Source organism: Dokdonia pacifica (assembly GCF_900188275.1).
GTDB classification, from domain to species: Bacteria; Bacteroidota; Bacteroidia; order Flavobacteriales; family Flavobacteriaceae; genus Dokdonia; species Dokdonia pacifica.
Genome location: NZ_FZNY01000004.1, coordinates 1 through 115343 on the forward strand (window position 1 = coordinate 1; position 115343 = coordinate 115343).

Sequence of the window (115343 nt, forward strand, 5' to 3'; positions counted from 1 at the left end):
AGTGGACTTGCAGGTTTTCAAGTATCAGACAGTATGCTTATAGGTTTAGCCTATGATCGTGAGACAACAGATTTAGGAGATACCACATTTAATGATGGAAGTTTTGAAGTTTTCCTTAGATTTGAACTGTTTAACGAGTATGATAGGTTATTAACACCTAGATTCTTCTAATAAAAGAGAATAGCATATAATTATTATTTAAAACTAAAATTAATGAAACTTCACGTTTATATACTAACAGCTTTATTCTCACTAGTAGGAGTGACTAGCTTTGCTCAGGAAGGGAAAATATCTAGAGCAGATAAGAAATTTGATCAGTATGCTTTTGTAGATGCACGTAAAATATATCTTGACGTTGCAGAAAAAGGATATGAATCTGCCGATTTATTCCAAAAACTAGCAGACTCTTATTATTTCAATGCTGAATATACAAATGCAGAAGTATGGTATAAAAAGTTAATTGATACCTACCAAGAAGAAGTTCAACCGGAATACTATTTTAGATACTCACAAACATTAAGAGCTTTAAAAAATTATGAGTTAGCAGATGCTATGATGACTCGATTTAATGACCTTAATGGAACAGATACAAGAGCGACATTATTTAAAGAGTCTCCAGATTATTTACGTGAGATATCTGAATACAAGAAAAGTAAATATACGCTTGAAGATATAAGAAGTATTAATTCAAGATATTCAGACTTTGCACCTACCGAATTTGAAGGAAAATTGATTTTTGCATCAACAAGAGATTCTGGAGGAAGTGTTAGACGTATTCATAAATGGAATAACCAACCGTTTTTAGATCTATATCAAACTAGAATAGGTGAACAGTCAGGATCTTTCTCAAAACCATCAAAGTTTAATAAAAAACTAAATTCAAAATTTCACGAAAGTACAACTGCCTTTTCAAAAGATGGAAGTACAGTATATTTTACACGTAACAATTATACAAAAGGGAGTTATAAGAAAGATAAAAACGGAACAAACAAGCTAAAGATCTATAAATCTACTAGAGAAGAAGGAAAGGGATGGACAGAAGCCGTTGAGATGCCTTTTAATAGTGATGAATATTCTACAGCACACCCTGCATTAAATGCAGATAATACAAAATTATATTTTGCATCAGATATGGAAGGAACTATAGGTCTTTCTGATATTTGGGTAGTAGATATTAATGAAGATGGAACGTATGGTACGCCTGTTAATGTAGGCCGCCCAATTAATACAGAAGGAAGAGAGACATTTCCTTTTATGAGTAAAAATGGAAACCTATATTTTGCTTCAGATGGTCATCCTGGCTTAGGAGGATTAGATGTATATGTGACAAGTCCACAATTACAAAACGATGAACAAGAAATTATAAATGTTGGAAAACCTATTAATAGTTCTTATGACGATTTTACATTTATAGTAAACGATGAAACCAAATTAGGATACTTTGCTTCCAATCGTAAAACTGGAATGGGGAGTGATGATATTTATCGCTTTGTACAAGAAATAATACCATGTGATATTCTAGTAGATGGTAAAGTGATAGATAAAGACTCAGGAGATCCAATCTCAGGAGCAACTGTGCAATTAATAGATAGTTCTGGAGAAGTGGTTACTTCTATGCTTAGTGAGACCAATGGAGGTTATAATTTTGATACCGCAAACTGTGAAGAGCAATATATCGTAAGAGCTATAAAAGAAACTTATAATGGAGATGAAGTAGTATTCACTACACCAGATGAGTCTAAAACGATTACTAATAATTTGAGATTAGAACTTGCTCAAAAACCTATTGAAGTGGGTGATGATTTAACAGTACTATTAGAACTTAATCCTATTTACTTTGATTTTGATAGATTTAATATCCGTCCAGATGCAGCTTTAGAGTTAGAAAAAGTAATATCTGTAATGAAGCAATATCCAACTATGGTGATAGATGCTAGATCGCATACAGATAGTCGTGGAGTAGACAGCTACAACTTAAGCCTGTCTGATAAAAGAGCAAAATCTACAGTAGCATATATTATTAGTCAAGGAATAGAGAGTAGTAGAATTTCTGGAGCTGGATATGGAGAAACTCAATTAGTAAATGATTGTGGAAACGATGCTAACTGTTCAGAAGAAGATCATCAACTTAACAGAAGATCTGAGTTTATTGTGATCAAAAAATAATCAAATAAAGATACGTACACATAGAAAGCCTTTCAGAAATGAAGGGCTTTTTTTTGTATACGCTTTCGCGAAAGCGTATAAAGAAAACATATAGTATAGCAGTAACTTGATCTTATGACCAAACAAACAACGTGTCACTATATGCAAAAAGCTTATAGATAAACAAAACAAGGAATATAACGGTGACAATAAACTTCATAAAGGTAGAAGCTACAAAACCTAAGAAAGAGCCTACAGCGGCTTTAAAAGCTGTTTTAGAGTCACTCTGATTAAAGATAAGCTCCCCAATCAATGCACCTACAAATGGGCCTATTAAAATTCCAAATGGAATAGGAGAAAAAATACCTACAAATAATCCAATCATAGTTCCTATTGCACCAGCCCTACTTCCTCCAAAACGTTTGGTCCCTATAGAGGGGATGATATAATCTAAAATAAAAATGAGAATTGCTACAAATAAGGTAATCCCCAAAAAGGTATAATCCATAGGTACCCCTTTGGTAAAATGTAAGACCAAAAGCCCCAACCAACTCACTGGAGGGCCTGGCAATACAGGAATAAAACTACCAATAATGCCTAAAAGTACAAGCAATAAACTCAAAAATACAAGAAGTAAATCCATCTTAACGTGTGTAATTACAGACCATATGACGCTTTAAATGTTAATTTGTTACAATTTTTTAACTAAAAAATTAGTTTAAACTAAGAATTTAGTTATATTTGTAAGACAATCTTTAAAATACAACTTTTAAAAAGAATCATTTACAGATCACTAATAGATATATAACTAATGAAACAACTCACAAAAGCCGAAGAAGATATTATGCAAATCCTATGGGATCTTAAGGAAGCTAATGTTGCTGCTATTATAGAAAAGTTGCCAGAACCAAAACCAGCTTACAATACAGTATCTACTATTGTTAGAATTCTTGAGAATAAAGAATTTGTAGGATATCGTAAAGAGGGAAGGGGACATATTTATTTTCCTTTAGTTCAAAAGGCAGACTATAGTAATCAAACGCTTAATAAATTAATGAATGGCTATTTTCAAGGGTCATTTAAAAGTATGGTATCCTTCTTTATGAAGAAAAATGACATTAATATGTCTGAAATGGAAGAGATTATGAGAGAAATTAATAAAGAAGAAAACCAATGATACACTATATCCTCCAGATTGTTGCTTATCAATTGCTATTTTTAGTAGTTTATGATGTCTTTTTAAAAAAGGAAACCTTTTTTAATTGGAATAGGTGTTACTTACTTATCACACCTATACTCAGTTTTATACTTCCATTTATTCAAATAGATGCGATTCGAGAAACGGTTCCAGCTTCTTATACAATTACATTGCCAGAAGTATTACTGCAAACCAGTCTTACAGATACAACCTTAAATGGAGGAATGCTTGATGAAGTAGTACTTACAGGTACAAAACCTATTAATTTTATTACTTGGATACTTACTATATGGGTAGTTGGAATGATTCTGAGTTTAGGCTATTTTGCTTATAAGATTATAAAAATCCAGCTATTAAAAAATAAAGGAACTTTACAGCAAATAGGAGCATTACAAATTATCACACTACCTAATTCAGATACTGCTTTCTCTTTTTTTAATACTATTTTCTTAGGAGCAAACCTTTCAGAAATACAACGAGATAATATCATGCTTCATGAGACCATTCATATCAAGGAAGGACACTCATTAGATATGTTGTTTTTTGAAGTGCTTCGTATTGTGTGCTGGTTTAATCCATTGGTGTATATATATCAAAATAAAATGATGCTCCTCCAAGAGTACACAGCAGATGCTAAAGTAGTTTCTCAAAACGGGAAAAAAAGCTATTACCAAAGCTTGTTATCACAAGTGTTTAAAACAGAAAATATTTCATTTATCAATACATTTTTTAATCATTCACTCATCAAAAAACGAATTATTATGTTACAAAAAGCAAAATCAAATCAAGTATCTCAATTAAAATATTTGGTCCTCGTCCCTTTAATTTTTGGGATATTAATCTATACTTCCTGTAGTAATGACAATAGTCTTGAAACTCCTACAGAAGCAAATATTGAAAGTTTAAGTTATGAACTTGCAAAAGGAGAAGATCTAGAAGGTGAGAAACTAAAAACACATCAAGCCTATGAGGCATTTTTAATAGCAAACCCTGATTATGTAGGATGGACGTCAATAAACGAAGAGGGAACTAAACTTTCTTATAGTGTTCATAAGCTAAGCGAAGGGAAACCAGAAGGATATGCTGAACTTACATATAACAAAGGAGATGAAAGCTATACTGTCTATATGAATCTAGGAACTCCTAAAGCTCCTCCTACAGATGATATTACTATGATTAAAGAAACAGTCATCAATCCAGAAGCTGGAGATGACATTCCTTTTGCTATTATAGATCAAGTACCTGTTTTTCCAAATTGTACAGGAACAAATGAAGAGCGTAAAGAATGTATGAGTAATAGTATCTCTAAGCATGTAAACAGAGGATTTGATACTTCTTTAGCAACGACACTAGGTCTTACAGGTGTTAACAGAATTTTTGCTTCCTTTAAAATAGATAAAAACGGTAATGTTGTAAATATTAGAACTCGCGCTCCGCATCCTGCACTAGAAACAGAAACAAAAAGAGTGTTAGAAACACTTCCTCAAATGCAACCAGGAGAGCAAGATGGACAACCCGTAGGCGTATTATATAGTCTGCCTATTACATTTAAAATCCAATCGTAATATAAACACCACAGATTAGGAGTTATGACAAGATACATTATAGAAATACTATGCTTTCAAGCAATATTCTTGGTAGGCTATAAGGTCTTTTTAAAAAAAGAAACCTTTTTTACCTATAACAGAATGTATTTACTCATAACTCCTATACTATCCATCATATTACCTTTTTTAAAGATTGCCGCATTACAGGCGATGGTTCCTATCCAGGAAGTAGCTACGGTGCTACCTGAAGTAATATTAGAGAGCTATAATACACCCAATATAGATACTGTAAAACCGACTACTGTTTTGATATCAAATACACCTGGCTATAGGTTTAGTTGGATGCATGTATACTATTTAGGTATGGCTATTAGTGCACTTCTATTTAGTTATAAGCTGTTTCAATTTACACGCCTTTTTCGTTTTAAAGAAAAGCAAAAACGAGTCATTATATTACCAGACAGTACTCAGGCATTTACATTTTTTAATTATGTATTTCTGGGAGAGAAGTTAAGTTCGCTTTCGCGAAAGCATATATTGGCACATGAACGTATACATATCAAGCAAAAACATACATTGGATTTACTGCTTTTTGAAATGCTGCGTATTGTATTTTGGTTTAACCCATTAGTATACATCTTTCAAAAAGAAATCACACTTATACATGAGTATTTAGCCGATGGGTATGCCCTAGGAAACACCACAAAGAAGCAGTATTATGAAGAACTATTAAATACAGCTTTTGATACAAAACAATTTTCGTTCATCAATCCATTTTTTAATCATTCAATTATCAAAAAACGAATTATTATGTTACAGAAAACAAAATCAAAACAAATAGCAAAAGCAAAATATTTATTCTTAGTACCAGCACTTTTTGCCATATTAGTATACACCGCTTGTACAGATGCTACAGCAGGAGGAACAGGTTATAGTACTTCAGATAGTGAGATCATTAAAAATATTGAAGTACTTAAAAACTCAATAGCAAAACAAGGAAGCTTAACAGAAGAAGAAGAGAAAGCTCTTAAAGTATTAACCGCAGTAACTTCAAAGGATGAGAATATTCTAAAAGATAGTACCTATGACGATGTACTAAACGATTTAGATATTCCATTTGGAGTACTAGAACAAGTGCCAGCTTATCCGGGATGCTCGGGCTCTAAAGAAGAAATAAAAAAGTGTACTACTCAAAAAATTAAGGAGCATGCAACCAAAGAATTTAATGGGAAACTTCCAGAACAGTTAGGACTTACAGGAATAAAAAGAGTAGTAGCTGTTTTTAAAATAGATGTAGAAGGGAATATTGTAAATGTGCGTGCCCGCGGAGCACACCCAGAACTAGAAAAAGAAGCCATTAGAGTCATCAAAACATTACCAAAAATGATACCTGGTGAAAAAGATGGGAAAAAAGTAGGTGTATTATATGAACTTCCATTTACGTTCTCACTTTAACATACGGCAATAAATAACTGCCTAATAATGGGTATAAATCATTTTATGACAAGAGTACTAGTATGTATTGGGTTTATTTGTATAAACTTTTGTGCAATGGCACAGTTTTCTCAAAATAAAGACAATGAGTTAATTCTAGGAACTGTTGATTCACTCTTTTCAAAAACACTCAATGAGCAAAGAGAAATTTGGGTCCATCTTCCAGAAAAAATAGAAGACGGAAAAAAATATCCTGTCATTTATGTATTAGACGGGAGAGGGCATTTCCATACAGTTACAGGTATTTTAAAACTCCTTGAAAAATGGAACCTACCCAAATCTATTGTAGTTGGAATTTCCAATACGGATAGAACAAGAGATTTTACACCCACAAACGTTCCTTTCCAAAGGGGTCATAAGTCTGAAACCTCTGGAGGAGCAGCTAATTTTTTGACATTTATAGAAAAAGAATTGAAACCTTTTGTAGAGAGTAAGTATCCTATCGATACGATGAGTACTATCATAGGGCATTCTACAGGAGGTCTTTTTGTACTCTATACCTATACACATCATCCAGATGTATTTGATAATTACTTAGCAATTGACCCAAGTTTATGGTGGGATAAAGAAAAGTTAGTAAAACAATCAGAAAAGTTGCTTAGTACATCTACATATCAAAACAAACCATTGTATGTTGCAGTGGCTAATAGCGTAGGGGTAGATACAGTTAAGGTGCGAAAACTTAGATCAGAGCCAACAGAAATGTTAAGAGCAAACCTTAATTTTCATGATATTTTAGTAAAAAATAAAGGTCATATAGAATTTACTTGGGATTATCAAGGAAGTGAAGATCATGGAAGTGTAGTGGTACCAGGAATGTATAATGGATTACGATCATTGTTTTCATGGTATCCATTTCCAGAAAGATGGAGATTTAATACGCCAAAAGCATATACTGCAGAAGAATTAACAACGCCTTTTTATACTCATTTTGAAGAGTTAAGTAAACGTTTTAAGCGAGAAGTAAAACCCGATTGGCAGTTTATAAATGATGTTGGCTTTTTTATAGTAACATCACATAAATTACCTAAAAAAGCACAAGCCTATTTAGAAATGAATTTGAAGTATTATCCAGAAGAATCAAAGAGTTATGTTGCAATGGGAGATTATTATGTCATGATCAAAAAAAAGGATGAGGCTATAAGTCACTTCGAAAAAGCAATTGCCATTGATGGTAATAAAGAAGCTCAAGAAAAATTAAAAAAATTAAAAAAATAGACAGATAAAATAGTATTAAAAAATATAACAATACATGAAGAGATACCTCATACTTCTTTTTTTTACGAGTATTATTAGTAACGCCGAAGCACAGTCTTCGGCTTTAACTATTGCAGATAGTTTGTATGCAGTAGGAAGCTATACAAAAGCTATAGAGCAATATCAGTTAATACCAGATCAAAATGCAAAAACACTACTGCAAATTGCGCGATCGTATCGTGGTTTAGGAAATAAAAAAGCAGCAATAGAAGCCTATGTAGCATCACTTACTCAAAACAAGGAACAACCTATCGCAGCTACAGAATATGGAAGGCTTTTAATTTCTAGAGGAAAACATAGTACTGCCGATACTATTTTTATGGAGTTGTCACAAAAGTATCCTGATAATCCAGAATATTTTTATCAACGGGGGAGAGCATTAAAACTACTTGAAAAGAAAGGAGATTCTCTATGGAAGAAAACAGCAACTACAAAGAGTGAAGAAATATTTTCTAAAGCTGTACAACTAGATTCTACACATCAAAAAGCACTCTATCAATTAGGATTACATTATTTGGGAAAACGTGATTATCCTGTAGTAGATAAAATCTGTTATAAAGCTTTAGAGATAGATCCTGATAATGTAGAAATGGTGAATATTTTAGCACAAAATTACTACTTGAGAGGGTGGCATGATGAGTCCATCACTTGGTTTGAAAAACTAATAGCATTAGGACAAACATCACCTTTCATTCATAATAATTTGGGAGTGAGTTATCGTCAAACAAATAGATATCAGAAAGCAATAGAACAATATTTGATTTTATTAGGGATAGATGATGAAGATTACGGAGTTCATCATATACTAGCCGAATTATATGGAAAAATAAGAGATATAGAAAAAGCAGAGTATCATGCCAAACAGGCATTATATTTTAAAGACCTACCATTAGACGATATCTATTATACATTAGGAAACGCTTACCAGATCAATAAAAAATTTGAAAAGGCAATAGTTCAGTATAGAAAAGTCGTTAAAATAAATCCTTCCAATATACGAGCACAATATAACATTCCTGTGTGTGCCGATAATTATTATGAAAATAAAAAAGAAGTCGTAAAACTCTATGAACAGTTTTTAGAAAAACATAAAGAGTCCAAAGATAGAGCAGCCACATTTTATAAGACAATGACAGAAAGACGGCTTACTGTATTAAAAGAAGAGCTTTTTTTAAAAGAAGGAGAAGATAAAAAAGACTAAAAACACCTTTTAGGAGAACATCATATAATATTGTAAATTTCATCCAACAAATAAAATGGTATGAATATGCGTCTTTTGTCTTTAGCTCTTTGTATGCTTATAGCATCCTGCTCAAGATGGGAGACCAAAAAAATTACTACTGAAGATTTCTTAAGTCAAGAGCAATATATCATAGATATTACTAATGTAGATACCTATCCTATTTTTAATACCTGTGATGAACTCTCTGAGAGCGCAGCTCTAAAAAAATGCTTTGAAGACCAAGTAACAAGTACATTGTATCAAGAGCTTAGCAATCATACTATTGTAGTACAAGAATCTATAAACGATACTGTTTGGCTAGACTTAATTGTGAATGAAACAGGAAAATTCTGTTTGGATAGTATTCATCTTAAACCTATGATTCGCAAAGAAATTCCTGAATTGAATGCGTGGATTCATGATGCTATACAAGTAATGCCAAAACCTGAGCCAGCTATAAAACGAGGAATATTAGTAAAAACTCGATTTAAAGTACCTATTGTCTTAAAGGTAGATTAATACTATAGTACAAACTTATATCCAATAGTAAGATCAACAGGGAACTCCCCATTATCATCTATAATAAAAGAATACGCATCATTATAGTTAAGAGATAAATACCCTTTTCCTAGTTTAATATCAGCACCAAGGCCAAAAATAACAGGCCCCTGTAAATTTGAACCAGACGAATCATCTACAGCGATAAGCCCTAACGTATCATCATCTATTTCTTCAGATCTTTTTGCCGATGTAAAAGTAACGAGCTTTGTGTTGAGGTATATCTGATAGATAGGGGTTTTTATAAACTTAAAACGATGGTTGATAGAAAATTGAGCAGCACTATAGTCAAATTCATCACTTGATAAGGTCTGTTTGTATTGAAAAACAATAGCATGACTTGGAAGTGCGGTCGCATCATACAACTCAAAGTCAATTCCAAATTGCGTATTTGAAGTGTTGTCGGGATTATCTACAAAAACACTATTAGTGATTCCTACAAATCCACCCAGGCGATACTCCATATTTGTAAGAAAACTGTTCTCTTCATAAGAAGCATCTACTGCTTTATTATAGGCATTAAAAAAACGACGCAAACTCGCTAAGGTTAATTTCACCTTATCGGTATTCATCGTTACATCGCCTGTAAGTTCTTGTAGCTGTTTTTTATACTCTTCCTGATATTTTTTACCCTCTTTGGTATTGGTTAATTCTGTAATCGTTGTTCCCTTTTTGGCAAAGTAACGATACTCTTGATTAACGATATTCCAGAGTAGTGTAATAGGGCCTTCTACATCAGTTTTAAGCTCATAAGATTGATTGTTTACAGAGTAGGTATCTGTTTGCGCGGTAATCGTTGAAAGACCCAATAGGAGTCCACAACAAAGTAGTGTAAAGCGTTTCATTAAAAAAGATTTGGATTTTAAAGGTAACAAAAATTCTTATTAGTGAAACCCAATGTTGAGAAGTCTATAAGACGCGCTCCATATTGTGAGTTGAACTAATCCCGCTAAATGGCGGGATCTTCTTTATTTTTTAGAATAACCCAATGTTGAGAAGTCTATAAGACGCACTCCATATCGTGAGTTGAACTCCTCTGGTTTTTTCTAGCAATGTATACGATTTAATAGCTTTCATCTCTTAAAATACCTGCCTTTCCAAGTAAATCCTCCTTTTAAAGAAATCAGGGCAATGTAAGAACTTATAAAAGGGTACCATAACGCACAGAGAGGGTACCATAACAATAATTTTTGCTTATTAAAAAATCGTGAAGCTTGTATCAGTAAAATAAAATCAGCTACTATTTTTATGAAGAGTAATATTAAAAACGGTAATGAATGTGTATACGCTTTCGCGAAAGCAAAAACAACACCTACCACAAAGGTCAGATTAGACGCTAAAATAAGCACTCCGATGCCTTTTGTCAATGTTTTGGTATATCCCGTAGACTTGGCCGCCCAACGTTTTCGTTGCGTTATATAGGATGACCAACGCTCTTGAAATGTCGTTGTAACAATAGCTTGTGGCGACTTGAGATAATGAATCTGATTTGGAAATGTTTTTGTAAACTTTTCTAATAGAAAATGATCATCACCACTAGCAATATGAGTATTCCCTTGAAAACCGTTTACCTCTATAAAACTAGCTTTTTCATAAGCCAAATGCGCTCCATTACATAAAAATGCCTGCTGATTACCAAAACCACCTATCGTAGCCCCAGCAAGACTTAGTGTGTCCATCTGCTCAAAAACGTTCAAAAATGTAGAAGAATGTACCGGTAATGTAACAGGACCCGCCACTAGCTTTGCGTTAGTATGCTCTATAAAAGAATCTAACTCACGAAGCCATAAAGTTGGCACCATACAATCGGCATCTGTCGTTACAATCCAAGAATAATTTGTGACCGCTATAGCAGTTTGAATGGCATCTTTTTTAGGAGAATTAGAAGTACGTATACTGTTTAAAATCTTGATGTTTTTTTGAGAATGCTTTTTGATATACAACTCGATACAAGTAACCGACGCATCATCAGAATTATCATTAACCAATAAGATTTCATACAAAAATGCAGGGTAGTCTAATTGCCTAATACTATCAAGTAACCTAGGGAGATTCTTTTCCTCATTTCGAAAAGGGATAATTATGGAAAATCCTTGTTTAGGAATATTTGCTGAAGAAGTAAAAAGAGGCACTTTCTTATACCCATACGATAACCAAAGGATAAAAAACACATACCCAATAATGATAGCATACATGCAGATAAGTACCATCATATAGACATCGTTTTTTGAGTACTTAAAGAGGTGTCTGTAAGTATAAAATAACTCCCTGGAATTATAGGAAGTACCATGTTAAAAAACCACATGATACATGTGATGCTCACGATGGTAATTTCTGGTGCATCAATCCACGAAAATACCGCAACAGCTACGCCCGTTTTAAGGACCACGTCAAAGAGTTGAAGCATCGGTATGATAGAACTTAAAACGTACATAGTAGCAATAAGCCCCATCGCAAGGATATAAGAAACATCCACTTGAAATAGTACTAATAAAAAGTAAAACTGATGTGCAAATATGAGATAGCGAGCAAACGAAAAAAACAATGCTTTGTGCTTATTAGAAGAAGCAATGGTTTTCATAAAATCACGTATACGTTGCCAAGAATACCCTTTGATACTCCAATGGATATGATGTAAAAGTTTAGGAGTGCCATAAAACAAAACGATGAGTACGAGTACTAAGATGAGGTAATAACCTATAAATGCAGGAAATAAATAATAACTACAAATCCCAATGCCCAAAACTCCAAAAACAGTCGTAGCAAGCATTTGATACCCATTTCCTAATAAGGTCAAAAACAGCGTCTTTTTACGTAATGGAGCAGGAAAAAATAATGCTTTAGCTCCATATTCTCCAATTTTGGCAGGAGTAATCAGCGATACGATATGCGCTTTTAATGATTGTAAAAGACTTTCTTTTGTAGAAATAGGACTGCAATGTTTTGCTAATGTTTTCCATTTATAAACTTCGAACAGCCAATTGAGAATAGATAGTAATAGTAATATTGCTATATTGCTATATGTAAATAATGTATTAACATTGCTTTTAAAAACTTCTAAAATTGTAGTCGTATCACGTGTCACACGTTGCCACACAAAAAGGAGCACCATAGCCAAAATCAAAATTTTGATACTATAGCCTAGGAATTGTGTAGCTTTGTGGGAGTAGCCTCGCATAACAAACAAAGTAACGAATAAAACATATAATTCCTTTTGAAAGAAGAAAGAATCATATTAGGTATTGATCCAGGAACCACTATCATGGGATTTGGCTTGATCAAAGTAGTAGGTAAAAAAATGGAGTTTTTACAACTTAATGAACTCTTACTTTCAAAATACAAAGATCCTTATATAAAGTTAAAACTCATTTTTGAGCGCACGGTCGAACTTATAGACACCTATCATCCGGATGAAATTGCCATTGAAGCACCTTTCTTTGGAAAAAATGTACAGAGTATGCTTAAGTTAGGACGCGCGCAAGGAGTTGCGATGGCAGCAGGATTAAGCCGTGAAGTTCCCATTACAGAATATCTCCCTAAAAAAATTAAAATGGCCATTACAGGGAATGGAAATGCCAGTAAGGAACAGGTTGCAAAAATGCTACAATCCCTCTTAAAGATTAAAGAACTTCCCAAAAATCTAGATAGTACCGATGGACTTGCCGCCGCGGTATGTCATTTTTATAATTCTGGAAAAATAGAAACGGGAAAGCATTATACAGGATGGGAAGCCTTTGTAAAACAAAATGAGAAACGGGTGAAAAAGTAATCTTATGGAGAAAGATGCTCATAATACGGTATGTAAAAACTGTAACACAGCTGTTTTAGGAAATTTCTGTGCCCATTGCGGACAAAGTACAAGTGTCACTAAGATTACATTAAGAGATACTTTTCAGGATTTTTTAAATAGTATTTTTTCTGTTAATGCACCATTGCTGGTCACTTTAAAGTTATCTTTTCTTAATCCAGGAAAATTATACCGTGAGTTTTTAAGCGGAAAACGAAAAACATATTATAAACCAGTTCCCTTTTTTATACTCACGACCATTGTATTAATACTCATGCGTATTGTTGTAAACTATGATCCTTTTCAAGAAGTCGCAAATAATGGTCTTGATAATCCTAGTTTTGAACGTATGATTGCTACCGCAAAATTTATGTCAAAAAACATTAATAATTTCTTACTGTTTTTTGTGATTTCATTGAGTCTGTCATTAAAATTGTTTTTTTCAAAATCATATACGCTCGCAGAATATCTGGCTATTTCTTTTTACGCGGTAGGTATTTATACTTTGTTGGCAACACTAGGCCTTTTCTTAAATAAATTTATAGCGTACACGCTTCAATATGTTCCATTTCTTATAATGGGTATCTATTTGATATATGCATTGAATTCGCTTTTCCCTCAGAAGAAAATAAAAGTCACAATAAAAACATTGTTGCTATATCCAATGGCTCTTTTTATCTATATAGTGTTAGGATTTGGAGTATCATTTTTAATTATTTCATTTAAAAATTAAATGTCTAGCATCTACATCCATATTCCCTTTTGTAAACAAGCCTGTCACTATTGTGACTTTCACTTTTCTACCTCTATGGGAAAGAAGGAAGCGATGATTACTGCATTAATTCGAGAGCTAGAATTACGCAAAGAAGAGTTCCAGAATGAGACGGTAGATTGTATCTATTTTGGAGGGGGAACGCCTTCGGTATTAGAAACGGAAGAAATTAATCTCTTGATTCAAACGGTATATGAAAATTACCAAGTAACAGATGCGCCAGAGATCACATTAGAAGCAAACCCTGACGACCTTTCGGAAGAAAAGATTGAAGCTTTATATGCATCACCCATCAATCGGTTGAGTATTGGGGTACAATCTTTTTTTGAAGAAGATTTGAAACTCATGAATCGGGCGCATAATGCCACCGAGGCTATAGATTCTATTACGCTTTCGCGAAAGCGGTTTCAAAACATATCCCTAGATCTTATTTATGGTATTCCAGAAATGAGTAATGACCGATGGATCAAAAATATAGAACAAGCACTAGATCTAGGAGTTCCACATATTTCTGCATATGCACTCACTGTCGAACCAAAAACAGCACTAGAAAATTTTATTAAAAAAGGAATCATTCCCCCAGTAGAAGATGAGGTAGCACAAGAGCATCATGCTATTCTTGTAGAGCGATTGGAAGCAGAAGGATATCATAATTATGAGTTTAGCAATTTTGGGAAACCCAATTTTTTCTCCCGTAATAATACAGCCTATTGGGAAGGAAAAAGCTATATAGGTATTGGTCCCGGAGCGCATAGTTATAACGGAAAGCGCCGAGCTTGGAACATTAGTAATAATCCAAAGTATATCAAAGCGATTGAGAAAGATGAGTTGCCCCAAGATGTAGAAGCACTCACAACTACAGATCAGTATAATGAGTATGTGATGACACGATTACGGACGCAAGATGGTGTTTCATTAAAAGAAGTAGCGATGCTATTTGGATCAAAAATGCATGCCTACTTACTCCAACAAGCCCAAACACATATTGAAAATCATTTTCTATTTTTAGAAGAAGATCGCTTGTACGTTACTAAAAAAGGAAAGTTTCTGAGCGATGGCATTGCAAGTGATTTATTTATGCTGAACTTGAGTTCGTGATTTTTGTTACAGAAAGGTATTTTGCTTTCTAAATATATTGCAGAATGAGTACGTATTTAATTATATTTTAAAAACGTAATCCAATACCTTGTAACATTCTTTATCTTTAAAGACATATAGGTATACATATATAAAATCATCACGTGAAAGCTACCATCCATCACAAAAACCAAACACTTTCAATTGACTTATCACAACCTATAGATATTTCTATTCCGTTAAGTGATACAGAAAACCCATTAGCTTGGTATTTAGAAAAACCCGAAATCACACCTGTACGATCGGAAGATTGGGTAGGAAAAGTAAGTGAAGGAGGCGATGTCAATTTTAATACTATCACATTCAACCCACATGCACATGGTACACATACCGAATGTGTAGGGCATATTACAGAAAAAGTATACAGTATTAATAAGCATCTTACACAATTCTTTTTTACAGCCGAATTGATCACAGTAGCTGCAGAGCCAAGAGGTGAGGACTTTGTGATTTCAAAAAAACAATTGCAATACGACCTCAAAGGAAAAAACCCAGAAGCATTGGTGATTAGAACGATTCCGAATATAGACGAGAAAAAAACAAAAAACTGGTCACATACCAATTGGACCTATATTGAAGAAGAAGCCATGGTATTTTTACGAAGATTGGGAGTAAAACACCTTTTGGTAGATGTACCTAGTGTAGATCGTGAAAAAGATGAAGGCGAGTTGAAAGCGCATAAAGCCTTTTGGAATCTAGAGGGCAACATACGAATGGACGCCACCATTACAGAAATGATTTATGTACCCCATCAAATAGCCGATGGACGATATATCTTAAATCTGCAAATTGCTCCCTTTGAAAATGATGCAACACCCAGTAAACCTATTTTGTATAAAATAGAATGATTTATTAAATAGTAAACCCTCCAATCACTGAAGGGTTTACAATATCTACCAAGAGTAATTTCTAATTCCCTTGCTGATTAATACAAAAATTCATCTTGATTCTCTGAGTGAGAAATCAAATTTAATTGGCTGTTCTTAAACAATCAATACAAATTATTTAAGAACAGTTATATTTTTATAGTTATTTCTTCAATTGCCAGACATTCCCCTTTTTTTCTAAAAAAATTAGACTTCCAAATGTATTGTCCTTAAAAGCATAAGTTGTAGTCATAAAAATAACTCCCTGATTTCTTTTTTCATTAGTATATAAATCACTTAGTTTTATAATTACACTTGATGGGTCACGAAAAAAACTTCTGTATTTAATCCTATCATTTTTCAATTCTTGTACTTTGGAATTTGTAATATTTTTAAAATTGAAATCTCTACAATTTGATTTTAAAAATTGACCGCTAACAGGCATTCTCTTTTTATAAATTTTGTTCAAACTATCATAGTTATCTTTAAAAGAGAAAAAGCTATTGGGTTCAAAAGTTTCATCCAATAGGTATACTAATAAGGGAGACAAGCTATCAGGTCTCTTATTTAATCTGTAAGGTTCTTTTCCTAACTTAAATTCATCTGGTGTAGGTATAATATTTAATCTATGATCTATTTTATTTTTATTAAAAGTATTACAGATTAAATTATCTGAAAATAAAATTTCATTTGTTTGATTTTTACATCCAATAATCAGATTAATTAATGCTATTAAAAAAAGAACTTTGGTCACTATGCCATTCATTTGTTTATGATATCGCTACTACTTTAACCTTATCTAGATACCACACATTTAGTTTTTGCTTTAAAATACAGATATAAGATTGCCCACAAAGCTTTCCACAATTATATGTGGCTTTAAAAACTATCAATTTTTTACTTGGGGAATAAAATAAATTTTCAATATGTAATGATCCGCCTAGATAATATTGTTTTTTAGCTTCTTCTTCGTTAAAATTTTTAAAAGTCTCAATTTTTGTATTTGAAAGATTTTTGAAAACCATATTATCTATGTTCAAATTGCATGACTTTTTGACTCTTAAAGATGTTTCTTTTAGATAGATATTATCAATATTATTGATATCGATTTTTACATCAGATGGAACAGAAAAAATATTAATAGTATCATTAATTAAAAATAATATTGGTCGATCATCAATAATTAAATCTCTTTTTTTACTGTACCTTCTTTTAAATCTTTAGGGGAAGGGATCGTTAATTTTCTATCGTCTCTGGTCGTTTCTTTTATTAAATCTTCAATCGGGAAATTAAATTCATTGCAAAAAGAAGAAGGCTCACTTTTTTGCTCACAAGAACAAAAAAGTGAAGCTACTATTATTAAATAAACTGCCATTTTTTTAATCATCACAAGTGGTTTCATGGTTGTCATTATAGAGAGGTAGAGTTCATAAACTCTCTCATCACTGAAGTGTTTATCGTTTTTTACCTCTTATTTTTAGTATACAGTAATAGTCAGTTTCTTTTCTCAAATTTAAAACTGTTATTTCCATAAACTATTAGATTAACACCTCCGTTAATATTAAAAACTTCCTCTACAAAATTCTTATCATCAATTATGACATTTCCTTGCGCATCTTCTACATATAATGGATTTTTTTTAGGAAATGTCTCTAAAACAAGATTACCTATCAATTTTTTACTCTTTTCTGAGAACTTTAAAGGTATATTAAGATCAGAATAAATTAGAATAAGTTTAGTTTCTACATAGGTGTAAAAAAGAGGGAATAAATGATCTTTATCCAGATTATCGTATCTATGGTAATTATCAACTAATCGATAAATTGACATGATCTCGTCTGATTTTGCACTATTATTTTTATAGGTTAGGCGTAGTTGAATATAGCCATTCTCATTAAAGAATGTCTTTTTATTTTTAGTCTCATTTATAAATTGAATGATAGCTTTATGAAGTGTTGTTCCTTGAAGATTAACCTCATTAATGTCTATCTGTTGCGCATAACTAAACCCAGAATAAAGGAAGCAGATATATAAAAAAGTTATAGAAAGTCTTGTCATTAGTTTATATTATTACAAAGATCGTCAAGATCTCCAAGTTGTACATTAAACGTTTGATTAGAATTGCCGTCAAATTGAGCAATGGCATTACACCCAATAATATAGTGGTTTATTTCATCAAATATCCCAGCCATTTGTTGATCATCTTCAATAATATTATTGCTTACTCCATCTGTTCCATCTTGAATGCATGGTGTATGACTGTGAACTGTTGCAACTATAGGAATAAAATATTTATTTAATTGTTGGGCAAATATTTGTCCTTCGTAGGTCCTATTAGGTGATCCCTGTTCGGCATCATATTGATAATATGTAATACCATTATGTTCATACAAACCTTGCACAGCAACTCCATTATTATTACCTTCTTGAGTTATAAGAATAGCTCCATCAAGTGTAAGAACAGAAAACCACTCATTACCATTTTGGCTTAAACTCCATAACTCAATAATACCTTCACATTTATCATCATACTCGGCAAGAGGTTTATCGCCTTCATCATAGAAAACATTATTGAAGTCATATGCAAAACTATCTTCAAAACTAACATAACCTCCATTTGATAAAGTCTCTAATAGTATAATTTTTACTGGATTTATAAACAAATCCCATCCATAAATTCCATCTCCATGTTCTAAATCTCCTATAATGAACTGCATTGCATAAGGTGAAAATTTAATGGTAAATCCTCCTCCTGTATAATTAAAATCAAAAAGCTTGCCATAATCGATATTATTATTAGGCGCAAAACCAGGAACGTTTCGATCAAGAAAGTTAACGATACCTGCTCCATCTCTAAAATCGTTAGGGATATTAGAAAGTTCATCAAGCAATAACCCTGCATGTTGATAACCTGCAGTAATACCATCATTATCCCATTGCATATAGAAAATACGATCTGGTCTATCTAATGTTTGTCCACTCACATCTTCTCCATAACTAGCAAATGTAGGCACTAATTGATCTCCAGATTGAAAATTTCCTATAATATCCTGTACATTAAAAATACTATATGGCGAGAAGTCGCTATTAGCCATAAAGCTTGCGCTTCCAGGTATAGTATTGGGATTATCTGTTAAAAAATTATAGGTACTTGGACCTATGTTTTCAATTTCTGTCGAATATGTATACATCAACTCTTCTGGACTATTGTTTTCAAGATTTGGTATATATCCTTGTGCATGATCACCTATTAACTGATTAATGTGCTGATCTGCAAAGAAATAAAATTCATTGTAAGAATAATAGTCTAAACCATCAAAAAGCCCAGGAGTGTTTGCATAAGGACCTGGTTGATTTGTGTTAGCATAGTAAATTAAATACGCTGAAATCTGTTGTATTTCCTGATAATCAGAATAACTTTTGTGATGATTATACATTAAATCTGCTAGATAATCTGCTAGTAAATTGTTATTATTAATTATTCCTAAAGTAGTATGTCTTATCTGCATACTTGTTGCTTCGTTATATAAATCTACTTCTTGTTGAAAATAATGCTCATTATATAAATCAAAGGCTTGTGAAGGAGGCATATTTTCTAAAAGGATGCCATTGTAATTCAATCCACCAAAATCATATAGATTATTATTCCCATGTACCAATTGAAATAAACGAGATTTATCTCGTTGTATTTGACTTTGTGCGCTCAATTCCTCAATAATTGCTGGAAGGGGTGCTCTTAGGTTATTTACATAATCATTTTCAAATTCATAAATAGTCTCTCTTTTGAAAAGCTCTTTAACAGCTTGTTCATAGTTCGGAAAGTTCTCATTTAATCGTTGCTCAATTTCATTTTTTATCGCATTTCTTTGTGCTTGATAAAATGCTTGATATTGAGCTTCTACCAAATTGTTATAGGCATTTAGCCATGCATTGGGATCAGTAACAAACTCAAAACAAAAACATGTCTCAGAATCTCTTGTTGGTGGTGGATACGTTGGCCCTCCTTTAGAATTTCCTGTACTAGATAATTGTCCGTACCCTGTAAAAGATATGAGTACTATGAATATAAGTGTGTATATATGATTGTTTTTCATCTCCTAGTTAGTTTTAATGATTTGATTACTGAAAGTTGATCCATCTACAATGAGTACTGATAAGTAGACTCCTGTTTGTAGTTGGGGAGCGTTCACGTGAATAGCTCCATCGCCAGTAGAAAAATTTGAACTAGGAATTTCTAGTTTTTTTATTCCGTTTAAGTCATAAACCTCTAACCCTACTACAGAGGGTTTTTCCAATGTAAATGTAGTCTCAAAAGAAGTTTGAAAACTATTCGGATGTAAACTAATAGAAGATTGGATTTTACTCTCTAATAACTCTTGACTCATAAAATTACAAAAGACAGGTAATCCAGGTTCATTTAATTCAGAAATCCATGTATGGATTTTTGCAATAAATTGGTTTTGTTCTAAATCGTTGAAAAATTCAATTTCTTTAACTTTATAAGTATAATTCTCACATAATAAGTTATCTTGAATAAGCGCAGGGAACGACAGATCTAGATCATTAGGAATTATTTTATTTCCAGTAATTTGAAATGAACTCGATAAGCTTAAGTCGTCTTCTGTTAATGTTAAACTATTATTTTCAGAATCAAGATAAATTTGTATAGCGTGCTCAGAGATTACTTTCTGACCAGACCATTCCAATTCATATAAGCCTCCATAAAGTTCTGTATCCAAAATTTCATTTGTGTTATTTAAGGGTTCATTGGTATTAACTGAGAACCTTAATTCCTTCAAACCTTCTAGTTCATAACCCTCTGAATTTAATTTCTCTAAAAGAATTTGACTGTTACTCACATCATTTGAAGAGAGTAGATCAATTCCAGATGTTACATCTTGGTCACAACCCAATCCAAATAAATGATGTATTGCTAGCCAATGTTGAGCCATTGGATTATTACTTTGTGCAAAGAGATTTATTGCGTTTTGGTAATTCTGATTATTCTCGGTCAATCCTTTGAAATAAAAATATCCTAAAGCATATATTGCCGTTGGATCTTCCATTTCCACAGCTAATTCAAGATACGTTTGCGCTATATCAAAATCTTGATCTACACTCCAACCATTTTTGTAGAAGTATGCTAAATAGGTAGTAGCTTTTGGATGTCCTAAACCACTAGCTTGCTCAAACAAATCAAAAGCTTTTGAGTAATCCACTTCTACATTTTGGAGCATTTCTATTAGTCCTCTCAAATAAAGAGAATTTGGAGTATCAGTCAAACATGATGAAATGTTTAACTCAATAGAATTCAGAGTTTCTTGTTCTATCTCTATGACTGATGATAGCTTATCAGCAATTTTTTCTACTCTTCTATCGCAGAGATTACTGTCAATTTGAGCAAAAGTGGTTCCCCAAATAAAAAGGAGAGCTTTACATAATGTAATAGTTCTTTTCATTGATATTAGTTTAAAATATTAATAAAGTGTTCAAAGATGTTTATACAATCTTGTTTTACATAGTTAAATTGAGCAAAGTCATGAGATCAATGAGCAAACAAACCATATTCATGACAATACAATTTAATAGTCATGTTTTAGGTATATATGTGTTGATTACGACGATATCAATATGCACAGATATATCTACGATAAAATATAAGGGGTGGGAAGCTTAAATATCCTTGAAATAATGATTAGTTAAATAATTACTTCATTTATATTGTTTTAAAATTAAATAATAAATTTACGTAATTTATTATAAATTCAATTGTCGATTTTTCTTAAGTGTCTGTTATGTAATTGGTTAATAAGTAATAATGCTAAAGCTTTAATTAATTACCTTATGTAGCATTCAGAATATTTTTTTATGTTAGTTGAGGAAATACTAAACTTTCTTTTATGAAAACAACTTTAAAACTAGAAGAACTGGCACAATTTGGACTCGGCATTTACTTTTTTAGTGTACTTCCATTTGCATGGTGGTGGTTTTTAGTATTACTACTTGCCCCAGATATCGGGATGATTGGGTATGCATTTGGAAATAAAACAGGTGCTTTTTTATATAACTTGTTTCATCATAAAGGAGTTGCCATAGCTATATATTTGACAGGAATATATCTTCAAAATAATATCCTTATGCTTGTAGGCGCTATCCTATTTGCACATGCTGCTTTTGACAGAATACTAGGCTATGGTTTAAAGTATGAAAAAGGCTTTAAATTCACACACCTCGGAGATTTGTAAATTAAAACTTCGATATATTTGAAATAATACAAATCTATGAGCGCAGCGATCTATCATCTATAATCTATCAGCAAAGCGGTCTTTATAGTATCTTTACAACATGGAGTTTTTATTTTTAGGACTTGCTTTAGGCGCTATTGTAGCCTATTTTTTATATGGACGCTTTGCTAAACGAGGTAATAAAGCAAAAGTGCATTCGCAATCTATGGTGCTTATGGAACGTATCCGTTCTGTATGTAAATTCATTACGGTAGAAGGAGATTTTGCTGAAATTTACCACTATGAAAGCTTGCGCGAAAAGTGGATTCAAAAGCTATTAGGCACCAAGAAAGCATTAGTGCTAATAGATGCCAAAGCGCATATAGGTTTTGACCTTACGAAAGTTCGCATGGAAGCAGATGAAGAAACAAAAACGATTCGTCTGTACGATTTTCCTTCACCAGAATTACTTTCTATAGAAACCGATTTTAAGTTTTATGATAAAAAAGAAGGCTGGGCAAATCCGCTTACAAGCACAGATCTCACCGAAATTAATAAAGAAGCCAAACAACATATTGTAGATAAAATCCCAAATAGCGGACTCTATAAACAGGCTTCTCAACAGGCACTAGATACGATTATTCTTATTCAAAAATTAGTAGAAACTATAGGGTGGCAATTAGATTATGACGCCTTAAAAATTACAACTCCAGAAGAACCTCCAAAACTCAATCCCTAGTGATACATATGATTCTCGGAAATACAGGAGCTGGTAAAACCACCTATGCACTTTCGTTAAGAGACAAAGAGCAAGGGGTTATTTTTTCTATAGACCACTGGAATAAAACACTTTTTTTGGATGATAAAACCCCAGAAGATGGCGTCGATTGGTTTTTAGAACGTATAGAACGGTCTGATATCATGATTCAATCTATAGTGGCACAAATGGCTACTGCAGGAACCCCCGCTATTCTAGACCTTGGATTTGCCAAAAAAGAGCGGAGAGATCGTTTTTACGCTTTCGCGAAAGCGTATAACATCCCCATCCAATTACATTTTTTAGATATTCCGTTAGAAATCCGAAAACAACGGGTGATGAAACGTAACCAAGAAAAAGGAGAAACTTTTCAGTTTGAAGTATCAGAAACCGATGTAGAATTTATGGAAACTTGGTTTGAAAAACCAACCCCTAAAGAGTTAGAACATGCGCATATTATTTCAGCATAAAATACAAGCTCGTGCAGCATTAGTCGTGACACTCCTATGGAGTACACTAGTGATAGGTCAGGAGTATGCCAAGGTAGATGCAACGGTGGCTTTTTATCCAGAGCATTTTGCGACAGATCAGGCACTAGCCACTCAAATCAAAAACGATTTTACCAACCCTAAAGAGCAATTGCTTGCTGGGTATTCATGGCTTATCAATAATGTTGCCTACGATCCTCAGGAATATTATACCTATAAATTTCAATACCGTATTCTAGAAGAACGCAATGAGAAAATGGCAGAAACGCGAGAAGGTATTATTGAAAGAACCCTACAACAAGGAGTAGCCGTGTGTGAAGGATATGCATTGACATTAGAACGTCTTTGTGAATTATTAGGAATTCAAGCGTATGTGGTACGAGGAGATACCAAAACACAACCTTCAGATATAGGACGTCCTTTTGATAAAAATCATATGTGGATGATCGCCATTATTGATGAAAAACCAATGTTACTGGACCCTACTTGGGGAGCAGGTAGATACAACGGAACGTTTATAAAATCACCTTCCTATGATTATTTTGATACGCCTGCGTCACAATTTATAAAGAGCCATTATCCAGAAGTTTTTGATGATGCCTATATCGATGTTAGCTTATCTAAAGAAGCTTTTAGTAAACAGCCCTTAGTGATAGATAAACGACTTTCGATAAATCAGATAAGTCCTTTAGAAGGAACAATAAAAGCTAAATCATTATCCAAAGGTATTATCTTTTCTTTAGAAGGAATCACAGGAAAAAAAGTAAGCTACTCTTTAGATGGTTTTGAAAAAGTAACGACTGATTTTACGATAGATAATAATACATTACAATGTATGATTGCTACTAGAACAAAAGCGCAATCATTAGTGATTTATGTAGATGACGCTCCAGTAATTGGATATAAAATAAAAAAATAGAATTCATGCATATAGAAGACGTACGGAATTATTGTATGGCAAAAAAAGGAGTCACAGAAGAGTTTCCTTTTGATGAGGTGACCCTCGTTTTTAAAGTAATGGGAAAAATGTTTGTTTTAAGTGGATTAGAACGGATACCTTCGGCCATCAATTTAAAATGTGATCCTGAACGTTCTGCTGAATTACGAGAGCAATACGACGGAAGTATTACAGGAGCTTTTCATATGAATAAATTACATTGGAATACACTCATACTTCAAGATTTGCCTCCAAAATTAATTACAGAGCTTATTGATCACTCCTACGACCTTGTCGTGAGTAAAATGACCAAAAAATTGCGCGCAGAATTAGAAAATTTAGAATAAGATATTTAAAAGTAATTTAGCACGTCATTCAGAATTTATTTCAGAACCTCATTGTACATTCGTTATCCGTCTAATGAGAAACTGAAACGAGTTCAGTTTGACAAGATTTAGACCTTTTTACAGTAAAAAAACGCCCATACTTTTTAATGAATCACCCATCTCAATTTTATATACATCAAAAATCAATACATCTCAGTTCTCTTAGTAGTATTAAAGGGAAACTGAATGTTTCTAGTACAATACGCGTCCTGTTGTTTCTAGCAATTATAGGAAGTGCTTATATCACTTTTGGAAATTGGAAAGTTATGGCGGCAGTCTTGATGGCAGAACTTTCTATATTTATTTTCTTAGTTGTTCGTCATGGGCAACTTGCCTATAAGCGAGACCTCTTAAAAGCGTTGATTGCTATTAATGAAACAGAATTAAAGGTATTAGATCGTGATTTTTATGACTTGCCTTCCGGCGAAAAATACCACGATCCGGAGCATTTTTATAGCCAAGATATTGACCTATTCGGGAGAGGGTCTTTTTTCCAATACCTCAATAGAACTGCATTAGAAAGCGGTGCCAATGTACTTGCGGCAATTACGAAAGCAAATGAGATTACAGACATTCCTAAAAAACAAGCAGCCATTCAAGAACTGAGTTCACTTCCAGAATGGAGACAAGAGTTTTCTGCTATTGCGTCCCTAGTAAAAACAGAAGTTCCAGCAACTGCTGTCACAGAATGGTTAAAAGAATATTCCCCATTTGTGCCCAAAAAAGGAAAGTTAGGCGCTATCATTTTCTCTAGTATTACATTGGCGCTATTAGCAATATATTTTCTAGGCTTTATACATGGAGGTATTGTGATAGGATGGTTTTTATTGGGACTTGCGATTATAGGAAGGTTTGTCAAAAAGATCAATACCCTTTCGGCACATACAGGTCAAATTCAGAGTACTTTTGATCAATATTATAAACTACTTGCCAAAATAGAAGAACAAACCTTTGAGAGTGATCTGCTCAAAGAAAAGAGAGAAAGGATCATCAATACTACTCAAAAGTCTTCTGCAATACTCCAACGATTTTCTAAGCATTTAGATGCATTAGATCAGCGTAATAATATCTTAGTGGGGATTATTGCAAATGGATTGTTTCTAAGAGATCTATCCATTGTTACTCAAATAGAAGCATGGATCAACACCCATAAAGACGATGTTGCTATTTGGTTTGAAATCATTACTTTTTTTGATGCCTATAATAGTTTAGGAAATTATGATTTTAATCATCCTACGCATAAATATCCTGAAATTACAGATACCCCCGTAACCTTACAAGCAACGCAAACAGCACACCCTCTATTAGATCCAAACAAAGCAATTCTGAATGATATTACCATAGATACAGAACAGTTCTTTATTATCACAGGCGCAAATATGGCTGGAAAAAGTACCTTCTTGCGTACGGTAGCTTTACAAATCGTGATGGGAAATATGGGACTACCGGTATGTGCTCAAAAAACAGCCTATACGCCTATAAAACTCATTACAAGTATGCGTACTACCGATAGCTTAACGGATGATGAGAGTTACTTTTTTAGCGAACTCAAACGTCTTAAGTTTATCGTAGATGAGATTAAAAATGATCGCTACTTTATCATCTTAGATGAAATCCTAAAAGGAACCAATAGCACCGATAAAGCCAAAGGGTCTCGTAAGTTTGTAGATAAACTCGTCAACTCAAAATCTACAGGGATTATCGCAACACATGATCTGAGTTTATGTGAAGCGGCTCAAGATTTATCGCAAGTCAAAAACTATTATTTTGATGCCCGTATCGAAGATGACGAACTCTATTTTGACTATACCTTTAAAGAAGGGATTTGTCAAAATATGAACGCAAGTTTCTTATTAAAGAAAATGGAGATTGTGGATTAAAGAATGATTTCTAAATGAAATGAATCAAGTACATGGAAACCGCCATATATATAAAAACGGAGCTTTGGAATCAGCTGATTCAATATCATATCAAAGAAGGATGGAAAGTCACTTACAGGTATGATAATTTTGATGTTGGAATTGATTTTGATTTAGTGATACTTGAGAAAAATGGAGAAGAGATTTTATTTGGTTGGGATAATTGGGTAGAGGGAGAGTTACAATGCGCTACACATCGAATGACTGAAATCGAAAAACAATTTGATCAAAAATTTAATAAAGGAACCCCAGAAAACCTGAAGCCAGAAATCATAGCGCAAAATAGAAAATGGCAGTTAGAAAGAAAATTGAATTCAAAAAATATACTACATCGTGTTAAAATGTTTTTCGGTTTAGGAAATTGAATAGTGCTTCTTTATAAAAAGCGTGAGGATTCTTAAAAGTAGGCGAGTCCTAGTAATGAATTATGCACTTTGTTGAGTAACGTTATTATTATAAATCTGATGGTTACAAGTTTTTATATTCCCAATAACTTTCTACAGAAGACACATCGGTTTTTAACTTTTCATTAATCAACTTTTTCAGTAACAGGAATGCATTAATATATCTATCTTTATATTGGCTTACACAATTATCATCACCTCTCCATCTTGAATTTTTTACTTCCTCATTAATTTCAGATTCATCTTTAAATGCGTTTCCATTCTTAAGTAAAATTTGTAAAGCATTTCTTCGCATTTCTCTAAAATTCCCATTAGAAATATAATTTTCACTTGAACTTATTTTTTTAATTATTTTATTGATAAGTTTAACTATTAGTTCTTTTCGTTCTTTGTCAATCAAAAATTCATCTAAACTCATTGACATTCCCCCATAAATTAAAGGTAATGACTGTAATGCGAGCTCTTCTTTATATTTAATTATCCAAGAACTAGAATCAAATTCAGTTACTTCAATTTCATTAATAAGACAGTTTTGCATTGCTTCTACAAAACCATCTTTTGCCCAAAAACCATAATCTTTGAATTCAATAAAACTTGATGCCATATTCTTATCGTTTGTCTCAATATTACAACAACAACCTCGGTTATGAGTAGTTGCATGGTTTAGTAAGTAAGCGATAACAAGCAATTATTTTTACACTTTGTTACGCAACATTTTTTATTCAAACATTTTATGATTTTTAGTCCAATATTCCGCTATAAAATCATATTTGCCTTTCCAATACCCTTGTTCTCTTTTTATGTATTTTAATAATTTTTCGTCGTTTTTATTTACTTTGTAGATATAAATTCCGTTTATGTCATTTTCTAAACAACCTAATCCTTCTATTTTTCCTAACAAGGTTATATTCGTTTCCGTTAATTTATATAATTCACTTCCCCAATCATTATCTGCACATCCACTCCCGTGATAGGAATAATAAAAGTGTGATTTGTTTATTCTTTTCGAGTTTGGGTAACTATTGAAAGATTCCACGAACTCAAATTTATCGGTTTGAATATTAAATAAAAGTAATTCTTGGATTCCAGGTGTATTTGAAACATAATTCATTAAGATATCAGAATAACCATCTCCATTAAAATCAGAAAATTCAAAGTTAAAAGGATTGTCTTCATGACTATAAATAACTTTTCCATTTGAGTTTTTAATAGTGAATATTCCGGGGCGTTTTATACATGCCTCATATTCAATTCCATTTATGATTTGTTCTTTACAATCGAAATAAAATTTGTTTAATGTGTCAATTTCAGTTTGTTCGTCAAGTTTTTTGTCCAATTGATTTTTTTCTTTTTTACAAGAACTAAAAGAAATCAGACTAAATATTAATGCTATGATGAATGTTTGTTTCAAATGTTAGGTAACGGTATTGTATATGGCACGTTGCCATATTGTTTAGCTCATATTATTCAGTCGAGACTGAGTTTTATTTGTTGGGGAGATTTTAAAGTTAGCCAAATTTTGGCAATGTGCTATATACGTTGTTAGCGTGCGTTTTACATCAATCCAGTTAGTTCATCAAGTCCGCCGCTGATGAGTCTTTTAAATAATTCTTTCTTTCCAGCTTCATAGAATTCACCTAATAATTTAATGCTTGACTTTCTAAGTCTTGCAAATATTTTACTGAATTCTGTGACTATTTTTTTCTTTGTGGTTTTTCCTAATTCTCCTCTTAATAACTTGATATCCTCAACAATTTCATTGATTTCTTCATTTTGTTTTGATTCAGGAAGTAATTTAACCTCCATATAATTCAAGTATTTGTCGATTAAAATCTGTTGCTCTGTTGAAAATGTTGAAGTGTTTGCGTCCTCATCAATTATTTCAAATTCAGAATAAAATTCTTCTTGATAATTTTTCAAGAATTCCTCTTCAGGAGTCAAGTGGCTTTTATCAAAAACTTTTAACCAACTTATCCATTGTTGAAATTCGCCAATTACTTGTTTTTCATTTAATCGCTTTACTAGGCTACTGTTACTGTTTTGGGAAGAAGGAGATACATCAATATTGAAAATGGGTGTATTGCCTGGAAATTCTAGTTTGACTAATTCAAACTTAAAATTACTTGAACTATCATTATCGTCAAATCGAATTAATTTTTTTTCGTTGTACGTTTTTATTATTAGGCCATCATTATCAACTCCCAATTTTGATAGTTGAACATTTAATCTGTTCAATGACTGTAATTGTATTAATGGTAAATCTTTTTTATTCATTTGGTTTTAATGTATGCTAACTAGTGTATATTATCACCCAAAATACTATAAAAATCATAACAGTCACATTTTTAAGTACTTTAATTCAATAATCAAAGCGTTAGTAGCCGTTAAAAACGACTCGATGTCACCTCGAGCGCAGTCGAGAGATCATTATAATCTTCACTATTTTTATGAAAAAGATCTCGACTGCGCTCGATCAGACTATAGAAATACAATTTTACATCAGTACATTATGCTGATGTAAAATCACTCACTCACTTAGCTTTAGTAATATCTAAAAACGAGATAGAAGGTGATGGAGTGCTTTCGCTTTTTCTGCGAAAGTGTATCGAAATTACCAGCCCTTAAACTTTTAAAACAATTCATTACTTTTAAACCTGGATTATGCAATAGAACTTCGTCATGAGGATTGAAACTGCAATAAAATATAGCATTTTCTTAGTTTTAGCATAGCATGGCTATGGTTAAACTTAAAAATGTAGTGCAGCGATATATTTTGCAGCAGTTTCAAGACAGAATAGATTTTCTATTGTATAATACGGGTTAAACAACAATCTAAAACCAATTCATATGAAATTAGGAGCCTTTTCTAGTAGTTTGAGTGTGAAAGACATTCATAAATCCAAAGCCTTTTATGAGCATTTAGGATTTGAAGTATTTGCAGGAGATATAGAACGTAAATACCTTATTATGAAAAACGGCAATGCACTTATCGGGCTTTTTGAAGGCATGTTTGAAAACAATATTCTGACATTTAATCCAGGATGGGATGAAAGTGCAAATCCACTAAATAATTTTGATGACGTACGAACCATTCAAAAACATCTTAAAGAAAAAGGAATTGCCTTAGAGCGTGAAGCAGAAGAAACCACCACTGGACCTGCCAGTATCGTATTGATGGACCCAGATGGAAATGCTATTCTCATTGATCAGCATGTGTAAAACTTCATTTTCATTCCCGCGAAGACGGGAATCTTATTTTAGTTTTAACCAAAGCGGGAATCTATAGTCGGAAATGAAAAAAGAAAATAAAATATTTTTGAACGAATGAATATACCTTAGCTTGACTATTGCCATCATTTAAAAGCAAGAGTGATGTTTTTAAATTTAAATAGAAATTCGGCATTCGAAAAGTTGTCGTAAAATTTGAAGTGAAGATTCTGTAAAATTTCAGACTGTTTGAGCATAGCGAGTTTCTGAAATTTAGGAATAGAACGATAAATTTAGACAAAGTTTCGCCAGCCTAGACTTTTTGTTTCTTTTTTGGCAATGAAAAAAGAAAAGAATGATTAATCATAATTAAAAAAACAGATTGGATAGTTTAACACAAGTCGTTTTAGGAGCAGCCGTTGGAGAAGCGGTATTAGGAAAGAAAGTAGGAAAAAGGGCTATGCTTTGGGGAGCCATTGCAGGCACTATTCCTGATCTAGATGTTGCGGCACGCTTTCTTACAGATACCATCACTGCCACCGAAATGCATCGAGGATTTAGTCATTCTATTCTCTTTTCAGTTATAATGGCACCCATATTAGGTTGGCTCGTTCATCAAATTAAAAAACGAGATGATGTGGGCTGGCAAGGCTGGGCAAAACTCTTTTTCTGGGGATTATTTACACATCCTTTATTAGATGCATTTACCACTTGGGGAACACAATTATTCTGGCCTTTTGATTGGCGTCTTGCGTTCAATAATATTTTTGTGATAGACCCATTATATACCCTCCCATTTCTTATATGCCTTATCATAGCAGCGTTTATGAAGAAGGGTACGCTTTCGCGAAAGCGTATAAATAACCTTGGTATATATTTGAGTACAGGTTATCTGGTCGTGACATTATTTTTAAAATGGGCAGCACACACACAAATTACAGAGGCATTAGAAGAACAACAAATTGCCTATTCAAAAGTATCCACACGTCCAGCACCGATGAACACCATTTTGTGGAATGCCAATGTAGATGCGGGAGATCACTATTTGATAGGGGATTATTCCTTTTTTGATTCAAAACCTGTTTCCTTTACAGCCTATCCCAAAAAACGAGAAGCATCTAAAGAACTAGCGTCCAGAGATGAGGTGCAACGTCTTATCAATATATCTGAAGGATGGTATATTCTAGAACAAGAAAACGGACAATGGATCTATAATGATTTGCGTTTTGGCTTAATCTCTATTGATCCAGCGCGTCCTCAGTTTGTATTTCGGTATGTATTAGAAGAAAAAGAAGGAGTGATTACCGCTACTGAAGATCGCCCTAATATGGAAAATACCGATGCCGTTTTTGGCAAACTTTGGGAGCGTATTTTAGGGAATTAATCATTTGGTTATAACAAAAGAAGGCTGCCCTTTCGGACAGCCCCCTAAAATCAAAAATTACTCTTTTTAATGAATAATACCTTGATATATTATTCGTTTCTTGGTGCTCCAATTTGAGTTCCAATTACACTTGCATCTGGTTGTGTAATTACTGGACAGTTTATAATCGCTCCTGTTGCTGTCAATAAGTTGGATAAAGAGTTTGCCAATGGACCAGGATTTGAATTTCCTCTAAAAGGAATTAAGGTACCGTCTTCTAAAAGATCATTAATCTGATCAAAACTTGTTAATATTACGCGCTCTTCTGCTGGTACTGTAAACTCAGTGATATGTGCATCCCACATTGGTGCATAACGTGTATCACTTGGGTCAATTGGAAAGGTATTTGTAGGATCATTTACTTGACGATCACTTATAGAAGCAGTATTTAAACCTTGAAATCCTTGTGGGTTATTAGCATCTGGTGTGATTCCATTTGCTGTTGGGCTAAAAGGTAACATAGACCCTCCTGGAAATAAACCAAAAGCAGGTAAGTTATTTAATTTAGGCGCATACACTCCTAACTCAATCGTTGCCGGTCCTGGATCTGATGTATCTGTTACAATGTGGAAGTAGTATGGTTGACCATCATGCCATCCATCTAAAAGTTGCATTACTACAGATGCTTGATCTATCGCTAAGTTTGGATTGTTTAAATCATCTTCATCAGCTTGACTATTTCCATTTGGATTTGGAATTCTATCGTGTATTCCTGTACTGTTCGCTACTAATTGTGCATTGATCACAATATTACTATCTGGTAATACTACATATGAAGACCAGTTTGCATCGGCAATTGCTCCAGGATTTACTTCAGCAGGAGGGAATCCCACCAAAGCTCCATCTGCAGATGCTGCTCCAGGTGTTAAACTTCTTGTAGGAGAAAAATCTACAGACCCTTCAAAAATAAGTCTTCCATCTTCTGTCCATTCAGAATTTTGCTCTCCACCAGAACCAATTGCTTCTGCCATTCTAGGCGCATAAATAATTCCAAGTTCTCTTGCAAAATCTTCGTCAGAAGCTTCTGTAATCACATAATATCCTTCTCTACGTTCTCCACTAGGAAGTGTTTCCCATCCTTGAAACATTGGGAATCTTGCTGTAGGACCTGCGGGTACTACATTTCTATCTACACGGAAATCTATTCCTAAAATACTTGGTAAAAATACGTTTTGTGCTTCTGTAAAACTCAGTGCAGGATTGTCTACGTCAAAAGGAGTTCCTCCATCTGCTGCAATACTGTTTAATAATAAACTTGCGGCTGTTGGCGCATCTGCTGGAGGGTTTTCACCTCCAGGAGTTGAGTTGTTATCGTCAGAACTACAGCTCGTAATAAATACGGCTCCAGCTACCATTAGTGTGTATATAATCTTTTTCATGATTTTGTGTTTAATTAATTTTTTTCTGTTTATTTTTTTTCTGTATTAGGTTTGTTTGAAAATAATGAGCGCTTTATTTTTAATACATCGGTTTAGACTTTCCGAATAAGTCATACTTTCTTTCATATTTCAAGAATTGTAATAAAAAGGAAGTTTTTCATATGGTTGATACCTACGCTTTTTTAGCTTTAAAAAAGATGTAAGTGCTTGTTATACTGCACTTTTTAATTTTTTGACATGTTTCAGAAAGAAAATGTTAAAAAATATAATTAAGGTAATACTGGTAAGAATTGGTAGAAAAAAAATGTAATGGGTCTTACACAAAACACTCATTTTTAGACTTATAATGGTATAAGAAAAACTTATAGTTGTCTAATTATTGATAGTTTTATTGAATGTGCAAGTTATGCAACTTTCAAAATAGGATGTATTTGAGTCTTTTTTATGGATAGGAAACTCTATATATAGAAGGACTTACTTTTTTGTGATATTTAAATTTTCTATTAAAATGCGATAAGGTTTGAAATCCTGAAAGCTCAGCAATCGCTGCAATAGATAATTCTGGATTTTCTTTTAATAGTGTACATGCTTTGGTAATTCGTATTTCAGTTAAGAATTGAAAATACGTTTTGTTCGTTCGCTTTTTAAAATATTTACAAAACCCATTGGTGCTCATTGCGGCTATATGAGCAATATCTTCTAACTGTATAGGATTTGAAAAATGCTGTAAGGAGTATTCAAAAATACGATGTAACTTTTTTCCATCAGCTTCAGATATGTTTTTGGGATATACAAAAGTAGAGAGAGGCGTGTAGGCACTTTTAGTGAGTAATTGTATCAGTAACAAAAAGTGAGCTAATCGAGACAAGCCTTCTTGTTGTGCTATGGCATCAAATATAGTAACGAGTTCTTGCGTTGCTGTTGTTTTGAATCCCGCTTTCGCGAAAGCGTAAAATTCCTGAACCCCTTTTCCTTCATCCAAATCTAGAAACGAATCACCAAAGGATGTCGGATTAAAGAAAACCGTATGCATTAATGCATCTGTAGCTTCACTTCTAAAAACATGGGGTTGTTGCCCGCCAATTACAAAAACATCCCCTTTCTGAAAATGATGTATAGTGTCTGCAATGAGTAAAGTACCATTCCCTTGTAAGATATGACTAATCTGAAGCTCTTGATGTTGGTGTAATTGCCCATAAAATTCTCCAGCATCTATCTGAAAAATAATAGCCGTATTACTAGGTTTCGGTATTTTAAAAGGCAATACTTTCATGCTTCAAAGATACTTTATTGTTTCAAAATGAGTAATTAATTAATAAAAATGGATAATATTGACATAGTATTGGATAATTGACACATTATCGATAGCAGTAATCTATAGTATTTTTAACCTCAAATTTGGAAGTCTTTTTTGATAGTATAAGACAATACCGTATAACTTTAGAAATTTACATATGTCAATTCAATGGAAAGGAGTGATGCCAGCCGTCACCACAAAATTTACAGAACAGGATACCTTAGATCTTGATATGTTTGCTGTAAACATTAATGCACAATTAGAAGCAGGCGTACATGGAATTGTATTAGGAGGTACCTTAGGAGAAGCCAGTACTTTGAGTGATGCAGAAAAAAGCACCTTAACTCAGGAAACTGTAAAATTGGTAGATGGGAAGGTGCCTGTACTTATTAATATTGCAGAACAAACTACAAAAGGAGCCATTGCTGCAGCACATACTGCAGAAAGAGATGGCGCTACGGGGTTAATGATGTTGCCACCTATGCGTTATAAAGCAGGAGATGCCGAAGTAGTTGCATATTTTAAAGCCGTTGCTGAAAGCACATCATTACCTATTATGGTGTACAATAATCCGGTAGATTATAAAATAGAAGTGACATTAGATATGTTTGATCAATTATTAGCGTGTGATAACATAGAAGCTGTTAAAGAATCTACCAGAGATATTTCGAATGTAACGCGTATTAAAAATGCATTTGGCGACCGATTAAAAATAATGACCGGTGTAGATACTTTAGCATTAGAATCCCTCCTTATGGGAGCCGATGGTTGGATAGCAGGACTCGTAGATGCATTCCCAGCAGAAACGGTAGCTATCTATGAATTGCAAAAAGCAGGACGTATTCAAGAAGCTATTGCTATATATCGTTGGTTTTTACCCTTGCTAGAGTTAGATATAAATCCGAAATTAGTACAGAATATAAAATTAGCAGAGGTTCACACAGGAATCGGTACAGAACATGTAAGAGCTCCAAGATTACCATTGTCAGGAGAAGAAAGAGCACATGTACTAGAAGTGATTAAAAAAGGACTAGAAAGTAGACCTACCTTACCTGATTATAAGAACTTATAAAACCACACAGATGTTAGAAATACGACCTTCTTGTGAGCATTGTGATACACCACTTCCGTATGATGCAACCAATGCTATGATCTGTACTTTTGAATGTACCTTTTGTAGTGATTGTGTTGAAAATATATTACAAGAAGTATGTCCTAATTGTGGAGGTGGTTTTGAAAAAAGACCCATACGACCTGCTTCGTTACTAGAAAAGTATCCAGTATCTACAAAAAAGGTTCATAAACCTGTAGATATTGAAAAGCATTTAGAAAGAATCAAGAAGCAAGAATAATCTTAGAATGAGTGTAAAGCTATTTATTCATTAAAAATTTAATCATTCATACAATGATCACAGGAAAAAATTATATAGGAAATACGTTAAGTGCAAATGGAGTAGTAACGTATCAGACATTAAATCCAAAATTAAATACACCAAATCCGACCTCTTTTGTAGAAGCAACTTCAGAAGAAATTGACTTGGCTGTAGCCTTAGCTTCTCAAGCTTTTGATGCCTATCAAAACATATCGGGAGACAAAAGGAGTGCTTTTTTACATGCGATTGCAGATGAGATAGAAGCATTAGGCGATACACTTGTAGAAACGTATATGTCTGAAACAGGATTGCCAGAAGGAAGAGCCAAAGGAGAGCGAGGTCGTACGTTAGGGCAATTACGTATGTTTGGAGATTTAGTAAAAACAGAAGATTGGCGTAACCCTACCATTTCTGGAGAAGCAAATGAATTACGTCAGTATTTAATTCCATTAGGACCTGTGGTAGTTTTTGGCGCAAGTAATTTCCCATTAGCATATTCGACAGCAGGAGGAGATACTGCCAGTGCATTGGCCGCAGGATGCCCAGTTATTGTAAAATCTCATCCAATGCATGCTGGAACAGGAGAGTTGGTTGCTAGTGCTATTCAAAAAGCAGCACAAAATACAGAAATGCCAAAAGGTGTTTTTTCAAATTTAAATAGTGCCGGTATTGAAGTAGGAGTACAACTTGTAAAACATCCCATGGTAAAAGCAGTTGGATTTACAGGAAGTATTCGAGGTGGGCGCGCACTCTATGATCTTGCTTCTCAAAGAGATGAACCTATTCCTGTTTTTGCAGAAATGGGAAGTATCAATCCTGTAATCATTACACAAAAGGCATTAGAGGCACGTGCATCAGAGATTGCACAGACTTATGCAAACTCCATAACATTAGGAGTAGGGCAATTTTGCACAAATCCAGGGCTTATTTTAGGGATTAAAAGCGCAGAATTAACGATCTTTATAAACGACTTAGGAGAAAAAACCGCTGCAATAGATGCCCATTGTATGTTACATCCTAATATTCATACAGCTTATGAAAAAAATGGAGAAGCTGTCATAAATCAACCTGATGCTAGAGTCGTTGCTGTACATCAAGGAGAAATAGAAGAAAATTATGCGCAAGCAAAAATAAGTACCGTATCTGGAGATGCTTTTTTAAAGAATCCGAAGTTACACCAAGAAGTATTTGGTCCATTTTCATTAGTAGTACAATGTGATGATGATAACCAATTATTACAAATTATAAGTCAGCTAGAGGGACAGTTAACAGGAACTATTCTAGCTGAAAAGGAAGATTATAAAGACCTTTCACCCCTTGTAGAAAGGCTGCAAAACCGCGTAGGGCGCATCATTTTTAATGGAGTCCCTACTGGGGTTGCAGTAGTAGATGCCATGACACATGGTGGCCCTTATCCTGCTTCTACCGATAGTCGTTTTACCGCTGTAGGAAATCAAGCTATCAAAAGATGGGTGCGTCTTTTTAGTTATCAAGGATTTCCTGAAGAATTACTACCTGGATTTTTAAAATAAATAATTATCAAATATGGGCTTCCCTCCTAGAAAGGAGGGATCGAGGGAGGTGTTTTAAGATTAAAATATGGATATGAATAAAGTACTAAGTTTATTATTGATGATGGGATGCCATCTAGCAATATATGCACAATCCCCATCAGAAAATCTTCAAACTATTATTGAAGAAGTGCAAAATCATAAAGGGTATGATTCAGAAGTGTATCCTATGGGATTATTTTCTAAAGTATATTTTGAGGCGGAGTCCGCTTTCGCGAAAGCGCAATTAGAAAAACTCGAAGCGATTTCTGAAAACTCACTTTCTGAAACCGAAGCGATCTCACTAGCATTGCTACGCTTTAAATTACAAGAGACTGTTGATTATACTACCTATGAACGCTATTTAAATCCATTGCTTTCTGATTCGGGATTTCATAGTAGTTGGAATTATATGGTACGTCCCATTACCAATTATGCGCAAGCAAAATCGTATCTCAATAGGCTAAATGTACTTCCTGATGTGGTAGATCAATATGTGCCTTTATTAAGAGAAGGACTTGAGAAGGGCGTGTCACAACCTAGGGTGATTTTTAATGGGTATGAGAGTACGTATGATTCTCAAATTGTAACCGATTATAAAGAGAGTTTCTATTATGAACCCTTTAAGAACTTACCAAGTTCGCTTACAAGTACTCAGAAAGATTCTTTGCTTAATGCTGCAAAAGTGGTTATAGAAACTAAGGTAATTCCTTCGTTTAAACGAATCAAAACATTTTTTGAAGAAGAATATTATCCTAAAACACGAAAAACCATTGGCGTTTCAGAAACCCCCAATGGGAAGGAGTATTATCAGAATAGGATTCAATACTATACAACACTTGATCTTACAGCAGATCAAATTCATCAAAGGGGATTGAAAGAAGTAGCACGGATCAAATCTGAAATGGAAAAGATCATTGCTGAGGTAAACTTTAAAGGATCATTTGCAGAATTTCTAGAATTCCTTCGTACAGATGAGCAGTTTTATGCAAAGACACCAAAAGAGATTTTAATGATAGCGCGTGACATGGCAAAACGTGCCGATGCACAATTACCTCGTTTTTTTAAAACGCTTCCGCGAAAACCATACGGAGTGGCTCCCGTTCCTGATGCCATTGCTCCTAAATATACCGGAGGACGCTATGTTGGAACAAGCAAAAATAGTACAGATCCTGGATATTATTGGGTGAATACGTATGATTTACCAAGCCGACCACTTTATACACTACCATCGTTAACGGTACATGAGGCAGTTCCTGGACATCATTTACAAGGAAGCCTTAATAATGAATTAGGAGATAGTATTCCAACATTTAGAAGAAATATGTACCTCTCTGCTTTTGGAGAAGGATGGGGACTTTATTGTGAATTTCTAGCGGAAGAGATGGGTATGTATACCACACCTTATGAGCATTTTGGAAAGCTTACGTATGAGATGTGGCGTGCCTGTAGACTGGTGGTAGATACAGGAATTCATGCCAAAGGGTGGACACGCGATCAAGTAGTTGACTATATGGCATCTAATACTGCATTGTCATTACACGAAATCAATACAGAAACAGATCGCTATATCTCTTGGCCAGGACAAGCATTATCCTATAAGATTGGAGAGATTAAAATACGCGAACTCCGAATAGAAGCAGAAACAGCTTTAGGAGCTGCTTTTGATATTCGAGAATTTCACGAGGTGATTTTAGAGCAAGGAACCGTAACCTTAGAGATTTTAGAACAACGCGTGAGGGATTGGGTGAAGGAGTCTAAAAAAGATAATAGAAAATAGAGAAAAGAGTAAAGAAAAATATGAACATGAGAAACTAAGATTCGTCGTTCGTATTTCTAATTTCGTATTTTATATATGACACATAAATTCACTTGTATAGATGCACATACCTGCGGAAACCCTGTTCGGTTAGTGAGAGAAGGAGGCCCAGAACTTATAGGGAATTCTATGAGCGAAAAACGACAGCATTTTATTAAAGAATATGATTGGATACGTAGAGGATTAATGTTTGAACCTCGCGGTCATGATATGATGAGCGGAAGTATCTTATACCCTCCACATGATGCAGAAAATGATGTTGGCGTATTATTCATTGAAACTTCTGGATGTCTACCTATGTGTGGTCATGGCACCATCGGCACCATGACTATTGCTATTGAAGAGGGACTTATACAGCCTAAAATACCTGGTAAAGTCCGTATGGAAGCTCCGGCTGGATTGGTAGAAATAGACTATCAACAAACAGGTGATAAAGTAGATTGGGTGAAACTAACGAATGTTGCATCCTATCTCGCAGCAGAAGGTCTAATAGTGGATTGCCCTGAATTAGGAGAAATTACTTTTGATGTTGCTTATGGAGGGAATTATTATGCGATTGTAGATCCGCAGAAAAACTTTTCTGGGGTGCATAATTTTACGGCAAGTCAAATTGTGCAGTACAGTCAAGTAGTTCGTAAACGTATAAATGAGAAATACCCAGACCATTTTATTCATCCAGAAAATGAGACCATTCGTGATGTGACTCATTTACTTTGGACTGGAGATCCTATAGATCCAACATCTTCAGGAAGAAATGCAGTGTTTTATGGTGATAAAGCTATTGACCGTAGTCCATGTGGTACAGGAACATCAGCAAGATTAGCTCAGTTATATGCAAAAGGCAAATTAGGAGTCAATGAAGCCTATATCCATGAAAGTTTTATAGGTTCTACCTTTGTAGGACGTGTTGAAAAAGAGGTGACTATAGGCAACCATAAAGCAATCATCCCTAGTATTCAAGGATGGGCTCGTATCTATGGGCAAAATACGATTACAATAGATGAAGATGATCCTTATGCATTTGGGTTTTCGGTGATATAATGAAGTAATGAAATAATGAGTTAGTGAAATAATGTAGAAATGGATAAAACCACTTTCATAAATGCGTTTAAGAGAAGAACAAAAACTTTTGCAGGAAGAATTGTGTTATTTTACGATAAACTCCCAAAGGATAGTAGTACCCAAGTTATGGGGAAACAACTTATAAGATCTGCTACTTCAACTGCTGCAAATTATAGAGCAGCTTGTATTGCAAGGTCAGATAGAGAGTTTTATGCAAAACTATCTATAACTGTAGAGGAAGCTGATGAAACACTATTTTGGTTAGAGCTTTTTGAAGAAACCAAAAAAGCACCACTACAAGAATTAAAACCTTTAATGGATGAAGCATTAGAAATTTTAAAAGTATTGGGTTCGGCAAGAAAAAATAGTAAAAATAAAAACTGATAAATAATTATCTATCGAAAAAATGTTTGTAGTATTTAATTAACCCATTAACCCATTAACCCATTAACCCATTAACCCATTAACCCATTAACCCATTAACCCATTAACCCATTAAAATAATAAACCATTGAAACATTGTATTATCATTGGCGGCGGTATTATAGGATTATCCTGTGCCTATTTCTTACATAAATCAGGACATCACGTAACGGTGGTTGATCAATCTAAAATGGATGGCGGCGCCTCGTATGTAAATGCAGGGTATTTAGCACCTAGTCATATGATTCCATTAGCTGCTCCTGGCGTTATGAAACAAGGACTCAAATGGATGCTTGATAAAAAAAGTCCGTTATATATCAAACCTCGATTAAATTCAGAGTTACTAAAATGGACCTTGGCTTTTAATAAATCATGTAATTCAAAACATGTACAACGTGTGGTGCCAGTCATGCGAGAGATTGCTGTGATGGGACGCGATTTATATAATCAAATAAAGCAAGAAGAAGGGTTTGACTTTCAGTTAGAGAAAAAGGGACTCTTTATGCTCTGTCAATCAGAACATATGCTAGAAGAAGAAAGTCATTTAGTAGACTATGCATTAAAGGAAGGATTAGTTGCTCGTACGGTTACACCACAAGAAGTACAGCAAATGATGCCTGATGCTCAATTAGATATTGTAGGTGCAACCTATTTTGAATGTGACCACCATACGACTCCCGATGAGTTTATGGAAGATTTAAAATCCTACTTAATCCAGTCTGGTGTTACGATTCGAAAAGAAGAAAAAGTGATTGATATTGGGGTTCAAAATGGAAAAATATTACATGTACAAACAGATAAAGAGCAACTTAAAGCAGATGAGTATGTACTCGCAGCGGGATCATGGACAAGTACGCTTTCGCGAAAGCTGAACCTGAATCTTTTATTGCAAGCAGGAAAAGGATATCGTATCCAAACCACAACACCAACCGGAATTACCTATCCTTCCATTCTCGCAGAACGAAAGGTTGCTATTACACCTATGAATGGATTTACACGTTTTGCAGGCACTATGGAGATAGCAGGGATTAATCATACAATTAATACAACGAGAGTAGAAGCTATTGCAGAAGGTGTCGCACAGTACTTTCCAGAAGTACAGATTTCTCAGGAAGAAAAAAATCAAGCAGCGGCTGGTTTACGTCCCGTATCTCCAGACGGAATGCCTTATATCGGGAAAAGTGCAAAATGTAAAAACCTAACGATTGCGACAGGCCATGCGATGATGGGATGGAGTTTAGGCCCGTCTACAGGAAAGTTAGTTCAAGAAGTTATTGATGAGGTATCACCTAGTATGGATATGACACTTTTTCACCCTGACAGGAGGTTTTAATATCAAATGGGATAATAAAGTAATGATATTATGTAAATAATGAATATGAATACTATAGGGTAATTGAGTAATTTTAAAACAAAATAGCGTGAAGCTTAAAATTGTATCGAACTGACAAGACTAATGACTGATATTACCCTACTTACTTGCAAAGCTTATTTCCAACCGAAAGAAGTTACACCTTATATCGCTACTATTTTACATGAACGAAAGCTTTTACAAGATGCTTTAGAAAAACGAGGACTAAACGTAGATTGTACCTATTGGGATGATCCTGAATATGATTGGTCACAAACAAAAACCGTTGTTTTTAGAACCATATGGGATTATTTTGAGCGATATGAGGAGTTCTCTACATGGATGAACAAGATTAAAAATAAGACGCAATTAATGAATCCAATATCATTAATTAATTGGAATATTGATAAGCATTACCTAGCAGATTTAGAGAAAAAAGGAATCACGATTGTTCCTACGGCTTATGTAGATACGGGTGCGTATCGTTCTATAGATAGTGTGTGTGAAGAAAATGGATGGACAGACGTAGTGATCAAGCCTGCTATTGCTGGTGGCGCTTTTCATACCTATAAGGTGCAGCAAAACGAGAGAACTTCTTTTGAAGAACTTTTTCAAAAGCTAGTAAAAGAGCGTGATATGTTAATACAACCATTTCAAGAAACAATTACGAGTTTAGGAGAAGCGTCTCTTATGGTATTTAATGGGAAATACACACATGCGATTCTAAAAAAAGCGAAAGCTGGTGATTATAGAGTACAAGATGATTTTGGCGGGAGTGTACATGATTATATACCTACTCCTGACGAAATCGCTTTTGCAGAAAGGGTTTTTAAAGCTTGTGATCCCATGCCAGCTTATGGGCGTGCAGATATTATTTGGGATACCGATGGAACTATTCTTTTAGGTGAATTAGAAATTATAGAACCTGAGCTTTGGATACGTAATCATCCCGAAGCTGCCAATGATTTTGCAGAGGGTATTTTACAGTATTTACAATAAAATAACTATTAAGTTTCTTTAATTGAGACTGTTGTCTTATACGCTTTCGCGAAAGCGTATAATATCTTAAAACCATTGAACGTCCCTAAAATACCACTCGTCTATAGTTGCTGATTGCTTAACGAATTTTATAAAATAGCGGGTCTCTTCGGTCTACATTTGTTCCTATAAAACAAAAAGACCCGAGCCATGAAGAGATTATTACTTACAACATTTGCACTTGCAACTTTTGCAATACAAGCACAAGACGTTCCTTTTAATTGTGATTATAACGCTTACTTGTTTCAATACAATGATGTATATGCAATTGATCTCGCATCGGGAAATTCATATGTAACAGCAGAAAATATTACGGAAGGAAATATTAATGCAGCTGGATACAATAGTGCCGATGGTTATATATGGGGTTCTTTATCATCTCCATCAAAAACATTGGTAAGAATAGGAAAAAACTTTACCACGACAACATATTATATACCAGAATTACCCAATGGTAATAGGTACATTGGAGATGTAAGCTTAGACGGTGTGTATTATCTCAAGTCTGGAGGTACTACCTATTACAAAATAGATGTACATCCAGAATCTGCTAATTATGGAGAGTATATGGCTACTGAGAACTTATCACAAGGAATTAGTATTCACGATTGGGCTTTTAATGCTGCCGATGGAAACTTATATACTGTAGAAAAGAATACAAATATTTTATATCGTATAGATCCTTCAAATGGAGTGGTACAATCATTAGGTGAAGTGCCTATCCTATCTGGCTTGAATTATACCTATGGAGCAGTATATTTTGATGTTTCAGGACGTTTTTATGTGTCTGCAAATCAAACAGGAACTATTTACGTGATTCAAAGTGTTCAAGATTTAGATGGAACCAATGCGATAGATTCAAATTTATTTGCTTTTGGACCTTCAAGTGCCAGTAATGATGGTGCACGTTGTCCTACAGCTCCTGTGCCACAAGAAATATGCGATAATGGAATAGATGATGATGGTGATGGTCTTATTGATTGTGAAGATCCTTCATGTTCTGGATATGGGAATTGTGAAGTAATTGAGCCTCCAACATCTAGTGCCAATAATGGTGGATTAGAAAGTAATAACAGGCTTTCTGATGTAATCAATAAACGTAATTATAACCGCACTAAAACAAATTATAGTTTTAATAGAACGCTAGCACCAAGAGTAGATAAAACTACTGCTTACGGACAAAGAAATGCAGATGCCTCTATCGTATTAGAAGATTTTATCCCGTTGGAAACTATTCAAGAAGAATATGTAATAGAATCTACTCCAGAAGATTTAATCAATATCACAAATGCAACCGAAGTATATGCCGTAGATTATATAAAAGAAGAAACTTCAATTGCTTCTATCCTAGCTTTAAAAACAGAAAATGGGGTATATGAGCACACAAAATATATCTGTGATCGTTTATTAGGAGGAGAGTTGATTTCTGTATCAACCATAGATATTAATGAACAAACATTTATAAAATCATTGATCAAAAACCCTGATGGTACGGTAGAATTTGTATTAAGCCTTTCGGCGAAAGTAATATCAAATGAATCTGAATTTGCCGTAGAGAGTCATTGGAATCTCGATCAGTATGAAGAAAATATAACGTATTACAATTTTCAAATATGGTCAAACTCTATAGATGATCTATATCTATTAGGAGAAGAAGTATTAAATCTGCTTAACGTAGAGAAGCCTATTACTGAATATAATAACTCAACACCACCTACGGTATTTGTGAGAAAAGGAGCTTATGTAAATGGGGCATTAGATTTAGAAATTATTAATACCAATCAAACGGAAGAAATCACCTTTGATGCTGGAATCCGAACCACAGAAACTAATGAAGTTACGACTATGACAGATGTAATTGATCTACAAGGCGATTATATTACAAATGTTACAATAGAGACTGGAAACTTATTTGATATTGGATTTAGAATCGGTGATGGGATCGCTACACCAGATGACTTATTTATGTCTGATGGACCATGGGGAATAGATGATAGTCAAGAAGGAACAACAGTACAAGAGTATATCGTAAGCCCAAATACAGAAGTGTTTGAAACAGATCAGTTTCCGGTAGAAAGAAATGTGCATCTAGAAGCAAGTACCAATACCTATGTTGCTGCTTATAGAGCTCTAACGCCTCGATTCCAAGCAGTAGATGTATCTGAATATAGCAGTTTTGCATTAGAAGCAAGAGGGACAGGAAATTTAGAAATCACATTTGTAAGACAGAGTATAGATGCGTGGGAAGATCAATACAGACAAACCATAGCATTAACAGATGATTTTCAAGAGTTTGTTGTACCCCTAGATAATGCATCTTTAAATGATGTAGTGACCATCGTATTTACAATGATTTCAGAAAGCGGTTCTTTAGAAACGAAAGAAATGGATCTTCAGCAACTTCGCTTTTCAAATGAATCTGTATTGGCAGTAGATGCCTTTGAAACAGAAAGTACAACCTTAAGGAATTATCCAAACCCTTTTACAAGTAGTACAACAATACAATTACCACTAATGGCGAGCAACATAAAAATAGAAGTATATGATATGTTGGGGAGAGTAGTAGATCAAAAGGATATACAGCCCCATTCAAGTAACCAAGCTATCTCGTATAGTGCACCACAACTGGTTACGGGGATGTATGTCTATAGAATTACAGACGATCAACAACGAACCTATACTGGACGATTTATGATTAAATAGTGAGTAAATTATGAAATGCGCTTAAAGTAGGGAAATTGCTTTTTTATCTTACATAAATTAAGAGGGAAATAAATAAGCAGACATGGCGCATTTTATAGTTTTATAATTAAAAATAGTGAATAGTAATTAGTTTTTAATTGATTTTATGGTGAGAAAAAGTCTCCTTGGGGTAGGGCCCGTGGGGGCTTTTTTGTATTTGAAAATAGAATGTGATACATATTATTACTACATATTATGTTTAGCTTTCCATTCATTCATAAGTTGCGCCAATGCTTTAGCAGACATTCCATAAGTATCAGGTAAAGCCCCTTCGCTTCCAGAAAGTATTTTAGCAATCTGTTTTCCGCTTTTATATTTTGTGTGCTCTTCATTATAGTTTAATATGACCATTTTATTAGGTCCGATATAATCTGTGCTGAACTCTTTAACATCACTCCATTTAGTAAAATTGGACTTGAAAAGAGTTCGCATTTCAAACCCCTCTTCGGTTAATTTTAAATATGAAGTGTTTGGGAATAATTGGATTGTAAATATGATAACACCTAGTCCAAAGAAAATGATAGCAATAACGCCTACAAAGAATTTTTCTTCAAGCATCAGAAATCCTCCTAATACAAATAAAATACTAACGACTATAAGTATTATGCTTTTTGTTTTTTTCGGTCTTAATGTTTTGGATTCCATAAGAGTATATGATTTATATATATGAAATAAGTATCATGATAAAACATTTAATGACGGTTTATTCTAATCCTCTAAATATTCCATCAGTATCTGCTTCGTTTAAGAATTCTTCGAAATCCATATTTGAATTAGAAAGGTTGTTCTCGACGTTCCACATTTGAGAAGGGATTGCTCTAAAACTTTCTCCTGGATGATCATACAAGTCAATGCATAAAATTGGATGTTCATTGTGGTTTACGGTAGTACTATCAATCATAAAAATATATAGGTGAGTATAACTTTTATTTCTATGTAATAACCGCTCCTTTTTCAACCCTTCATATTTCGTATCACTTAAAAACTCAACATTCGGTTTGAAACCAAGTTCCTTAACAGATTGAGTGATTAAACCACAAATTTTGTCCCATTGCTTGTCATTAGAAAAATCAGTTCTTAGAACAAGCACTTCTTTTGTGTCCGGCAGATGTATGATAGTATCATTGGGTTTGGTCATTTCATTTTTAGAGGCCGTTTTGTTAGATTGATTATTCGCATCATTATGTGAATTGCAAGAATAAAAGCAAACAGTGACTATTAAAAATAGAATAACTCTCTTCATTATAACTACTATTATATTTTTGTGTAAGACAAACTACGTTATTAAAGCGTCTAATTTAATAAATGCATACTCAGTATAAAACTTTAAAAAGCAGTAAGAAGTTGATAGTTATAGTTTTGAGCATATTTTAATCCAGACCCCACCATAATATACTTGTTAAAGCAAAAACAACAAGCACAAAGAGTAGTCCGTTGGTTCTTTTAATTTTAAAAATTTCTAAGACTTTAATCCGATTTAAAAAGTATACGATTCCAAATAAAACTACAAAACGTAAAATGATACTTAAGATAGTAGGTCTTGGAATTAAAGTGTCTAGTATTGTAGAAAGTCCGCCAGTACTCTCCATAGAATATTTATATGAAATTATTCCAGAATAAATAGTTGAAAATGCTAAGTATGTTTGGAGTCCAACGATTAAATACCATCCATATTTTTTACTTTTCCATAATCCATATATACCTATAGGAAACAGTATATAGGGAAATAAATATTCTATATAGCTTAGATCCCAATTTGCAATGTCTTCAAAGAAGGCTATGATCATCCTAATATCATTAAATAAATAGTATATGTAGGAGATACTCAAAAAAATACAAAGGGAAAGTATGGTTTTTGGAAGCGTATCTTTTTCTGTGGGAATTAGGAATTTACCATAACTGATTGCTTTATTTTTGAGTTCAGTTTTTTCTTTTTCTTTTTCTAATTTTAGTTGATTAGCTTTTTGAATCTTTTGTTCGAATTGAGCAATTTTTTCTGAACTAATAGCTCTCGCATTAAATTCATTTTTGGCAGCAACTAATGCTTCCGGTTTGTAACTGCCTTCTTTATAATAAATAATCTCGTAAAGCTCAAAATCTGATCTTTCAGACATTACAGTGTCAAATTCACTCATTTGTTGGCTTATAATTTTCTATTTGCTTCATAAATAATTCCAGCTGCTTCATATGATTTACCTCTTAAATCCTTCCATATAGGACTTGTAGTTTCTTTGAGTGAAAATAGATTTGGCGCGGCACCAGAAATTAATGCAATAGCGGTTTGAGTTTCACCAAAAGCGGCAGTAATAATAGAGCCTAAAGCTAGTAGAGAAGTTACTACAGCTTTACTTTTTTTGAATTTCCCATTGTTTATTTCCTCTTCATATCTATGAAGCATTTTTTCAAATTCTTCTTTTGCTAAATTTATATTCTTGATCGATTTTTCCCCAAGAACTTCGGGCATTTTTTTTAATTGCCATTCTTTAAACGCTTCCTTTGCAGAGATAAAACTTTTGCTATTTCTTAAAGCAATTATTTCTTCAAGAGGAGCATTTTTGTCTGGAATACTTATTAATTGACTTAATTCTATAATTACACCTTCTTCAGTTACGTGATTTAGTTTAGAATAAGTTGTTAGAAATTCTTCTTTAGCTCCATAAACTGGTAAAGATGTTATTTCATTTACTCCCTGAGGTTTCAAGTCTTCTGTTTTTTCTTGAAGCATTAACCTTGAATCATAGAAACTATCTGTGCTTTTTACAGAGAGTGCTTCTCTTAAAACATCTTTTTGCCAATCTTGAAATTCATCTGAATTCCAGTTGTAAATTATTGCTGCATCATTTTTTTCTAAATATGAAGCATCAGCATATAATTGTTCAAGCTCTTCAAGTGTTTGATTTCCGATGGGTTTATTGGGAATTGGAATGACAATCCTATCAAAAGTAATTAATGACTTCCTGAAAATTGCATCTCTGTGATCATATATTGAAAATGTTCCCCATAATTCATTTGCCATAATATATGTTTTTAGATTATTCTTATTTTGCTCATCATTAATGAACATTTAAAGTTACTTCTTATATTTTTAAGGACCTCAATGGATGTATATACAAAACTAAAAGAGGCTCCTATTCACAAGCGAATAGGAGCCTCTTTCTTTAAAACTATAAAGTAAAATATGCTACTTCTCTATTTTAAATAGAGGTTTCTTTGTAAGCTGCCATCTTAATTTTACACCTATTTCAGTAAATTCAAACCCTGCAGCAGTTTCTGAGGCGATAGTACTGTATTTTCCGTAACCACCTACTTGAAAACGTCCAGTGAGATCATAGGTCAATTTCGCTTCAGCTCTAAAAAGACTGGTGGCGCTATTGTTTTCTATAAACTGATACCCGCCTGCAACATTGGCACTATACGTCCAGTTGTTCTTTTTTCCCTGAAGGTCTAAAAATGCTTCTAACGCCTGGTATTTTGAAGGACTAAAATATAAAGTAGGCACTTGGTTTTTAAAACTTAAGAATTGGTAATTAATACCTCCTTTAAGTACAGGGCGTTTTGTGAATGTATAATACAGCGAAGTAAATAATAAATTACGAGTATTTCCATCGGTTTGCGAAGTGTAGGTATATCCTGTGTACCAGCCTAAATTAAAGTTGGTTCCCATATTGTAATTCAGCGTATAGTTATTCATAAAGATTTTCTCATCAATAAGAGAGGCATTAAAGTTTTGTAACTCTCTGCTGTATCCCACTTTTAGATACTGTAAGGGTAATGGTCTTGACGTTATAAACAAGGAACCATTTACATCAGTATACTCATTAGAAGGAGCATTGGCTTTTACAAAACCTAAAGTGCTTTCTACCCAAGTATTATTGAGTAAACGATAATGTGCACCCAGACCCAGTGTCGTATTGTATGCCATTTGCTGGCTTACCGTATTTTCTGTAGTTCTATATCCATATTGAGCAAACGTTTTAAATCGCTCAGAAAAAGGAATAGTTACACGCGCCATTATAGCATACGCTTCATTATTTCCATTATCTACCGTATATGATGTATTTGTATGTACTACTGGAGAAAGGGTATTTTCAATAGTTTTGATTAATCCTTTTGCATCTTTTTGATTTGGATAAAATTGTAATGTCTTTTGTGCATACCTGTAAGCTTTGGTAAGATTTCCTTGTGCTCTATACGCATTTGCAATACCAAGATTTCCATCAAAAGATGTCGAATCTTTAGCAAGCATCTTTTCATAGGTAGCAATGCTCTTTTTAAAGTTTCCAGTATACATTCCATAAGTAGCCAGTAAGCTAGCTGTTTTTGTGTTTTCTGGAAATGCTTCTGATAATTGTGTGATAGCTATTCTTGCTTCTGCATATTTGCCATTCCATAATAAGGCTTGTATATATCGCTCTTTAGCGATTACTATTTTTGTACTATCTGTAGTTTTAACCGCTATCGTAACTGCATTTTTTGCTAAGGATAACGCTTCTTTTTCTTTATGATTAGTATGAGCAACAAGTGAACGCCCAGTATAAGATGCCACCGAGTCTGTCATGGCTGTATATACCGTAGTTGCTTTCTCATATTCTTTTTGAAAAAGATAGATATTTGCTAACAAGCTTTGAGAATCTTTATCTGTTGGAAAATCTACCATGTTTTCATTTAAAAGATTGATAGCTACACCAAAAGCCTCTTCTTGCATATGTGCAGAAGCTTTTCCTAAGCGGATATACTTACGAGAATTCGTAGCATTAGCATTGCCAGGTTGTACCTCTAAAGCTTTGTTTACATAGATCAATGCTTTGTCATAGGTTTTTAAATTTGAAAGCGTATTGGCATATCCTAATAAGGCAGAAAAGCTTTCAGGTTGTTCTGTAAGTAATACTTTATAAAATGTAGCAGCTTCTTGATAGTCATTATTCCAAAGTAAGGCTTCTGCATAATTTAAAGCTACTTCAAAATCTGTAGGGTAGTCTGATTTTAACGAAGTAAACCATGCTTTTGCTTCTTGTGTTTTGTCGTGTAATCCTATAGCACGTCCATAACATAAACGCGCTGTCTTGTTAGAAGGGTATTCCTGTAATACTGCTTCAAAAAAATGTTCGGCTTTTTGATATTGACCCGTTTCTAAATAGGTGAAACCTGTTTCCATCTCTTGTGAGTGACCGTATATTCCTATACATAATAACACTATTGTAAGTACTAATTTCATGGTGATTGTTTTACAATAGCAAGGTACGTTTGAGTTACTCTGATACAATCTACAGATACGTACGTTTCGTCGAAGGTAAATGGTATTTGGCGGTCAGACGCTAGCTATAAACGTCAATTGGTCAGCTACTTGTTGTTTATGTTGACCTCTAAAGTATACTTTGTAAGACATTGTTTCCTATAGTATTGTATATGTTGTGTATACGCTTTCGCGAAAGCGTACCCAGTATCCTAATTCTATCTAAAAAGTAAGATTCTTACCATTGAACTACAGAGAATGACCACTCGCCGAAAAACAGCTCGGCAGTTGACGTTGATATTCCATATTTGTATCAACATTAACACACAGACTATGGAATTTACAGTAATAAAAAATCAAACGTGTCTTAAAGTAGTACACAAGAATAGCAGTCAAAATAACCAACTTGATACATTACAAGTGGTATATAAACGTCAAGAAAAACCAGTGTATTACTTATATCAATAAATAAGTAACCCCAAAATAACATCACCATGAAACTCACTATTAAAGAAAAAAATACCGTGCATTATTTAAAAGGTATTTGTGAAGAAAGTCAATTAAAAAAGCTCAAGTGTTATATCCTTGAAAAGCTTCAAGAAGGCAGTATTGTAATGATCAATTTAGATGAACTAGAAGATACAGATCATAAGGTTGTTTATATGATACAGCGTCTTAAAAAAGTATTGACTAATAGAAGACAATTACAGTATAGCAAACTTGCTTCTTAAAACACAAACGCACCACTAAAATCAACCTTATGTTAGCCCTTACCAAACAACTTAAACGCCGAATTACACCAGAGCAATTCTTTATGATCAGTGTGTTTCTAGTAAACGGCGGGAATTATCTATATAATCTAGTATTAGGGCGTGTGTTAGGCCCTAAAGCATTTTCTGATGCAGTCATACTGATTACACTATTATTAGTGTTGTCTTTTATTGCGATGACTTTTCAACTTGCAGTAGCAAAGTTTACTGTCATTTTTGAGTCGGCAACCCTTTCTCGTTTTATAAAAATGTGTTATACCTATGCTGTTTCTTTTGCATTAGTACTAGGTGCTGGTGTTGTATGGTTTGCAAAAGATTTGCATGCTATTTTCCGAACAGAATCGCATAGTATGTTTGTGATCTTTGGTATTGCAATTCCTATTTATTTTATCATGAGTGTGCGTAGAGGAGAGCTTCAAGGAAGTAAAGATTTTATCAATCTTTCTATTACGTATCAGTTAGAAATGTTTACACGATTAGCCCTTACCTTTTTGTTAATTAGTATGTTTCAGATAAGTTCATCTATAGCAGTAGCGATAGGGATTGGGGTGTCATTTCTTGCAGGTGTTTTTCCGCTTAAAAAGAAACAAGGTAACGTGTATCCTACAATTCAACTGTCTGCCAAAGACAAGAAATCTATTCTCAACTTTTTTATACTTACTGGCTGTTATGAGCTTACTCAGATTATCTGTAATAATAGCGACATCTTATTAGTGAAGCATTATTTTCCTGCTCAAGAAGCGGGATTATACGCCTCATTAGCATTAATAGGTCGTGTGGTATATTTTGTAACATGGATGTTTGTGATGTTACTATTACCCACCGTCGTAGATAAAAAGAAAAAAGGAGAAAATACAAAACCTGTACTTCTCAAATATACGGGATATATTATCGTATTAGCATGTGCTATTGTTGGGTGTACATTTTTATTTCCTGTATTTTCAGTTCAAGTATTATTTGGAGATGCATACATATCTATAGCTCCTTTATTAGGGTGGTATGCACTTGCCACTTCCTTTTTTGCGGTGTCTAATATTTTTGCATATTATTTTTTATCATTAGATCATTATATCCCTGTTCTTATTGCAGCACTTATGGGAGGTTTACAAATTGTGCTAATTGTGTTTTTTCATCATGATCTATTTCAAGTAGTGCTTATGCAAGTACTAGCTATGGGGTTATTACTTGTATTACAAGTAAGTTACTTTTTGCTAAAAAAGAATGGATTGTAATAGACTATTCTACCACTTGAACTCCTTTCCAAAAGGCAACATGGTTTTTGATACTGGTAGCCAGCTCGCTTACTTCTGGATAGAACCAAGCAGCGTCTGCATTTTGTTTCCCGTTTACATCTAAGGTGTAATAATGTGCTTGTCCTTTCCATGGACATATAGAATGGGTGTCACTTGAGGTATAAAATTCTTTTTTGATACTATCGTGTGGGAAATAATGATTCCCTTCTATAACAATAGTATTGTTGCTTTCTGCGATAATAGTATCGTTCCAAATGGCTTTCATAGTAATTTATATTTCTGCGTTTCGCAATTATTAATTTAGATTTAAATTTAAAAAGGGATATATCTTTTTTGCTTTCGCGAAATCGAGCTCGCGAGATTCACGACCAAAAGGGAGAGCATAGCGTTAAAGTGAATACTACTTCTTTTTAAATAGGTAGTTCTTATAAAACCCTTTACTATCTGTAAATTGATTTGCAATTTGCAATCCTGCTTCATCTGCAAGCCAACTTACCACGGCGTCATCATATTTCTGACTAATTTCTGTATGAATGGTTTCCCAAGCTTTGAAATTCACATCGAGTTCCAATTTATTAATACGTACTTCTTGCTCTTTTTTACTTACTAAGTAACTCTTTGCAGTACCCGTTTCTGGGTCATATACTTCCCAATGTAAAAACTCATCTACATCAAAATTGGCATCTAGCTCTCTATTAATTCTATGGAGTACATTTTTATTAAATGCAGCAGTGATTCCTTCTTTATCATTATAAGCATCTAGTATAGTTTGCGGATTTTTCTTTTGATCAAATCCCATAAACACTAAATCATTAGGATTCATACCTTCTTGGATATTTTCTAAAAACTCAATAGCTTTTGGGTGTAGTAAATTCCCAATATTAGATCCTAAGACCATAATCACTTTTTTGCGTGTATTATAGGATGCTAGATCTTCTAAGACTTCAAAATAAGTACCTTGTTGCGGTTGGATATCTATCCCTGGAATTTCTTTTTCAACGCTTTCTTTTAAGCCGTCTAATACATTTTGACTTATGTCTATAGGTAAGTATGAAAAATCAATGTTTTGTTCGGCTAAATATTTTAATAAGACTTTCGTCTTTTTGCCATCACCCGCGCCTAGTTCAATAAGATCAAATCCGTTTTCTGCCTGAAAAGATGCACTTATGGCTTCTTTTTGAGAAGAGATAATTTCAAACTCACTATTGGTAAGATAATACGTAGGCATTGCCATGATATCTTGAAAAAGCTTATCCCCTTTTTTATCATAAAAGTATTTTGATGATAATGATTTTGGGAAAGCAGTAAGCCCTTTTACAACGTCTTCTTCAAAGGTAGAAGTATATGTGATTGTTTTTGTAGTCATATGATTAGTTGGTCGTAATAGCTGATGTGATCTTTCAATTATTTAGCAAGACGGAGGCCTGTAAATTGCCAGCGTAATCCCGTTTGAAAGAAATTGCGATAGGTGGGTCGTGTATGGTGAGTTGGTGTAGCAACAGAACCTCCTCGTAATACTTTTTGATTTACCATAAACTTACCATTATATTCTCCTAAAGCGCCTGGTTCTTTTGCATATCCTGGATACGGTAGGTAGGCACTTTCTGTCCATTCCCAGCGTTGTCCCCAATTGAATTGTGATTGGGCAACTTCCCATTCAAACTCAGTTGGAAGACGCATTTCTTTCCATTGCGCATAAGCAAATGCTTCATAATAGGAGATATGTGCTAAAGGAGCTTCTATATTTATTTTTTGAAGCCCTTTAAAGGTATATTGATGCCATTTATTATCTATAAGATGCCAATATAAAGGGGCTATAATTTTTTGTGTTTGTACCCAATCCCAACCTTCTGCATGCCATAATAAGGTCTGTTTATAGCCTCCTGCATTTATAAACTCTAGATACTCGCCATTAGTAACTAGCCTGTTAGAAATCTCAAAGTCGTGAAGATATACTTTATGTCTTCCTAGTTCATTATCATAGCAGAAATCAGTGCCTTGATGTCCAATTTCATAAATACCTTCGGTTATAGAAATCCACTTTTGGGATTGTGATTCTATACTGTTTTCAGAAAAATGCCCATCATATACAGGCATCAAAGGATTGTTGCCTAATATGTATTTGATATCTGTAAGTAATAACTCTTGATGTTGTTTTTCGTGATGGATACCGATGGTCAACAGTTTTACGATCTCATCATTGGTGTTTTCTTCAAGTAGTTCTATTAATGCTTCGGTGACATAGTTGCGATATGCATATACTTGGGCAACCGTAGGTCTTGATAAATTACCGCGATCTGTACGAACTACTCGTTTACCAACACTTTCATAATAGCTGTTGAATACAAAAGCAAAGTCATCACTAAAGATGGTGTATCCTGACTTGTGGTGTTTTAATATAAATTCTTCAAAAAACCATGTGGTGTGTCCTAAATGCCATTTAGGCGGAGATACATCTACAATAGGTTGTACGACGTAATCTTCTGTTTGTAAAGGGGCACAGATGGTTTCTGTATGCGCTCTAGTTTCTTTAAAAAAGTCGAGGAGGGTTTGAGTTGTTATCATAGCAAAAGAGTGACCATCTATAGGTCACTCTCAAAGTTACTAATTTTATACGCTTTCGCGAAAGCGAACACACGTTAAGACATAGTTAAAGTGTCTTTTGAAGTAATTTTATAGAAAAAACTTCTTACCCTCCTTTACGATTAGAATCACCTTTTGGTATATTGAATGTAATAGGTAATGTATATAATACGGCTACGTTTTTTCCTTTATCCTGACCTGGAATTAATCTAGGGAGTAGTTGCACTACACGGACAGCTTCTTTTTTTAGTGCTGGACTTGGTGCTTGAGTTGGTGTATAACTTTTTATGTCTGTAATAACACCAGTTGTATCTATTTTAAAACTTACATAGACTCTGTATTTACCGTATGTTACCATTCCTTTTGAGGCTTCATCAACATTGAAATTTTCAGCTACATGTTTTGAGATATTTTTTGACATACACTTTTTTAACGTAGCGTTATTTTCACCTGTACATCCAGGAAATACAGGGACTTTTTCAACAGTTGCAAAAGGTAAGCCTTCAGGAATAGCATCTTCAGTGACTTCAATAATTTCTACGTCTTCTTGTGCAAGTAGTGCATTTATTGGAATAAAAAATATAATAAAAAGCAACAAGGTGATTTTATTCATGATTATTCTTTTCTAGTTGTTATTTTGTTTCAAATGAAATAGGTAAGGAATACAGGACGCTTACATCTTTTCCCTTTTGTTGCCCAGGTTCCATTTGAGGAATTTTTTTCATTACTCTGATGACTTCTTTTTCGAAATCTTTTTCTGATTTTTCTTTTGGGGCTCGGACTTTTACATTTGTCACATAGCCTTCTTTATTTATTTTAAAAACAACATAAAGATAATGTTTACCAGGTTCAAGACCCTTTGATACTTTTTTTATATCAAAGTTTGAACTCACAATAGCAGAGATGTTATAAGAAAGACATTCCTTAAGTTTTTTATTATCATCTCCAAAACATCCTGGATATACAGGTGCTTTTTCAACGACAGCAAATGGAATATCCTTTGGTGTTGTCTCTTCTGTTATTTCAATAATTTCTACATCTTCTTGAGCAAGTAGTGCGTTTATTGGAATAAAAAATATAATAAAAAGCAACAGGGCAATTTTATGCATAACTTCTCCGTTTTCGATTTATTCTACATTAAATGTAATAGGAAGTGTGTAAATAACAGCAACTTTCTTGCCTTTGAATTCTCCAGGCTTCATTCTTGGAAGTTTTTCAATTACTTTAATAGCTTCTTTTTCTATTTTCTCATTAGGAGCACGACTTCTTATATTTGTAATGTACCCTTCTTTGTCTATTTTAAAGAATACAAAGATTTCATAATTACCTGGTTCAAGACCTTTGGAAGCTTTTCTTAAATTAAACTTCTTATTTACAAATGCAGAAACATTATTAGCCATGCATTTTCTTAATACATCATTGTCTTCCCCAATACATCCAGGATATACAGGGACATTTTCTATGACAGCAAAAGGAACATCTACTATCTCTCCTGTATCTTCTACCTCTTCTACATCTTGAGAAAATAGCTGGCCATGGGAAAAGAATAAGAATGTTATAATAAGTAAATTTCGCATCTTTAAAACGTAAACGGAAGCTTGTATTTACGTACTTCTGGAGTTCCTCCAGAGTGTCCTGGTTTTACATCGGGCATAGACATGATTTTGCGCTTGATCTCTGCTTGTAGCTCTTTAGATCCACCTTCCATTCCTTTGATTTCTGGACGTCCTTTTGTATTGATAATCATATCAACCACAACACGAGTTCCACTTTTATGTCCTGCAGGAAATTTAAAACCACGTACTACGTGATTTGCTAATTTCTGTCTAAAACAATTGTTCTTTTGATTAATAGAACCATCACATCCTGGCCATGTAGGTGGTACTTCACTAATGGTAAGTGTGGTGGTACGTTTCATAGATACACCTTCTTGTGCAAAGGATACAGTGCTTGCTAATACGAAAAGAACTAGGGCTAATTTCTTCATTTTTTTGATTTGCTTTTTAGTTTATATTGTAGTTTAAACTGCGACAGCTCCTTTAATATGAGGATGCGGATCATAGTTTTCTAAGGTGAAGTCATCAAATTTGAAGCCAAAAATGTCTTTTACCTCAGGATTTATTTTTAAAGTGGGTAAAGTACGTAATTCTCTAGACAATTGTAACTCCACTTGTTCAAAGTGATTACTGTAGATATGAGCATCACCAAAAGTGTGTATAAAATCTCCCGCTTCATACCCACATACTTGTGCCATCATCATAGTGAGTAGGGCATAACTGGCAATATTAAAAGGAACACCTAAGAAAATATCGGCTGAGCGTTGATAGAGCTGACAGCTTAATTTTCCATTGGCTACATAGAATTGGAAAAAAGCATGACAAGGCGGTAATGCAGCTTTTCCATTGGCTACATTTTCTGAAAATGATTTTGAGGTATCAGGAAGCACACCTGGATTCCATGCGCTTACAAGCATACGTCTGCTATTAGGATTGGTTTTAAGCGTTTCTATGATATCCGCAATCTGATCAATTTCTTCACCATTCCAACTACGCCATTGATGACCGTATACAGGTCCTAAATCTCCATTTTCATCAGCCCATTCATTCCAGATACGCACGCCATTTTCTTGCAGGTATTTTACATTGGTATCTCCATTCAGAAACCATAAGAGTTCATAAATAATAGATTTTAAATGGAGTTTTTTTGTGGTGACCATTGGAAAGCCTTCAGAGAGATCAAAACGCATTTGATACCCAAAAACGCTCTTGGTTCCTGTACCCGTACGATCTCCTTTTTCATTTCCGTTTTCGAGCACATGGCGCATGAGGTCGTGGTATTGCTTCATATGAATTGCCCGTAAAGACGGGTAACTTTTTATCCCTGTAAAACAGGATTGGATTATTTATTTTTCTGGTATACGCTTTCGCGAAAGCGTAAAATGCACCCTCGCAAAAAGTGCTCTAAAATATAAACACCTTCCGAGCTATACAACGGAAGGTGCTTGTAGTTATTATAAGTTGTTAACTAATAGTATTACGATCTGCTTTTCTATTATTAGGTTGCAAAATAGTGTATAGTTAAACTCCTGATTTGAAGCAAAAGAAAGGGATATACTGTTTGCTAAAAAATATTGTAAATAAGGTGGTTAGGTCTTAAGTGTATAATTTTTTTGTCTTCTAAGGGTAACAAAATTTTATGTAATGGAACATTATAAGTGAGACGCAAATGTGAGTGTCTTTAAATGTTCACAATCAATTATTCATATCGATAAAATTTAATTTATGAAAAAACAGTTGTTAAACTTTGGAAAAGCTTTAAGTAGCTCAGAGCAGAAAAAAATTAATGGAGGGTTTGGAGTTTTCTTTGATTCCTGTAGCAATATTACCACAAGTCAAGAGTGTCTTAGTAACCCAACTTGTGCTTGGAATGGAAGTTCATGTTATACTAAAACTCCACACATAGTATAATATAATCTGAGACATAGAAGAAGATATATATTGTAGTTTTTGTATGTCTTTTTCTATGTATTTAACGTATTAGGCAGGCTAGAAATAGCCTGCCTTTTTTAATGTGTATACTATGCATTTTCGTAAAAGCACACAATTACCTGAAGAGTTATGTAACTAGTAAGGTATCTGTAGGTATTATCAGTTGTTTACGAGGGTATGATTAACATGCATGACCGCGAATGCTTGGACAATTCATACAAGTCTCGCTAGGATCAGGAGCGCAAACAGGAACACCTGGTATTCTTGACTCTGTTGGAGAGCAATTTAATTCACTACCTCCCATTATAGTTGAAGAGTTTGTCAATTTTGATATGACTAGCTTATTAAGATTAAGTGTTTTTTTGTTTTTTTTCATAAGGATAATGTGTTTATTAAAATTGATGAAATCTACTTCTTATTTAATTTTATTGAGGTAATATATATCACTAATTAATCGTAATTCTTAGAATTACGACTAATTGCCTTCTTTTTTTTAAGATTTCTAATGTAGTAAGAAGGTCTAATCCCAGTCTTATTCTTAAAGGCCCTTGCAAAGGATTCTGCAGTATTAAAACCTGCCTCTTCACTAATGGTCTTGACGGTATACTTTTGTAGTATAGTGTTCTCCCTTAGCTCCTTTAAAATATAATCAATCCTAAGGCTATTGATGTAATTTACAAATGATTTGTCTTTGTGGATATGAATGATTTTAGGTAAGTATTTTGTGTTAGTAGCACATTTTTTAGCAAGAATGGCTAGTGTAATATCTTTTTGTAAGAATCCTTCTTTTTTTTCAAATTGATCTAATTTATGTAAGATAGCAGTAATTGTAGTGTCATCAATACCTTCTAAAAGTAGCTTGGGAGTATTAGATGTGTCATGATTAAGAGTGCTTTTTATTTCTTTATTATCTAATTTTGAAATGATACTGTTAAATCGCTCTCTATATATTTTATGCCTATTGAATTGTAGTATAAATAGTGCAATAAGAAATATAATGAAAATGACCAAATAAACTGATCTTGTTGCAAGAGTACTTGCTTTACCCTCTAATTGTTTTATAAGTAGCTCTTTCTTTTTTAGAAGTTGCGGAGTATCAAATTCTGAATGAAGCATATCAACAGTATTTAAATTTCTAGAAGAAATAGTTGTTCTTAGTTCATAAAGTTTTTTGATTATCTCTAGTTGTTTTTGTCTATCACCTTTTTTGTCATAATAGGTCATTAGGAATTCATAAGCCTCAATAGTACTTGGTACAACTGCATTTGTTTTTGAAACCAATGAATCTACCTTAGTAAAATAGGTTGTTGCTTTTTCAGCATTATTATAATGTGCTAGTTGTATTTTTCCTAAATAATGTGTCGCTAGGATATAATATTTTTGACTTTCCTGATTTAGGTCTATTTGAGAATATCCTTTTAGTAATAGTGACTCTGCTTCTAGGTACTTTTTTTTAAAGAAAAGATTAACCCCTTCATTTATGGTTATAATATCTCCATATGTAGTATTATTTCTATAAGCCTTATCTATGATAGTTTTGTAATAATAAGTAGCAGAATCGTACATTTTATTGTTACGCATAGATTCTGCAATTTCAAGAGTAGTCCCTATGATTCCTATCGTATCATTCTTTAATATTTTATATGTAAGACACTCTTTATGTAACTCTAGTGCCTGATCATGTTTGCCTATATTTTCTTTTACTAATGCAATATTATTTAATATGATATATTTAGATTTTTTATTATCAATACTTTCAGAGAGTTTACGTGCCTTAATGTAATTTTCTATAGCTGCTTCATAGTCGTAATAATCATAATAGACAGTTCCAATATAAATATATAGGTATATTTTATATATGTCATCGATATTTTTGCTTTCCCGTAATGCTTTCTCTATATAATTAAATTTGGTGTCTTTGTCTCTTGCATAATAAGAAAGAAAAAGATATCCATAGTGCCTTCTAAAGGCATTGTCTTCTCCAATTGCTTTTGCCAAATAGCTATTTATATATACTATAGAAGAAATGGTATCAGTAGGATTCTGTTGGATTTTATTATGTAAATAATCATATGATTTTCCTGTGAGAGAGTCTGGAATAACATATGTTTTTTCTTCTTGAGCAAGAATAGTGTATGAGATACATAGGGTGAATAGCAAGAAAAGATAACTTCGTCTATATCTCAACAAATAGATCATTAACATTATGTTTTTTGAAAAATAGTCAATTTATTTTAAAAAGAAGGGAAGGTTTGTCTTTAGCATAAAGTGTGCTTGCAATAAGTGTTGTAACTTGATGAAAATTAGTTTTTTACACTGCCTTTTCTTTTTTTCGAATTCTAAGAATTCCGACTTTTAATTCTAAGAATTCCGATATTCATTTCTTGTTTATCTATTAAAAGCCTTTCATATTTGAGTTTTATAGAGGTACTCCAATCATACTATTTTAAGGAGAGTAGACATAAACCTTGAATGTCTCTAAACGATCAAGAGTTCAATTAATTTATTAAAAAACAACGAATTATGTTAAAATCAATTTCAAATTTAGGAAAGGAATTAAACAAATCTGAAAAAGAACAAATTAACGGAGGCTTTGGAGGTGTTTTCTTTGATTATTGTAGTAAAATAGTACTACAACATGAGTGTATTGCAAACCCAGCTTGTGCTTGGAATGGAAGTTCATGTTATACTAAAACTCCACACATAGTTTAATATTACCAACAAAACAAGATAGACCGTTAAGTGTTTATCTTGTTTCGTTTTTTTGAATTTAACGAGGCCTTATACCTTAATTGATATAAGGTAACTCGAATCAATAGAATTATTTTTAGTGAAGGGTAGACATAGACCTTGAGTGTCTTTAAATGGTCAAGACTTTTATTATTTTTTAAATATTATGTATTATGAAAAAACTAATTTCAAACATTGGGAAAGTTAAGGTTTTAAATAGAGAAGAACAGAAATCAATAAACGGGGCAAGTCAATGCTATTTTGATTGCCATAACAGTTGTCTTGCTAGTTCTAATGGATGCAGATCACATTATGCTGCTTGCATGGATGTTTGCACTCTTGGTTGTTAGCATCATTAATATTAAAAATAAATTGGCATTTTTGAACATAAAGATGCTTAATTACATACTAAAAGAGGGTGTTTATAAATTAAACGCCCTCTTTAATTTTATTCTAATAATATGGTTTTTAATAAGACAATTAACAATTTTGTTCGGTCATAATTTGATTATCGCAATCATTAAAACAAGATTTACAAGTAAAATAAAATGTTTCTGGACAAGTTGCAGTTCCCGTTGGGCAGATATCGGGATTTTTAGTATGTCTTGTTACAATACCTCCCGTACCTCCAATAATAGCTACTGAATCATTTAATCTTGATATAGTTAATTTGTTTAAGCTTAGTACTTTTTTTGATTTTTTCATGAGATTTATTTTTTGTTTTTTATTTGGAACAAATCTATCTTTTTCAACGAGCTATGCAAAGGAAAAATGCCTTGTTTATCTCGAAATTTCAGGAATTTCGACTAAATAGTTGTATCATTTTTAAGGTTTCTTATGTAGTAAGAGGGTTTGATGCCTGTTTTCTTCTTGAAGGCAGTAGCAAAGGATTCAGCGGTATTAAAGCCCGCTTCTTCACTAATACTTTTAATGGTGTATAACTGTAAAGTCTTGTTTTCTTTTAATTCTTTTAAGATATAATCAATTCTATGATCATTAATATAGTTAATGAACGATTTTCCCTTATGAATATTTATAATTTTAGAAAGATACTTAGTATTAGTACTACATTTTTTTGCTAATGAAGTAATATTAATATTAGGTACTAAAAACTCATTTTTAGCTTCAAACTCATCTAATTTTTTCAAGACAGAAGTAATTACCGTATCATCAATATTTAATTTCTGAACAGGCGTTGTAGTAATAGGAGTTTTGGGACTAGTTGTTTTTGGCTTTTCTTTATTGTTGAGCTCTGAAATAATAACATTATACCGTTTTCTATGTTTCTTGTATCTGCTATATTGAATAATAAATAATAGCATTGATAGTAAAATTAAGAGTCCTAGATATATGGTTCTAGTGTTCGTTTGATCTTCTAATTTGTCTATTAATACTTGCTTGCTTTTTAATAATTGTGGCGTATCAAAGTCAGCATAAAGTCTATCTGTTGTTTTTAAATTTCTAGAAGAGATGATTGTTTTAAGTTCTAGAAATTTATTGGTAATATCCAATTGGTTTTTAAAATCACTTTTTTCTTGGTAATATGAAATAAGAAAATCATAAGCAGTACTTGCTTCTGGAAGTACAAGTTTTGTTTTAGTAAGTATAGAATCTACTTTTAAATAATAGGATTTTGCTTTTTCCTGATTTTTATATTGAAGTTGCTGTATTTTGCCAAGGTATATTTGCGATAGGATATAATAGGTTTGACTCTCTGGATTTAATTTTAATGTTGAAGATCCTTCTTTTAATAATTCTTGTGCGCTTATGTAATCTTTTTTATAATAAAGATTTATTCCTTCATTAATAGTTAAAATCTTTCCATATGAAGGGATTACTTGATTAGCAATATCTATAATAGTATTATAATAATAGGTGGCAGAATCGTATTTTTTATTATGACGGAGGGACTCTGCGATGTTTATAACATTGGTAATAGTTCTTATCGTGTCAATAGGTTGTTTTGTGTTTCCATATTCAAAACATCTTTTGTAAAGTTCTAAAGCTTCATCATGCTTTCCTATACCTTCTTTTACTTTGGCGATATTGGTAAGTAGAATATATTGATATTCTTCTATTTCATATTTTTCAACAAGCTTTAATGCCTTTAAATAATATATGAGTGCTTTGTCATATTCATAATAATCATGATAGATACCTCCAATATTTGTATAAACGGGAATTAATTCAATACTCTCTAATCCTTCACTTTCAAAAATGGCATGTTCAATAAGTGCAATTTTCTCGGTTTTATCTACTTCATAAGCAGAAAGTGTATTTAATGTGATTGCTTTTTTTAGTTTATCATCTTCATTTGTCGCTTTTGCTAATGATGTTTTTAAATACAGCATGGCAGAAACAGTATCCTTATAACTTGTACGAAACTTGCCAAACAGATATGAATAAGACTTATCAGAAAGAGAGTCTGGAATTTTAAAATCACTCTTTTCTTGTCCTATACAAATACTACTTAAGCATAAAAAGTATATGATTTTAATATGCCAACTCGTGGATTTTAAGGGGGAGGTCATTAATGAATTATATTTTTTGGGAAAATAATCAATTTAAATTAAAGAATTATAAGTGATATTTAAGAAGATCCTTAATGAGTTTAGGTATGATTTTATTAAAATTAAAAAAGAAATATTTTTAATTTTAATTATTTGATTGTTAGGTATTTATATGTTTTTTGGTTTTTTAAAATTCCGCGAATCTCGACTTAAGATTCACGGAATGTCGATTGCCTTCCCTTGTGTTAGCTTCAAAAAAATCCAACTTTTGAACTGTTCAAAACGGACAACATTTAATTAATCTTTTAAAAACAATAATTATGAAAAATTTCAAGTATTTATTTTTAGCATCAGCATTTGCATTCTTCTTTAGCTGTAGTACAGACGAAAATTCTAATGAGTCTTCTTTAGAGGCAGAAAACATAGAAGTTATTACTACTACTATAGATGATGATTCTACAGACGACCAAGTTCCACAAAGCACATTGCGTTATGGGGATATTACATTCCAGACAAATAGTGATGGTACAGTAACAAGAACAGCACCAGGGCAAAAAACGTATACGATCATTAATGAAAGTGTTAAAAATTCTTCTTTAGAAATACGTAGAGAAAGAGGAAGTGATGTTATTCAAGAGTATGTAATTACAAATCCAATTACAAGAGAATCTTTAACGATAAATAATATCAAAGAGCATAATGGGTATTATACGTTTGATATGACAAGCGATTTAGGAATCACTGCAGAAAATGTAACTTTTGAAGGAGATCTTTCTTTCTTACAGTCCAACCAAAGAGTTTGCCCTCCTTGCGTTGTGATTATTGTAGTAGTAATTATAGATGCCGCTGTAGAGCTTCTTTCTGATAGCCCATTAGAACAATGTGCTGCAGCTATGAATGCGCTTAACTGTTCAAGTGGAAATCCATATATGGACTATGATGAAGGAGGGTGGTTTTCAAACCCATCTTGTGAAGTAGGGTGTAACTAATCATTACATTGTTAAAACAATACTAAACGAATTGGAAAGGCAAGATGTCTAGATATCTTGCCTTTTCAATTATATCTTTTTAAAAATCACATATAAAAAATAGCATAAGATAATGTAGTAGTAATGTGTAGGCTATTGTAGATAAAGGAAAAATAAAGATGAAAAATATATTAAAATATGCAAGAGGCATCCCTTTAATTTTATTGTATATATACTACCGTTTTATAAAAAACGGACTGTATGAATCTATCTTAAAATTAGGAGTGTTAATTTTAATTTTATTGATTTCTTTAAACATTTTTATCTATGTAAAATATCATACTGAAAAAAAAAGAATATCTAATATCATAACATTTATGCTCATAATTATAATCATAATTATAACATTAATATTTCTGACAAATCTTTTTTTAAATTGGGATCAAGGATGATTCAAATTGTAAAAAAGAGACATGATTTCCCTTTTTTCTATCGTATGATTACGTAAGAAAAGAAATTGATAAGCTTAGTATTCGTGGTGCGATATTAAGCTTTTTTTGCTTTCGCGAAAGCGTATGAAACTTCAAATAAAATAAGTTATTCCCTATATTTCAGGAGTATATCTTAAAATGAATCCTTATTTTTATATCTCTCAACCGACTTAAAAATAAATGATGTATTCCCCCTCCCGATATAAAATATATCTAACAAGTATTCATATACTTATTATTTTCTTCTTGCCTATACAACATAAGGTATTTGCACAACTACAAGATATACCTAAAGATATAAGGCAAGAAACAAATGATCAGCTTAAATCTAATATTCTAGAATTATCACAAGAAGAGGCAGTTATCTATGAAAAAGAGTTGTTGCGAAGACTTGAGAGTAATTCTGATAGAGTTGCTTTATATGAAGAGTTAAGTCGCGCATTTTCAAAACAAGGAGATAATAAACGATCTATAAGATATGTCAAAGAAGCTATTTTATATGCTCAGTTTATAAAAGACAAAGAAAAACTTATTGAATTATATAGGTTATTAGGAAATTCTGAATTATTTGCTTGGCATGATCAAGAAGCACTTGATGCTTATTATAAAGCATTAGAAATTGCCCAGAAGCAAGGTAATATTGATCAAAAAGTGATTTTTTTGAACCCTAATATTGCTATTATTAGGCGTAGAATGAGACAGCTAGATAAGGCATTGGAAGCCTGTAATGAAGCGTTGGCCATTATACCCAATACAATCTACAATAATGAACGAGATCATGTGAATTTACTCACTATAGTTTCAGAAGTTCACCTAGATATACAACAATCAGAAACTCGCTTAGATCTACAACAGTATGATACTGTTTTAAAATATGTAAATCAAGGTCTTTCTATGAGTAATGAATTAGATTATAAAGCGGGTCTCATAGATTTATATACAAAAAAAGGAACCGTTTATTTTTATAAAAAGGATTATACCGCAGCACTACAGTATTTAAAAACAGCAGATCGAATTCTTAAAGAAAGTGAGATAAAGCACAAATCCTTTGTGATTAATATTAATTATTTTTTGGCTAGCTGTTACGTAGAGAATAAAGAATATAAGAATGCAATTGACAAATTACAGCAGATTATAGACTTAAAAGAAGAAGAAGATAAAAACCATACTAGATTAATTAACACCTATAAATTAATGGCGACTTCTTATGAAGGCCTTGGAGAAAGTAAAAACTCTTTATATTGGTATAATAAGTACAGTACATTAAATGAAAAGTATCAAAAAGGTAAGGACAAGGTTGTAAATACCATTTATGAAAAAGATACAGGGATTTTAGGTCAAGAAATAGCAGTACAAAAAAGAAATGCTATTTATTTTTTATGTCTTCTTATAGCTGTTTCTGGAATCTGTATTCTTATTATATATATCTATAAGAAGAAACAACGTGCTAGTAAGCAATCCTTTAATAAATTACTTAAAAAGGTAAATCAATTAGAAATGTCTTCTAAAGAATCTCCAAAATCAAAGGAGAAGTCTCGTGAGGTTATTATTGATGATGAAAAAGTAAGAGCTGTCCTTAAAGGCCTTAAACGTCTAGAAGATCAAGAGTTTTTTCTTAATACAGATTGCAGCTTGCGATCTATGGCTAAGAAAGTAAAAACAAATGCTACTTATTTATCTAAAATTATAAATACACATAAAGGACTTAGTTACAATGATTATATTAATAATCTTCGTATAGATTATGCCGTAAATCGAATTAAAAGTGATAAGAAATTTCGATCTTTTTCTATTAAATCTATTGCTACTGAGCTAGGATATAAAAGTGACTACTCATTTGCAAAGCATTTTAAATCTAAAACTGGAATTAATCCGTCATACTACATAAAGAGGATAGAAAATATTTAAAATCAGATTGTTAGTTTTTTTTAAATTTAATTATAGAACCCTATTTTAAACAATTTAGGGGTTTTGAATTATGTTTCTATGGAGATTGCAGTTACATTTAAGGAATGCAAAAAATCAATATTTTAAGGTTTTAAGCATATAAATTATTTATTAATTATTGTTAAAAATATACTCAAAATGAAGAAACAAGTAAAAAAAGTAATTAGCCTTAAAAAGCTTACAATTGCTAGGGTTCAGACAGGTGAGATGAATCATATTAAGGGAGGTGATTGCATCCCTACAAGCCATTGTTATGAAGATGAAGATTTATGGACAATTGTGTATTGTGGTTATACTGTTAATATTCCGTAATATATTCATTCTTTAATATATAACGCTATCAATTCTGATAGCGTTTTTTTGTGCCTTATTTTGTTTGATATAAGGCAGTTGTTTTTTTTATCTCATTGATTGTTAAGTATTTTGAAAGGAGAAATTAAACAAGTATTTGTAGTTTGATTTTGAAAGGGAATACCGAAAACCTTTAAAATAGAGTAGGTACACGTTATTAAACCATATTTGATCATGAAAAAGTCATTAAAAGAATTAACCCTTAACAAAGAAACAATCAGTAATCTAGAATTAAGCAAAATTGATGGAGCAGGTACACATTGCTGTCCTACTGTAGGAGCATTAAATAGCTGCCCACCTCCAGGAGTACAATGCTACTAAAAAATAAGAACTATACTATTAAAGTATAGTGTATAAGATAAGGACTGTCTATAATATAAGGTAGTCCTTTCTTTATGAGTAATTCATTCATAGTAGATGAGCGTTCATACTTTTCATATTTGATTTGTTACAATTTGAACTGTTAGAATTAAAAGGGAAAACCGAAAACCTTAAACAGAGTAGGTACACTTTATTAAACCATTTTGATCATGAAAAAGTCATTAAAAGAATTAACCCTTAACAAAGAAACAATTAGTAATCTAGACTTAAACAAAGTTGAAGGAGGAGGAAAGACACATTGCTGTCCTACAGATGGCCCTTTAAATACTTGCCCGCCTCCAGGAGCACAGTGCTACTAATCTGTAAATAATATTTATATTTAGTTTAGAGGACTTTATATATTTAAAAAGCTATCCTATTTATCGGATAGCTTTTTTTATGTCTAATGGTTATGCTAGTGACTTTTGTAAATAATTGATTTTTAGCACCTTATTTTGTTTGATATGAGGTGTAAAATGTTGTAAAGTGCTGATTTTCAGCATAATTTTATAAAGAATCAATTTGGATCATTAATTGATTTTAGGGACATGCTGAAAACCTATACTTAGAGTAAGCTCTTTATTAACTAATACAGGATTATTATGAAAAAATTATTAAAGCAATTAACATTAGACAAAGAAGTAATTAGCAATTTAGACTTAAACCAAGTGAAAGGAGGAGGTTCATGTAATTGTAACGGTAATAACGGGGAAGGACCAACACAAGGACCACTTTTTAGCTGCCCACCTCCAGGAGTGCAATGTTACTAAATACATATTAAGGGGATGTCGAAAACCTTTCTAGAGTAGACGCTTTATTAACTAATACAAATTATCATGAAAAAATCATTAAAAGAATTATCACTTAATAAAGAAGTGATTAGTAGCTTAGAATTAAACAAAATCGAAGGACAAGGAACTTGTGGTTGTGGACCTGGAAGTAATGAGGGAACGTTAATTAGTATACCACCTCCAGGAATGCAATGTTTCTAGAATACAAACTATAATAATTATATAGTATAAAAGCTATCTTACTATTACTATGTAAGATGGCTTTTTTATATGTATATTTCCTTTAAAATTATAAATGGTATGCGCGAGCAAAAATTGAAAGATAAATTAGAAGAAATAAATCAAGAACTTATAACTAACGGAACATTAGATACGAAAGATGTAGGAGTGCTTTCGGGTAGTTCGGGACTTGCTTTATATCATTTTTATTATAACGCTTATAATCCTAATGAAGCTAGTGAGGATAGAGGAAGTGAAATTATAGCTTCTATTGTTGAGAGTATTAATCAAGGATATAACTTTCATACCTTTTGTGGAGGAATAGCTGGTGCTGCATGGACTATAGAGCTTTTGAATGAACTAGATTTTATAGAGCTAGATACAGATGCTCTTTTAGGGGTATTGGATGAGTATTTAAATCATGTTGCACATCTTCAAGAAGGAGGAAACTTTTATGATTTTTTACACGGCCTTATAGGAATAGGTTACTATTTCTTAAAAAGATATGAAAACACGCCCTCTGAAGAACTCAAAGGAAATTATGAAAAAATGATTCTAGAGATAATCTCTAAACTTGAATCTAAAGCAACGAGAAGTGATAACGGAATATATTGGGAGTCTAATCTTGTAAAAGAAGAAGGGATAATAGGTTGCAATTTAAGTTTATCACACGGACTCTCAAGTATCATAAACTTTTTATCAAGACTCTCAAGTCATGCTGCATTTTCAGAACATTCATTACCATTACTCAATAAGGCCATAAGTCATATGATGAGTTATAAAAGAAAAGAAACGGAGACTTCTTTTTTTCCTGATTGGATTACCAATAAAAATGAAGAAAGTCAAAGTAATAGACTCGCTTGGTGTTATGGAGATTTAGGAATAGCTGTCTCTCTATGGAAAGCTAGTAAAGTTATTGAAGATGAAGCTGTAAAACAGACTGCCATACAACTTCTTAAACATGCCGCTACTCGTAGAGATATAAAAGAAACTCGTATTGTAGATGCTGGACTATGTCATGGAGCTTTTGGGGTAATGCATATTTTTGATTTTATGTATAAAGAAACCTCTGATGAAATATTTAAAGAAGCAGCAGATTATTGGATAGATTATGGATTAACCATGGATCATCATGAGGATGGATCTGCTGGATATAAAAAATGGAGAGGCGGAGATACACCTACCTATGAAAAAGAGAATAGCCTTTTGGAAGGAATTGCAGGAATAGGTCTTGCTATCTTATCATACCTCCATCCAGAAAATACACATTGGAATCAATGTTTAATGATAGGATAAGGTAATACGCTTTAACGCTTTGCTCTCCTTACTATCGTGAACCTGCCTACCAGCAGGAGGTCTCATAAGTTCGCTTTCGCGAAAGCGTATACAGGAAAAATCAAAAAGAGTGAATTTATAACTATAAATTCACTCTTTTTGATTTTTTTATATGTTCTAATTTTTTAACCCATATTACAACCATTACTTACGTGTATGGCAGATGTTTGTAAACATCCAGGAGGATTTAATGGATTATTTGAAGTTGGAATAGGGTCTGTATTTGCGTCACATTCTGGTTCTAGTGTATTTGGAGCGGTTCCTCCAGTTTCAAAACTTCCTGTTTCATCACCTGTTCCTCCCGTTAATGTTTTCATAGTTGTAAGACTTGCAATTTTAAATTTCCTTAAGTCTATTTTCTTTTTCTTTTTCATTGAGATTGTTTTTAATTATTAATTGATAGGCTAAAACTAAGAAGAGTTGTACTCTTTTCTTAAAAATACATACCGATTTTCATGAATATTGGTAACATTATTTGTAAAAGTTTACTTTTAGGCACTTGCTTTCTCTAAACTTTTCATAAAAAACGAAGGTTTAATCCCAGTCTCTTTATAAAAAGCTTTGGAAAAAGACTCAGTATTATTAAACCCAAACTCAGCAGCAATAGCTTTTAAGGTGTATTTTCTATACATAGGATCACTCTTTAAAGAATCTATTGCATATGCTATTCTAAGAGTGTTGATATATTGGGAGAAAGACATTTTCTTAAAGTGATTGACTGTTTTAGAGAGGTAATTTGGGTTGGTTCCTATAGACTTTGCTAAACCGGCGATAGATATCTTTGAATTAAGAAATTCCTTGTTTTTTTCAAATTTTTCTAAACTCGTTAAGATTTTTGTAATCACCGTATCTGGAATATTTAATGCTGTTTTTTGAGATGCTTTTTCGTTTGTAATACTTTTTAGAGGGGTATTGTGTTTTTTATGTATTAATTCTTCAAATCTTTTTTTGTAAACTTTTCTTCTTGAATTTAAATAAAACAAAATGATAAGAATTGTTATAATAATAATGACTAAAAAATAAGAGAATAATGTTACCCGTTCTTCTTTAGCTTTAATTTTTTCTACAGTTTTTTTAGTGTCAGCTAATATTACGGGGATGTCATAATCGTTTACAATTTTCTTATTAATGTACAATTCATCAGCATGTAATCTGTTAGTTAATGCTATTGTTTTATCTTGATATATGATGAGGTCTTCCAATTGTTTCTGATCTCTATAATAAGAGGTTAATAATTCATAACTTTCTTTAACTTTTGTTTTTGGCCTAGCATCATTGCTTTTTAAATAAAGAGAATCTACTTTTTTTAATAACCCAATAGCTTGTTGATCTTTTTTTAATTCAAAATAGTTTTTTGCTAAGTAATAATAGGTTACAGATAAATTTGCATGATCATTATTAGATGTATAATAAGGTAATATCTGATTTAAATTATATAAGGAGCTGTCGTACTTTCTTTCATTAAAAAGTGCTTTAGATCTGTTTAAAATAAAGACATTGTATTTAGCAGTATCCTTTAAACGTAAAGATTCTCTAATACCTAACTTATTATAGTAGTATAAGGAATCATATTTATTTAATTCGTTATATATAGAAGCAACAGAAAAAATGATTTCAAGATAATCTTCAGGTAATAAGAGTGATGATTCTTTAGAAATTGCGTAACTAAAATTTTCTTTATATATGGTTAACGCTTGTTTGTAATCGCCTGTTTCTTGTTTTAGTAATCCTAAGTTTTGCTTAGAACGAACAATGATGTCCTTGTTGTAATACCTATTAGCGTATTCATTAGCTTTAATGAAATTATCTGTCGCTTTAATAAAATTTCTTTTATTAAAATAATAAAACCCTTTTGCATAATATGCACTAGCAGGATAACGAGAATTATTAAATTGATCTTTTAGGTTAATAATACTGTCATTATATAATAACTTATGCTCATCTTTTGCATAAAGACCCATTAAATAATAACTGTCGGTTAGTATATCAAAGTTATTTTCTTCTTTAGCTGCTTTAATAGCCTTTTTTAAAATAATTGTATCTGCTTTACTAGCGGCAATTGTTAAAAGTTCCTGTGCTGTTTTATTTTTTAAAGTGTCAGTAGATATTACTTTATTTTGACTTAAGGTAGTATGGTATAAAAAGAAAAATAAAGTACATGTAAAAATGCGAATCAATAACTTCATAGCAATAGGAACGTCATTAGGTGATTATCAAAAAGATAAATGTAAGTATCCTTCTTGAATTTTTAAACCCATAGTATAGTATATCCTCTTATTAAATGTCAATTCCGATCAAAACTTACTATAAAATTTGTGTTATTGTATTCATTCATACGTATTTGCTTTGCAAAATTAATGCATATCAAAATTCATGAAAAACAGTTTCGTTTTTCATGAATACTAGTGCCTTCAAATTGTAAATGCGTAAAATACAGCTCATATTTGTAATGTTCTGGAACATAGGAAATTAATATGGCATATGGATTAGAGATAGAAATCTTGTTTGTCTATCTAAAAATATTCGAGCTTGAATTTGACGAAAACCTTGAGCGTCATAAAAGGATCAAGGGATATAATCATATTTAAATTTTATACTATGTTAAAAAACATTTTGAATATCAAAGGAATTGAGTCAATCAAAAAAGAAGATCAAAAAAATATTAATGGAGGAATTGGTCTTTGTATAGATCAAAACTGTCCAGCTGAAGGGAATTTTTGTTGTGGGGGTGATTATTGGGGGCCACCATGTGTGAACGGATTTGTGAATTTAGTCTGTTCAAATAATGTATGGATAGCGTGCTAGTATAGTTTTATAGTTAATGCTTTCTGAAATCTATTTAGGACTGTTCAAGAATTGAATTATTTAAACTCTTGAATAGTACACTGCAATTAATAATTGAGTTTTATTGATTATTAATTGATGAAGTCCATTTTCTCTGAAAGGAAGAAAGTGGGCTTTTTTATGGGAGATTTATTTATACGCTTTCAAGGAATTTATGACGTAGAAGTTTATACTGAGCTTGACGAAGTGCGAAAGCGAACCTATGAGACCTGTCGGCAGCCAGACAGGTTCACTACAGTAGAGAGAGCAAAGCATTAAAACGTATAATGCTTATTTCTACATAAATAGATGTTAATTATAATAATTTAACTAAGTAGTTAGTTGTAAGAATAGTTACATTTGAAAACATATTCTTATTCAACATATTAATGACATTTATTTCAAAGAAAAACACTTTTCAATTTCTTACGATTATCCTAGTAATTCTTAATTTTTTTGTAAGTAATCTCTATGCACAAGAATCAACTATCCAGAGGGAAGATAGTTTATTAAATATGACAACGAGTGAATTTGCTCAACGACTAAAAAGCTCACAAAAAGGAGAAGCTATTTTTTTTGAAAAAATTGTTTTAAAACGAGCAAAAGATCATACAGGATTAGTAGACCAAGAGTTAGGAAGACGCTTTTCTAAAGAAGAAAATTATGAAAAAGCACATCACTATTTAGACATAGCACTAGACTTAGCAAAAAAGAATAACGATCAAAGAAGAATATGTGTGATCTCTATTATTAAAGCAAAGTCATACATGCTAGATGGTAAAAATGAACAAGCTGTCGATTTTTACACTACTTCAATAGCTATTGCTAACAAAAACTCGTATACAAGTTTGAAAAACATAGCAATCTCTAGCTATATAAGTCTTCTGTCGCAAATAGACGATCAATTAAAAAAAGCACTTGATATGTCTGATGCATTAGTAGTATCACTAGAAAAATCTTCAGATAGAAATACCAAAAACTATGTGCAAATGCTTACGACTATCAATGATGTTTATTTAGAAGCAGAACAATATCATAAAGTCTTACAGTATTCCGATAAAGGAATTGAGGTGGCAGATTCTATAAGCTATATAAAAGGGCTTACAGATTTGTATATCAAAAAGGGAATTGCGCATTATTATATGGATGATAAAGATCTCTCTCAAACTTTTTTAATCAAAGCAAAAAACCTCATTGAAAAAAATACATTAGAAAATGATTTTCATCAAATTGTGAGAGTCTATTATTTTTTAGCAAAACACCATTATGATAAGGGGTTGTATACTGAAGCGATTCAGTATTTGGACACGATAATCAACTTTATAAAAGAAGAAGATGCTAATAAACTTCCTGTTATTCGGTCGTATTATTTGCTTATGGAATGTTATAGGGAGTTAGGGGAAAATAAAAAAGCTTGGAAGTATCATGCTATTTATATGGATCTTAATGAAGCATATCAGAAAAGTGAAGGTAAAACTAGGAATCGAGTTTTTGAAAAAATAGAGAATGCAGATAATGAGCGTATTGCTTTGGAAAAAAGAAATAAGGAGTATGCGCAAATAGGGTTGTTTATTGTTCTTTTTGTATTGTTAATAGTTGGATATAGTTTTTGGCGAAAGCAGAAAAAAAATAAAACAATATTTAATGATTTGATCAGTCAGATAGATCAACTGGAATCTCAGCAACAACAAAAGCAAGAACAAGAGAAAAAAATACCCTCTACAATTGCTATCGATGATGATAAAGTAACTGCTGTTTTAAAAGGACTTTCTAAGTTGGAGAAACAAGAATTCTTTTTAAGACCAGATTGTAATCTCAGAACAATAGCCAAAAAAACAAAAACAAATGCCACCTATTTATCTAAAATAATAAATGCACATAAGGGGAAAAATTTCAATGGATATATTAACGATCTTAGGATTGCATATACATTAAGAAAGCTAAAAGATGATAAAAGATTTCGATCATTTTCTATAGCTTCTATAGCATTAGAGGTAGGATATAAAAGTGATAAATCATTTGTAAAACACTTTAAATCAAAAACGGGTATTAATCCATCATACTACATTAAGAATATTGAAACTCTAAAGAATAATGCGGCTTAAAGGATAAAAATCTTACCGTATTTTGTCCAAAATACGGATGCTTCATTGTGAATGAAAAATTGCATAAGGTATATTTCAAAATCAAATTTTACAGGAGGATTCTGAAAAACCTTAAAAGAGTAGGAATAAACAACATAATGAGTATCATGAAAAAAGAATTTAAAACACTAAATCTTAAAAAAATAACTATAGCAAAGATGAACACAAGTGAACTAATGAAAATACAAGGAGGAAGTAGTGACCCTACAGATCCAGATCCACATGCAGATCCAGAATTATCTAGACAAAATGGTTGTACATATTCATTATTTCAATAGGCTAAATAAGTTTTAAAAAAAGCGCTGATTTACAGCGCTTTTTTTGACTTTATACATAAGCTACTTTAGCGTCAAAATCAAAAGTAAATATGAGGTTGTCTTTCTTAAGAGGCAACTCTCTTTAAATGGATATATGATTTTTCAAAAAAGATTATGAAAAAATGATTTCTATTTCTTGCCTGATAAATTCATATTCCAATTTTTATAAATGAGTTCTCTTTTATACGCTTTCGCGAAAGCGTATAATGCATATAGAGGTATATTATAAATAGTAAGTCAAATCAAAAATGAAATACATAAAGGCGAATACTAAATTTATGCAGTATAATTAGGAAAACTATTAGCGTAGATGGATATATTCTAGTATATTGGTAATTAACTTTTTGAAAATAAAATTAACCTAAATTATAGCGCATTATAGAATGCAATACACCCATTTTCCTAAATACGTTTTAAGATCCCCATTACTCTCTCTCAATTTTTTTCTTGAGCTTACAAAGGATACCATTTTAACTCAAGATGCTCTTAAAAAGATATGTCAAGAAGCACATATCAAAGAAGCACTTTTTCTTGCGTCTCCATCATTATATGAAGCTTTTGAAAAATGGCTAGATGGTCAAGCTAGTCCTAGTGATAGTGAGCGTATGACATATTCTATACTTAAATACTTAAGTAGGATGTCTTCTAGATGTACCCCCTTTGGATTATTTGCAGGTACTGCTGTCGGGGTTTTTGGAGAAAACACAGAAATTGTCATTAAAAAATCTACAGCAAATAGAAGGCATACAAGACTAGATATGAACTATCTCGTCGCATTATCCCAAGATATTGTAAAAGATGAGACTATAAGAAAACAACTTCGTTTTTACCCCAATACAAGTATTTATAAGGCGGGAGCACAATTGCGTTATGTAGAGTATCACTATGAAAATAGTCGTAGAATGCATCACATTGTAGGAGTACAACATTCTGAGTATTTGCAAAAAGTATTAAGTGTAGCAGCCACTGGAGCAACACTAGCTACATTATCAAATTGCTTAGTAGATGATGAAATTACACTTGAAGTAGCTTCTGGATTTATTGAAGAGTTGGTAGATAGTCAGTTATTGGTAAGTGAACTAGAACCTTCTGTTTCTGGCCCTGAATTTACCGATCAAATTATTCCAATATTAAAAAATCTTGAAGGAACGAATGCACTTGTAGAAAAACTAGAAGACACGCAATTAAAAATCAAAAAATTAGATGCCAAAATCGGAAATCCATCTTCAGATTATATGGCTATAAGTACTTCATTAGAAACATTACAAACTGGGTTTGAATTAAAATATTTGTTTCAGACAGATATGTCATTACATCCTCAAAAAAATGTTTTGAATAAGCAATTAATTTATAAAGTACGTCGTGCTATGCGATTGCTTAATAAAATATCGCAGACCTCAGGAGAAACATTATTATCACAATTTAGAAAAGCATTTTATGAACGTTATGAAGACAGAGAAGTTGCTTTGTCACAGGCATTAGATGTAGAATTAGGAGTTGGTTTTCTTCAAAACAAAGATTCTGGAGATGTCAGTGCATTGGTTGATGATATAATACTACCAGGAAGATCATCAAAAATTACTACAAGAGATATAAAATGGAATACAATACATACGATTTTACATAAAAAACTATTGAAATGTCTTCGCGAGAATAAACAAATAATAACACTTCAAGATTCTGATTTTGAGCAGTTTGATGAAAATTGGAATGATTTGCCAGATACGATTTCAACAATGATAGAAATTGTAACTATTGACGGAGAAGAACAGGTGGTAATGTCTGGCGCTGGAGGCTCTAGCTCGGCTAATTTATTAGGAAGATTTTGCCACAGTGATTCTGAAATTCATGCCTATGTTAACGAGATGGTAGCTGTAGAAGAGCGTTGTAACTCAGGCAAAATCTTAGCAGAAATAGTACACCTTCCAGAATCAAGAGTTGGAAATATATTAATGAGACCAGCTTTAAGAGATTATGAAATTCCATATCTAGCAAAATCTGTATTAAACACAGAAGCACAATTACCTATTGATGATTTAATGATTTCTGTAAAAAGAGATCGCGTTATTCTACGCTCAAAAAAGTATGATAAAGAAGTAATCCCTCATTTAACAAATGCACACAATTATTCTGCAGGAGCATTGCCTATTTATCAATTTCTTGCAAATATGCAAAACCAAAATAAACGAAGCGGAATAGGATTTAATTGGGGGCCTTATGAAGGAGATTTCCCTTTCTTACCTAGAGTCGTTTACAAAGGCGTAATTCTATCTGCAAAAACATGGAATATTACAAAATCAGATATTGAAGTATTACAGAATACTCAAAAAGATATGGGTAAGTTTCAGGAACATCTAACACAGTTTATTAATGAAAAACAATTACCCCAATTTGTATTGCTTAAAGAAAGTGATAACGAGTTGTTAATCAATTTAAAAAATAGCACCCATGTTCAAATGTTGTTGTCTACCGTAAAAAAACGATCACGATTTATACTTAAAGAATTTTTACATAATGAAAAAGGTATTGTTTCTGGAGAAAATACTACATATACAAATCAAGTAATTTTATCTTTTTACAATGAAACCCTTTTAAAACAACAACCAAATGCCTAATACACAACGTACATTTATACCAGGAGATTCGTGGGTGTATTATAAAATATACACAGGTACCAAAACATCTGATATTGTTCTTACAGAAGCGATCAAACCTATAGCCGAAGCCCTTTATAAAAAAGGACATATAGATCAATGGTTTTTTATACGATATGCAGACCCGAAGCATCATATTAGAGTTCGTTTTCATTACAAAGATGAAGATGCAATAGGCATTATTATGAAAACGGTGTATAAACAATTACACGCTTTCGCGAAAGCAGATTTAATATGGAAAATACAGGTAGATACTTACAATCGAGAGATTGAACGATATGGAGAAAAACATATCGAAACCGCCGAACAATTGTTTTCATATGAAAGTGATATGATTGTTAATTTTTTAGATTTGGTAGATGGTGAAGAAGGGGAAGAGTTGCGATGGCTTTTTGCAATTAGAGCCTTAGATAACATGTTGGGTGATTTTGATTACTCTGAAGATCAGAAACTTGCATTTATGGAGCGATTAAAAACTGGTTTTGGAAGAGAATTTGGAATGAATAAGTTTTTGAAGAAACAATTAGATGATAAATTTCGTTCAAAACGAGAAAAAATAACTTTCTTTATAGATTTTAAAGCAGAAGATCGTCCTGAGTATGAGCCTCTTTTAGAATTATTAGCCTACAAGAGTGAGCAAAGTAAACCTACGATTGATGCGCTTAAAAAATCGGCTAGTGATGATGAAATAGATAACTATTTAGGAAGTTATGCTCATATGCTTATGAATAGAATGTTTAGATCAAAAAATAGATTACATGAAATGGTTGTATATGATCTTTTATATAGACATTATAAAGTAGCTTGGGGAATTAGAACATTTAAGAACAAAAAGAAATAATAGTAGTAAAAAAATAGTCATATCATTTTGAAGAAGTTTCCTTTTTATAAACAAGCAGATAGTAAAGATTGCGGGCCTACGTGCCTCAAAATGATTGCTAAATACTATAAGAAGCCTATTCCTATTCAATTATTAAGGAGTCTTAGTGAAACTACTCGATCTGGAAGTAGTCTTTTAGGAATTAGTAATGCCGCCGAAAAACTTGGCTTTAGAACATTAGGTGTAAAAATAACACTTGAACAACTTAAAGAAGAGGTTCCATTACCGTGTATCCTTCACTGGAATAAGAATCATTATGTAGTACTCTATAAGATTTCAAGAGGAGTGTATCATATCTCCGATCCAGCACATGGAATCCTAAAATATACGAAAGAAGAACTCCTTAAATTCTGGATAGGTAATAATGCTACAGATGCCACTGCCGAAGGAATTGCATTATTGTTAGAAACAACACCTAAGTTTTACGAAGAAAATTTTGATGAAGAGAAAAAGAATTTTGGCTTCTCTTTTATCTTTAAATATGTATTCAGATATAGGAAGTTTATTGTTCAATTGGTTATTGGACTTCTAGCTGGAAGTTTACTACAAGTTGTTTTTCCATTTTTGACACAAAGTGTAGTCGATGTTGGTATTAAAACAAGAGATATTAATTTTATCTATTTAATACTGATTGCTCAAGTTGCCTTATTTCTGGGAAGAACCGGAGTTGAGGTAATTAGAAGCTGGATTTTACTGCATTTAAGTACGCGTATCAATATCTCTTTAATTTCTGACTTCTTCATAAAACTGATGAATCTGCCTATATCATTTTTTGATGTACGTATGACAGGTGATATTTTACAGCGTATTAATGATCATAGGCGTATAGAACGTATTTTGACAACATCATCGCTTAATGTATTATTCTCGATGGTAAATCTTGTAGTATTTGGTTTTGTACTAGCCTATTATAGTTTTCAAATCTTTGGAATATTCTTGTTAGGAAGTGTACTTTACTTTTTCTGGATTGTTATTTTCCTTAAAAAGAGAGCCGATCTTGATTATAAACGTTTCTCTCAAGTGAGTCAAGAACAAAGTAAAGTGATTGAGCTTATTAATGGAATGCAGGAAATCAAACTACACAATGCAGAAAAACAAAAAAGATGGTCTTGGGAGTTTATGCAAGCACGTCTTTTTAAAATTTCAATAGAAAGCCTTGCCTTAGAGCAATATCAAAGTGTAGGATCTGGGTTTATTAATGAACTTAAAAATATTTTAATTACCATCTTATCCGCAACACTGGTGATTAATGGAGATCTCTTACTAGGGGAAATGTTTGCAGTTACCTATATCGTTGGACAATTAAATTCTCCTATTTCACAATTAATAAGCTTTATTAGAGAGTTGCAAGATGCTCGTATTTCATTAGATCGTCTTGGAGAAATACATAATAAAGAAGATGAAGAAGGAAGAGAAGAAACAAAAATAACAGATATTCCTGATAATGCAGATTTTGATGTTAAAGACATTTCATTTAGATATATAGGGTCTGATGTTAAGGTGATTGATGGGTTGAGTTTGCATATTCCTGCAAATAAAGTAACAGCAATTGTGGGAGTGAGTGGTAGTGGTAAAACAACACTCATGAAAGTCTTACTCAAATTTTATGAGCCTAATGAAGGACAAATAAAAATTGGAAGTGCCGACTTGCAGAATATTTCACAATACTCATGGAGAGCGTCTTGTGGTGTGGTTATGCAAGAAGGATATGTATTTAATGATACAATTGCTAATAATATTGCTGTAGGAGATGATCATGTAAATAAGAAAAAATTAGCTCATGCTGTAGATGTTGCAAATATTAAAGAATTTATAGAGTCATTACCGCTATCCTACAATACAAAAATTGGGATGGAAGGCGTTGGGTTAAGTACCGGCCAAAAACAACGTCTTTTTATTGCTAGAGCGGTATACAAAGACCCTAATTTCTTATTCTTTGATGAGGCTACCAGTGCATTAGATGCAAATAATGAAAAAGTAATCATGGAGAAGTTGGATGAGTTCTTTAAAAACAGAACAGCGGTAGTAATAGCCCACCGATTAAGTACTGTGAAAAATGCAGATCAAATCGTTGTGTTAGATCAAGGTAAAATCGTAGAAGTTGGAAATCATAAAACACTTACTCGTGAAAAAGGGTATTATTATAACCTAGTAAAAAATCAGTTAGAATTAGGATCGTAAAAAAGAAAAAGGAATGCCAGATCAAATAGATGACATAGAGTTACGTAGTGAAGAGGTTCAAGAAATCTTAACACAAGCCCCCAACTGGATGATACGATGGGGGAGTGCGCTATTTTTAGGATTAATAATTTTGTTGCTTGCTATTTCTTGGTTTTTGGAATATCCAGATATTATTCCTTCGCAAGCTATTATCACAACGCAAGTACCACCTCAAAAAGAACGTGCAAAAAATACAGGAAGGTTCTCTGCTATTTTAGTAGATGATAATCAAGAAGTCGTAAAGGATCAACCTCTTGCTATTATAGAAAATACAGCAAATTACCAAGATATATACACACTTAAAGCTGCGTTAGATACCATATCATTACAAGGTGAATCTTTCTATTTTCCATATACAGATATTCCAGAGCTTTCTTTAGGGAATATAGAGACTAATTATGCGCTTTTTGTAAATAGCTATGTGTTATATGAATTAAATAGAGAATTTCAACCTTTTTCTAATCGAGCAATCGCAAACCGAACTTCCATTTCTCAGACTCGTAATCGCTTAGAAAACATGAAGGCTCAACGAGAAATTAATAAAGAAGAAATGCGATTGGCTAAAATAGATTTAGATCGTGATCAAAAATTTCTCGATAATGGAGTTATTGCTCCTTCAGAATTTGAAAGAACAAGAATAGGATTTTTGCAAGCCGAGCGTAATTTTAAAAGTATAGATGCTCAGATTTCCCAGTTAGTTGAAGGTGTGAGTGTCGCGCAAAGTACAGCCAAAGGAACAGAGATTGATGGTGCTCGAGAAGAGAGAACACTATTGAATGGTGTAATTCAGTCTCTTAACGTGCTGAAAGCAAGCATTAAAGATTGGGAACTTAATTTTGCATTAACTTCTAAGCTAGATGGTAAAGTCTCTTTCTTAAACTTTTGGAGTGAAAATCAAACGGTAAATGCCGGAGATGTAGTTTTTACGATCATTCCTAAAGATGGTTCAGAATATGTTGCAAAATTAAAGACACCTGCACAAAACTCAGGAAAAATAAAACTAGGGCAAGAGGTCATTATAAGACTTGAAAATTACCCTGATACCGAGTTTGGAACTCTTGATGGTAAAATAGAAAAGATATCTGTGATTGCAGATGAGGATGGGATGTATGCTATAGATGTATCTCTTCCTGATACATTAATTACCACATTTGATAAAGAAATAGATTTTCAACAAGAAATGAGAGGTACGGGAGATATCGTTACAGAAGATTTGAGGCTTATTGAGCGTTTCTTCTATCAGTTACGAAATGTGTTTAAACGCTAGTTTTGAGTATATGCTTTAATGCTTTACCCTTACTGTAATTGTGAATCTCACAAGTTTGCTTTCGCGAAAGCACATAAAGTATGATTACTTTGAATAATAAATCTTTATGAACGGGTAATCTATTTTCTATCCAATAAGCATTCCTGCGATAGTGGCAGTAAGAAGTGCAGCAACAGTTCCTCCTATAAGTGCTTTAACACCAAATTTTGCTAGGGTTGGTCTTTGGCTAGGTGCCAATACTCCAATACCACCAATTTGAATTCCTATAGAGGCAAAATTTGCAAAACCACAAAGCGCATATGTTGCAATCACAATAGAACGATAATTAGTGATAGCTCCACTAGCTTTTAAAGTACTTAACGAGCCATAGGCATAAAACTCATTAAGAATTGTTTTCTCTCCCAAAAGCTGTCCAACAGTAGTAATATCTTCTGCGGGGACACCAATTAACCATGCAATAGGCGCAAAAACATTTCCTAAAATAAATTCCATAGATAGGTCTGTATAACGCCCATCGGTTGCGCTAGCAATGACCCCATTTAATCCAGTTATGTCACCTAGTAAATCCCCAAGCATCCAGTTAAGAACCCCCATTAAAGCAGTAAAAACTAGAAGCATGGCACCTACATTTACAGCAAGCTTTAAACCATCGGTGGTTCCTCTGGAAATAGCATCTAATATGTTTGTACCTACTTTTTCTCTAGAAATATCTAGCTTTCTGTTGACTTCTTCTGTTTCAGGATATAATATTTTTGCAATGATTATTGCAGCTGGGGCAGACATGATAGATGCAGTAAGTAAGTGTTTTGCAAAAATGGCTTGCTCGGCAATACTATCACCTCCTAAAAAAGCAATAAAAGCAGCTAGTACACCACCAGCAATAGTTGCCATTCCGCCTACCATAAGGCATAACATTTCAGATTTAGACATTTTATCTAAATATGGTTTTACAACTAGAGGCGCTTCTGTTTGACCAATAAAAACATTTGCAGCAGCAGCAAGACTCTCAGCTCCAGAAAGACGCATTGTTTTGCTCATCACCCAAGCAAGTGCTTTTACAATAACCTGTAAAATACCTAAGTAATATAATAATGAGGTGAATGCAGAAAAGAATACAATGGTAGGTAATACTTTAAAGGCAAAGATATATCCCATGCTAGCAGAGGGATCAACTAATTTTCCAAATACAAATAAGGCTCCTTCTTCAGCAATATTTAAAAAATCTACCACCTTGCGTGATATCCAATCAAAACCAGTAGCAACAAAATCTACTTTTAAAACTAAAACTGCAAATAGTAATTGTAAGCCAAGTCCAGTAAGAACCAAACGCCAATTAATCTTTGAACGATTACTACTCAATAAATAACAGATTCCTATTAAAAAGAGCATCCCTAAGAGACCACGTCCTACACTTGTAAAAGATAATCCAATCCCTAAATCAGGATCTAATGCAATGCTTTCTTGATTATTTTGCGCAAAGCTTAAAAGAGGCATAAGTAGCCCAATGATTGTTAGTAATTGTTTGCGCATATAATTGGTTGGTTAGGTTAGTTACGTTTAGAAATTTCATCTCTTATTTTGGCAGCTAGCTCATAATCTTCATTAGTTACTGCTTGTTCAAGTTGTATATTCAACTCTTTAAGAGACATTCTTTGATAATCGTTTTCACTAGAGAGTAGTTCTTCTTCTTCCTCAAGAATAATCTCGTCCATTAAGACTTCATCTTCATCGGTAAATTCTTCAGGATTTGTATTTCCTTTTAAATAAATACCTGCTTTATCTAAAATGTTTTTATAGGTAAATATAGGAGCTTGAAAACGAAGCGCTAGCGAAATAGCATCACTAGTACGTGCATCTATAATCTCTTCTATTTTATCTCGCTCGCATATAATACTAGAGTAAAAAACGCCATCTACAAGTTTATGAATAATAACTTGCTTAATTACAATGTCAAAACGATCTGCAAAATTCTTAAAAAGATCATGTGTAAGCGGACGTGGCGGGCGTATTTCTTTTTCTAAAGCAATTGCAATAGACTGTGCTTCAAAAGCGCCTATTACAATTGGTAATTTACGATCGCCATCTACTTCGCTCAAGATAAGGGCGTAAGCGCCATTTTGTGTTTGGCTATAGGAAATCCCTTTTATGTTTAAACGTACTAAACTCATAGTTGGTAAAAGTAATAAAAGTTAATTGAGTTTTGAAGTATATATAGCTATGAGTTTATAGTTTTTACTTGGAAAACATCATTTTGCATAAAATCACTATAGGTGAGTAAGCTTATTTTTAACTAAAAATAGGCGAGAATCGTACAATCCTCACCTATTTTTTATGTGTAATTATAATGATATTAACTATTTGCAGCTTTAAATGCTTTTAGTTTTTCATTAAGTTCTGGTACAACTTCAAATGCATCACCTACAATACCGTAATCTGCCGCTTTAAAGAAAGGAGCTTCAGGATCACTGTTAATGACTACTTTTACTTTTGAAGAGTTAATTCCAGCTAAATGCTGGATGGCTCCAGAAATTCCAATAGCAATATATAAATTTGACGCTACAGGTTTTCCAGTTTGCCCTACGTGTTCTCCATGAGGTCTCCATCCGAGGTCAGATACTGGTTTAGAGCACGCTGTAGCGGCACCAAGTATATCTGCCATCTCTTCTATCATTCCCCAATTTTCAGGGCCTTTAAGACCACGACCTGCAGAAACTACGATTTCAGCATCTGCAATAGATACTTTATCTGAAGCCTTATCTACAGACTGTACTTTTACACCAAAATCTGCATCATCAAAACTAGGTGTAAAATCTTCTGCCGCAGCGGCACCACTATTTTCTTTAAGACCGTATGCGTTTTTACCAAGTCCTACAATTTTTGTAGCAGTAGAAATTTCTGTTTGATTAAATGCTTTATTAGTAAAAGCAGTACGCTTTACTTTAAAGGGTGCAGCACTTTCTGGAAGTGCAACAACATTAGAAGCATATCCTGCTTCTAATTGAGTAGCAAGTAAAGGAGCTACATATTTTGCATCGGCTGTTTGGCTTACAACAATAACTTCAGAAGCTTCTGCTTTTGCGGCTTGCGCAATCGCTTTTGCATAAGCAGCAGCATTAAATGCATCTAGATTTGAATCGTTTACATTTAATACCTTATCTACTCCATAAGTTCCTAAAGCTCCAGCATCTCCACCATTAATAGAAATTGCTGTAACTGTAGTTCCCATCATATCTGCAATACCTTTTGCATAACTAGCTACTTCAAAAGCTGTTTTCTTAAAAGTACCGTTTTCTGATTCTGTATATACTAAAACTGACATAATTTGTGACGTTTAAGTGGTTGCTTCTTTATATTAAATAACAACCTATATTTTATTTTTTTGTTGAGTACGCTTTCGCGAAAGCGTATATCTAATCGAAATTAGTTAGATTGCTTTTGCTTCGTTATGAAGTAAGTCTATCAATGCATCTACATTGTCTACAAGTTTAACAGCACCTTTAGGAGCTGGTTTTTCAAATGAAACTGTAATAGTATCTGCCGAAACACCTGTAGGTTCAACCACTGTAAGAGGTTTTTTACGTGCCATCATAATCCCTCTCATATTAGGGATACGAAGGTCACTTTCTTCTACAAGACCTTTTTGACCACCTATGATTAAAGGAAGAGTTGTAGCTACTGTTTCTTTCCCTCCGTCAATTTCACGAGTTGCTGTTGCATTTGTACCATCTATTTCTAGGTTAATACATGTGTTTACAAAGTTTGCTCCAGTAAGTCCTGCTAGCATTCCAGGTACCATACCTCCATTATAATCTATAGATTCACGACCAGCAATCACTAAGTCATAACCTCCATTTTGTACAATAGCCGCAAGTTCTTTAGCTACTTGTAAACCATCTTTTGCTTGCGTGTTTACACGTATAGCTGTGTCTGCACCAATAGCTAGTGCTTTACGAAGTGTAGGTTCTGTTTCTGGACCGCCTACATTTACTACATCTACAGATGCACCTTGCTTTTCTTTAAACCACATGGCACGAGTAAGTCCAAACTCGTCATTTGGGTTGATCACAAATTGAACTCCGTTAGTGTCAAACTGAGTATCATTATCTGTAAAATTAATTTTAGAAGTAGTGTCAGGTACGTGACTTATACATACTAATATTTTCATAACAATTTAGTATTTGATATTTTAAGTATTTTTGTGTTTTTATAACATCTGTCGAAAGAAATAAGAGATAATCACATTACTTTTTAAAAATAAATGTAAGAGCGATTTCACTACTATTTCGTTTTCGTAACAAAAGTACGTTAAAAAACTTAATTTTACTATGCATGCATAGTAAAATTTTATAAAAAAGCAATTTAAAGAGCAATCATAAATGCTTACTTTTGTTACCCTAAAATTAGAGGATATTATAATTAATATAGTTGTCAAATAGAAATAGCTGATAACTTTTAAAAAGATACCCGGCTATGCGGGCATTCATATGAGAACAATCCAATTTAGAGAAGCAGTATGTGAGGCGATGAGCGAAGAAATGCGTCGCGATGAGTCTGTATATTTAATGGGTGAAGAAGTCGCCGAATATAATGGAGCTTATAAAGCATCAAAAGGAATGCTAGATGAGTTTGGTCCTGATCGAGTTATAGATACTCCTATTGCAGAACTTGGGTTTGGTGGAATAGGTGTAGGTAGTACCATGACGGGATGTCGTCCTATTGTAGAGTATATGACATTTAACTTCTCTTTAGTAGGAATTGATCAAATTATAAATAATGCTGCCAAAATTAGACAAATGTCTGGTGGGCAGTTTCCATGTCCTATTGTTTTTAGAGGGCCTACAGCTTCTGCAGGGCAATTAGGTGCAACACACTCTCAAGCATTTGAAAACTGGTTTGCAAATACGCCAGGTCTTAAAGTAATTGTTCCTTCTAATCCTTATGATGCAAAAGGACTTTTAAAAGCGGCTATTAGAGATAATGATCCAGTTATCTTTATGGAGTCAGAACAAATGTATGGTGATAAAGGAGAAGTGCCTGATGGTGAATATGTATTACCTATTGGTGTAGCAGATATTAAAAGAGAAGGTACAGATGTAACTATTGTTTCTTTTGGTAAAATTATTAAAGAAGCATATAAGGCAGCAGATGAGCTTGCAAAAGAAGGTATTTCATGTGAAATCATAGATTTACGCACCGTACGTCCTATGGATCATAAAGCAATTATGGATTCTGTAAAGAAAACAAATCGTCTTGTTATTCTTGAAGAAGCATGGCCTTTTGGTAATGTTTCTACAGAAATTACGTACCAAGTACAGGAACAAGTTTTTGATTACTTGGATGCACCTATTATAAAAATAAATACAGCCGATACGCCTGCTCCATACTCTCCAGTTTTATTAGAAGAGTGGTTGCCAAATAGTGGCGATGTCATAAAAGCTGTTAAAAAAGTACTATATAGATAAAACGTACGTTAACGTAACAATAATGGAGCTTCATTAGTAACAATTAATGAAGCTCTTTCATTTTATATATGAATAGTTATAGAATATTAATACTCCTGTTGTTTTTACCGTTAGTTATGGTCTCTCAGACCAAAGTAAGCGGTGTTGTGTTTGATGAACAAGATAATCCTGTTCCTTTTGCAAATGTGGTTTATGTAGGTTCTAATGAAGGAACAATTACTAATGAAAATGGGCGTTTCTATCTTGAATCTGAAAAAACCTGGGATAAGATAAAAGTCTCTTTTATTGGCTTTACAGAAAAAGAAATTGCACTTACATCTCGTGTAAATTATGATATGAAAATCATACTTGCACAAGAGGCTGCTGCCATAGATGAAGTCTTTATTTACTCTGGAAAAACTTCTAAAAAGAATAACCCAGCTATAGATATACTCCGAAAAATATGGTCTCGTAAAAAACAAAACGGGCTTCGCCAGTTTAAACAATACGAGTATGATAAGTATGAGAAAATAGAATTTGATCTTAATACCATTGATAGCGCGCTTATCAATAGTAAGTTATTTAGAGGGATGGAGTTTATTTTTGATCAGACAGATACTTCACGAGTTACTGGAAAAACGTACCTGCCTATTTTTGTAAATGAAGCTGTCTCAAAAGTATATGGAGATAATGAATCTAGAAAAGAAAAAGAAGATTTATTAGGAAATAAGAATAGTGGGTTTAACGAAAATCAAACCATTATTGGGTTTGTGAAAGATTTATATAATGACTATGATGTATATGAAAACTATCTTAAGTTTTTTGATAAAACATTTACAAGTCCTATAAGTCGTACGGGAATCCAAACGTATAATTATGTGCTAGCTGATAGTGCTTATATTGATAATAAATGGTGCTATAATATTATTTATTATCCTCGTAGAACAAATGAACTTACTTTTAAAGGAGATTTTTGGGTAAATGATTCTACTTGGGCGATTAAAGAAATTAATATGCAACTCTCTAAGAGTGCAAATATTAACTGGGTAAAAGAAATTTATCTGGAACAAGAATTTGATATTGTAAATGATACTACCTTTTTGTTAAAAAGGGATTACTTCCTTTCAGACTTTGCATTCAGAAAAAAAGAAGAGTCAAGAGGGCTTTATGGAAAGCGTACAACTCTCTATGATAATTATGCTTTTAATCAAAAAAAGGATAAGGAATTCTATGATAAGGAAGTGTATTATTATGATAAAGATGTTTATAATAGAGGAGATGAATTCTGGGAAAAGAACAGAAAAGAAGAGTTAAGCGCAGATGAGAAGGGGGTTTATAAAATGCTGGATACTCTTAAAACGGTAAAGAAGTTTAGAAACCTCTATAACTTAGGATCTGTACTCGCTTCTGGATATTGGGAATTCCCAAGTCTTAATCTTGATTATGGACCTATTTTTTCAACATTTGGGTTTAATGAAGTAGAAGGATTACGTATTAGAACAGGAGCAAGAACTTATTTTGGTCAAAATGATTTATGGAGAACTGAAGGTTTTCTTGCATATGGATTTAAAGACGAAAAATTTAAATTCGGAATCTCTGGAAAATGGTTAGCCGACAAGAAAAATAGATTGATATTTTCAGGAGGATATAGGCAAGATGTAGAACAAATAGGCGCTAGTCTTACAACTTCAAGGGATGTTTTAGGAAGAAATCTCGCTTCGTCTTCATTAGTAAATACAGCTAGTAATGATAAGCTAACTTCTATTAGACTTACAAATTTTGCCGTCGAAATTGAACCTGTTCGGAATCTGAAGTTTCGAACAGATTTCTCATTGCGAAGCCTTGAATCTGCGTCAGAAACATTTAATCTTGAATACTTTACTGATGCATCAGAGACCACTACCAAAGCAGATCTTACGCAAACAGAAGTAGTTTTTACAACTATTTGGGAGCCTGGAAAGAAAACGTCTGGATTTGGAGTAGAGCGACGCGTAGTAAACGAATGGTTTCCTAGCTTTTTCTTAAGTTATACCCGAGGACTTGAAGGAACTTTGAATAGCGATTTTGAGTATGATAGATTACAGTTTTCTTTTAGAAAAGCAATACGTGTAGGTGGTTTTGGACAACTTAATGTTTCTACAGAAGTAGGGAAAACCTTTGGGGAAGTACCACTTGCATTGTTGAGTCCGGTGCCAGGGAATCAATCCTTATTCTCCATTTTTAATACCTATAGCCAACTTAACTTCTATGAGTTTGTAACCGATGAGTATGCTTCTGTACAACTAGAACATAATTTTGGAGGGCGTATATTTTCTCGTATTCCTTTTTTAAAGAAATTGAATCTTAGGGAAATTGTAGCAATACGTGGTGTGATTGGAAATATCTCTCAGGAGAATATAGATTTAAACAGACCTGCTTTTGAAAACCTTAGGTTTATTCAAAATGATCTTCCTATTTCCACACTAACTTCTCAAGATATCGCTCCAACAGCAGAGCCTTATTTTGAATATAGTTTTGGGGTGGGGAATATCTTTAAAGTCTTCCGAATTGATGTAAACTTTAGAGGAAATTATAACGACCTACCAGATGCTCGTAGTTTTGGAGTTACAGGATCATTTGGATTCTTCTTCTAGTTTTTCGAATCATAATTTAAATACGTGTGTTTACTAATATAACTTAGATTACTACGAATATGAAATAGGTAGCTACACTTTGATAATGCTTATTGTAGGTGTCTGATATAAATAAGACTTTTAAATCAAGAAAGGCATATAAGCCTTTTAAAGTTTAATTTTTTACTATTTATGTTATGAAAAAAACACTACTTATTTTTCTTTTTATTATATGTACAATCACATCTTTTGCTCAAAATCATTCATTGAATTTTGATGGTTCAGATGATTATGTAGATTTAGGACAAAATTTTGCTTTTGAAGCAACAGATAATTTTACAATTGAAGCTTGGGTGAATATTAGAAACAATGGTTCCTTTCAACAGATTATTGCAAAACTCGGTAATGGCGGTGTGTCATTTAGAGGATGGGGATTTCAAATTACTAACGAAGGTTATATAAGCGCCTTTGCTGCTACAGAATTTTTCACACAAAGAATCTATGTAGAAGGATCTCAGGTGTTAGAAGAAAATGTTTGGCATCATGTAGCCATGACTTATGATGGTGGCAATGAAATATTACTTTATGTAGACGGCACACCAGAAACATTAGGCGTTATTATTGCAGATGATGATATTCCTACAATTAGCTCCAGTGCTCCAACGCACATAGGTAATTTTGATAATGGAACAGCTCAAGAGCATTTTAATGGTAATATAGATGAGATTCGTATTTGGAATGTAGTGAGAACTCCTGAAGAAATTGCAGCTATCTATACGACAGAATTATCAGGAAATGAGTCTAATCTAATTGGGTATTATAAAATGGATGCTGCCGATTCATCTTGTGATGTACAAGATTGTAATGCAAATGAAGCGCATGGTACAAGAGAAGGCGCAAATGGCGCAAATGATTTGCCACAGTTTTCTGATGATATTCCAGAATTAACAGATGTAGCGTGTGGTGTTGAATTAGATTGTATGCTATCTATAGAAGATATGGAACAACTGGAGTATTCAATGTATCCTAATCCAACAAGTGATCTCATTTCATTCTCTGGAATAAACCTTAACGGTACTACAGTAAAGTTATATAATATGTTAGGAAGTCTGTCTAAAGAAATACAGGTTACAAATAATACTATTAGTATTTCAGAAATGCCAACAGGAGTATATTTTATAGTGGCTACTATAGAGAATACCACAATTTCAAGGAGAATTATTAAGAACTAAACTCATTAAAAATGTAGTTTTTGCCCTGATGACTTTTATAGGTTGTTAGGGCTTTTTTTATGTTGCTTTAACGTTTCGTCCTCCTGTGGTCGTGAACCTGCCTGCCGGTAGGTAGGTCTCACGAGTTCGATTTCACGAAAGTAAAAACATTATTTTTCTTGTTTACTAACTCAAAACATATGTTGCCTCATTGTTATTAGCACTTATAGGTGTAGTATCTTTACTTTGGATCAAAATCCAATCAATAATGAAAACAACGTTCCTCACTCTTTTTTTTGTGTTCAGCCTTCAGCTTGTTTGTGCACAAGAATCTCCCTATCAAAAACAATGGGTAAAAATAGATACCCTAGAACTTAGAGGTCAAGTTAAAAGTGCATTGAAACTGGCAGATAATATTCGAGAGCTGAGTCGCAATAATGCACATGCCAATGATTATGTAAAAGCATCTATATTTAGATGGAAGTTTCTTAAAATTACCACAGAAGATGTTGAAAATAAAATTCTTAAAGAAATAGACGAAACTTCAGAAGGATTACCTCTTGCACAACAAGCTATTTTAAAAGTAATAAAAGCGCAGTTACTTAATGACTATTACAGTGCGAGTAGGTATAGAATCAATGAACGAACTTCGGTGTCCAAAAAAACAGAAGATATAACCTCTTGGACAGGGACAGATTTTATAAACGAAATTATACATACATACCAAGAAGCACTCCATCATAAAGAAGCACTTATTAAAACCCCAGTTTCAGATGTTGAGGAGTTTTTATTAAAAGGATTAGTGAATAGGCACTATAAGCCTACATTATATGATGTGATCGCTCAGGAGGCTATGACTTTTTATAAAAATCCATTATACGGAATCGATAGACCTGCTATTTTATTTGAGATAGATCATCCTTCTTTTTTTGATACCTCAGAAACATTCAGGAATACGGTGTTTGAAACAAAAGACACTGTAGCTTCCAGTTATAATGCCGTGAAGTTAATGCAAGATATAGAACAGGTTCATGCGCTTGATGCAGATCCTACGGCGTATGTATATGCTCAGATAGAACGACTAAAATTTGCAAAGCAATATCACGTAAATAGTACTAAAGCTGAACTGTATGGGAAGCAACTTCGTGCGCTTTCGCGAAAGCATAACACACATTTTATTCATAGTATTTTACAGGTAGAACTAGCGAGTCACTATCTGAGTTTGGCAAGAATTCAAGACTATGAAGATGGAGAACGTGACGAGATAAGCTACTATGTTAAAGCGAAAGAGATATGTACATCACTTATTGAAACATATCCAAACACAGAAGCTTCTACCCGAGCAACCTATTTACTTAGAGAAATTAATCAATTAGAACTTTCTATAAAGGTGAAGGCCGAAACATTGCCAGGAAAAGCCAATAGAATGTTTGTTAGCTATAGGAATGTAGATACACTATGCGTGAAGATTATTAAAGCTCCTACATCCTATAATATCGATAATGGCTATGGTATAGATTCAGAGTTTTGGGATATTATAAGAGGGGATAAAAATCAGAATGCTATTGTAGATTCTCTTACGTATATCTTACCAAAATCTGAAGATATGCATCGACATACTACAGAGGTGCTTCTCCCTAAATTACCGCATGGGAAGTATCTTTTTTATGTAGATAATAAAAAATTAGAAGCTACAAGAAGTTATGCTTTTGGGTTTACAGAAGTATCTCAGATAGGATATACTGTGACAGATTATGAAAGTAAAAAGATATTCCAGTTTTATAATAAAGCGTCTGGCGCTCCTTTGGAAAATGTAAAAGTGTCTTCAGAAGCTTCTTCGAGTGTCTATAATACCTCTGGAGTAACTGATGCGTTTGGAGAATATACTATAAAGAAAAGCAAATACAAAAATGGTAATTACCGTAATTTTAATGTGAGTTATACAGCTATCTATAATAACGATACCTTGCGATTTAAGAATCGCATATATCATTCTTATCGAAGAGATAGAAATGTAGAGAAAAAGTCTAAGGTAGAGGTGTTTTTAGATAGAGGGATTTATAGACCAGGACAAACTTTATTTTTTAAGGGCATCTTACTGCAAAGAGCGCATAAAAAGTCTACCATCGTATCGCAAGAGCAAGTACGATTATATATAGAAAGTAGTAATGGTGATGTATTACTAGAAAAGGAATTTGTTACTAATGAATATGGTTCTTTCTCTGGGGAGTTTGCCATTCCTAAAGATGTTCTTACGGGTCAATTTAGAATATATGTAGAAGAAGGAAATAGCGATACCGAATTTTGGAAAAGTATTTCAGATCATAGTGATGGGTACACCTATTTTAAAGTAGAAGCATATAAGCGTCCTACTTTTGAAATCACATTTGATGATATTTCAAAGGTGTATAAACCTAATGATACGATCACAATTACTGGAAATGCAAAAGCATTTTTAGGATCTAACATCACAGAAGCAAATGGAACGTATACAGTTACAAGAAGCGAAGTCTTTCGTAATTGGTATTATCGAGGGAATGTCGGAGGAGGTCGTCAGTTAGAGAATGGTATTTTTAAAACTGATGGTCAAGGGAATTTTGAAATAAAATACATCGCAGATTATGAAGGGAAATCTCCTCATACTATTTATGAGTTTGCCGTAAATGTTGAAATTACAGATATAAATGGAGAGACGCGTACAGGTGTAAAAAGCTTAAAAGTAAGTGATAAAAACCTATTGACAACGCTTGTCGTACCTGAAGAAGTAAAGGCAGGAGCATCTTTTATGGTTGAAGTTGAGAATAAAAACCTGAATGATGCTCAAGTTGCTTGTGACAATACCATAAAGATATTTAAACTAGAGACAACTAATAGAATTGTTTTCAATAGACTATGGGAAACCCCCGAATTTCAACAAATCTCTAAAGAAGACTTTCAAGAAGCATTTCCTAATGAGTTATATGATCAAGATAGTATTCCAAAGTCAAGAAGCACTTTAGTATATGAAGGTGTTTTTAAGAATCAATCTCAGTATAAGGAAGAAATCCTTGCCAATAGTTTATGGGAAGCAGGAACGTATATTTTAGAACATACGTCTCTAAGTAAAGAAGGAACTCGTCTGGTTACAGAAAAGTATTTTACATTAAATCAACCTAAGCAACAGTACCTTCCTAAAAATAAATTGTTTAGTTATGAGATCGTAAATGAGGAGCCTCAAAAAGATGGTTTTGTTGCTTTAGCACTTAAGACATCTTTAAATGACCTCTCTGTTTTTGTAAATGGATTTCATAAAAATGATAGATTTTATAGGGATGCCATACAGATAGATGGTAAAGAAACTATTGAAATAAAACTAGATGCATCTTTTGAAAAACAAGTGACCATTCGTTTAATGTATGCAAGATTTGGTCGGTTTTTTCATAAAGATGTTCCTATAGATTTATCCATTCCTAAAGATGTTCTTCAAATAGAGACACAAACATTTAGGAGTAAACTCTATCCAGATGCGAAAGAAAAATGGAGTTTTAAAATCAGAAACTCAAAAGACGAAAAGGTGCAAGCAGAAATTCTTGCGTCTATGTATGACAAATCACTAGATACCTATGCAAAAAGCTATTGGAATCGCAATTTTGATTTTAGAGAGTATACCAATCATAGAATACCGTCTTTAGAGCGTAATTATAGAGATGATTTTGTGGAAGTTTTTAGATTTAGAAACAAAGTAGGACGAAAGATTGTGCTGAATAGCAGATTTGATCGAATAAATGTATATGGATTAAATCTTCTGAGGTATAAATATGTATATGACAGCTACCTTGAAAGACAACGAATACTTCAAAAACAAGAAATTAAGATAGCTACTAGTACCGTTGGAAACCTAAAAGGAATCGTATTAGACAAGAATGGAAATCGTTTATCAAGAGCAGAAATTACCGTTAAAGGTACCCAAGTAACTACAGAAACAGACGCTAATGGAGAGTTTTCTATAAATGCAAAACAATCTGATGTTTTAGTAATTTCTAATGTGGGATATATTACTCAAGAATATGAGGTAACAAGAGATATAATGTATATAACGCTTGAGGTAGATATTACTGTAGATGGTATTGTGATTACGGCACAAGGGATAAAAAGAGAGAAAAAAGCACTAGGGTATGCTGTGAGTGTGGTAGAGTCTGAAGAAATTGAATCCATAGAGGGGCTTTCGGTTGTAGCAGATGATGTAGTTATTAGAGGATATAACTCTATTTCTCAAAATGCTTTATCAGTAACAGATTCCATAGCATATGATTATAATTCTGATAAAGCGTTACTTTATAATTCAAGAGCAGATAGCAAAAAAAGCACCTTTGATTTTAAAGGCGTTAAGATTCGTAAAAACCTTAATGAGACTGCTTTTTTCTATCCACATCTCACTACAAATCGAAGAGGGGAAGTTAAATTTACTTTTAATGCGCCTCAATTATTATCGCAATGGCGTTTTAGATTACTGGCGCATTCAAAAGACATCATCACTGGAGGGCTGGAAAAAGAAGTCATTACGCAGAAAGATCTAAGTTTAGTTCCTAATACACCCCGTTTTTTAAGAGAAGGAGATACGGTAGAGTTAAGTGCAAAAATTGCAAATCTTACGGACGAAGAAATGAAGGGTGCGGTGCAATTACAACTTTTTGATGCACTTACCATGCAGCCTATTGATGCAGTTCTTAAAAATACAAAAGCAACTCGGGAGATGGCCATTACACCCTATGGTAATACGAGTGTGTTTTGGAGGTTAGAAATTCCAGCACAAGTTCAAGCGGTGATGTATCGTATGGTTGCAAAAGCAGGCTCTTTTTCTGATGGAGAAGAAAATATACTCCCCGTTTTATCCAATAGAATGATGATTACAGAGTCTGTTCCTTTTCTTGTAAGAGCTGGAGAAGAACGAGAAGTAACCATGGATCATTTGATGCAAACAACATCAAAGACACTTATACATCAAAAGTTTGCGATGGAGTATACCTCTAATCCTTCTTGGTATGCTTTACAATCATTACCATATTTGATGGAATTTCCACATGAATGTTCTGAGCAAACCTTTTCTAGAATGTATGCAAATAGCCTTTCGGCGAAAGTACTTAACAGCAATCCTGAAATTAAAAAAGTATTTGATTCATGGAGAGGTGATGGCGTACTAAAAAGTGCTTTAGAAAAAAATGAAGAGTTAAAATCTATTCTTATTTCTGAAACTCCATGGTTACGAGATACACGTTCTGAAACCGAGCAGAAAAAACGTTTAGGATTGTTATTTGATATTCAAAAAAATGCAATAGCTCAAGAAAAGGCACTTGCTAAATTAAAAGACAAACAAAATGGCGATGGAGGATTTCCTTGGTTTTCAGGAGGAAAAAGTAATCCATATATCACAAGGCATATTGTTTCAGGAATGGGGCATTTGCAGCAACTAGGAATAGAGATAAATGCGCCAGTACTACTTGAGGAAGCTATTGATTATCTGGATATAGAACTAGAAGATGCATTAAAAGATTTTGTAAAATATAATAAGGATACAACACTGTTTTATGGGCGTAGAGATCACTTACATTTCTTATATGCTAGATCTTATTTTATTAAAGAATACCCATTGCCTGTAAAAGTTCAGGAAATCACAAATAAGTCTTTACAACTGTATAATGATACTTGGCTAAGTAAATCTACCTACGAAAAAGCACTATTAGCTTTGGTCAATTATAGACTTGGTAATGTAACAATGTCAAAAAAGATACTTACGGGTCTTAAAGAATCTGCCGTAGTATCTAAAATAAATGGGATGTATTGGAAAGATAATCGTTCTGGATGGTATTGGTATCAAGCTCCTATAGAAACACAGGCGTTACTTATAGAAGCTTTTGATGAGGTGTTACAAGATGAAGCAACGATAGAAGAGCTTAAAATATGGTTATTACAACAAAAACGCACTAGTGATTGGAAAACAACAAAAGCCACAGCTGCGGCAACGTATGCCCTTTTAATGACAGGTAATTCCTTTGCATCGCTAGATGATACGACTCAAATAGAAATGCAAACCCCAGAAAGTCAAAAACGCATGGATCAAGCCCCGAGAGAAGACGGGACAGGGTATGTAAAAGCAACTTGGAAAGGTGATGAGGTAACTATATCTCTTGCTAAGGCAACGATTAAGAATAAAGGCACTACAGTAGGTTATGGAGGCATGTATTGGCAATATTTTGAAGATTTAGACAAGATTGAAAGCACAGAAGGAGCTATTTTAAATATGTCTAAAGCATTGTTTTTGGTAGATAAGAGTGATCCTACAAAACCGTTACAAGAGATTACAGATACTAGCTTTTTACAATTAGGTCAGACCATTAAAGTTCGATTAACAGTGAATGTAAAAAGTAATATGGAATTCGTGCATCTTAAAGATATGCGAGCAAGTGGCGTAGAGCCTATAGATGTTATTTCTAGGCATAAGTATCAAGATGGACTTTCTTATTATCAAAGTACACGTGATACCGCTACACATTTCTTTTTTGATAGGTTGCCTATGGGTACTTATGTATTAGAATATGAGTTAAGAGTTAATAATAAAGGAGTATTTTCAAATGGAGTGAGTACGATTCAGAGTATGTATGCGCCTGAATTTTCTGGAAACACATCTGGAATGAAAATTACCATAGAGTAATTAACTAACCTAAACTTAACATGCCATTCCTTGGCTATATCGTCGTTTCAGTGTATTTTTGCACCCCGAAAACGAAGAACACATCCTTTTTAGGTATTTAAATAATTGGTTTTCAATTGTTTAATTGTGTTTGTGAAATTTCTGGGTACGCTTTCGCGAAAGCGTATAAAAGCAAATGACCTTTGTGTCAATTAAATATGATTTTTGTGAGAACAAAAGTCGAATGAAATTAGAGTATGACAGCAGATAAAATAAAGACCTTTGATGTGCTTATAGAGATTCCTAAAGGGAGTCGTAATAAGTATGAGTACGATTTTGAGTTGAAGAAAATACGTTACGATCGTATGATTTTTTCATCAATGATGTATCCTGCAGATTATGGTTTTGTGCCAGAAACACTTGCTTTAGATGGAGATCCATTAGATGTATTAGTGTTAGTGACAGAGCCTACGTTTCCAGGATGTGTGATTGAAGTAAAGCCTATAGGTGTTTTTCACATGGCCGATGAAAAAGGACCAGATGAAAAAGTAATATGTGTACCTGTAAGTGATCCAATTGCTAGTAGAGTAAATGATCTTTCTGAATTAAATCCACATTTGATTAAAGAGATTGAGCATTTTTTCCAAGTATATAAAGATCTTGAAGAGAAAAAAGTAGATGTAGGTGGATGGGGAGATGTACATGAAGCAAAAGAAATTGTTGCAAAATGTATAGAACGTTATCAAGATAGTGACGTACCACGTAGTGAAGTAAGTATCTACTAGATTACATTTTTTAAAAGAATTAGCCTTTAGCCACAATCCTTTGGATTGAGGCTTTTTTTGTTCGCTCTGATTTGCTACATTAGCGACGCTTAAAAAATAATTAAACCAAAAAGAATATTATATGGAATCAATGATGATTTATATGCCTATTGCAATGGCAGTGCTAGGGCTAATTTATATGGCAATAAAACGCTCTTGGGTACTAAAACAAGATGCAGGAGATGGAAAGATGAAAGAAATTTCAGATTACATCTATGAAGGAGCATTAGCTTTCTTAAGTGCCGAGTATAGATTACTTGCCATTTTTGTAGTTATTGTAAGTGTATTACTAACCATAGTTTCTTTTGTGGTACCTACAACCCATTGGCTTATTGTAATTGCATTTATTTTTGGTGCTATATTTTCTGCATATGCAGGAAATGTAGGAATGAAGATTGCTACAAAAACGAATGTAAGAACAACACAAGCGGCACGTACAAGTTTACCTAATGCCTTAAAAATCTCTTTTGGAGGTGGAACTGTAATGGGATTAGGAGTTGCAGGACTGGCTGTATTAGGATTGACAGCTTTCTTTATTGTCTTCTATAAATTTGTTTTCATGCCAGATGGATGGACAAATACGGGAGATATGACGATCGTATTAGAAACCTTAGCTGGGTTTTCTTTAGGAGCAGAATCTATTGCACTTTTTGCACGTGTAGGTGGAGGTATTTATACCAAAGCAGCCGATGTAGGAGCCGATCTTGTAGGTAAAGTAGAAGCAGGAATTCCTGAAGATGATCCTCGTAACCCAGCAACCATTGCTGATAACGTAGGAGATAATGTAGGAGATGTTGCAGGAATGGGAGCCGATTTATTTGGATCGTATGTAGCAACAGTACTTGCTGCAATGGTATTAGGAAATTATGTGATTAAAGATATGGGCGGAAGTATTGCTGATGCCTTTGGAGGAATAGGACCTATTTTATTACCTATGGCAATTGCAGGAGCAGGTATTATTATTTCTATTATAGGAACAATGCTTGTTAAGATAAATAGTAACGATGCAAAAGAAGCACAAGTAATGGGTGCTCTTAATAAAGGAAACTGGACTTCTATTATTTTAGTAGCATTAGCATGTTTTGGATTATGTACTTGGATGCTTCCAGAAACGATGAATATGGAGTTCTTTGGAGAAGGATTACAAGAAATTTCTGCAATGCGTGTGTTTTATGCAACACTTGTAGGACTTGTAGTGGGTGCAGTGATTTCTTCGGTGACAGAATATTATACAGGACTAGGAAAAGCTCCAATTTTAAAAATAGTACAACAATCTAGTACTGGAGCAGGAACAAATATTATTGCAGGTTTAGCAACAGGTATGATTTCTACATTCCCATCTGTATTGTTATTTGCAGGTGCTATTTGGGCATCATATGCATTTGCAGGATTCTATGGAGTAGCACTTGCTGCTTCTGCTATGATGGCAACTACGGCAATGCAATTAGCTATTGACGCATTCGGACCTATATCTGATAATGCTGGTGGAATTGCTGAAATGAGTGAGCAAGAACCTATTGTACGTGAGCGTACAGATATTTTGGATTCTGTAGGAAATACAACTGCAGCAACTGGAAAAGGATTTGCAATTGCTTCGGCGGCATTAACTTCTCTAGCTTTATTTGCAGCTTATGTAACATTTACAGGAATAGACGGAATTAACATATTTAAAGCACCCGTGCTTGCAATGCTTTTTGTAGGAGGAATGGTACCTGTGGTATTTTCTGCTCTTGCAATGAATGCAGTAGGAAAAGCTGCTATGGAGATGGTACAGGAAGTACGCCGTCAGTTTAAAGCGATTCCTGGAATTATGGAAGGTACTGGAAAACCAGAATATGATAAGTGTGTAGCTATCTCAACACAAGCTTCTTTAAAGCAAATGATGTTGCCTGGGTTATTAACGATAGGTTTCCCATTAGTAATTGCTTTTGTTCCTTTATTATTTGGAATGGATAATTTAGCGATTGCAGAAATGTTAGGAGGCTATATGGCTGGAGTTACTGTAAGTGGTGTTCTTTGGGCAATTTTCCAAAACAATGCAGGAGGTGCTTGGGATAATGCTAAGAAATCTTTTGAAGCAGGTGTAGAGATTAATGGAGAAATGACATATAAAGGATCTGATGCACATAAAGCAGCTGTAACTGGAGATACTGTTGGAGATCCATTTAAAGATACTTCTGGGCCATCTATGAATATCCTTATCAAACTTACATGTTTAATAGGTCTAGTAATTGCTCCAATACTTGGAGGACATACAGAGGATGGTATTGCCTTAACAGAAGTTCAAGAAATTGAAGTTATAGCAAATACAACTTCAGATAAAGAAGTAGAAAAGAAAATAGAGGTTAATATGAATGCTGGAGATGACGGACAAGCGAAAGCTACAGTAATAACCACAGTTACTAAAGACGGGCAAACTACTAAAGAAGAAAAGGTATATGAAGGAACTACAGAAGAAGTGAAAGCTGCTGTAGAATCAGTAGAAAAAAATGTTACTATTAAAGTAAAAAAAGGGAAATAAAACCCTGTTTTAATATCAAGTAAAAAAGCGAGCTATTAGCTCGCTTTTTTTGTTCAAATAGCTTTTTACTAGTTTATCTTGTATACGTAAAAACAGAATTTTTAACTAGTGTTTCAGAAACTCCATTTATGGTTGTGGTTGTACTTTCATCTATTTCCATAATGAGTGAATCATTAGTGAGCTCTGAAATAGTTGCTGTGATTATCTTATTATCAGCAGTCATAGTTAATTCACTATCTACAAGATTCCAATTGGTAGAAGAAGTTATTAAATTTAAATTAGTAACCACTCTAGAAGAAGTTTCGTCATCTGATGTTGTTACTTCTTCGATGGAATATAATCCTTCTCCTGTTACCATATCAGGATCTTGTGTAAAAGTAATGGTGTATGTTCCATCAAAATTAGTTCCTTCTATTTCTTGAGTAGTTGTGATACCACCACTAATTGTAGTAATAGTACCAGAGTACGATACATCAATTCCAGTCCATGTTCCTATAAGATCAGGATTTGCTATTAAAGAATTTTCTGTGTCAGGATTAATTGCATCTGTCGAGCAGGAAAAAATTGTAAACACCAAAAGTGTCATTAGGGATAACTTAAAAATATTCATAATAATTTGGGGTTTTTATGAGCTCGCAAAACTACTCAATTTTAATGTTCTAATCTAGAATATATTAACATTTCTCTCAAAAACATCGATAAAAACACGCTTAATGACGATGAAATGCTTAAAATTTGTAAGATAATTCCGATTTTATCTTTTAGAATTCATGTTTTGTAGTTGACTAGGTAATTTCATGAATAACAAAAGAAGTAAGGATCATCACAAGAATGATGATCTCGAGTAATCGTAAAATTATTGTGAATTTGATTTAATTAAGGCGTAAATAACGATACATATTTCCTATACGATATATAGAAAACACGAGAAATACCTCTAATAAACTGGTAAAAGATTTAGAATAATCCGTGTAATTGCGCGTCAATTTTATTGATAATTTCTCCTAAATCTTCTGGATTATCTACAAAGTTGATATTATCTACATCTATAATGAGGAGTTTTCCTTTTTTATAATCATGTATCCAAGCTTCATAACGCTCATTAAGTCTGCTCAAATAATCTATACTTATAGAGTTTTCATAATCACGTCCTCGTTTATGAATTTGAGAGACAAGATTAGGAATAGAACTACGTAAATAAATCATTAAATCTGGCGGGTCTACAACACTTTCCATTAAATCAAAAAGAGAACGATAGTTATGAAAATCACGATTTGTCAAAAGCCCCATGGCATGCAAGTTAGGGGCAAAAATAAATGCATCTTCATAAATAGTTCGATCTTGAATAATACTTTTTTTGCTATTTCGAATCTCTAATAACTGACGGAAACGACTATTTAAGAAGTATACTTGTAGATTAAATGACCAACGCTCCATAGCATTATAAAAATCATCTAAATATGGGTTGTCTACCACATCTTCAAATTGCGGAGTCCATTTATAATGTTTAGCAAGAAGTCTTGTGAGCGTTGTTTTTCCTGCTCCTATATTACCGGCGATTGCAATGTGCATTAGATTATTCTTTTGATAGATTGAGTCTGTAAGTCGTCAAAATTTGACCATCGTAAATATAAAGGATTTCATCCTTGATCGAAAACTGTTTTACTTTAATTTCTGGAATTTCTAGATTTGAAAATGTTGGAGCATTTTTTTTACTATAAAAAAGTTTTTCTTCAGCTATTGCAAAAATAGATTCGTTATAGATCGTAATTGCTTCTAGTGAAGTTTCAATAGGGAAGGAGTTAATTAAACTACCATATACTGTATAAGAGTCTATAGCTTCATTGGTTTTTACCCAACATACATTAAAATTGCTAGTAAGTTCTATGGTAGGTAAAACTGTAGGAGGAAATTCTATAATGACTTTATTTTGGTTATAATCAAATAATTCCAGTCGTTGTATGTCAGTATTGTATATCCATAAACGTCTATCTCCTGCATTGGTAGCATGGCTGATATTTCTAAAATTTTCTATAGCACTAAAATTAATCCGTCTAATCTCGGCTAATGTATTATCGAGAATAACGACCGTATTTGATTCTTTATAAAAAATTACAATTTTTAGAGGGTTTATAATATCTACGGTAGTGATTTGCCCTAAATTTAAAGCCGCATATTCAATAATTCCAGTATCACTTTTTTTATATAAAGTACTTTTAGATGTATAATAAAGATTTTGAAAATTATCGGCGCCAATAAATGAATCGCTTTTTAATGAAATCTCTTTCAATTTTGTCACACTATAGGATTGTGCCACAGCAATGCTTTGAAAACATAAAAAAAGAAAAAGGGCAGCGACTCTCATATAGTAAGCAAAGTACAAAAATCTAGCCGTTTTTTAAGTACGCTTTCGCGAAAGCGTATACAGAAGCGTTCCTATTAGATTAACATATGAGTTTATATCCATATCCTCTTACATTAACAATAGAAATAGCAGGATCTTCTTTTAGTTTTTTACGCAGTTTGGTAATAAATACATCCATAGACCTTCCGCTAAGAAGAAGTTTTTTTAGGTAACGGAAAGTTTTTTGATTTTTGTGCTACGCATGTTACAAAAATCAGAAAACAACCACCCCGTTTATGGGATTAGCATATGAGTTTATATCCATATCCTCTTACATTAACAATAGAGATAGCAGGATCTTCTTTGAGTTTTTTACGAAGTTTTGTGATAAATACATCCATAGACCTTCCGCTAAAAAAATCATCATCACCCCATAATTTTTTGAGGATGAGGGAGCGGTCAAGAACTTGGTTTTTGTTTTTATATAGATGGAATAAAAGATGTGCTTCACGATGGGTGAGGTTTTGTTCACTTTCGCGAAAGCGTAATACCTGTTTAGGAAACTCAAAAATATATTCACCTATTTTCAAAGTGTCGGCATTTTTTTGTTCTAAACTTCTGTTAAGTAGGTTATTGATACGCGCAATAAGTTCTTCTATACTAAAAGGTTTCTTTACATAATCATTCCCTCCAATACTAAACCCTTCTACAACATCTGAGGTTTGAGACTTTGCAGTAAGGAATATGATAGGAATTGTATCATCTACTTTTCGGATTTCTTTTGCCACAGTAAAGCCATCCATTTTGGGCATCATGACATCTAAAACAACAATGGCAGGTTGATGATCTGTATAAGTTTGTAATGCTTCCTGACCATCCGCACATAAGGTTACGTCAAAATCACGAGTTTCTAAACTCTCCTTTACAATTTGACCTAATGCAGGCTCGTCTTCGGCGAGAAGTAATTTTATTTTAGACATATGGTAAAAGAATTTTAAAACGTGTTGGATTTGTATCTACTGTAATAGTACCCTGATGTTTTTCTATAATCACTTTAGTGTAATAAAGACCTATTCCAAAGCCTTTCACATCGTGCGTATTTCCTTTAGGAACGCGATAGAATTTTTCAAAAATTTGAGTTACTTGAGTTTTTGTAAGGGTATTTCCAGAATCTGAAATTGTAATTTCTACATTTGATTTTAATTTTTGAATAGCTATTTGAATGCTATTACCACCATATTTTAAAGCATTATCTACAATGTTATCTAAGGCATTTTCCATATGGAAAGCATCTATTGGAATCCAAATATTATCTTCTTCTGTTTGAAAGGAAATTTCTTTCTCGTTGTGTGTTGCTGTATATTTTTGGTGTATGGCTTCAAGAAGATCAACCATATTTGTTTCTTGCTTGTTTAATGCTAATGCCTCACTATTTATAGTAGCCGTTTCTAATAATTTTTCAACCATTTCATTGAGTTTGCCTACCTGTTGTGAAGACATTTCTACATATTTTTTTGTCTTCTCCATATCATTAGAAGCATTAAAATGCTGGATACTTTCCATGGCAACTCCTATAGTAGCAATAGGAGTTTTAAACTCATGCGTCATATTACTAATAAAATCATTCTTTATTTCAGCAAGTTGTTTTTGTTGCTGTATAATATGTAAGAGATATAGTAAACTTCCTATAACAGCAGCTAGTAATAATATGGATAATGAGATGCCCAATAGATTTCTTTTTAAAACTACGCCTGCGATATTTTGAACACCAGCTTTTAAGATATTTCCTTCAGGCAATAGTAATGAAGATGAAATAACGACAATCTCATCTTGTAACTTTGTTATAGTATCACCATATGTAATATTATACTTAGTAGAAATACTCTTTCTTGATAATTCATTTGAAAATAAGGAATCAATAGTTGAAACATCTACAGTATCATCCGTAAAAGAAAGCACGATTCGAGTAGTTAAATCTTGAAGCGCATTGGTGCGTAAAGAATCTCCTGTTATTGTTTTTCCCCATCGGTATACAGTATCGTTGTGTGTGCGATTATTTAATCTTTTTAAAATAGTATCTAAACCTTGACCATCTGTACTTTTTATGGTGAATGAACTCTTAGAATTTGGAGAACCTATTTCATAGTTATTCTGTTGAAAGGTAGCTAGAGACTTAGAAGAATGCTGAATGATAGAATCTATTTCTTGAGAAGTAGCACCTTCAATGGTAAGGTAATCACCAGCAATTATAGAATCTGTAATAACAATAGATGCTAGGTTATTAGAAATGCCACTAGCCGTACGTTCTGTAAAATTTTTAAAACGAGCTGACGTAAAAAAATCTTTTGGATTCGTTTCATTACTAAAAAAACCTAAGGTGTTTTGAGCCGCTTTATTTTCATAATAAATACTTACTGCGTCATCTAAACTTGCTTGCACATCATTTACAAGTTGTTGTTTTCCAACTTGATAATTTTTGTAATTCCAATATACTTGTATTGCTAGCGTAATTAAGATCACACTACTTATAAAGTATAATATGGCTTTATAATTTCTTTCTTGCATACCCCAAAAGTAGGTGGTTACCATCTTGAAAAAAAATCGGTTAACACTCGTTAACGTTGGTTAACGTAAATATCAATTAGAGATATGCACATTTGTAGTGTTAAAAATGTATAACTATTAAAACAAAACACATATGAAAACTTTAATAACTCTTATGATCTTATTGTGTGCAACAACAGTAAGTATGGCACAAAGTACGGTAACAAAAGAAGTAATAACAAAGACAGAAGGAGAAGACGGAAAAGAAAGTAAAACTGTCACTAAGTATAAGATTATCACTACTAAGGATATAGATGTAGATATTGATGAAGATACTATGAAGGAAGGTACATTAAAGAAATTAATAGAAGTACTTTCAGAATTTGAAGAAGGCGATAGTACACATGAAAAGGTTGTTGTTAAAACAATTGATATTTCAGATGACGAATCAAAATCATATAAAGTTAAGATTCTTTCAAATGGTGAAGTAAAAACTTTAGAAGGATCGGAAGATTTTGATTTAGATGAGATTAAAATTAAAATGAAAGAACTTTCTGCAAAATTAGAAGATAGTGATGCGATTAAACTTGTGTTGAAGACTATCGAAGAGGTTGAGGAGAAAATGGAAAAGGAGGAGAAAGAAGAAAAAAAGAAAAACTAAAAATTATATAACTTTACCATATCATGAAAAATATCATCTTATTTATTTTAGTATTCGCTTTCGCGAAAGCGCACTCACAAAACATTCAAGGGGTAGCTACTTATCAAACCCAACGTCATGTAGATATAAAAATGGATAGCACTTCTGGGATGAATGACGAAATGCAGAAATCAATTCAAGAGCAATTACGTAAGCAATTTCAAAAAGAATATACCTTATCTTTTAATGATGCAGCCGCTATATGGAAAGAAGAAGCAACACTTGATAAACCACAAGCACCTTCTAGTTCTGGAATTAGTATCGTAATAAGCGGGAATAGTGATATTTTATATCAAAACATCAAAGATCAAACCTATACACAGCAAAGTGATTTGATGGGAAAACAATTTCTTGTAGAGGATAAACTTGAAAAGCCTGAGTGGAAACTTGAAAAAGAGACAAAAAATATAGGACAATACACCTGTTTTAAAGCCACTTTAACTGAAGAAGTTGAAGAGCGATCTTTTGAAAGTGTAAATGGAGAAGGAGAGGAGAACGTAAAAATGGTAGAAAAAGTAACTACTGCATGGTACACACTTGATATTCCAGTACAACACGGGCCTGATGATTTTTGGGGATTACCAGGACTGATCTTAGAAGTAAACGATGGTAAAATGGCAATGATGTGTACTCAGGTTGTTATTAATCCTAAAGAAGGTGTTACCCTTGAAATCCCTACAAAAGGGAAGAAGGTTAATGAAGCAGAATATGAAAAAATCTCTGAAGAAAAAGCAAAAGAAATGATGGAGCGTTATCAGGGAGGCGGAAGAAAAAAAGGAGAAAACAGCACATTCTCAATCCGAATAGGCGGATAAGTAAAATCGCTTAAAATCATAAAGTATTCTTAAAAAAAAGATGTCGCCTAAACTTTGGTTTAATTTTATAGTCTAACGGACTAAACAATCTAAACTATGGTTTTCAAAAATATACGAAGTGTTATCATGCTATTTATAAGCTTGTTTGCACTTACTACCTATGCTCAAAATGTAGAAGGAGTTGCTACTTACCAAACCAAGACAACAATAGATATGTCTCGTTTTACAAGAGATGGACAGCAAATGTCTGAGCAACGTAAAAAACAAATTATGGAACGTATGAAAAACTTTCTTGAAAAAGAGTTTACACTTACGTTTACCAATAATGAATCCTTTTATAAAGAAGAAGAAAAACTAGCAACGCCAGGACAAGGCGGAGGTGGTCGTTTTGGCGGTAGTTTTTCCCAAGGAGGTATTTATAAAAACATAAAAGAAAATACATATGCTCGTGAAAACGATATGTTTGGAAAAGTGTTTTTAGTCAATGATACTATCAATAATTTACAATGGGAACTAGTAAAAGAGAGCAAGATGATAGGGCAGTATCCTGTTTTTAAAGCTGTAGCAACAAGGAAAATTGAACAAAACCTATTTAGTAGATTAGGCCGTAGAGGTAGAAATAATCGATCTCAAAATCAAAAAGAGAATGATACTTTAAAGACTGCAAATGCAGATGATAAAGTTGCTGAAGTGGAAGAACCAAAAACAGAAACAATTACCGCATGGTATACGCCTATGATCCCAGCAAGTCATGGTCCAGATGATTTTGGTGGTCTTCCAGGTTTAATTTTAGAGTTAAGTACGAGTAATACAACAATGCTATGTACAAAAGTTGTATTGAATCCTAAAGAAGAAATTGTTATTGAAGTTCCTGAAAAAGGTAAGAAAGTAACAAGAGAAGAGTATGCAGAAATTGTTGAAGAAAAAGCAAAAGAAATGGCCGAACGCTTTGGAGGAGGAAATCGTCGTGGAGGCGGTGGTCGTCGTGGAGGCGGTAGATTTGGAGGATAACTAATAGGTTTATAAAGTAATAAATAATAGGGATTTCAAGCACCAACCTTGCTTGAATTACTAACCAATACACACAATCAAAATGCGTTTAAAAACTATAATTTTGGCGTTGCTTTTTGCAATGCCCATGGGTCTTTTTGCTCAAAGTATAGAACTTAGAGGTACTGTAAAAGACAGTATAGGAAATCCATTAGAACTAGCAAATATTATTGCAACAAATAAAGCTGAAGGAACCCTAGAATCCTATGGTATTACAGATGCTCAAGGGAGATATAAATTAGAATTGGCTGTAAATACAACCTATGAGTTAAAAGTAAGTTTTCTAGGGTTAAAGTCAGAAATTGTAGACTATACAGTGTCTGAAAATGCGCAAGATGATACAAAAGACTTTATATTAATATCTGACCCTAATCAATTAGATAATGTAGAGCTCGTTTATGAAATGCCCGTGTCTGTAAAAGGAGATACGATTGTTTATAATACCGATAGTTTTACAAATGGAAATGAAAAGAAACTAGGAGATGTTTTAAAGAAACTTCCTGGTGTTGAGGTAACCGATGATGGAGAAATAGAGGTAGATGGACAGACAGTTTCTAAAGTAATGATAGAAGGAAAAGATTTTTTTGATGGAGATAGTAAACTGGCAACACAAAACATTCCTGCAGATGCACTTAAAAAAGTAGAAGTCCTAAAGAACTATAATGAAGTTTCTCAAATGAGAGGCTTAGGAAATGACCAAGATAATATTGCGATTAATCTAAAATTAAAAGAAGGAAAGAAAAACTTCTGGTTTGGAGATATTACAACAGGAGTAGGAGAAGGGGATGATGAATTTAGATATACCGTAAAACCCAAGTTGTTTTATTACAGTCCAAAAGGAAGTATTAATGTGATTGGAAACTTCAATAATACTGGAGAGGTTCCTTTTACATTTAGAGATTATTTCAATTTTACAGGAGGATTTAGAGGTTTTAATAGACGGGGTGGAACTTCGTTTAATATCTCTGATGGCGGACTAGGGTTTTTAACTACTCAAAACAACAGAGCCAATGAGATAGAATCAGATTTTATTGGAGCTAACTTTACATATAGCCCTTCTAAAACATGGGACATCAGCGGATTTACAATTTTAAATGATGGCCGTACTAACTTTATAAATAATTCTTTAAACACCTTTATAAACGGAGGAGTTTCTCAAGAATTTAATGAAGAAAGTGATCAGCGTAATCAATTAGGAATGGTAAAATTTAGTGCTGTCCATAAACCTAGTACAAATCTTCAGGTAGATTATGATATACTAGCCAAACTATCCAAACAAACAGAATTTTCTGATGGTACTTCGATAGAGCGATTTACAGATGCAGATGGGAATTTTGTAGAGCAAGTTGATAATGTAGATCAAAGCAAAGAAAATAGTCCGTTTTCTATTAATCAGAATTTAAATGTGTATTACACACTAGATGAGAATAATATATTTGCGGCTACAGTACAACACCTTTTCCAAGAAGAAGATCCTTTTTATAACGCATTGGTAAGCCAGCAACCTTTCCAATCTGTATTGCCTTTAACCACAGAAGGACAAGATCTTTTTAATGTAAATCAAGATAAAACGATCCGCTCTAATAAGCTAGATGCAAAAATAGATTACTATTATGTGATTAATAATAAGAGTAATATCAATTTAACATTTGGAAGTACGTTAAGTAGACAAGATTTTAACTCTAATATCTTCCAACTTTTAGAAGGAAATGGACGTGAAGATTTTGAGAATTCGTTACCAGACCCAGATACAGGAGAAGTAGCTTCATTAGGAAATGATGTACAGTTTAATTTTAGTGATTGGTTTTTAGGCGCTCATTATAAATTTAAAACAGGTATTTACACCTTTACTCCTGGACTTACATTACATAGATACGGTATTAAAAGTGATCAAGCTGGTCTTATAACAGAAGACAACCAGTGGTTAGTATTACCAGACTTTTTTGCAATAGCACAATTTGCACAAAGCAAAAGATTACAATTAAACTATCAAGTAACTGCGCAATACACAGATGTGAGTAACTATGCAGAGGGATTAGTATTTAATAATTTTAACCGCTTGTTTAGAGGAAATAGAAATCTTGAAAATGCCCTTTTTCATAATGTAAACTTAAACTACTTTAGTTTTAGTATGTTCAATTTCACAAGCATTTTTGGAGGAGTAAATTATAGTAGACGTATAGACCCTGTAAAGACAGCAGGGATATTTCAAGGAATTGATCAAATTTCATCTCCAATAAACAATACAAATTTTGTAGACGAAACCTACGGAGGGAATGCTCGTTTTTCAAAAACATTCAAAAAAATGAAATGGAATGTACGAGGAAACGTTTCTTGGAGTGATCTTAATAATGTGATTAATGGTCAAGACCGTAATACTAAAAACTTCACGCAAAACTATCAAACGAGTTTAGAAACCAATTTTAAAGAAGCTCCTAATTTTGAAGTAGGATATAACTATACAAGTACTCGCTCTGATAATGGATTTACAGATCGTACATTCATTACCAATAGACCTTTTGCAAATATGGAAATAAACTTTCTGAAAGGATTTACATTTACAGCAGATTGGAGCTATTTTGATTATGATGACAATGATGATAGTACAGATTTGAGTAATACATATCAGTTTTTAGAAACCAATCTGTATTACCAAAAACCAGAGAGTAAATGGGAGTTTAGAGTACAAGCAACCAACTTGCTCGATGTGGATGTGATTAGTAATAACAGTGTAAATGATATTTTGATTTCTAATACAGAGTATTTTGTTCAACCTCGTTATGTTATCTTTACAGTAAAGTATAATTTGTAATATACTTTTTACGCTTTCGCGAAAGCGTATTTCAGCTTTCAAGAAGTTTATACTGAGCGAAGTCGAAGTGCGAAAGCGTATTTCAGCTTTCAAGAAGTTTATGCTGAGCGAAGTCGAAGTACGAAAGCGTATGTAAAAACTGTAAACACATTATGATGAGAACTAAAACAATCCTACGAGTAGCATGTGTCTGTATACTATTTGTACTAGCTTCATGCAAAAATGAAACAACATCAAATAAAACATCATTTTTAGATGGTCTAACAGAAATTCCTGAAAGTGAATGGAGTCAATATGCAACTGGATTTGATGACTTAACATTTTATTCTCCAGAAGGAAACCTTCTAGATAAAGAGCAATCTGATGGTTATTTTTCTGAAGGGTCACAACCTATTTTATACAAGGATGCCAATGATAAGTTAGCATTAGGAGTAGTAGGACCAGCTACAGAAGATGAAAAAAAGGCAATGAAGGAGATGATGGCTTCGTTTGAAGAACGAGAAGCAAAAATGCAAGAAGTTATTGGAACTCCTGCAAAACCCTTTGATATGTTAGATTATGAAGGAAAGCAAGTCACCTCAGAAGGATTAAAGGGGAAAGTAACAGTGGTTAATTTTTGGTTTAAAGAATGCAAACCTTGTATACATGAAATGCCAGAACTTAATGAGCTGGTAGCAACTTATAAAGATAATCCTAATGTGCAATTCATAGGGTTTTCGACAACCGCAAAAGACCGTTTGCCTTCTTTCTTTGAAAAACATACGTTTGATTACCGTATTGTTCCAGATAGTATGCCCTATGCCATGGAAAATGGTATTACAGGATATCCTACCAACATGGTAATAGATCAAGAAGGAAATATTGCCTTCCTGAAAACAGGATTTAAAACTGGTATTGCCGATAATATAAAAGAAGAAATAGAGAATCTTCTATAATAAACAGCACACATAAAATAAGAAAGACATCTATTTTTAGATGTCTTTCTTATTTTGTTTTCTTACTTTTAGAAATATAGAAAACTATCATATATGGCTATAGCAACACTACAACAGCTTTATAAAAGAGACCTTATAAGGCTTAAAACAGAAATTACTTCCTATTCCAAAGAAGAAAACCTCTGGATAGTAGATGGAGCTATTGCAAATTCAGGCGGTAACCTTTGTTTGCATTTGATAGGAAACCTTAATGCATTTATAGGTGCACAAATAGGAAAAACAGATTATGTACGTGATCGTGAGTTCGAATTCTCAGGCAAGAATGTTCCTGTCCAAACATTGGTACATCAAATAGACGAGACATTACAAGTTGTGCAAGAAGCATTGGCCCTTGTAGACCAGGATATGCTTTCTTCAGAATATCCTATTCAAGTATTTAAAGAAAAAATGACCTATGAATTCTTTTTAATACACCTATCATCACATCTTACCTATCACTTAGGGCAAATTAATTACCATAGACGTTTATTGGATAAATAATTTATGGGTATCACCAAAGGGTTAAATACTTCAAATCTTGTCCCGAAGTAGGTTATTGCTCTATTTTAACAGGTATTGGTCCGCCATTTCTAATCCATCCACCTCCTATTTCGTCTAGATTGATATCCAATTCATCACTTGTATTAATACGGCGTAAATCTACTCTCAACTCATCATAAGTGTCAATGTTTTTGATATTTACATCCAGCTGTTCTGTGTTCACTAAACGCACGTTAATAGACCCATCTTCATTTACAGGAACAAGCCCATAGTTACTATTTACAACAGGAATATCTGTATGTGTTGACCCTGCATGTGCTTGAGGAATAATAGCGATATCTTTTAATACAATAATAGAAAGCGCCACCGCTATTACTGTAAGTATACTTTTTGTGTATAGATCAGTTTTCATAAGGATATTGTTTTTTAATTAGTAGTTGAATGTAATCAAAAATAAAGCCATATCTTTTCTGTAGCTAACTATTCATAATCTATGAAAGAAATTACATATGATAAGAATCGTGTCATTAATTTTAGTGATGCGGTATTTTCTATAGTCATGACGCTTCTTATTTTAGAAGTAGCCGTACCCTCTGCAAATGCCATTAGTACTACAAAATTTACTACGTTACTATCTAATAGGATTCCCGATTTTATTGGTCTTATTGTGAGTTTCTTGGTAAGTGCACTTTATTGGATAGGCCATCTTAAATTAATGAAATACGTAAGTGTTGTTAAAGGAAAGCTATTATGGCTCACTATTTTCTTTTTACTTTCTATTGTTATACTACCTTTTTCTACAGCGATGTATGTAAATGGATTTAATCATGCAGGTCCTTTTATATTTTATTGTATTAATCTTGCGGTTATCGGATTCTTTAATTTATGGATGTTACGTTATGTATACTATCAAGAGAAACAGAAAACAGGATTTACTAGAATCTATTACCGTTGGTATCGTGCACGTGGTTTAAATGTAATGGTAGTGTGGATAGTTGCCTCTTTAATTGCTTCTGCATTGCCGCTAGGTTCTCGATTGATATTCTTACTGTTATTTGTTTTTCAGTTTTTTATAGATCGTCGTTTTAAGCGAAAAATAAAGTAGTAGATACTATTAAATGAATGGTTTTATACGCTTTCGCGAAAGCGTAATTAGTAACAAAAAAAGCCATCTAAAAAGATAGGTTTTTGTTAAAGCATATATTTATGATAGAAATGAAAAAGAGTGTCT

General features: G+C 33.1%; 107 protein-coding genes and 1 pseudogene. 64 read left to right on the plus strand and 44 right to left on the minus strand.

The window, feature by feature from the left end:
• Both CHB80_RS12505 and CHB80_RS12510 read left to right on the plus strand, forming a co-directional pair.
• The coding region (locus CHB80_RS12505; protein ID WP_143337122.1) for a type IX secretion system membrane protein PorP/SprF at positions 1-171 on the plus strand (171 nt) is incomplete at its 5' end.
• A gap of 42 nt (positions 172-213) precedes the next feature.
• The gene (locus tag CHB80_RS12510; protein ID WP_089371829.1) at positions 214-2166 is read left to right on the plus strand and encodes an OmpA family protein; all 1953 of its coding nucleotides are present in this window, start codon (positions 214-216) and stop codon (positions 2164-2166) included.
• A 112-nt stretch (positions 2167-2278) separates the two neighbouring features.
• On the opposite strand, the gene CHB80_RS12515 is transcribed toward CHB80_RS12510, so the two are convergent.
• Positions 2279-2788 carry a DUF456 domain-containing protein gene (locus CHB80_RS12515; protein WP_089371830.1) on the minus strand — a complete coding sequence of 170 codons (510 nt, stop codon included), beginning with the start codon at positions 2786-2788 and terminating at the stop codon, positions 2279-2281.
• A gap of 168 nt (positions 2789-2956) precedes the next feature.
• On the opposite strand from CHB80_RS12515, the gene CHB80_RS12520 reads away from it, so the two are divergent.
• The 6 genes from CHB80_RS12520 to CHB80_RS12545 all read left to right on the plus strand — a co-directional run bounded on the left by CHB80_RS12520 (position 2957) and on the right by CHB80_RS12545 (position 9382).
• A complete protein-coding gene (locus CHB80_RS12520; RefSeq protein WP_089371831.1) occupies positions 2957-3322 on the plus strand; it encodes a BlaI/MecI/CopY family transcriptional regulator in 366 nt (121 codons plus the stop codon).
• Complete coding sequence (locus CHB80_RS12525; RefSeq protein WP_089371832.1) at positions 3319-4908, plus strand: M56 family metallopeptidase; 1590 nt, start codon at positions 3319-3321, stop codon at positions 4906-4908. The genes CHB80_RS12520 and CHB80_RS12525 overlap by 4 nt, the downstream gene beginning before the upstream one ends.
• 24 nt (positions 4909-4932) lie before the next feature.
• Positions 4933-6345: a M56 family metallopeptidase gene (locus CHB80_RS12530; protein ID WP_089371833.1), complete on the plus strand. Its 1413-nt coding sequence runs from the start codon at positions 4933-4935 to the stop codon at positions 6343-6345.
• Between the two features lie 45 nt (positions 6346-6390).
• Positions 6391-7602: an alpha/beta hydrolase-fold protein gene (locus tag CHB80_RS12535; RefSeq protein WP_089372247.1), complete on the plus strand. Its 1212-nt coding sequence runs from the start codon at positions 6391-6393 to the stop codon at positions 7600-7602.
• A 34-nt stretch (positions 7603-7636) separates the two neighbouring features.
• A complete protein-coding gene (locus tag CHB80_RS12540) occupies positions 7637-8842 on the plus strand; it encodes a tetratricopeptide repeat protein (protein WP_089371834.1) in 1206 nt (401 codons plus the stop codon).
• A 66-nt stretch (positions 8843-8908) separates the two neighbouring features.
• Positions 8909-9382: a hypothetical protein gene (locus CHB80_RS12545; RefSeq protein WP_089371835.1), complete on the plus strand. Its 474-nt coding sequence runs from the start codon at positions 8909-8911 to the stop codon at positions 9380-9382.
• 2 nt (positions 9383-9384) lie between these two features.
• Here CHB80_RS12545 and CHB80_RS12550 read toward each other — a convergent pair whose 3' ends face one another.
• From CHB80_RS12550 to CHB80_RS12560, 3 genes are all read right to left on the minus strand, one after another.
• Positions 9385-10266, minus strand: a complete 882-nt coding sequence (locus CHB80_RS12550; RefSeq protein WP_089371836.1) for a hypothetical protein — start codon at positions 10264-10266, stop codon at positions 9385-9387.
• Positions 10267-10494: 228 nt separating this feature from the next.
• Positions 10495-11634, minus strand: coding sequence for a glycosyltransferase family 2 protein (locus CHB80_RS12555; RefSeq protein ID WP_089371837.1), 1140 nt, complete (start codon positions 11632-11634; stop codon positions 10495-10497).
• Entirely contained in the window at positions 11631-12599 is a 969-nt protein-coding gene (locus tag CHB80_RS12560; RefSeq protein WP_089371838.1) for a lysylphosphatidylglycerol synthase domain-containing protein, read from the minus strand. Before CHB80_RS12560 ends, CHB80_RS12555 begins: the two co-directional genes overlap by 4 nt.
• 36 nt (positions 12600-12635) lie before the next feature.
• On the opposite strand from CHB80_RS12560, the gene ruvC reads away from it, so the two are divergent.
• The 4 genes from ruvC to CHB80_RS12580 all read left to right on the plus strand — a co-directional run bounded on the left by ruvC (position 12636) and on the right by CHB80_RS12580 (position 15965).
• Complete coding sequence (gene ruvC, locus CHB80_RS12565) at positions 12636-13190, plus strand: crossover junction endodeoxyribonuclease RuvC (protein ID WP_089371839.1); 555 nt, start codon at positions 12636-12638, stop codon at positions 13188-13190.
• Between the two features lie 4 nt (positions 13191-13194).
• On the plus strand, positions 13195-13941 hold the full coding sequence (locus CHB80_RS12570) for a DUF3667 domain-containing protein (RefSeq protein ID WP_089371840.1): 747 nt from the start codon (positions 13195-13197) through the stop codon (positions 13939-13941).
• Positions 13942-15078: a radical SAM family heme chaperone HemW gene (gene hemW / locus CHB80_RS12575; RefSeq protein ID WP_089371841.1), complete on the plus strand. Its 1137-nt coding sequence runs from the start codon at positions 13942-13944 to the stop codon at positions 15076-15078. It abuts the gene before it with no gap.
• 143 nt (positions 15079-15221) lie between these two features.
• Complete coding sequence (locus tag CHB80_RS12580; protein WP_089371842.1) at positions 15222-15965, plus strand: cyclase family protein; 744 nt, start codon at positions 15222-15224, stop codon at positions 15963-15965.
• A 181-nt stretch (positions 15966-16146) separates the two neighbouring features.
• Here the strand turns inward: CHB80_RS12580 and CHB80_RS12585 are convergent, their stop codons facing one another.
• From CHB80_RS12585 to CHB80_RS12610, 6 genes are all read right to left on the minus strand, one after another.
• Positions 16147-16749 (minus strand): hypothetical protein, encoded by a 603-nt coding sequence (locus tag CHB80_RS12585; protein ID WP_089371843.1) that lies wholly within the window; start codon positions 16747-16749, stop codon positions 16147-16149.
• A gap of 4 nt (positions 16750-16753) precedes the next feature.
• Complete coding sequence (locus tag CHB80_RS12590) at positions 16754-17023, minus strand: hypothetical protein (RefSeq protein WP_143337123.1); 270 nt, start codon at positions 17021-17023, stop codon at positions 16754-16756.
• 143 nt (positions 17024-17166) lie between these two features.
• Entirely contained in the window at positions 17167-17385 is a 219-nt protein-coding gene (locus tag CHB80_RS12595; protein ID WP_143337124.1) for a hypothetical protein, read from the minus strand.
• A 92-nt stretch (positions 17386-17477) separates the two neighbouring features.
• Positions 17478-18041, minus strand: coding sequence for a hypothetical protein (locus tag CHB80_RS12600; RefSeq protein WP_089371846.1), 564 nt, complete (start codon positions 18039-18041; stop codon positions 17478-17480).
• Positions 18041-20077: a hypothetical protein gene (locus CHB80_RS12605; RefSeq protein ID WP_089371847.1), complete on the minus strand. Its 2037-nt coding sequence runs from the start codon at positions 20075-20077 to the stop codon at positions 18041-18043. The genes CHB80_RS12600 and CHB80_RS12605 overlap by 1 nt, the downstream gene beginning before the upstream one ends.
• 3 nt (positions 20078-20080) lie before the next feature.
• Positions 20081-21238 carry a tetratricopeptide repeat protein gene (locus CHB80_RS12610; RefSeq protein WP_179218152.1) on the minus strand — a complete coding sequence of 386 codons (1158 nt, stop codon included), beginning with the start codon at positions 21236-21238 and terminating at the stop codon, positions 20081-20083.
• 645 nt (positions 21239-21883) lie between these two features.
• Between CHB80_RS12610 and CHB80_RS12615 the strand changes: the two genes are divergently transcribed.
• From CHB80_RS12615 to CHB80_RS12645, 7 genes are all read left to right on the plus strand, one after another.
• Positions 21884-22228 carry a DUF4260 domain-containing protein gene (locus tag CHB80_RS12615; protein WP_089371849.1) on the plus strand — a complete coding sequence of 115 codons (345 nt, stop codon included), beginning with the start codon at positions 21884-21886 and terminating at the stop codon, positions 22226-22228.
• Between the two features lie 100 nt (positions 22229-22328).
• Positions 22329-22946, plus strand: coding sequence for a DUF4230 domain-containing protein (locus CHB80_RS12620; RefSeq protein ID WP_089371850.1), 618 nt, complete (start codon positions 22329-22331; stop codon positions 22944-22946).
• Positions 22947-22954: 8 nt separating this feature from the next.
• Positions 22955-23434, plus strand: a complete 480-nt coding sequence (locus tag CHB80_RS12625) for an AAA family ATPase (protein WP_308489927.1) — start codon at positions 22955-22957, stop codon at positions 23432-23434.
• Positions 23412-24371, plus strand: a complete 960-nt coding sequence (locus CHB80_RS12630; protein ID WP_089371852.1) for a transglutaminase domain-containing protein — start codon at positions 23412-23414, stop codon at positions 24369-24371. The genes CHB80_RS12625 and CHB80_RS12630 overlap by 23 nt, the downstream gene beginning before the upstream one ends.
• A gap of 5 nt (positions 24372-24376) precedes the next feature.
• Positions 24377-24736, plus strand: a complete 360-nt coding sequence (locus CHB80_RS12635) for an MmcQ/YjbR family DNA-binding protein (protein ID WP_089371853.1) — start codon at positions 24377-24379, stop codon at positions 24734-24736.
• A gap of 146 nt (positions 24737-24882) precedes the next feature.
• Positions 24883-26655, plus strand: a complete 1773-nt coding sequence (locus CHB80_RS12640; protein WP_089371854.1) for a MutS-related protein — start codon at positions 24883-24885, stop codon at positions 26653-26655.
• Positions 26656-26687: 32 nt separating this feature from the next.
• A complete protein-coding gene (locus tag CHB80_RS12645; protein ID WP_089371855.1) occupies positions 26688-27059 on the plus strand; it encodes a hypothetical protein in 372 nt (123 codons plus the stop codon).
• A 103-nt stretch (positions 27060-27162) separates the two neighbouring features.
• Here the strand turns inward: CHB80_RS12645 and CHB80_RS12650 are convergent, their stop codons facing one another.
• From CHB80_RS12650 to CHB80_RS12660, 3 genes are all read right to left on the minus strand, one after another.
• Complete coding sequence (locus CHB80_RS12650; RefSeq protein WP_089371856.1) at positions 27163-27702, minus strand: hypothetical protein; 540 nt, start codon at positions 27700-27702, stop codon at positions 27163-27165.
• Between the two features lie 114 nt (positions 27703-27816).
• Positions 27817-28509 (minus strand): hypothetical protein, encoded by a 693-nt coding sequence (locus CHB80_RS12655; protein ID WP_089371857.1) that lies wholly within the window; start codon positions 28507-28509, stop codon positions 27817-27819.
• Positions 28510-28652: 143 nt separating this feature from the next.
• Complete coding sequence (locus CHB80_RS12660; RefSeq protein ID WP_089371858.1) at positions 28653-29372, minus strand: hypothetical protein; 720 nt, start codon at positions 29370-29372, stop codon at positions 28653-28655.
• A 573-nt stretch (positions 29373-29945) separates the two neighbouring features.
• On the opposite strand from CHB80_RS12660, the gene CHB80_RS12665 reads away from it, so the two are divergent.
• Together CHB80_RS12665 and CHB80_RS12670 are read left to right on the plus strand one after the other, a co-directional pair.
• On the plus strand, positions 29946-30317 hold the full coding sequence (locus CHB80_RS12665; protein ID WP_089371859.1) for a VOC family protein: 372 nt from the start codon (positions 29946-29948) through the stop codon (positions 30315-30317).
• 370 nt (positions 30318-30687) lie between these two features.
• Entirely contained in the window at positions 30688-31689 is a 1002-nt protein-coding gene (locus tag CHB80_RS12670) for a metal-dependent hydrolase (protein ID WP_089371860.1), read from the plus strand.
• Between the two features lie 89 nt (positions 31690-31778).
• Here the strand turns inward: CHB80_RS12670 and CHB80_RS12675 are convergent, their stop codons facing one another.
• A complete protein-coding gene (locus tag CHB80_RS12675; protein ID WP_089371861.1) occupies positions 31779-33107 on the minus strand; it encodes a DUF7482 domain-containing protein in 1329 nt (442 codons plus the stop codon).
• 442 nt (positions 33108-33549) lie between these two features.
• Positions 33550-34380 carry an AraC family transcriptional regulator gene (locus tag CHB80_RS12680; RefSeq protein WP_089371862.1) on the minus strand — a complete coding sequence of 277 codons (831 nt, stop codon included), beginning with the start codon at positions 34378-34380 and terminating at the stop codon, positions 33550-33552.
• Between the two features lie 181 nt (positions 34381-34561).
• On the opposite strand from CHB80_RS12680, the gene CHB80_RS12685 reads away from it, so the two are divergent.
• The 9 genes from CHB80_RS12685 to CHB80_RS12725 all read left to right on the plus strand — a co-directional run bounded on the left by CHB80_RS12685 (position 34562) and on the right by CHB80_RS12725 (position 45723).
• A complete protein-coding gene (locus tag CHB80_RS12685; protein ID WP_089371863.1) occupies positions 34562-35476 on the plus strand; it encodes a dihydrodipicolinate synthase family protein in 915 nt (304 codons plus the stop codon).
• A gap of 10 nt (positions 35477-35486) precedes the next feature.
• Positions 35487-35756: a DUF1272 domain-containing protein gene (locus tag CHB80_RS12690; RefSeq protein ID WP_089371864.1), complete on the plus strand. Its 270-nt coding sequence runs from the start codon at positions 35487-35489 to the stop codon at positions 35754-35756.
• 53 nt (positions 35757-35809) lie between these two features.
• A complete protein-coding gene (locus tag CHB80_RS12695) occupies positions 35810-37309 on the plus strand; it encodes an aldehyde dehydrogenase (NADP(+)) (protein WP_089371865.1) in 1500 nt (499 codons plus the stop codon).
• Positions 37310-37376: 67 nt separating this feature from the next.
• The gene (locus tag CHB80_RS12700; protein WP_089371866.1) at positions 37377-39107 is read left to right on the plus strand and encodes a DUF885 domain-containing protein; all 1731 of its coding nucleotides are present in this window, start codon (positions 37377-37379) and stop codon (positions 39105-39107) included.
• Positions 39108-39182: 75 nt separating this feature from the next.
• A complete protein-coding gene (locus CHB80_RS12705; protein ID WP_089371867.1) occupies positions 39183-40187 on the plus strand; it encodes a 4-hydroxyproline epimerase in 1005 nt (334 codons plus the stop codon).
• A gap of 39 nt (positions 40188-40226) precedes the next feature.
• The gene (locus tag CHB80_RS12710) at positions 40227-40592 is read left to right on the plus strand and encodes a four helix bundle protein (RefSeq protein WP_089371868.1); all 366 of its coding nucleotides are present in this window, start codon (positions 40227-40229) and stop codon (positions 40590-40592) included.
• A 127-nt stretch (positions 40593-40719) separates the two neighbouring features.
• Positions 40720-41964 carry an NAD(P)/FAD-dependent oxidoreductase gene (locus CHB80_RS12715; protein ID WP_089371869.1) on the plus strand — a complete coding sequence of 415 codons (1245 nt, stop codon included), beginning with the start codon at positions 40720-40722 and terminating at the stop codon, positions 41962-41964.
• Positions 41965-42087: 123 nt separating this feature from the next.
• Complete coding sequence (locus CHB80_RS12720) at positions 42088-42981, plus strand: ATP-grasp domain-containing protein (RefSeq protein WP_089371870.1); 894 nt, start codon at positions 42088-42090, stop codon at positions 42979-42981.
• Positions 42982-43170: 189 nt separating this feature from the next.
• The gene (locus CHB80_RS12725) at positions 43171-45723 is read left to right on the plus strand and encodes a T9SS type A sorting domain-containing protein (protein ID WP_089371871.1); all 2553 of its coding nucleotides are present in this window, start codon (positions 43171-43173) and stop codon (positions 45721-45723) included.
• 225 nt (positions 45724-45948) lie between these two features.
• Here the strand turns inward: CHB80_RS12725 and CHB80_RS12730 are convergent, their stop codons facing one another.
• The 5 genes from CHB80_RS12730 to CHB80_RS12750 form a co-directional block, all read right to left on the minus strand.
• On the minus strand, positions 45949-46407 hold the full coding sequence (locus CHB80_RS12730) for an STM3941 family protein (protein WP_089371872.1): 459 nt from the start codon (positions 46405-46407) through the stop codon (positions 45949-45951).
• 58 nt (positions 46408-46465) lie between these two features.
• Positions 46466-47005: a DUF6924 domain-containing protein gene (locus tag CHB80_RS12735; protein WP_089371873.1), complete on the minus strand. Its 540-nt coding sequence runs from the start codon at positions 47003-47005 to the stop codon at positions 46466-46468.
• A gap of 127 nt (positions 47006-47132) precedes the next feature.
• Positions 47133-47897 (minus strand): hypothetical protein, encoded by a 765-nt coding sequence (locus tag CHB80_RS12740; protein ID WP_089371874.1) that lies wholly within the window; start codon positions 47895-47897, stop codon positions 47133-47135.
• 8 nt (positions 47898-47905) lie between these two features.
• A complete protein-coding gene (locus CHB80_RS12745; protein ID WP_143337125.1) occupies positions 47906-48778 on the minus strand; it encodes a hypothetical protein in 873 nt (290 codons plus the stop codon).
• 165 nt (positions 48779-48943) lie between these two features.
• Entirely contained in the window at positions 48944-50977 is a 2034-nt protein-coding gene (locus CHB80_RS12750) for a tetratricopeptide repeat protein (protein WP_089371876.1), read from the minus strand.
• 351 nt (positions 50978-51328) lie between these two features.
• On the opposite strand from CHB80_RS12750, the gene CHB80_RS25020 reads away from it, so the two are divergent.
• Genes CHB80_RS25020 through CHB80_RS12760 form a run of 3 tightly spaced genes read left to right on the plus strand, consistent with a single transcriptional unit; the run spans position 51329 to position 52997 of the window.
• A complete protein-coding gene (locus tag CHB80_RS25020) occupies positions 51329-51463 on the plus strand; it encodes a hypothetical protein (protein WP_262486177.1) in 135 nt (44 codons plus the stop codon).
• A gap of 26 nt (positions 51464-51489) precedes the next feature.
• Entirely contained in the window at positions 51490-51726 is a 237-nt protein-coding gene (locus CHB80_RS12755) for a hypothetical protein (RefSeq protein WP_089371877.1), read from the plus strand.
• Between the two features lie 29 nt (positions 51727-51755).
• Positions 51756-52997, plus strand: coding sequence for an MATE family efflux transporter (locus CHB80_RS12760; protein ID WP_089371878.1), 1242 nt, complete (start codon positions 51756-51758; stop codon positions 52995-52997).
• Between the two features lie 4 nt (positions 52998-53001).
• Here the strand turns inward: CHB80_RS12760 and CHB80_RS12765 are convergent, their stop codons facing one another.
• From CHB80_RS12765 to CHB80_RS12800, 8 genes are all read right to left on the minus strand, one after another.
• Complete coding sequence (locus CHB80_RS12765) at positions 53002-53283, minus strand: DUF427 domain-containing protein (RefSeq protein WP_089371879.1); 282 nt, start codon at positions 53281-53283, stop codon at positions 53002-53004.
• 135 nt (positions 53284-53418) lie between these two features.
• Positions 53419-54384, minus strand: a complete 966-nt coding sequence (locus CHB80_RS12770; RefSeq protein ID WP_089371880.1) for an L-histidine N(alpha)-methyltransferase — start codon at positions 54382-54384, stop codon at positions 53419-53421.
• A 38-nt stretch (positions 54385-54422) separates the two neighbouring features.
• Positions 54423-55583, minus strand: a complete 1161-nt coding sequence (egtB, locus tag CHB80_RS12775) for an ergothioneine biosynthesis protein EgtB (RefSeq protein ID WP_089371881.1) — start codon at positions 55581-55583, stop codon at positions 54423-54425.
• A gap of 124 nt (positions 55584-55707) precedes the next feature.
• A complete protein-coding gene (locus tag CHB80_RS12780; protein WP_089371882.1) occupies positions 55708-56214 on the minus strand; it encodes an energy transducer TonB in 507 nt (168 codons plus the stop codon).
• A 19-nt stretch (positions 56215-56233) separates the two neighbouring features.
• Positions 56234-56710 carry an energy transducer TonB gene (locus tag CHB80_RS12785; protein ID WP_089371883.1) on the minus strand — a complete coding sequence of 159 codons (477 nt, stop codon included), beginning with the start codon at positions 56708-56710 and terminating at the stop codon, positions 56234-56236.
• An 18-nt stretch (positions 56711-56728) separates the two neighbouring features.
• Positions 56729-57178, minus strand: coding sequence for an energy transducer TonB (locus CHB80_RS12790; protein ID WP_089371884.1), 450 nt, complete (start codon positions 57176-57178; stop codon positions 56729-56731).
• A 2-nt stretch (positions 57179-57180) separates the two neighbouring features.
• A complete protein-coding gene (locus tag CHB80_RS12795) occupies positions 57181-57588 on the minus strand; it encodes an energy transducer TonB (RefSeq protein WP_089371885.1) in 408 nt (135 codons plus the stop codon).
• A 33-nt stretch (positions 57589-57621) separates the two neighbouring features.
• Entirely contained in the window at positions 57622-58446 is an 825-nt protein-coding gene (locus CHB80_RS12800) for a thymidylate synthase (RefSeq protein WP_089371886.1), read from the minus strand.
• A gap of 436 nt (positions 58447-58882) precedes the next feature.
• On the opposite strand from CHB80_RS12800, the gene CHB80_RS12805 reads away from it, so the two are divergent.
• Positions 58883-59068 (plus strand): hypothetical protein, encoded by a 186-nt coding sequence (locus tag CHB80_RS12805; protein WP_089371887.1) that lies wholly within the window; start codon positions 58883-58885, stop codon positions 59066-59068.
• 471 nt (positions 59069-59539) lie between these two features.
• Here the strand turns inward: CHB80_RS12805 and CHB80_RS12810 are convergent, their stop codons facing one another.
• Positions 59540-61288, minus strand: a complete 1749-nt coding sequence (locus tag CHB80_RS12810) for an AraC family transcriptional regulator (RefSeq protein ID WP_179218153.1) — start codon at positions 61286-61288, stop codon at positions 59540-59542.
• Between the two features lie 324 nt (positions 61289-61612).
• Between CHB80_RS12810 and CHB80_RS12815 the strand changes: the two genes are divergently transcribed.
• Positions 61613-61801, plus strand: coding sequence for a hypothetical protein (locus tag CHB80_RS12815; protein WP_089371889.1), 189 nt, complete (start codon positions 61613-61615; stop codon positions 61799-61801).
• A 498-nt stretch (positions 61802-62299) separates the two neighbouring features.
• Here the strand turns inward: CHB80_RS12815 and CHB80_RS12820 are convergent, their stop codons facing one another.
• Together CHB80_RS12820 and CHB80_RS12825 are read right to left on the minus strand one after the other, a co-directional pair.
• Positions 62300-62524, minus strand: a complete 225-nt coding sequence (locus CHB80_RS12820; protein WP_089371890.1) for a hypothetical protein — start codon at positions 62522-62524, stop codon at positions 62300-62302.
• A 101-nt stretch (positions 62525-62625) separates the two neighbouring features.
• The gene (locus CHB80_RS12825) at positions 62626-64350 is read right to left on the minus strand and encodes a tetratricopeptide repeat protein (RefSeq protein WP_089371891.1); all 1725 of its coding nucleotides are present in this window, start codon (positions 64348-64350) and stop codon (positions 62626-62628) included.
• A gap of 299 nt (positions 64351-64649) precedes the next feature.
• Between CHB80_RS12825 and CHB80_RS12830 the strand changes: the two genes are divergently transcribed.
• From CHB80_RS12830 to CHB80_RS12845, 8 genes are all read left to right on the plus strand, one after another.
• The gene (locus CHB80_RS12830) at positions 64650-65318 is read left to right on the plus strand and encodes a hypothetical protein (RefSeq protein ID WP_089371892.1); all 669 of its coding nucleotides are present in this window, start codon (positions 64650-64652) and stop codon (positions 65316-65318) included.
• A 716-nt stretch (positions 65319-66034) separates the two neighbouring features.
• Positions 66035-67696 (plus strand): helix-turn-helix domain-containing protein, encoded by a 1662-nt coding sequence (locus tag CHB80_RS12840; RefSeq protein WP_179218154.1) that lies wholly within the window; start codon positions 66035-66037, stop codon positions 67694-67696.
• 177 nt (positions 67697-67873) lie between these two features.
• Positions 67874-68047, plus strand: a complete 174-nt coding sequence (locus tag CHB80_RS24630; protein WP_179218155.1) for a class I lanthipeptide — start codon at positions 67874-67876, stop codon at positions 68045-68047.
• Between the two features lie 213 nt (positions 68048-68260).
• Entirely contained in the window at positions 68261-68407 is a 147-nt protein-coding gene (locus CHB80_RS24635; RefSeq protein WP_179218156.1) for a hypothetical protein, read from the plus strand.
• A gap of 209 nt (positions 68408-68616) precedes the next feature.
• Entirely contained in the window at positions 68617-68766 is a 150-nt protein-coding gene (locus CHB80_RS24640) for a hypothetical protein (protein ID WP_179218157.1), read from the plus strand.
• A 282-nt stretch (positions 68767-69048) separates the two neighbouring features.
• Positions 69049-69216 (plus strand): hypothetical protein, encoded by a 168-nt coding sequence (locus CHB80_RS24645; RefSeq protein ID WP_179218158.1) that lies wholly within the window; start codon positions 69049-69051, stop codon positions 69214-69216.
• A 66-nt stretch (positions 69217-69282) separates the two neighbouring features.
• A complete protein-coding gene (locus CHB80_RS24650; protein WP_179218159.1) occupies positions 69283-69438 on the plus strand; it encodes a hypothetical protein in 156 nt (51 codons plus the stop codon).
• A 99-nt stretch (positions 69439-69537) separates the two neighbouring features.
• Positions 69538-70752, plus strand: coding sequence for a lanthionine synthetase C family protein (locus tag CHB80_RS12845; protein ID WP_179218160.1), 1215 nt, complete (start codon positions 69538-69540; stop codon positions 70750-70752).
• A 164-nt stretch (positions 70753-70916) separates the two neighbouring features.
• Here CHB80_RS12845 and CHB80_RS12850 read toward each other — a convergent pair whose 3' ends face one another.
• Together CHB80_RS12850 and CHB80_RS12855 are read right to left on the minus strand one after the other, a co-directional pair.
• Complete coding sequence (locus CHB80_RS12850; RefSeq protein ID WP_089371896.1) at positions 70917-71165, minus strand: hypothetical protein; 249 nt, start codon at positions 71163-71165, stop codon at positions 70917-70919.
• A 117-nt stretch (positions 71166-71282) separates the two neighbouring features.
• Entirely contained in the window at positions 71283-72977 is a 1695-nt protein-coding gene (locus CHB80_RS12855; RefSeq protein WP_089371897.1) for an AraC family transcriptional regulator, read from the minus strand.
• 427 nt (positions 72978-73404) lie between these two features.
• On the opposite strand from CHB80_RS12855, the gene CHB80_RS24885 reads away from it, so the two are divergent.
• The 8 genes from CHB80_RS24885 (at position 73405) to CHB80_RS12890 (ending at position 83096) form a co-directional block, all read left to right on the plus strand.
• Positions 73405-73596, plus strand: coding sequence for a hypothetical protein (locus CHB80_RS24885; RefSeq protein WP_218823090.1), 192 nt, complete (start codon positions 73405-73407; stop codon positions 73594-73596).
• 117 nt (positions 73597-73713) lie between these two features.
• Positions 73714-73893 (plus strand): hypothetical protein, encoded by a 180-nt coding sequence (locus CHB80_RS24400; protein ID WP_143337126.1) that lies wholly within the window; start codon positions 73714-73716, stop codon positions 73891-73893.
• A 110-nt stretch (positions 73894-74003) separates the two neighbouring features.
• Complete coding sequence (locus CHB80_RS12865; protein ID WP_089371899.1) at positions 74004-75719, plus strand: helix-turn-helix domain-containing protein; 1716 nt, start codon at positions 74004-74006, stop codon at positions 75717-75719.
• Between the two features lie 146 nt (positions 75720-75865).
• A complete protein-coding gene (locus CHB80_RS24655; RefSeq protein ID WP_179218161.1) occupies positions 75866-76036 on the plus strand; it encodes a class I lanthipeptide in 171 nt (56 codons plus the stop codon).
• A 422-nt stretch (positions 76037-76458) separates the two neighbouring features.
• Positions 76459-78690 (plus strand): lantibiotic dehydratase family protein, encoded by a 2232-nt coding sequence (locus tag CHB80_RS12875; protein WP_089371901.1) that lies wholly within the window; start codon positions 76459-76461, stop codon positions 78688-78690.
• On the plus strand, positions 78683-79570 hold the full coding sequence (locus CHB80_RS12880) for a thiopeptide-type bacteriocin biosynthesis protein (protein ID WP_089371902.1): 888 nt from the start codon (positions 78683-78685) through the stop codon (positions 79568-79570). Before CHB80_RS12875 ends, CHB80_RS12880 begins: the two co-directional genes overlap by 8 nt.
• 27 nt (positions 79571-79597) lie before the next feature.
• Positions 79598-81790 carry a peptidase domain-containing ABC transporter gene (locus tag CHB80_RS12885; RefSeq protein WP_089371903.1) on the plus strand — a complete coding sequence of 731 codons (2193 nt, stop codon included), beginning with the start codon at positions 79598-79600 and terminating at the stop codon, positions 81788-81790.
• Positions 81791-81803: 13 nt separating this feature from the next.
• Positions 81804-83096 (plus strand): HlyD family secretion protein, encoded by a 1293-nt coding sequence (locus tag CHB80_RS12890; RefSeq protein WP_089371904.1) that lies wholly within the window; start codon positions 81804-81806, stop codon positions 83094-83096.
• A gap of 126 nt (positions 83097-83222) precedes the next feature.
• Here the strand turns inward: CHB80_RS12890 and CHB80_RS12895 are convergent, their stop codons facing one another.
• The 4 genes from CHB80_RS12895 to CHB80_RS12910 form a co-directional block, all read right to left on the minus strand.
• Positions 83223-84626, minus strand: coding sequence for a NupC/NupG family nucleoside CNT transporter (locus CHB80_RS12895; protein ID WP_089371905.1), 1404 nt, complete (start codon positions 84624-84626; stop codon positions 83223-83225).
• A 17-nt stretch (positions 84627-84643) separates the two neighbouring features.
• Complete coding sequence (locus CHB80_RS12900) at positions 84644-85264, minus strand: bifunctional nuclease family protein (protein WP_089371906.1); 621 nt, start codon at positions 85262-85264, stop codon at positions 84644-84646.
• Positions 85265-85446: 182 nt separating this feature from the next.
• On the minus strand, positions 85447-86415 hold the full coding sequence (locus CHB80_RS12905) for an electron transfer flavoprotein subunit alpha/FixB family protein (protein ID WP_089371907.1): 969 nt from the start codon (positions 86413-86415) through the stop codon (positions 85447-85449).
• 105 nt (positions 86416-86520) lie between these two features.
• On the minus strand, positions 86521-87261 hold the full coding sequence (locus CHB80_RS12910) for an electron transfer flavoprotein subunit beta/FixA family protein (protein ID WP_089371908.1): 741 nt from the start codon (positions 87259-87261) through the stop codon (positions 86521-86523).
• A 319-nt stretch (positions 87262-87580) separates the two neighbouring features.
• On the opposite strand from CHB80_RS12910, the gene CHB80_RS12915 reads away from it, so the two are divergent.
• The 6 genes from CHB80_RS12915 (at position 87581) to CHB80_RS12940 (ending at position 102372) form a co-directional block, all read left to right on the plus strand.
• Positions 87581-88558 (plus strand): pyruvate dehydrogenase complex E1 component subunit beta, encoded by a 978-nt coding sequence (locus CHB80_RS12915; RefSeq protein ID WP_089371909.1) that lies wholly within the window; start codon positions 87581-87583, stop codon positions 88556-88558.
• A 116-nt stretch (positions 88559-88674) separates the two neighbouring features.
• Positions 88675-91170 (plus strand): DUF5686 family protein, encoded by a 2496-nt coding sequence (locus tag CHB80_RS12920; RefSeq protein ID WP_229746945.1) that lies wholly within the window; start codon positions 88675-88677, stop codon positions 91168-91170.
• Positions 91171-91346: 176 nt separating this feature from the next.
• Entirely contained in the window at positions 91347-92381 is a 1035-nt protein-coding gene (locus CHB80_RS12925) for a LamG-like jellyroll fold domain-containing protein (protein ID WP_089371911.1), read from the plus strand.
• A gap of 247 nt (positions 92382-92628) precedes the next feature.
• Positions 92629-99048 carry an alpha-2-macroglobulin family protein gene (locus CHB80_RS12930; protein ID WP_089371912.1) on the plus strand — a complete coding sequence of 2140 codons (6420 nt, stop codon included), beginning with the start codon at positions 92629-92631 and terminating at the stop codon, positions 99046-99048.
• A gap of 236 nt (positions 99049-99284) precedes the next feature.
• On the plus strand, positions 99285-99812 hold the full coding sequence (locus tag CHB80_RS12935) for an inorganic diphosphatase (protein ID WP_089371913.1): 528 nt from the start codon (positions 99285-99287) through the stop codon (positions 99810-99812).
• A 121-nt stretch (positions 99813-99933) separates the two neighbouring features.
• Positions 99934-102372 carry a sodium-translocating pyrophosphatase gene (locus tag CHB80_RS12940; RefSeq protein WP_089371914.1) on the plus strand — a complete coding sequence of 813 codons (2439 nt, stop codon included), beginning with the start codon at positions 99934-99936 and terminating at the stop codon, positions 102370-102372.
• Between the two features lie 73 nt (positions 102373-102445).
• Here the strand turns inward: CHB80_RS12940 and CHB80_RS12945 are convergent, their stop codons facing one another.
• The 6 genes and pseudogenes from CHB80_RS12945 to CHB80_RS12970 all read right to left on the minus strand — a co-directional run bounded on the left by CHB80_RS12945 (position 102446) and on the right by CHB80_RS12970 (position 107281).
• Entirely contained in the window at positions 102446-102982 is a 537-nt protein-coding gene (locus CHB80_RS12945; protein WP_143337127.1) for a hypothetical protein, read from the minus strand.
• Positions 102983-103329: 347 nt separating this feature from the next.
• A complete protein-coding gene (locus CHB80_RS12950) occupies positions 103330-103944 on the minus strand; it encodes a deoxynucleoside kinase (protein WP_089371916.1) in 615 nt (204 codons plus the stop codon).
• A gap of 4 nt (positions 103945-103948) precedes the next feature.
• A complete protein-coding gene (locus tag CHB80_RS12955) occupies positions 103949-104671 on the minus strand; it encodes a hypothetical protein (protein ID WP_143337128.1) in 723 nt (240 codons plus the stop codon).
• A 145-nt stretch (positions 104672-104816) separates the two neighbouring features.
• A pseudogene (locus CHB80_RS12960) lies at positions 104817-104927 on the minus strand (winged helix-turn-helix domain-containing protein); the annotation flags it as partial.
• Between the two features lie 91 nt (positions 104928-105018).
• Positions 105019-105696 (minus strand): response regulator transcription factor, encoded by a 678-nt coding sequence (locus CHB80_RS12965; RefSeq protein WP_089371919.1) that lies wholly within the window; start codon positions 105694-105696, stop codon positions 105019-105021.
• A complete protein-coding gene (locus CHB80_RS12970) occupies positions 105689-107281 on the minus strand; it encodes a sensor histidine kinase (protein WP_179218162.1) in 1593 nt (530 codons plus the stop codon). Before CHB80_RS12970 ends, CHB80_RS12965 begins: the two co-directional genes overlap by 8 nt.
• 133 nt (positions 107282-107414) lie before the next feature.
• Between CHB80_RS12970 and CHB80_RS12975 the strand changes: the two genes are divergently transcribed.
• The 6 genes from CHB80_RS12975 (at position 107415) to CHB80_RS13000 (ending at position 114112) form a co-directional block, all read left to right on the plus strand.
• Positions 107415-107921 carry a hypothetical protein gene (locus tag CHB80_RS12975; RefSeq protein ID WP_143337129.1) on the plus strand — a complete coding sequence of 169 codons (507 nt, stop codon included), beginning with the start codon at positions 107415-107417 and terminating at the stop codon, positions 107919-107921.
• Positions 107922-107944: 23 nt separating this feature from the next.
• Positions 107945-108775: a GLPGLI family protein gene (locus CHB80_RS12980; protein ID WP_089371922.1), complete on the plus strand. Its 831-nt coding sequence runs from the start codon at positions 107945-107947 to the stop codon at positions 108773-108775.
• 96 nt (positions 108776-108871) lie between these two features.
• Positions 108872-109786, plus strand: a complete 915-nt coding sequence (locus CHB80_RS12985) for a GLPGLI family protein (RefSeq protein ID WP_089371923.1) — start codon at positions 108872-108874, stop codon at positions 109784-109786.
• 82 nt (positions 109787-109868) lie between these two features.
• Complete coding sequence (locus CHB80_RS12990) at positions 109869-112637, plus strand: TonB-dependent receptor (RefSeq protein WP_179218163.1); 2769 nt, start codon at positions 109869-109871, stop codon at positions 112635-112637.
• A gap of 152 nt (positions 112638-112789) precedes the next feature.
• The gene (locus CHB80_RS12995) at positions 112790-113572 is read left to right on the plus strand and encodes a TlpA family protein disulfide reductase (protein WP_089371924.1); all 783 of its coding nucleotides are present in this window, start codon (positions 112790-112792) and stop codon (positions 113570-113572) included.
• Positions 113573-113665: 93 nt separating this feature from the next.
• A complete protein-coding gene (locus CHB80_RS13000; RefSeq protein ID WP_089371925.1) occupies positions 113666-114112 on the plus strand; it encodes a DUF1572 family protein in 447 nt (148 codons plus the stop codon).
• A 52-nt stretch (positions 114113-114164) separates the two neighbouring features.
• Here the strand turns inward: CHB80_RS13000 and CHB80_RS13005 are convergent, their stop codons facing one another.
• Positions 114165-114524, minus strand: coding sequence for a hypothetical protein (locus CHB80_RS13005; protein ID WP_089371926.1), 360 nt, complete (start codon positions 114522-114524; stop codon positions 114165-114167).
• An 81-nt stretch (positions 114525-114605) separates the two neighbouring features.
• On the opposite strand from CHB80_RS13005, the gene CHB80_RS13010 reads away from it, so the two are divergent.
• Entirely contained in the window at positions 114606-115217 is a 612-nt protein-coding gene (locus CHB80_RS13010) for a TMEM175 family protein (RefSeq protein WP_089371927.1), read from the plus strand.
• Positions 115218-115343: the final 126 nt, after the last annotated feature.

Coding starts and splice junctions, on each gene's coding strand:
- CHB80_RS12510 (WP_089371829.1), top strand. CDS start 214: ATGAAACTTCACGTTTATATACTAACAGCTTTATTCTCACTAGTAGGA.
- CHB80_RS12515 (WP_089371830.1), bottom strand. CDS start 2,788: ATGGATTTACTTCTTGTATTTTTGAGTTTATTGCTTGTACTTTTAGGC.
- CHB80_RS12520 (WP_089371831.1), top strand. CDS start 2,957: ATGAAACAACTCACAAAAGCCGAAGAAGATATTATGCAAATCCTATGG.
- CHB80_RS12525 (WP_089371832.1), top strand. CDS start 3,319: ATGATACACTATATCCTCCAGATTGTTGCTTATCAATTGCTATTTTTA.
- CHB80_RS12530 (WP_089371833.1), top strand. CDS start 4,933: ATGACAAGATACATTATAGAAATACTATGCTTTCAAGCAATATTCTTG.
- CHB80_RS12535 (WP_089372247.1), top strand. CDS start 6,391: ATGACAAGAGTACTAGTATGTATTGGGTTTATTTGTATAAACTTTTGT.
- CHB80_RS12540 (WP_089371834.1), top strand. CDS start 7,637: ATGAAGAGATACCTCATACTTCTTTTTTTTACGAGTATTATTAGTAAC.
- CHB80_RS12545 (WP_089371835.1), top strand. CDS start 8,909: ATGCGTCTTTTGTCTTTAGCTCTTTGTATGCTTATAGCATCCTGCTCA.
- CHB80_RS12550 (WP_089371836.1), bottom strand. CDS start 10,266: ATGAAACGCTTTACACTACTTTGTTGTGGACTCCTATTGGGTCTTTCA.
- CHB80_RS12555 (WP_089371837.1), bottom strand. CDS start 11,634: ATGATGGTACTTATCTGCATGTATGCTATCATTATTGGGTATGTGTTT.
- CHB80_RS12560 (WP_089371838.1), bottom strand. CDS start 12,599: ATGCGAGGCTACTCCCACAAAGCTACACAATTCCTAGGCTATAGTATC.
- CHB80_RS12570 (WP_089371840.1), top strand. CDS start 13,195: ATGGAGAAAGATGCTCATAATACGGTATGTAAAAACTGTAACACAGCT.
- hemW (WP_089371841.1), top strand. CDS start 13,942: ATGTCTAGCATCTACATCCATATTCCCTTTTGTAAACAAGCCTGTCAC.
- CHB80_RS12585 (WP_089371843.1), bottom strand. CDS start 16,749: ATGAATGGCATAGTGACCAAAGTTCTTTTTTTAATAGCATTAATTAAT.
- CHB80_RS12595 (WP_143337124.1), bottom strand. CDS start 17,385: ATGAAACCACTTGTGATGATTAAAAAAATGGCAGTTTATTTAATAATA.
- CHB80_RS12600 (WP_089371846.1), bottom strand. CDS start 18,041: ATGACAAGACTTTCTATAACTTTTTTATATATCTGCTTCCTTTATTCT.
- CHB80_RS12605 (WP_089371847.1), bottom strand. CDS start 20,077: ATGAAAAACAATCATATATACACACTTATATTCATAGTACTCATATCT.
- CHB80_RS12615 (WP_089371849.1), top strand. CDS start 21,884: ATGAAAACAACTTTAAAACTAGAAGAACTGGCACAATTTGGACTCGGC.
- CHB80_RS12620 (WP_089371850.1), top strand. CDS start 22,329: ATGGAGTTTTTATTTTTAGGACTTGCTTTAGGCGCTATTGTAGCCTAT.
- CHB80_RS12625 (WP_308489927.1), top strand. CDS start 22,955: ATGATTCTCGGAAATACAGGAGCTGGTAAAACCACCTATGCACTTTCG.
- CHB80_RS12630 (WP_089371852.1), top strand. CDS start 23,412: ATGCGCATATTATTTCAGCATAAAATACAAGCTCGTGCAGCATTAGTC.
- CHB80_RS12635 (WP_089371853.1), top strand. CDS start 24,377: ATGCATATAGAAGACGTACGGAATTATTGTATGGCAAAAAAAGGAGTC.
- CHB80_RS12640 (WP_089371854.1), top strand. CDS start 24,883: ATGAATCACCCATCTCAATTTTATATACATCAAAAATCAATACATCTC.
- CHB80_RS12645 (WP_089371855.1), top strand. CDS start 26,688: ATGGAAACCGCCATATATATAAAAACGGAGCTTTGGAATCAGCTGATT.
- CHB80_RS12650 (WP_089371856.1), bottom strand. CDS start 27,702: ATGGCATCAAGTTTTATTGAATTCAAAGATTATGGTTTTTGGGCAAAA.
- CHB80_RS12660 (WP_089371858.1), bottom strand. CDS start 29,372: ATGAATAAAAAAGATTTACCATTAATACAATTACAGTCATTGAACAGA.
- CHB80_RS12665 (WP_089371859.1), top strand. CDS start 29,946: ATGAAATTAGGAGCCTTTTCTAGTAGTTTGAGTGTGAAAGACATTCAT.
- CHB80_RS12675 (WP_089371861.1), bottom strand. CDS start 33,107: ATGAAAAAGATTATATACACACTAATGGTAGCTGGAGCCGTATTTATT.
- CHB80_RS12680 (WP_089371862.1), bottom strand. CDS start 34,380: ATGAAAGTATTGCCTTTTAAAATACCGAAACCTAGTAATACGGCTATT.
- CHB80_RS12685 (WP_089371863.1), top strand. CDS start 34,562: ATGTCAATTCAATGGAAAGGAGTGATGCCAGCCGTCACCACAAAATTT.
- CHB80_RS12690 (WP_089371864.1), top strand. CDS start 35,487: ATGTTAGAAATACGACCTTCTTGTGAGCATTGTGATACACCACTTCCG.
- CHB80_RS12695 (WP_089371865.1), top strand. CDS start 35,810: ATGATCACAGGAAAAAATTATATAGGAAATACGTTAAGTGCAAATGGA.
- CHB80_RS12700 (WP_089371866.1), top strand. CDS start 37,377: ATGGATATGAATAAAGTACTAAGTTTATTATTGATGATGGGATGCCAT.
- CHB80_RS12705 (WP_089371867.1), top strand. CDS start 39,183: ATGACACATAAATTCACTTGTATAGATGCACATACCTGCGGAAACCCT.
- CHB80_RS12710 (WP_089371868.1), top strand. CDS start 40,227: ATGGATAAAACCACTTTCATAAATGCGTTTAAGAGAAGAACAAAAACT.
- CHB80_RS12720 (WP_089371870.1), top strand. CDS start 42,088: ATGACTGATATTACCCTACTTACTTGCAAAGCTTATTTCCAACCGAAA.
- CHB80_RS12725 (WP_089371871.1), top strand. CDS start 43,171: ATGAAGAGATTATTACTTACAACATTTGCACTTGCAACTTTTGCAATA.
- CHB80_RS12730 (WP_089371872.1), bottom strand. CDS start 46,407: ATGGAATCCAAAACATTAAGACCGAAAAAAACAAAAAGCATAATACTT.
- CHB80_RS12735 (WP_089371873.1), bottom strand. CDS start 47,005: ATGAAGAGAGTTATTCTATTTTTAATAGTCACTGTTTGCTTTTATTCT.
- CHB80_RS12740 (WP_089371874.1), bottom strand. CDS start 47,897: ATGAGTGAATTTGACACTGTAATGTCTGAAAGATCAGATTTTGAGCTT.
- CHB80_RS12745 (WP_143337125.1), bottom strand. CDS start 48,778: ATGGCAAATGAATTATGGGGAACATTTTCAATATATGATCACAGAGAT.
- CHB80_RS12750 (WP_089371876.1), bottom strand. CDS start 50,977: ATGAAATTAGTACTTACAATAGTGTTATTATGTATAGGAATATACGGT.
- CHB80_RS25020 (WP_262486177.1), top strand. CDS start 51,329: ATGGAATTTACAGTAATAAAAAATCAAACGTGTCTTAAAGTAGTACAC.
- CHB80_RS12755 (WP_089371877.1), top strand. CDS start 51,490: ATGAAACTCACTATTAAAGAAAAAAATACCGTGCATTATTTAAAAGGT.
- CHB80_RS12760 (WP_089371878.1), top strand. CDS start 51,756: ATGTTAGCCCTTACCAAACAACTTAAACGCCGAATTACACCAGAGCAA.
- CHB80_RS12765 (WP_089371879.1), bottom strand. CDS start 53,283: ATGAAAGCCATTTGGAACGATACTATTATCGCAGAAAGCAACAATACT.
- CHB80_RS12770 (WP_089371880.1), bottom strand. CDS start 54,384: ATGACTACAAAAACAATCACATATACTTCTACCTTTGAAGAAGACGTT.
- egtB (WP_089371881.1), bottom strand. CDS start 55,583: ATGATAACAACTCAAACCCTCCTCGACTTTTTTAAAGAAACTAGAGCG.
- CHB80_RS12780 (WP_089371882.1), bottom strand. CDS start 56,214: ATGAATAAAATCACCTTGTTGCTTTTTATTATATTTTTTATTCCAATA.
- CHB80_RS12785 (WP_089371883.1), bottom strand. CDS start 56,710: ATGCATAAAATTGCCCTGTTGCTTTTTATTATATTTTTTATTCCAATA.
- CHB80_RS12790 (WP_089371884.1), bottom strand. CDS start 57,178: ATGCGAAATTTACTTATTATAACATTCTTATTCTTTTCCCATGGCCAG.
- CHB80_RS12795 (WP_089371885.1), bottom strand. CDS start 57,588: ATGAAGAAATTAGCCCTAGTTCTTTTCGTATTAGCAAGCACTGTATCC.
- CHB80_RS12800 (WP_089371886.1), bottom strand. CDS start 58,446: ATGAAGCAATACCACGACCTCATGCGCCATGTGCTCGAAAACGGAAAT.
- CHB80_RS12805 (WP_089371887.1), top strand. CDS start 58,883: ATGAAAAAACAGTTGTTAAACTTTGGAAAAGCTTTAAGTAGCTCAGAG.
- CHB80_RS12810 (WP_179218153.1), bottom strand. CDS start 61,288: ATGATCTATTTGTTGAGATATAGACGAAGTTATCTTTTCTTGCTATTC.
- CHB80_RS12815 (WP_089371889.1), top strand. CDS start 61,613: ATGTTAAAATCAATTTCAAATTTAGGAAAGGAATTAAACAAATCTGAA.
- CHB80_RS12820 (WP_089371890.1), bottom strand. CDS start 62,524: ATGAAAAAATCAAAAAAAGTACTAAGCTTAAACAAATTAACTATATCA.
- CHB80_RS12825 (WP_089371891.1), bottom strand. CDS start 64,350: ATGACCTCCCCCTTAAAATCCACGAGTTGGCATATTAAAATCATATAC.
- CHB80_RS12830 (WP_089371892.1), top strand. CDS start 64,650: ATGAAAAATTTCAAGTATTTATTTTTAGCATCAGCATTTGCATTCTTC.
- CHB80_RS24630 (WP_179218155.1), top strand. CDS start 67,874: ATGAAGAAACAAGTAAAAAAAGTAATTAGCCTTAAAAAGCTTACAATT.
- CHB80_RS24635 (WP_179218156.1), top strand. CDS start 68,261: ATGAAAAAGTCATTAAAAGAATTAACCCTTAACAAAGAAACAATCAGT.
- CHB80_RS24640 (WP_179218157.1), top strand. CDS start 68,617: ATGAAAAAGTCATTAAAAGAATTAACCCTTAACAAAGAAACAATTAGT.
- CHB80_RS24645 (WP_179218158.1), top strand. CDS start 69,049: ATGAAAAAATTATTAAAGCAATTAACATTAGACAAAGAAGTAATTAGC.
- CHB80_RS24650 (WP_179218159.1), top strand. CDS start 69,283: ATGAAAAAATCATTAAAAGAATTATCACTTAATAAAGAAGTGATTAGT.
- CHB80_RS12845 (WP_179218160.1), top strand. CDS start 69,538: ATGCGCGAGCAAAAATTGAAAGATAAATTAGAAGAAATAAATCAAGAA.
- CHB80_RS12850 (WP_089371896.1), bottom strand. CDS start 71,165: ATGAAAAAGAAAAAGAAAATAGACTTAAGGAAATTTAAAATTGCAAGT.
- CHB80_RS12855 (WP_089371897.1), bottom strand. CDS start 72,977: ATGAAGTTATTGATTCGCATTTTTACATGTACTTTATTTTTCTTTTTA.
- CHB80_RS24400 (WP_143337126.1), top strand. CDS start 73,714: ATGAAGTCCATTTTCTCTGAAAGGAAGAAAGTGGGCTTTTTTATGGGA.
- CHB80_RS12865 (WP_089371899.1), top strand. CDS start 74,004: ATGACATTTATTTCAAAGAAAAACACTTTTCAATTTCTTACGATTATC.
- CHB80_RS24655 (WP_179218161.1), top strand. CDS start 75,866: ATGAAAAAAGAATTTAAAACACTAAATCTTAAAAAAATAACTATAGCA.
- CHB80_RS12875 (WP_089371901.1), top strand. CDS start 76,459: ATGCAATACACCCATTTTCCTAAATACGTTTTAAGATCCCCATTACTC.
- CHB80_RS12880 (WP_089371902.1), top strand. CDS start 78,683: ATGCCTAATACACAACGTACATTTATACCAGGAGATTCGTGGGTGTAT.
- CHB80_RS12890 (WP_089371904.1), top strand. CDS start 81,804: ATGCCAGATCAAATAGATGACATAGAGTTACGTAGTGAAGAGGTTCAA.
- CHB80_RS12895 (WP_089371905.1), bottom strand. CDS start 84,626: ATGCGCAAACAATTACTAACAATCATTGGGCTACTTATGCCTCTTTTA.
- CHB80_RS12900 (WP_089371906.1), bottom strand. CDS start 85,264: ATGAGTTTAGTACGTTTAAACATAAAAGGGATTTCCTATAGCCAAACA.
- CHB80_RS12905 (WP_089371907.1), bottom strand. CDS start 86,415: ATGTCAGTTTTAGTATATACAGAATCAGAAAACGGTACTTTTAAGAAA.
- CHB80_RS12910 (WP_089371908.1), bottom strand. CDS start 87,261: ATGAAAATATTAGTATGTATAAGTCACGTACCTGACACTACTTCTAAA.
- CHB80_RS12915 (WP_089371909.1), top strand. CDS start 87,581: ATGAGAACAATCCAATTTAGAGAAGCAGTATGTGAGGCGATGAGCGAA.
- CHB80_RS12920 (WP_229746945.1), top strand. CDS start 88,675: ATGGTCTCTCAGACCAAAGTAAGCGGTGTTGTGTTTGATGAACAAGAT.
- CHB80_RS12925 (WP_089371911.1), top strand. CDS start 91,347: ATGAAAAAAACACTACTTATTTTTCTTTTTATTATATGTACAATCACA.
- CHB80_RS12930 (WP_089371912.1), top strand. CDS start 92,629: ATGAAAACAACGTTCCTCACTCTTTTTTTTGTGTTCAGCCTTCAGCTT.
- CHB80_RS12935 (WP_089371913.1), top strand. CDS start 99,285: ATGACAGCAGATAAAATAAAGACCTTTGATGTGCTTATAGAGATTCCT.
- CHB80_RS12940 (WP_089371914.1), top strand. CDS start 99,934: ATGGAATCAATGATGATTTATATGCCTATTGCAATGGCAGTGCTAGGG.
- CHB80_RS12945 (WP_143337127.1), bottom strand. CDS start 102,982: ATGAATATTTTTAAGTTATCCCTAATGACACTTTTGGTGTTTACAATT.
- CHB80_RS12950 (WP_089371916.1), bottom strand. CDS start 103,944: ATGCACATTGCAATCGCCGGTAATATAGGAGCAGGAAAAACAACGCTC.
- CHB80_RS12965 (WP_089371919.1), bottom strand. CDS start 105,696: ATGTCTAAAATAAAATTACTTCTCGCCGAAGACGAGCCTGCATTAGGT.
- CHB80_RS12970 (WP_179218162.1), bottom strand. CDS start 107,281: ATGCAAGAAAGAAATTATAAAGCCATATTATACTTTATAAGTAGTGTG.
- CHB80_RS12975 (WP_143337129.1), top strand. CDS start 107,415: ATGAAAACTTTAATAACTCTTATGATCTTATTGTGTGCAACAACAGTA.
- CHB80_RS12980 (WP_089371922.1), top strand. CDS start 107,945: ATGAAAAATATCATCTTATTTATTTTAGTATTCGCTTTCGCGAAAGCG.
- CHB80_RS12985 (WP_089371923.1), top strand. CDS start 108,872: ATGGTTTTCAAAAATATACGAAGTGTTATCATGCTATTTATAAGCTTG.
- CHB80_RS12990 (WP_179218163.1), top strand. CDS start 109,869: ATGCGTTTAAAAACTATAATTTTGGCGTTGCTTTTTGCAATGCCCATG.
- CHB80_RS12995 (WP_089371924.1), top strand. CDS start 112,790: ATGATGAGAACTAAAACAATCCTACGAGTAGCATGTGTCTGTATACTA.
- CHB80_RS13000 (WP_089371925.1), top strand. CDS start 113,666: ATGGCTATAGCAACACTACAACAGCTTTATAAAAGAGACCTTATAAGG.
- CHB80_RS13005 (WP_089371926.1), bottom strand. CDS start 114,524: ATGAAAACTGATCTATACACAAAAAGTATACTTACAGTAATAGCGGTG.
- CHB80_RS13010 (WP_089371927.1), top strand. CDS start 114,606: ATGAAAGAAATTACATATGATAAGAATCGTGTCATTAATTTTAGTGAT.